The sequence below is a fragment of the Paenibacillus sp. FSL M7-1455 genome, assembly GCF_038004655.1.
GTDB classification, from domain to species: Bacteria; Bacillota; Bacilli; order Paenibacillales; family Paenibacillaceae; genus Paenibacillus_AQ; species Paenibacillus_AQ cookii.
Map to the genome: position 1 here is coordinate 4,894,861 of NZ_JBBORO010000001.1, position 115,343 is coordinate 5,010,203.

General features: G+C 50.2%; 87 protein-coding genes, 4 pseudogenes and 1 CRISPR repeat array (1 of these 92 running past the window's edge). Of the genes and pseudogenes, 19 read left to right on the top strand and 72 right to left on the bottom strand.

Translation table 11 applies throughout. The annotated features are described in order from the left end of the window. Positions 1–1,905 carry the 5' end (the start) of a phosphodiester glycosidase family protein gene (locus tag NYE48_RS22495; protein ID WP_341000011.1) on the bottom strand. Its footprint begins 4,212 nt before the window's first position, so the window shows 1,905 of its 6,117 coding nt (coding positions 1–1,905); its start codon is at positions 1,903–1,905; its stop codon lies off the left edge, out of view. Between the two features lie 493 nt (positions 1,906–2,398). Between NYE48_RS22495 and NYE48_RS22500 the strand changes: the two genes are divergently transcribed. Beyond that, positions 2,399–3,136, top strand: a complete 738-nt coding sequence (locus NYE48_RS22500) for a GTP pyrophosphokinase (protein ID WP_212950971.1) — start codon at positions 2,399–2,401, stop codon at positions 3,134–3,136. A 100-nt stretch (positions 3,137–3,236) separates the two neighbouring features. Here NYE48_RS22500 and NYE48_RS22505 read toward each other — a convergent pair whose 3' ends face one another. The 5 genes from NYE48_RS22505 to NYE48_RS22525 all read right to left on the bottom strand — a co-directional run bounded on the left by NYE48_RS22505 (position 3,237) and on the right by NYE48_RS22525 (position 7,093). Further along, the gene (locus NYE48_RS22505; RefSeq protein ID WP_341000012.1) at positions 3,237–3,743 is read right to left on the bottom strand and encodes a GNAT family N-acetyltransferase; all 507 of its coding nucleotides are present in this window, start codon (positions 3,741–3,743) and stop codon (positions 3,237–3,239) included. Positions 3,744–3,918: 175 nt separating this feature from the next. Continuing rightward, complete coding sequence (locus NYE48_RS22510) at positions 3,919–4,350, bottom strand: hypothetical protein (protein ID WP_341000013.1); 432 nt, start codon at positions 4,348–4,350, stop codon at positions 3,919–3,921. Positions 4,351–4,465: 115 nt separating this feature from the next. Beyond that, positions 4,466–5,110, bottom strand: coding sequence for a TetR/AcrR family transcriptional regulator (locus NYE48_RS22515; protein ID WP_341000014.1), 645 nt, complete (start codon positions 5,108–5,110; stop codon positions 4,466–4,468). Between the two features lie 57 nt (positions 5,111–5,167). Continuing rightward, positions 5,168–6,400 (bottom strand): FAD-dependent oxidoreductase, encoded by a 1,233-nt coding sequence (locus NYE48_RS22520; protein ID WP_341000016.1) that lies wholly within the window; start codon positions 6,398–6,400, stop codon positions 5,168–5,170. 228 nt (positions 6,401–6,628) lie between these two features. Continuing rightward, the gene (locus tag NYE48_RS22525; RefSeq protein ID WP_341000017.1) at positions 6,629–7,093 is read right to left on the bottom strand and encodes a VOC family protein; all 465 of its coding nucleotides are present in this window, start codon (positions 7,091–7,093) and stop codon (positions 6,629–6,631) included. A 222-nt stretch (positions 7,094–7,315) separates the two neighbouring features. On the opposite strand from NYE48_RS22525, the gene NYE48_RS22530 reads away from it, so the two are divergent. The 3 genes from NYE48_RS22530 to NYE48_RS22540 all read left to right on the top strand — a co-directional run bounded on the left by NYE48_RS22530 (position 7,316) and on the right by NYE48_RS22540 (position 10,095). Then, complete coding sequence (locus NYE48_RS22530) at positions 7,316–8,491, top strand: sensor histidine kinase (protein ID WP_341000018.1); 1,176 nt, start codon at positions 7,316–7,318, stop codon at positions 8,489–8,491. Continuing rightward, positions 8,478–9,122, top strand: a complete 645-nt coding sequence (locus NYE48_RS22535; RefSeq protein WP_212950963.1) for a response regulator transcription factor — start codon at positions 8,478–8,480, stop codon at positions 9,120–9,122. Before NYE48_RS22530 ends, NYE48_RS22535 begins: the two co-directional genes overlap by 14 nt. 82 nt (positions 9,123–9,204) lie before the next feature. Continuing rightward, positions 9,205–10,095, top strand: coding sequence for a CPBP family intramembrane glutamic endopeptidase (locus NYE48_RS22540; protein WP_341000019.1), 891 nt, complete (start codon positions 9,205–9,207; stop codon positions 10,093–10,095). 15 nt (positions 10,096–10,110) lie between these two features. On the opposite strand, the gene NYE48_RS22545 is transcribed toward NYE48_RS22540, so the two are convergent. The 10 genes from NYE48_RS22545 to NYE48_RS22590 form a co-directional block, all read right to left on the bottom strand. Beyond that, a complete protein-coding gene (locus NYE48_RS22545; RefSeq protein WP_341000020.1) occupies positions 10,111–10,962 on the bottom strand; it encodes an AraC family transcriptional regulator in 852 nt (283 codons plus the stop codon). Positions 10,963–11,104: 142 nt separating this feature from the next. Continuing rightward, complete coding sequence (locus tag NYE48_RS22550) at positions 11,105–11,422, bottom strand: cupin domain-containing protein (protein ID WP_212950960.1); 318 nt, start codon at positions 11,420–11,422, stop codon at positions 11,105–11,107. Positions 11,423–11,490: 68 nt separating this feature from the next. Continuing rightward, complete coding sequence (locus NYE48_RS22555; RefSeq protein ID WP_341000021.1) at positions 11,491–13,809, bottom strand: DUF4962 domain-containing protein; 2,319 nt, start codon at positions 13,807–13,809, stop codon at positions 11,491–11,493. A gap of 29 nt (positions 13,810–13,838) precedes the next feature. Continuing rightward, positions 13,839–14,603, bottom strand: coding sequence for an SDR family NAD(P)-dependent oxidoreductase (locus tag NYE48_RS22560; RefSeq protein WP_341000022.1), 765 nt, complete (start codon positions 14,601–14,603; stop codon positions 13,839–13,841). Continuing rightward, on the bottom strand, positions 14,600–16,447 hold the full coding sequence (locus NYE48_RS22565) for a cache domain-containing sensor histidine kinase (RefSeq protein WP_341000712.1): 1,848 nt from the start codon (positions 16,445–16,447) through the stop codon (positions 14,600–14,602). Before NYE48_RS22565 ends, NYE48_RS22560 begins: the two co-directional genes overlap by 4 nt. Continuing rightward, positions 16,447–17,490: a response regulator gene (locus NYE48_RS22570; protein WP_212950952.1), complete on the bottom strand. Its 1,044-nt coding sequence runs from the start codon at positions 17,488–17,490 to the stop codon at positions 16,447–16,449. Before NYE48_RS22570 ends, NYE48_RS22565 begins: the two co-directional genes overlap by 1 nt. 96 nt (positions 17,491–17,586) lie before the next feature. Beyond that, positions 17,587–19,164, bottom strand: a complete 1,578-nt coding sequence (locus NYE48_RS22575; protein WP_341000023.1) for an extracellular solute-binding protein — start codon at positions 19,162–19,164, stop codon at positions 17,587–17,589. A gap of 120 nt (positions 19,165–19,284) precedes the next feature. Then, entirely contained in the window at positions 19,285–20,166 is an 882-nt protein-coding gene (locus tag NYE48_RS22580) for a carbohydrate ABC transporter permease (RefSeq protein ID WP_341000024.1), read from the bottom strand. Positions 20,167–20,205: 39 nt separating this feature from the next. Beyond that, complete coding sequence (locus tag NYE48_RS22585; protein ID WP_341000713.1) at positions 20,206–21,132, bottom strand: ABC transporter permease; 927 nt, start codon at positions 21,130–21,132, stop codon at positions 20,206–20,208. Between the two features lie 345 nt (positions 21,133–21,477). Further along, complete coding sequence (locus NYE48_RS22590) at positions 21,478–23,226, bottom strand: protoglobin domain-containing protein (RefSeq protein WP_341000025.1); 1,749 nt, start codon at positions 23,224–23,226, stop codon at positions 21,478–21,480. Positions 23,227–24,018: 792 nt separating this feature from the next. Here NYE48_RS22590 and NYE48_RS22595 point away from each other — a divergent pair. Next, a complete protein-coding gene (locus tag NYE48_RS22595; RefSeq protein ID WP_341000026.1) occupies positions 24,019–24,633 on the top strand; it encodes a phosphotransferase family protein in 615 nt (204 codons plus the stop codon). Positions 24,634–24,784: 151 nt separating this feature from the next. Here NYE48_RS22595 and mazF read toward each other — a convergent pair whose 3' ends face one another. The 9 genes and pseudogenes from mazF to NYE48_RS22640 form a co-directional block, all read right to left on the bottom strand. Beyond that, positions 24,785–25,126 (bottom strand): endoribonuclease MazF, encoded by a 342-nt coding sequence (mazF, locus tag NYE48_RS22600; RefSeq protein WP_341000027.1) that lies wholly within the window; start codon positions 25,124–25,126, stop codon positions 24,785–24,787. After that, on the bottom strand, positions 25,120–25,350 hold the full coding sequence (locus NYE48_RS22605) for an AbrB/MazE/SpoVT family DNA-binding domain-containing protein (protein ID WP_341000028.1): 231 nt from the start codon (positions 25,348–25,350) through the stop codon (positions 25,120–25,122). The genes mazF and NYE48_RS22605 overlap by 7 nt, the downstream gene beginning before the upstream one ends. Positions 25,351–25,432: 82 nt before the next feature. Then, positions 25,433–28,678, bottom strand: coding sequence for a chromosome segregation protein SMC (locus NYE48_RS22610; protein ID WP_341000029.1), 3,246 nt, complete (start codon positions 28,676–28,678; stop codon positions 25,433–25,435). A 1-nt stretch (position 28,679) separates the two neighbouring features. Then, a complete protein-coding gene (locus tag NYE48_RS22615; RefSeq protein WP_341000714.1) occupies positions 28,680–29,396 on the bottom strand; it encodes a hypothetical protein in 717 nt (238 codons plus the stop codon). Then, positions 29,386–30,807: a hypothetical protein gene (locus NYE48_RS22620; RefSeq protein ID WP_445324043.1), complete on the bottom strand. Its 1,422-nt coding sequence runs from the start codon at positions 30,805–30,807 to the stop codon at positions 29,386–29,388. The genes NYE48_RS22615 and NYE48_RS22620 overlap by 11 nt, the downstream gene beginning before the upstream one ends. After that, the gene (locus NYE48_RS22625) at positions 30,783–32,153 is read right to left on the bottom strand and encodes a DUF2399 domain-containing protein (protein ID WP_212950940.1); all 1,371 of its coding nucleotides are present in this window, start codon (positions 32,151–32,153) and stop codon (positions 30,783–30,785) included. Before NYE48_RS22625 ends, NYE48_RS22620 begins: the two co-directional genes overlap by 25 nt. Before the next feature lie 252 nt (positions 32,154–32,405). After that, a pseudogene (locus NYE48_RS22630) lies at positions 32,406–32,798 on the bottom strand (class I SAM-dependent methyltransferase); the annotation flags it as partial. Between the two features lie 92 nt (positions 32,799–32,890). Further along, positions 32,891–33,181 carry an NUDIX domain-containing protein gene (locus NYE48_RS22635; protein ID WP_212950936.1) on the bottom strand — a complete coding sequence of 97 codons (291 nt, stop codon included), beginning with the start codon at positions 33,179–33,181 and terminating at the stop codon, positions 32,891–32,893. Between the two features lie 337 nt (positions 33,182–33,518). Then, a complete protein-coding gene (locus tag NYE48_RS22640) occupies positions 33,519–34,628 on the bottom strand; it encodes an amidase domain-containing protein (RefSeq protein WP_341000030.1) in 1,110 nt (369 codons plus the stop codon). 223 nt (positions 34,629–34,851) lie between these two features. Between NYE48_RS22640 and NYE48_RS22645 the strand changes: the two genes are divergently transcribed. Next, positions 34,852–36,357, top strand: a complete 1,506-nt coding sequence (locus tag NYE48_RS22645) for an oligosaccharide flippase family protein (RefSeq protein WP_341000031.1) — start codon at positions 34,852–34,854, stop codon at positions 36,355–36,357. 104 nt (positions 36,358–36,461) lie between these two features. Here the strand turns inward: NYE48_RS22645 and NYE48_RS22650 are convergent, their stop codons facing one another. Further along, on the bottom strand, positions 36,462–37,073 hold the full coding sequence (locus NYE48_RS22650; protein ID WP_341000032.1) for a TetR/AcrR family transcriptional regulator: 612 nt from the start codon (positions 37,071–37,073) through the stop codon (positions 36,462–36,464). A gap of 378 nt (positions 37,074–37,451) precedes the next feature. Here NYE48_RS22650 and NYE48_RS22655 point away from each other — a divergent pair, with 378 nt between their 5' ends. Continuing rightward, entirely contained in the window at positions 37,452–37,817 is a 366-nt protein-coding gene (locus NYE48_RS22655; RefSeq protein ID WP_212950931.1) for a DoxX family protein, read from the top strand. A gap of 154 nt (positions 37,818–37,971) precedes the next feature. On the opposite strand, the gene NYE48_RS22660 is transcribed toward NYE48_RS22655, so the two are convergent. From NYE48_RS22660 to NYE48_RS22680, 5 genes are all read right to left on the bottom strand, one after another. Then, positions 37,972–38,304: a YxeA family protein gene (locus tag NYE48_RS22660; protein ID WP_341000033.1), complete on the bottom strand. Its 333-nt coding sequence runs from the start codon at positions 38,302–38,304 to the stop codon at positions 37,972–37,974. A gap of 56 nt (positions 38,305–38,360) precedes the next feature. Continuing rightward, complete coding sequence (locus NYE48_RS22665; RefSeq protein ID WP_341000034.1) at positions 38,361–40,289, bottom strand: ABC transporter permease; 1,929 nt, start codon at positions 40,287–40,289, stop codon at positions 38,361–38,363. Beyond that, positions 40,276–41,061 (bottom strand): ABC transporter ATP-binding protein, encoded by a 786-nt coding sequence (locus NYE48_RS22670; RefSeq protein ID WP_341000035.1) that lies wholly within the window; start codon positions 41,059–41,061, stop codon positions 40,276–40,278. Before NYE48_RS22670 ends, NYE48_RS22665 begins: the two co-directional genes overlap by 14 nt. A gap of 231 nt (positions 41,062–41,292) precedes the next feature. Continuing rightward, complete coding sequence (locus NYE48_RS22675) at positions 41,293–42,327, bottom strand: sensor histidine kinase (protein WP_212950926.1); 1,035 nt, start codon at positions 42,325–42,327, stop codon at positions 41,293–41,295. Between the two features lie 18 nt (positions 42,328–42,345). Next, positions 42,346–43,029, bottom strand: coding sequence for a response regulator transcription factor (locus NYE48_RS22680; protein ID WP_036711444.1), 684 nt, complete (start codon positions 43,027–43,029; stop codon positions 42,346–42,348). Between the two features lie 190 nt (positions 43,030–43,219). Here NYE48_RS22680 and NYE48_RS22685 point away from each other — a divergent pair, with 190 nt between their 5' ends. The 3 genes and pseudogenes from NYE48_RS22685 (at position 43,220) to NYE48_RS22695 (ending at position 46,737) form a co-directional block, all read left to right on the top strand. Beyond that, a complete protein-coding gene (locus NYE48_RS22685; RefSeq protein WP_220687457.1) occupies positions 43,220–43,303 on the top strand; it encodes a putative holin-like toxin in 84 nt (27 codons plus the stop codon). 385 nt (positions 43,304–43,688) lie between these two features. Next, positions 43,689–44,986: a CRISPR direct-repeat array (repeat unit 32 nt; unit sequence ATTTCAATCCACGCATCCACACGGGATGCGAC). 366 nt (positions 44,987–45,352) lie between these two features. Continuing rightward, entirely contained in the window at positions 45,353–45,949 is a 597-nt protein-coding gene (locus tag NYE48_RS22690) for a LysE family translocator (protein WP_341000036.1), read from the top strand. A 1-nt stretch (position 45,950) separates the two neighbouring features. Then, positions 45,951–46,737: pseudogene (locus NYE48_RS22695) on the top strand (AraC family ligand binding domain-containing protein). Between the two features lie 66 nt (positions 46,738–46,803). On the opposite strand, the gene NYE48_RS22700 reads toward NYE48_RS22695, so the two are convergent. Both NYE48_RS22700 and NYE48_RS22705 read right to left on the bottom strand, forming a co-directional pair. Then, entirely contained in the window at positions 46,804–47,568 is a 765-nt protein-coding gene (locus NYE48_RS22700) for a hypothetical protein (RefSeq protein ID WP_341000037.1), read from the bottom strand. A 103-nt stretch (positions 47,569–47,671) separates the two neighbouring features. Beyond that, complete coding sequence (locus tag NYE48_RS22705; RefSeq protein ID WP_341000038.1) at positions 47,672–48,547, bottom strand: ADP-ribosylglycohydrolase family protein; 876 nt, start codon at positions 48,545–48,547, stop codon at positions 47,672–47,674. Between the two features lie 210 nt (positions 48,548–48,757). Here NYE48_RS22705 and NYE48_RS22710 point away from each other — a divergent pair, with 210 nt between their 5' ends. Then, positions 48,758–49,234, top strand: coding sequence for a hypothetical protein (locus NYE48_RS22710; protein WP_341000039.1), 477 nt, complete (start codon positions 48,758–48,760; stop codon positions 49,232–49,234). A gap of 112 nt (positions 49,235–49,346) precedes the next feature. Here the strand turns inward: NYE48_RS22710 and uvrA are convergent, their stop codons facing one another. From uvrA to NYE48_RS22735, 5 genes are all read right to left on the bottom strand, one after another. Further along, positions 49,347–51,893 carry an excinuclease ABC subunit UvrA gene (uvrA, locus tag NYE48_RS22715; protein WP_341000040.1) on the bottom strand — a complete coding sequence of 849 codons (2,547 nt, stop codon included), beginning with the start codon at positions 51,891–51,893 and terminating at the stop codon, positions 49,347–49,349. 151 nt (positions 51,894–52,044) lie between these two features. Further along, the gene (locus tag NYE48_RS22720) at positions 52,045–52,587 is read right to left on the bottom strand and encodes an NADPH-dependent FMN reductase (protein ID WP_341000041.1); all 543 of its coding nucleotides are present in this window, start codon (positions 52,585–52,587) and stop codon (positions 52,045–52,047) included. A gap of 68 nt (positions 52,588–52,655) precedes the next feature. Next, the gene (locus tag NYE48_RS22725; RefSeq protein ID WP_341000042.1) at positions 52,656–53,375 is read right to left on the bottom strand and encodes an NADP-dependent oxidoreductase; all 720 of its coding nucleotides are present in this window, start codon (positions 53,373–53,375) and stop codon (positions 52,656–52,658) included. 42 nt (positions 53,376–53,417) lie between these two features. Then, positions 53,418–53,588 carry a hypothetical protein gene (locus NYE48_RS22730; RefSeq protein ID WP_341000043.1) on the bottom strand — a complete coding sequence of 57 codons (171 nt, stop codon included), beginning with the start codon at positions 53,586–53,588 and terminating at the stop codon, positions 53,418–53,420. Positions 53,589–53,626: 38 nt separating this feature from the next. Beyond that, complete coding sequence (locus NYE48_RS22735) at positions 53,627–55,036, bottom strand: MFS transporter (RefSeq protein WP_341000044.1); 1,410 nt, start codon at positions 55,034–55,036, stop codon at positions 53,627–53,629. 171 nt (positions 55,037–55,207) lie between these two features. Here NYE48_RS22735 and NYE48_RS22740 point away from each other — a divergent pair, with 171 nt between their 5' ends. Further along, positions 55,208–56,095: a LysR family transcriptional regulator gene (locus tag NYE48_RS22740; protein ID WP_341000045.1), complete on the top strand. Its 888-nt coding sequence runs from the start codon at positions 55,208–55,210 to the stop codon at positions 56,093–56,095. A 76-nt stretch (positions 56,096–56,171) separates the two neighbouring features. After that, positions 56,172–57,398, top strand: a complete 1,227-nt coding sequence (locus NYE48_RS22745) for a chromate transporter (protein WP_036711416.1) — start codon at positions 56,172–56,174, stop codon at positions 57,396–57,398. 123 nt (positions 57,399–57,521) lie between these two features. Here the strand turns inward: NYE48_RS22745 and NYE48_RS22750 are convergent, their stop codons facing one another. From NYE48_RS22750 to NYE48_RS22775, 6 genes are all read right to left on the bottom strand, one after another. Next, positions 57,522–58,916, bottom strand: coding sequence for an MATE family efflux transporter (locus NYE48_RS22750; RefSeq protein WP_341000046.1), 1,395 nt, complete (start codon positions 58,914–58,916; stop codon positions 57,522–57,524). Between the two features lie 122 nt (positions 58,917–59,038). Then, positions 59,039–59,947, bottom strand: a complete 909-nt coding sequence (locus NYE48_RS22755; protein WP_341000047.1) for an HD domain-containing protein — start codon at positions 59,945–59,947, stop codon at positions 59,039–59,041. A 262-nt stretch (positions 59,948–60,209) separates the two neighbouring features. Then, positions 60,210–60,629 (bottom strand): VOC family protein, encoded by a 420-nt coding sequence (locus tag NYE48_RS22760; protein WP_341000048.1) that lies wholly within the window; start codon positions 60,627–60,629, stop codon positions 60,210–60,212. A 96-nt stretch (positions 60,630–60,725) separates the two neighbouring features. Then, a complete protein-coding gene (spoVB, locus tag NYE48_RS22765; RefSeq protein WP_341000049.1) occupies positions 60,726–62,282 on the bottom strand; it encodes a stage V sporulation protein B in 1,557 nt (518 codons plus the stop codon). Between the two features lie 224 nt (positions 62,283–62,506). Next, positions 62,507–63,466: a hypothetical protein gene (locus tag NYE48_RS22770; RefSeq protein WP_341000050.1), complete on the bottom strand. Its 960-nt coding sequence runs from the start codon at positions 63,464–63,466 to the stop codon at positions 62,507–62,509. Positions 63,467–63,923: 457 nt separating this feature from the next. Next, a complete protein-coding gene (locus NYE48_RS22775) occupies positions 63,924–64,082 on the bottom strand; it encodes a hypothetical protein (protein WP_212950897.1) in 159 nt (52 codons plus the stop codon). Positions 64,083–65,198: 1,116 nt separating this feature from the next. Here NYE48_RS22775 and NYE48_RS22780 point away from each other — a divergent pair. Continuing rightward, positions 65,199–69,650, top strand: a complete 4,452-nt coding sequence (locus tag NYE48_RS22780; protein ID WP_341000051.1) for a glycosyl hydrolase — start codon at positions 65,199–65,201, stop codon at positions 69,648–69,650. 210 nt (positions 69,651–69,860) lie between these two features. Here NYE48_RS22780 and NYE48_RS22785 read toward each other — a convergent pair whose 3' ends face one another. From NYE48_RS22785 to NYE48_RS22805, 5 genes are all read right to left on the bottom strand, one after another. After that, on the bottom strand, positions 69,861–70,232 hold the full coding sequence (locus tag NYE48_RS22785; RefSeq protein ID WP_212950894.1) for a hypothetical protein: 372 nt from the start codon (positions 70,230–70,232) through the stop codon (positions 69,861–69,863). Between the two features lie 182 nt (positions 70,233–70,414). Next, positions 70,415–71,248 carry a carbohydrate ABC transporter permease gene (locus tag NYE48_RS22790; protein ID WP_341000052.1) on the bottom strand — a complete coding sequence of 278 codons (834 nt, stop codon included), beginning with the start codon at positions 71,246–71,248 and terminating at the stop codon, positions 70,415–70,417. Positions 71,249–71,251: 3 nt separating this feature from the next. Beyond that, entirely contained in the window at positions 71,252–72,205 is a 954-nt protein-coding gene (locus NYE48_RS22795) for a carbohydrate ABC transporter permease (RefSeq protein ID WP_341000053.1), read from the bottom strand. 73 nt (positions 72,206–72,278) lie between these two features. Beyond that, a complete protein-coding gene (locus NYE48_RS22800; RefSeq protein ID WP_341000054.1) occupies positions 72,279–73,589 on the bottom strand; it encodes an ABC transporter substrate-binding protein in 1,311 nt (436 codons plus the stop codon). Between the two features lie 134 nt (positions 73,590–73,723). After that, positions 73,724–74,650 (bottom strand): helix-turn-helix transcriptional regulator, encoded by a 927-nt coding sequence (locus tag NYE48_RS22805; protein ID WP_341000055.1) that lies wholly within the window; start codon positions 74,648–74,650, stop codon positions 73,724–73,726. Positions 74,651–74,814: 164 nt separating this feature from the next. On the opposite strand from NYE48_RS22805, the gene NYE48_RS22810 reads away from it, so the two are divergent. After that, positions 74,815–76,011, top strand: a complete 1,197-nt coding sequence (locus tag NYE48_RS22810; RefSeq protein WP_341000056.1) for an acyltransferase family protein — start codon at positions 74,815–74,817, stop codon at positions 76,009–76,011. Between the two features lie 137 nt (positions 76,012–76,148). Here NYE48_RS22810 and NYE48_RS22815 read toward each other — a convergent pair whose 3' ends face one another. The 11 genes from NYE48_RS22815 to NYE48_RS22865 form a co-directional block, all read right to left on the bottom strand. Further along, on the bottom strand, positions 76,149–76,994 hold the full coding sequence (locus tag NYE48_RS22815) for a hypothetical protein (protein ID WP_341000057.1): 846 nt from the start codon (positions 76,992–76,994) through the stop codon (positions 76,149–76,151). Beyond that, the gene (locus tag NYE48_RS22820; RefSeq protein ID WP_036711473.1) at positions 76,991–78,070 is read right to left on the bottom strand and encodes a Gfo/Idh/MocA family protein; all 1,080 of its coding nucleotides are present in this window, start codon (positions 78,068–78,070) and stop codon (positions 76,991–76,993) included. Before NYE48_RS22820 ends, NYE48_RS22815 begins: the two co-directional genes overlap by 4 nt. Before the next feature lie 816 nt (positions 78,071–78,886). Next, a protein-coding gene (locus NYE48_RS22825; RefSeq protein ID WP_156124786.1) for an IS3 family transposase occupies positions 78,887–80,007 on the bottom strand; the annotation gives its coding sequence in 2 pieces (ribosomal slippage) (positions 78,887–79,758 and positions 79,758–80,007; 1,122 coding nt in all). 380 nt (positions 80,008–80,387) lie between these two features. Further along, complete coding sequence (locus NYE48_RS22830; RefSeq protein ID WP_445324079.1) at positions 80,388–81,581, bottom strand: transposase; 1,194 nt, start codon at positions 81,579–81,581, stop codon at positions 80,388–80,390. A 132-nt stretch (positions 81,582–81,713) separates the two neighbouring features. Beyond that, positions 81,714–83,015: an IS1380 family transposase gene (locus NYE48_RS22835; protein WP_120463466.1), complete on the bottom strand. Its 1,302-nt coding sequence runs from the start codon at positions 83,013–83,015 to the stop codon at positions 81,714–81,716. A 554-nt stretch (positions 83,016–83,569) separates the two neighbouring features. Then, a complete protein-coding gene (locus tag NYE48_RS22840; protein WP_341000059.1) occupies positions 83,570–86,557 on the bottom strand; it encodes a type I restriction endonuclease subunit R in 2,988 nt (995 codons plus the stop codon). 13 nt (positions 86,558–86,570) lie between these two features. Beyond that, on the bottom strand, positions 86,571–87,899 hold the full coding sequence (locus tag NYE48_RS22845) for a restriction endonuclease subunit S (protein ID WP_341000060.1): 1,329 nt from the start codon (positions 87,897–87,899) through the stop codon (positions 86,571–86,573). Next, complete coding sequence (locus NYE48_RS22850) at positions 87,896–89,905, bottom strand: type I restriction-modification system subunit M (protein WP_341000716.1); 2,010 nt, start codon at positions 89,903–89,905, stop codon at positions 87,896–87,898. The genes NYE48_RS22845 and NYE48_RS22850 overlap by 4 nt, the downstream gene beginning before the upstream one ends. 271 nt (positions 89,906–90,176) lie before the next feature. Further along, on the bottom strand, positions 90,177–91,478 hold the full coding sequence (locus tag NYE48_RS22855) for an IS1380 family transposase (RefSeq protein WP_120463466.1): 1,302 nt from the start codon (positions 91,476–91,478) through the stop codon (positions 90,177–90,179). 134 nt (positions 91,479–91,612) lie between these two features. After that, positions 91,613–94,363, bottom strand: coding sequence for a DEAD/DEAH box helicase (locus tag NYE48_RS22860; RefSeq protein WP_341000061.1), 2,751 nt, complete (start codon positions 94,361–94,363; stop codon positions 91,613–91,615). Positions 94,364–94,371: 8 nt separating this feature from the next. Continuing rightward, complete coding sequence (locus NYE48_RS22865; RefSeq protein WP_341000062.1) at positions 94,372–95,415, bottom strand: hypothetical protein; 1,044 nt, start codon at positions 95,413–95,415, stop codon at positions 94,372–94,374. 81 nt (positions 95,416–95,496) lie between these two features. Between NYE48_RS22865 and NYE48_RS22870 the strand changes: the two genes are divergently transcribed. Beyond that, positions 95,497–96,647 (top strand): IS3 family transposase gene (locus NYE48_RS22870; RefSeq protein WP_197070104.1). Its coding sequence is split into 2 segments (ribosomal slippage): positions 95,497–95,752 and positions 95,752–96,647, totalling 1,152 coding nucleotides; the frame shifts between segments, so codons are not numbered across the junction. Between the two features lie 241 nt (positions 96,648–96,888). Here the strand turns inward: NYE48_RS22870 and NYE48_RS22875 are convergent. From NYE48_RS22875 to NYE48_RS22890, 4 genes are all read right to left on the bottom strand, one after another. After that, entirely contained in the window at positions 96,889–97,665 is a 777-nt protein-coding gene (locus NYE48_RS22875; protein ID WP_341000063.1) for an OmpA family protein, read from the bottom strand. Positions 97,666–97,683: 18 nt separating this feature from the next. Continuing rightward, the gene (locus tag NYE48_RS22880; protein WP_341000064.1) at positions 97,684–99,528 is read right to left on the bottom strand and encodes a hypothetical protein; all 1,845 of its coding nucleotides are present in this window, start codon (positions 99,526–99,528) and stop codon (positions 97,684–97,686) included. Positions 99,529–99,669: 141 nt separating this feature from the next. Then, positions 99,670–99,930, bottom strand: coding sequence for a hypothetical protein (locus tag NYE48_RS22885; protein ID WP_341000065.1), 261 nt, complete (start codon positions 99,928–99,930; stop codon positions 99,670–99,672). 52 nt (positions 99,931–99,982) lie between these two features. Continuing rightward, positions 99,983–101,986, bottom strand: a complete 2,004-nt coding sequence (locus NYE48_RS22890; protein WP_341000066.1) for a DUF4145 domain-containing protein — start codon at positions 101,984–101,986, stop codon at positions 99,983–99,985. 279 nt (positions 101,987–102,265) lie between these two features. Between NYE48_RS22890 and NYE48_RS22895 the strand changes: the two genes are divergently transcribed. Then, positions 102,266–102,928, top strand: a complete 663-nt coding sequence (locus tag NYE48_RS22895; RefSeq protein WP_341000067.1) for a 3'-5' exonuclease — start codon at positions 102,266–102,268, stop codon at positions 102,926–102,928. 9 nt (positions 102,929–102,937) lie between these two features. Here the strand turns inward: NYE48_RS22895 and NYE48_RS22900 are convergent, their stop codons facing one another. The 4 genes from NYE48_RS22900 to NYE48_RS22915 all read right to left on the bottom strand — a co-directional run bounded on the left by NYE48_RS22900 (position 102,938) and on the right by NYE48_RS22915 (position 110,716). Then, entirely contained in the window at positions 102,938–103,894 is a 957-nt protein-coding gene (locus NYE48_RS22900; RefSeq protein ID WP_341000068.1) for a helix-turn-helix transcriptional regulator, read from the bottom strand. A gap of 189 nt (positions 103,895–104,083) precedes the next feature. Continuing rightward, positions 104,084–107,383, bottom strand: coding sequence for a UvrD-helicase domain-containing protein (locus tag NYE48_RS22905; protein ID WP_341000069.1), 3,300 nt, complete (start codon positions 107,381–107,383; stop codon positions 104,084–104,086). Further along, positions 107,376–110,264: a PD-(D/E)XK nuclease family protein gene (locus NYE48_RS22910; protein WP_341000070.1), complete on the bottom strand. Its 2,889-nt coding sequence runs from the start codon at positions 110,262–110,264 to the stop codon at positions 107,376–107,378. Before NYE48_RS22910 ends, NYE48_RS22905 begins: the two co-directional genes overlap by 8 nt. Positions 110,265–110,365: 101 nt before the next feature. After that, positions 110,366–110,716 (bottom strand): HIRAN domain-containing protein, encoded by a 351-nt coding sequence (locus tag NYE48_RS22915; protein WP_341000071.1) that lies wholly within the window; start codon positions 110,714–110,716, stop codon positions 110,366–110,368. Positions 110,717–110,985: 269 nt separating this feature from the next. On the opposite strand from NYE48_RS22915, the gene NYE48_RS22920 reads away from it, so the two are divergent. Further along, on the top strand, positions 110,986–111,213 hold the full coding sequence (locus tag NYE48_RS22920; RefSeq protein ID WP_341000072.1) for an HTH-like domain-containing protein: 228 nt from the start codon (positions 110,986–110,988) through the stop codon (positions 111,211–111,213). A gap of 703 nt (positions 111,214–111,916) precedes the next feature. On the opposite strand, the pseudogene NYE48_RS28265 reads toward NYE48_RS22920, so the two are convergent. The 4 genes and pseudogenes from NYE48_RS28265 to NYE48_RS22935 all read right to left on the bottom strand — a co-directional run. After that, a pseudogene (locus NYE48_RS28265) lies at positions 111,917–112,306 on the bottom strand (uracil-DNA glycosylase family protein); the annotation flags it as partial. A 55-nt stretch (positions 112,307–112,361) separates the two neighbouring features. Further along, positions 112,362–113,512 (bottom strand): IS3 family transposase gene (locus NYE48_RS22925; RefSeq protein ID WP_197070104.1). Its coding sequence is split into 2 segments (ribosomal slippage): positions 112,362–113,257 and positions 113,257–113,512, totalling 1,152 coding nucleotides; the frame shifts between segments, so codons are not numbered across the junction. Positions 113,513–113,574: 62 nt separating this feature from the next. Then, on the bottom strand, positions 113,575–113,925 hold the full coding sequence (locus NYE48_RS22930; RefSeq protein WP_341000073.1) for a hypothetical protein: 351 nt from the start codon (positions 113,923–113,925) through the stop codon (positions 113,575–113,577). A 472-nt stretch (positions 113,926–114,397) separates the two neighbouring features. Next, positions 114,398–114,638, bottom strand: a pseudogene (locus NYE48_RS22935) (DUF4317 family protein); the annotation flags it as partial. Positions 114,639–114,827: 189 nt separating this feature from the next. Between NYE48_RS22935 and NYE48_RS22940 the strand changes: the two are divergent. Then, on the top strand, positions 114,828–115,274 hold the full coding sequence (locus NYE48_RS22940) for a copper amine oxidase N-terminal domain-containing protein (RefSeq protein ID WP_341000074.1): 447 nt from the start codon (positions 114,828–114,830) through the stop codon (positions 115,272–115,274). The last annotated feature ends 69 nt before the right edge of the window (positions 115,275–115,343 follow it).

A 115,343-nucleotide genomic window follows, 5' to 3' on the forward strand; every position in this document is an offset into this window, starting at 1 on the left:
TTTCGTTTGCAGGTAAGCGCCCGACGTGCCCGGCATGCCGGTAAAATCATATTCCAGCTTCAGCGAACCCGTGCCGAACCGCACCAGGTCCTCATTCGTTTCAATGCTGACCTTGGACGTTTTGAACTGGGCCCCGGCCGATGGCTGGTAATCATCCAATCCGTTTTCGAAATCCTCCAATATGACCGGCGGCAATCCGATGTTTACGTCCACCGATGCCTCAACCCCTTTATAGCCGACAATAATTTTGCCGCTTTGTTCCGTTTGGTCCGTCGCCGTAAAGACCCCGTTGGAGTCGATCGATCCGATCGGCCCTTCCACGCGCCAATTCAGCTGGCCGTTATCGGCCTGAATGACCTGGCCGTTGCGCAGCGCGGTCACCTTGAGCTTTTCCGACTTGCCCGGCGCGAAGCTTTTGACCGCATCCCCGAAAGAAAGCTCGGTCAGCGTATCCACGACCTCCACTTTCGCTTCTCCGCGCAGCGCGCCCGAGGTCACGGCAATATCCGCCATGCCGGCTCCCGGTCCGGCCGTAAACGCGCCTTGGTCGTCGATCTTGCCGATCTGCGGGTTTACGCTCCATTGCAGGGAACCGCTAAAGGCCGCCGGATGCAGGTTCGCATCCACCGCCGCCGCTTTGAAGGAAGCCGACGACCCTGCGAGCACGCGCTGCAGCTGCGGCTGAACGACAAGCTTGTCCGCCGCTTCTTCCGGCGCTTTGTTTACGAGCAATATTCCGTTTGCCGTCTTGCGCTCCCCGCCGTCCGAAGGGGAATTCAGCAGCTTCCGCTGGGTTTCGCCCGGCATCCGCGCAATGAAGGTGGAAGACCCTCCGCCATCGAGATTCAGCGCGTTGACGACGCCCATGTCCTTCAGGATCTGCGCAAGTTCGGCCAGCGTCACGCCTTCGCTGAACCCCGGCTGGCGCCCGTCGATTTCGAGCAGCACGACCGAGCCGTCCGCTTTCGTCCCGACCGCCGTGCGGGGATGGGCCGCCGGATCGGAATTCGGCTGGACCTGCCCGTCTTTGACAAGCAGCGCCGAACCGCCGATCGCCATCGTAACGTCGCTCCATTCGCCGCTCAGCTGCAGGCTGACGCTGACCTCGTCCCCGACTTGAAGCCCGGCGAGGCGATCCCGCTGCGTGCCCGAAGCGGACAAGACGACTTTGCCGTCCGCGATCGGCGTATTCCCTTTGTTGCCGTGGATGCTCTCCACTTTCAGCTGCAGCGTCTGCCCGCTTTTGACTTCGCCCTTCAGCACGCCAAGAACGACCTCATCCCCCAAATCGTTGGTCATCGTGGACGCGTGGAAATCCGGGGTATACAGCACCAGATCGTTGTTGCCGCGGATCCGGTTGATCGCGCTCAGTTCCGCCGTTTTGCCGCCGATCGTCAACGTTTTGGCCAGGCTGGGGCTTGGGCCGTACAACGTCGTGCCGTCCGCCTTTAATCCGAAAGCATACCAGTCCTTCGGCGGGCTGACCAGCATCTTGCCGCCGCCCATAAACATCCCCAGCGGAACGCCGCTGGACATATCGTAAAAATCGCCGTTAATCCCCGCGATGACCCGGTTTCCCGGCTTGTCCGCGTCGCCGGCCATTTTGCTGACGCCCTGCATGCCGTAGACCTTGCCGTCCGTCAGGCCCGGCTCAAGCGTTAACGCCGCATTCTTCGGATCAAACTCGACCATATGGAGCTTTTCCAGCCCGCGGTCCAGCTTCATATCCCTCCACGTATAGGTCGCGCCCGGCCCGATCTCGGCCTGCCTTTCGTCGATGACGGTCCCGAACGCCGCCGCCCCCGCAACCTCCGCCCGCGCCTGCTGCCCCGGAAGCAGCATCGACAGCATCAACGTGCCGCTTAGCAGCGAGGACCAAATCTTTTTCGTCCTTTTCCTCATCATTCTATCTTTCCTCCCATTCTTCCGCCAGCATTTCGAGCCTTGCGTAGAACCATTTCAGAAAAGTATAGCGGCCCCTTGTTAAGCCTCCTCCCGTCCTTTCGTAAACGCATTGTAAAATATTATTTTGAAATTAATCTAAATCTAGCTGCCTTTACTATAAAATTTAATTTCATAGAATTTAAGGAACTTTTTTCCTAGGGACAAGGGGCTATGCTATTTGCGGCTTGGCGTCACCCTTTTCCGAAATTCAACATTTCCGGTCATCGATTGCCCGATTTCGCTGAACGCCGGATCTTGCCCTTATTTAGGGACGGGGTTGGGTCAGGGGACAATTTCAGGTGAGGGACATCGGATCGGTGTGCACAGTAGGCTATTTTAAGGAGGAATAGAAGTGGCTGATGCGGTCCTACACTTGCCATCCATCATTTGACAGACTTCTCCAAAAGGCTTCATACTATGAATATGTGAAACTATGTACAGAAGGAGTCATTCCATGTCAGACAATCCGATCGAACAAATGAGAGTCATCCAAAAAGAGCTGAAACGTTTTATGATGACATATAAGTTTGCCTTGCAGGAAGTCGAAACGAAAATCAAAATTTTGCAGGAAGAATTCCAAATGCTCCACGATTACAATCCGATCGAACATACCAAATCCCGCTTGAAGTCGCCGGAAAGCATTTTGAAAAAGCTGATGCGCAAAGGCGGGGCAAGCTCCCTCGAGGAAATTAAGAAAACGATCCGGGACATCGCAGGCATTCGGATTACCTGTTCTTTCATTTCGGACATTTACCGAATCAGCGACATGCTGCAGAGCCAAAACGATCTGAAGACCCTTTCCGTCAAGGACTATATCAAAAACCCGAAACCAAACGGCTACAAAAGCCTTCATATGATCGTCGAAGTCCCGGTGTTCATGTCCGATCACGAGGAATCCGTCTGCGTGGAGATCCAAATCCGCACCATCGCCATGGACTTCTGGGCAAGCCTGGAACATAAAATTTTCTACAAATACTACGAATCCGTGCCGCAGCGATTAGTCGACGATCTGAAAAAAGCCGCGGACACCGCCTATGCGCTGGACACGACGATGGAGCAGCTTCACCACGAGATGGAGGATATCAAACGGTCCAACCAAGCGGACGGCAAAGGGGAGTTTCAGCTGTTGATCGATAACGAGCAGTTTAAAATCCCTGAAAAATTGTTGAGCATCATTTCGCCCCCATCTTGAACATTTGAAAATAGAGGCATGTCGCCGAAAAAGCAAAAAAACCGGTACCTGAATGGGTCCGGTTTTTCTTGTTTTATTTTGTACTGCTGTGTTGCGCCCTTTAGTTGCTCCCGCGGTACGTCCAGTAGAGAAACTCGTCGTCCTCGCGGTCGATGCCGAATCCCAATTTTTCGAGCACCTTGCGGGACGCGCCGTTCCCCGGCTCGCATCTGGCGGTCACTTTTTTGACCCCGTCCCGGCTTGTCGCCCATGCCAGCAAACCCGATGCGGCTTCGAAGCAGTAGCCCTTCCGCTGCTGGCTTTCGTTCGTCGCAAAACCGATCTCGATCATGCCGTTTTCATCCGGTTCGCCCAAAAAGCCGATCCCGCCCACGATTTCCCGCTCCGCCTTCGTTGCGATGATCCACGAATCGAATCCGCGAGTGCCGTTATTTTTGACCAGCAGCTCCCGAAAAAACGGCAGCGCTTCGTAGAAGTCTTGTCCGGGCCATTCGCCGTTGGTTTTGTACCCTAACGCTTCAATGGCCCGCGCATCGCGCCCGGCTGCCGCATCAATGAGATCCAGATCGAGCGTCTGCAGGATTAACCTTTCGGTTTCCAGTTTCATAAAGTCGTACCATGCCTCCTACACCAAAGTCCCACGGCATGAAACGTTCATGCCTGGCACCGTACTATTTCGATATCGGCAGGCCAACATCCTGTCCGGGACCGGCTTATCAGGGCCATGGCCCCCTCCTTCCGGCGTATGTTGTTCCGTGGCCGCTCTACCGCTTTCATCTTATTCAGCTATCCGCGTTTGATGTTTTTGAAATGTCTACGATATAAGAGGTGATTTCCTTGATTTTTGTTTTGTTTAAACTGCTATTGAAACGATAAACATGACAGAAGGCGTAGCTGGTATGGTCCCCGAGCTTCAGGATGCCGTTTAAGGAACCGGAATATCCGTGCGTTATTATATTGCTGATCACTAACTCCGTGGGCTTTTTGCTGATCAGTTTTTCAAGCATGCGGAGGACTTCATCTTTACCTTGCAATACGTTGTTGCCGATAAAATTCCATTGGATATCGTCAATGATCTTCTCCATGATAAAGCCGCTATCGTTGGAAACGAAGGCAACATTAAACGCTCTAAGAAATTCCTTTTTGGGTGCGTTCCCGCAATCTTCGGCACAAATAATTTTCACCTGTTCGTTTCGGCTGTTGTCCCCTGGCATACTCCCGATCCCCCTCATTCAAAGTATCTTTGACCATCATATTATACAAGCCATAGAACGAATGCAAACATTAAACAGCGACCATGGCTTTATGAAAAATCGTTTCGGTGTTTCGTCAAGCCGGCTTAACCCTCTGCTCTATTCCATCCAGCAATAAAGCAATTCCGGAATGAAACAGTTCATCGGAACCCAGCAATTCAAACCGGCCTTCTTCATGCATCCGTTGAAGTACTTTAAATTGCGATAGATCCACATGGGGATTCCCGTTAGGATCCTCCTGCAGCGATATCTGCAGCATACGTTGTTCGTATTCCTCAACGGCAAAATGGATGACGTAGTTAAAGAAATGGGTCGTATATGAAAATTTCTGCGTATCCGTCAATGAAGTAGGTTCGATCATCTGCAACAGACATTCGAACAGTTCCATAAAGTCCGCCTCCGGCCTTGACTTCATCAGAAGCTGGCCGGAACAAGGGAATTGCCGAAGCTTGCTCCGAATCACCGTAGCGCTAATGCGGAGCCGTTCCCGCCAGTCTCCTTGCTTGGGTAGATCGCTGATGATTTCTCTTGAAACCAGGTTGGCCAACGTTTGATAAAGCACTTGCTTACTCTCGAAATACCAGTAGATCGTGGGGGCTTGAACGTTCAATTCCTTGGAGAGGTTTCTCATCGTAAAATGTTCGATGCCCTGGTCGGAGAGAAGCTTCCAGGAGGCTGCAATGATTTTCTCTTCGCTGATATGTGGCCTGCGTTTAGGCATAAAAGACAATCCAACTCCATTCCAAAAATTCTGATATGCCTATTATACTCTATACCGTTATTCCTCCAACTCTGCATCTTCAGCAGGCAAGGGCTTCTGGTTGAACATACTTTCCCCTGCTTTCGAGGAAAGCCGGACATCCCTCATCCCACGTTCAATGGCACTCACCTCATAATCGCGCAAAGCGGCCAAAAGTTCCTTTTCCCCGTTTTTCACGCGGATGAGTTCCTTCGAGAGCTGATAGGCATCAAAAAGTGCCGCGTTTCCCCCGATCCCTGCCGGTGTCATGGGATGCAGCGCGTCTCCCAGCAAAACCAGAGGGGTTGTTTCTTTCCAAGGCTTATACGGCAAAACATTGCGGAGGTGATAAACCGCCGTTTTCTCCGGAGCCGCGAGTTCCAACATCCGCTTTACTTGTGGATGCCAGTGTTTGGTTTTCGCTTGGGCCACAGACAACAATTCAAAACCGTTCAAGCGGAAGAGCTGCTCGTCAGGCATACCGAACCACCCGGGCGAGCACGCAAATACAGCGTACAGGTAATCCTGTTGAGGGGAAATCTTCACATGAAGGGACATGGATTCCGGCAGCCGTTCCATATTAGGCTTGAATGCCATGTCTTCAAGAAGAAGGGACACCGGAGCATCTCCTTCCGGATTTGTAAGGCATCTCATGCTGCGGTCTCCAATGAGCATATGCAGTTCCTTTCTCCGCTCATCATCCAGAAATACCTTGGTATAAAGGGCCCTGCCCCCCGTATCGAAAATTTTCACCCCAGGTTTGTATTGTTGCCGGACTTTGGAGCCTCCCCCGTCAGCCCCAACCAGGACATCCGCATCCATATGCTCCCCGTTGTCGAACCACGCTCTTAAGCGTCCGTTTTCCAACCTTTCATAATGGGTGAACCGGTAGCCGAAGCTGATCCTGTCACCCAGTTCGCCAAGCAGCACTTCACGAAAGGTAAACCGGTTCACGGATGGCGTGGCTTCCGCTTGATTGTACATGGGATGCTGTTCTTCCTCGGGCTCCAAAGAAACCGGATCTAAGAAAACGGGGTGTGCCGGCCCTAAAACGGATGTTTCAAGATAGAGATCGTACAGCTTTTCCGGAAGACAAAACCGCAGTGCCGTTGATCCATTCCCATTGATTTTGATTCGATAGCCTGTTTGGACAAAATGGTCTGCACGCTCACGTTCGCACACATGGAAATCAATATGATGTTTTTTCAAGCTTTGTGCCAATGCAAGTCCGCCGAGACCGCCGCCGATAATGACTACAGATAATGATGTCATGTCGTTTGATCATCCTTTAACTAAGTTAGATTTATTTTACAACGTTATATTAAGGGGGTCCTTCTTTGTTTGTCAATGATTTTTGAGGACACAACCGAAACTTACTTATCAGTTAGCGGAAGCCGAGGTCTCTGGAATAACCAAATTGTTGCCAAACTGCTTGCCGAAAGCCTCCATCTGCGCACAAAAAAATGGCCTTCTGCTGCAAGACCATTTTTCAAAAATAAGTTACTGTTTGTTGGCTATGACCTGATCAAGAAACTGATCTGCGTCGCTGTTAAATTTCCAGTGAACTCCAAATTGATCGACCAGCATTCCAAAGCACGAAGACCAAGGCGTATTGGATAACGGCATGATGACATAACCACCTTCAGATAAACTAGAGAAGTATTGTTGCAGTTTTTGCTTGTCATCGAAGACTAGACTAATCAGAATATGATTCCCTTTTACCAGCTCTCCGGTTACCGCCTTCATGGAAGGCAAAATGTCGGACATCATGATTTTCCCGCCTGCGAATTCGATCGAAGATTCCATGATCATATTTAACTCGTTTTCCGGCAGTGGATGGTTTGGATCTTGCGGGATATCCCCAAATTTCGCTTTTTTGACTTCCGTAGCGTTTAAAGCCTCCGCATAAAAATCAATCGCTTGTTCTGCAACCCCGTCAAAGTTTAAATAGGCAATAGCGGACATAAAGCAATACCTCCTTCTTGTGATACCTTGAAGTATAAGGCCTAAAATGTGACAGCAGTCTGTCAGTGTTCTTCTGCCGTCTCTGCTTCTCCGCCAAAAAAATCACGGTTCGTCTTCCTTCCAATTCCGATGCCGGAGATCACCTCAGCCAAATCTCATGAACTTAACGGAACCTGCTGTTTTTTCTCACCCAAGTTTTTCAATTTCCTGTATGATGATGCTATGAAAAAAATATTATCCTTCATGGATTGGGGCATATTCGCTCTTCGTTTATACCATTACATGTTGCTGTTGTCCCGGGTTCTGGCAGCAAGCGAGTTTTCAGGCCGGACATTACTTAACGCAACCTGGTTGAGCATAGCCCTTGTCGTTCCTCTGCTGTTCTGGTTTCCCGGGCGCCGGATGAACAAAGCCTGGTTTTGCGTTCTGGAGCTGTTGCTTGGCGGTTCTTATTATGTGAATTCCGTCATCCATCCGGATCTGACCTCCAAAGCGGACTATTTGCTGCCGAGTCTTGCAATGGGGTACTTATTAACGAAGCAAACCTTCTGGATCATCCCCTTGCTTGCTGTCGTTCCTTTTGCCTTCCAGTCTTACTTAGGATTGTCTTGGGAGCACACCCTGGGCATCGGCACGGACAACCTGCTGTTCTGCTTCATCGGGATGTGGGCAAGCCTGGTCGCCAATGCGTATGATCAGAAAAATAAACTGGCAGCCGAAGTGGAGCAGCAAAATAAGCTGTTAACGCACTACACGGCCGAGATCGAGAAAATGACTTTGCTTGAAGAGCGCAACCGCATGTCCAAGGAGCTTCATGATACGCTGGGGCATTCCTTTATCTCGCTCATTCTGAGCCTGGATGCTTCTATCGCCCTTATGGATAACAAGCCTGCCGAGGCCAAAGAACGGTTAATCCGCTTAAGGGCATTGGCTGAGCAAAATCTGGACGATATGAGAAACATCGTACACGAGATGGGGGAAGAAGAGGAAACCAGCCTGGTCCGGCAGGTCGAAGCCCTTGCGGCCCGTTTCCGGGAGCACACGGGTGTGGCCCTGACTTTGAGTCTGCCGGGGACAGAGCGGTCCATACGTTTTGAAGTACGGCAAACGATCCTTCGGGTCATCCAGGAATCCTGTACGAATGCGCTCAAACACGGAAAAGCATCTCAACTGCATCTGGAGCTCGGTTTTTCCGAGAACCATCTGCAATTGTCCGTTCGCAATAACGGCAAGCCGATCGGCAAACTCAATGACGGCTTCGGCCTGACCGCGATGAAACATCGGGTTGAGCGGTTGGGAGGCAGCCTGCGCCTGTCATCCGGGGAGGGAACTCCAGCGATCACCGAAGTCAGATGCGAAATTCCGCTGAAAGGAGCGATGCCGCATGGCGAAAATTAAAGTGCTGCTTGCCGACGATCAAGAGTTGATTCTTGAGAGCTTACATATCGTGCTGTCCATGGAAGAGGATTTGGAAATCGTCGGTTTAGCCAGAAATGGGGAAGAAGCCGTAAAGGGCTGCGAGCAGTTTATGCCGGATATGGTGTTGATGGATGTCAACATGCCGGTCATGGACGGCGTTGCCGCAACGGCCCTGATTAAAGAGCGAATGCCCGCAACCAAAATCATCATGCTGACCTCCTATAAAGAGGTGGAATATGTATTAGCGGCTTTGAGCCACGGAGCGGAAGGGTATCTGCTCAAAGCCATTCATCCCAAAGACCTGGCTGCAGGGATACGGGTGGTTCAGGCAGGAGGGACTTTAATTTCGCAGGAAATGGCGGGTAAACTGATCAAGAACATGAACAACCCCTCCCTTGCGAAAAATAATGAGTTCGGGCTCACCGCCCGTGAAATCGAAGTGCTGCAAAAGCTGGCCGCAGGCCTGCGCAACCAGGAAATCGCCGAGATGTTGTATCTGAGCGAAGGGACGGTTAAAAATTACATCTCATCGATTTATTCGAAGCTGCATGTAAAAAGCAGGCGTGAGGCCGCCCGTAAAGCCCGGGATTCGGGAATCATGGATCATTAATTATGACTAAAGCGCACTGCCTCTTTATGACTTTTTCAGCCTATACTCATAACATCAAACCACAAAAGAGGCGATATAAGTCATGAAGAAAAAAGTGTACGGGAAAGAGCTGCGGCAGCGTGGCCGGAAGTTAAGTGCTTGGAGCTCATTTTGGCGTTTTCCCATCGTCTGGATGATTGCGGGAGCCGTCGGCATCATTCTCATCGATACGGTATTCAGGCAGCTGACAGCCCAAGCGGAGGGGGCCGTTTCCCTTATTTTTACACTGGTGATGGGCTTTCTGGCCATCCTGGTCTATAAGCTCACGCTGACGTTCCTGGCCCGGCGGTCCACTCCGGAGATATCCGGACAGCGCGCAGGGACGGAAGCTATTCTGGGCGTATTGACCGGGACGATTTTTATCACAGGGTCCGTTCTTATCATTGCGGCTCTGGGAGGATACTCCTTCCAGTGGGCAAGTTCCGCGGATCCGAGTACTGTTCTAATATCCTCCGTGAAACCAGCTTTAGAAGGGGCCGTGATCGAGGAGCTTATTTTTCGCGGACTGATGTTTCAAGCCATGGATACATGGGGAGGAAAACCGCTCGCGCTTGCCGTGACCTCCCTATTCTTCGGCGCCTCCCATCTTGGAAATACAGGGGCGACGGTATGGAGCGCGTTCGCCATCGTCCTGGAGGCAGGCGTTCTGCTCGGAGCCGCTTTCTTGTGGCGGCGGAACTTGTGGTTTACGATGGGGCTGCATTTGGCTTGGAATACCATGGAAGGCTTGCTTGGAATTCCGGTTTCCGGGCACGCCGCGGCCGGTCTATTTACCGTCAAGATGAACGGGGACGCACTTCTCACAGGGGGCGATTTTGGACTTGAGGGCTCTATTGTTCCGGTTGCAATCAGTCTTCTGTTCTCCGTTCCTATGCTTATTGCGGGTGCAAGGAAGCGGAGGGTCGACGCCGGCAAGCCTTCCGCGTTAAAGTAAACGGGACCGTAAACCCTACTTCCGCTGCCCGGATTGATTCTTTAGATGAAGAAAGTTCCGCATAAGGAGCGGCAAAGATACCAGAATCGGGGGATCGTCTTGCCGGGCGGGATGAAGCATGACTTCCTGGTAACGGACAGGCGTGTAAGGTTGAACGGTAATCGGCGCGTGCGCTCTGGTACGCAAGGTCGCATGCGGCAGCAGGAAATCCTTCGTCTGCATCTCCCAAGAGACGGACGTTGCCATCAAATAATAAGTGCCGGGCCTGACATCCGTAAAACGAAAGCGTCCCAAGGAAGGAAGCAGCGTCCCGTATAACGGGAATCCTTCGGGAATGGGCTTGGCAAACAAGCCAATCAGGATGAAGCCGTCGAACGGAACGGCCGAACAGATCTCGCCTTCGATCGTGGAGTTGCCGGAGAGCAGAACAGAAGACATCGTTCCCCAGTCGCTCAGATTCCGCAACGACTTGAAGTGCGCTTCCGCTTCTTGCGCCGACCGGCGAAATTCGGACGGCGTCACGCCTACCCGCTCGGTAAACCGGGTCGTGAACGTGCCCAGGCTCTGCTGCCCGATCTCGAGTCCGATATCGCGAATGGTCAGGTTCGTCTGCAGCAGCAGGTCTTTGGCTTTCTGCAAGCGGAGAGCCGAGACATAATACATGGGCGAAAGCCCGATCTTCTCTTTGAAGATGCGCGTAAAATGAAACGGGCTGTATAGCGCAATGTCGGCCAGGCGCGAAAGCTGAAGCGGTTCGTCGATATGCTTGTGAATATAGGCAATGACTTCGTCGATTCCTGAATAGTCGTCTGTTACCTCTTTCGCCACGCCATCACCCCGTTTTGAATATTTATCATGATTTTCCATATTTTAAACCAGATCCGGCTTCCTCGACAATGACCGTCCCTAAAGCGATGATTCAGACGCGGCGGTTTAAGCCCAAAAATCCCCGCGGCCTGTTCGCCGGCGGGGATTTGTTTCGCGATCCGGTGCAGCTTCTGCGGATTTCCTAGGATTTGATCAAATCCTCCCGCAGCGGGGTGAAGCAATCGAGCAGCGCGCTTGGCTCCAGCGCTTTGGCGCCGTGCCTTGCGCCGCCGGGAATGACGATCGTTTCGCCGGCGGAAATGATGCGTTTTTCCCCGTCGATCGTAAATTCGACCCGTCCTTTCAGGCAGTAGGACAGCTGTTCATGCGGGTGGGCATGCTCGTAGCCTTCGGCCCCTTCCTCAAAATGAACCTCCATCATCATCAGCGAAGCGCCGGGCGGCATGATTTTGCGTCTAACGCCAGGCTCCGCGTCTTCCCATACGCCGATATTGCTCATAAAGAATACCTCCTCCTTCAAGTTTGCTCGCGGCAAATCGGACGCGGCCGTCCCTTCGCGGGAGCCGTCTAAAACGCCTTCGGGATTTCGATTTTTTGCGTTTTGCCCTGATCGGTCAAATACAGGTTATAGCTGAACCCTTGGTCGTCCATAAAATATGAAACGTATTTGCCGCGCTCATCGAGACGTTTCGGCAATAAAAGCGTGGCGATCCGGTGCGACGACGCTTCCTTCGTTTCGGCCGTCAGATGCCAGTGCTTGCCGAGCCCTTCGATTTCCGCCGGATCGACGCCGGCAAATTCATTCGTTTGGCTGAGCGCCAGCTCGCCCGACGAGCTGAAGATAAACCGCCCCTCCATCAGCGCCCGTTTGCCGTTGACGTGAAACGACTGCCCGCGCAAATCCATCTCGTATAACGTGTGGAACAGCCACTGCACCCGGCCCGGCCGCTCCAGATCGACGGCGTCGACGACGACGAAATACGCATTTTGCACGAAATAAATTTCCCGTTTGTATTGCTTCAAATAAGGGACATGCTCCTGGTACGCCTGCGCCGGGTTCATGCGGACGTACGCGTAATCCTTGCCCCGGTGCGCGTCTTCGACTTCGCCTTTGGCCGCGATGTTCAGCGCCTTGTTCATGTCGGCGAACTGCCCTTGGCCGTCGATCAAAATCGCGTTTTTCGATCTCGTCTGCCTGCGCCAATTTAAATGCATGGAGCTGTTGAACGCGACGTAATAGCCGCTTTCCACCGCCAGCGGTTCGCCGTAAGCATGCAGCATGAACGCACCCTGGTCCCCGTGGCTGTGGCTGACCGAGCCGTAACGGCTGCTTTTGGCCACCAACGAAATCTGCTCCTGCGGGTCGTGCATCCGGTGATGCATCGCTACCCAGCCGACGTCCCGAAACCATTTGACCGGCTCGATGTCGGACGGCTCTACGGCTTGAACCCGGGGATAATTGCGGTAATAAAGCAAATCGTCGAAATGAAAATCCCACCAGCCGTAATTGTAGAACATCCGGTCCGCTTCCGGATTCCGGTCCTTCAGCTGCTCGTAATACCACTGGTACCAGCCGTTCCCCGTAATCCCGGCGTATTGGCGCATGTTGTAGCCGACCTTTTTGATGATGTCGTCCCCGAGCGTCGAGTTGTCGCCGAACGAGGTGCGGGTCGATGTCGTCGGGCTGTAGCAGTAGAGCGGAAAATCGCCGGTATGCCGGAAAAAAGGACGCTCGAACATGTTGATTCCGGCGAAATTTTTCAGCAGGTCCAGCGCTTCGGTCAAATAAGCCATGCCCGTCGTCCAGTAATGCGGGCCCTCTGCCCAGCCGCCGTCGGCGCCGCCCCAGGGGGAAAACAGCGTGTAATAATATTCGACCGTATAATCCAGCCACGCCCTCGCTTGCGGCTCGTCGTCGAACAACGCGATGCAGCAGGGGACAAGCACCGAAGACAAGGAACGGACCGCATGGCTGTCGTACGGGATATGATGGATTTTGGAGCGTTTGATCACATGGTCGGCCACCTGCTCCGTTCGGCGCAGCAGCCGCCCGCGTACCGTCTCCCGTTCGCTTTCGGTCAGCTGATCGTGCAGCCAGTCATATCCCCAGGCAAGCGCCCCCGCGATCCGAAACGCGGCTTCATCGTTATAATCCCGGCTTGTCGGCCCTTCCGGGTCCCAGGAGGCGGCGTGCAGCAGCCACGCTTTCGCTTTGGCAAGCACATCGGCATCCTGCAGCACGACGCCCGCGATGCTCAGATGCCGGATGGCGTACAGCACTTCCTGGCAAGCCAGGTAGCTTTCCCGCCATAACGCGGCCGTGCGGCGATGGCCCGGATAGGGCTGCGGTTCCGCGATCAGCTCGCGCGTCAGCCATGGCTTGACGGAATGCTCGTAAAACGCGCGCCACCCGGTGCCTTCCGCATCCTCCGCGATGCTGCCGCGGTACGCGCCGATCTCGCCCGGCTGCAGCCACAGCCTCGGGTGGCCGCCCTGCACCCGGCGGTAACGGTCCGCCGCCGGTGCCAGCGGCGTCTCGGGCAGTCCCGCCGGTACATGGAAGGCGCGCACGACGCTCCATTCGAATTGCCCTCCCGCCGCGTCTCCTTCCGATTCAAGCAGCGCGTACCGCCAATAATAATCGCCCGGCTCCAAGGCCTCGTCCGGCGTGAAAAAGTTGTACCCTATAGGCTCGTATCTTCTCGTCGTTTCCTGCCGGAAGTCCGTGGAAGACGAAACCTCCAGGACGTACCGGTCCTCCTCCAGCTTGGCCGGAATCCATGTGAAACGCGGCGGATTCTCGTACAGCACGGTGTCTTCCCGCGGCGCATACTGAACGGTCAGTTCCCCGCTTACGGGCTGAAACAACGCATTTACTGCATTCATGCTTTTCCCCTCCATGTGCCATGTCGTCGTTAACGCATAAACAATCCGCCGTTCACTTCGATCGTCTCCCCGGTCAGGTAACCCGATAACGGCGACGCCAGGAACAACACCGCGTTTGCCACGTCCTGCGGCGTGCCTTCCCGCCCCAGCGGGATTTTGGCGACGGTCGCGGCCCGGCCTTCATCGGAAGTGAAGGTCGCATGAAAAGCCGTCTGCCCGATAAACCCCGGCGATACGCAGTTGACGTTGATGCGGTGTCCGGCCAGTTCTTTAGCCAACCCTTTCGAATAGGATATGACCGCCGCCTTGCTCGCCGCATAAATCGATGCGCCCGGGCCGCCGCCGTCATGCGCCGCGACGGACGTCACGTTGACGATTTTCCCGCCCCGGCGGATCATGCCGGGAATGACCAGCTTGCTCAAGAACACGCAGGACTTGAAGTTCACGTCCATGACCCGGTCGTAATGCTCCTCCGTCATGTCGACGTTCGGCACGCGTTTCACCAAGTGGCCCGCGTTGTTCACCAAAATATCGACCGGGCCGCCAAACTCCGCCTGAACGGCCTCAACCATGGCCTCCAGCTGCCTTGTATCGGTCACGTCCGCACCGAACCCGGCCGCTTGGCCGCCGGCTTCCGCGATTTCCGCGACCAATGTTTCCGCCTGCTCCCGGCCGCTGCGGTAATGTACTCCTACCGCGGCGCCGCTTGCTGCCAGCGTCTTCGCGATCTCCCGCCCGATTCCCGAGCTGGCCCCTGTCACAAGCGCGATTTTGCCGTGCAAATCCACTGTCATCCCACCCTCTCTTCGTATATGCATGCCATGTTGCCGTCCAGCGGCAGCGACATCGTAATGACCGTCCCTTGGGCCGGGACGCTGTCGATCGCAAGCCCGTAAGCTTCGCCGTACACCATTTGAATGCGGCGGTGCACGTTCATTAGTCCAAGTCCGCCTTTATGATAGAGCGAACCCGTATCGGATTCGGCCAGCCGGTTCAGCCGCAGCTTCTCCCGCACGGAACGCAGCCGTTCCGCCGTCATGCCGGCCCCGTTGTCTTCCACGACGACGTGGAAACGTTCCTCCTCTATGAACGCGCCGATGCGAATCCGGTGGTGATCCTGCACGCCGTCGGGGAACGCATGCTGGAACATGTTCTCGATGAGCGGCTGCAAGGTCAGGCGCACCATTTTGTGCAGCAGCAGCTCCGGCGGGATCGCCACGTCCAGCTCGAATTCGCGCTGCGTCCGGTATTTCAGGATCGTCATATAGCTGAGCACATGCTTCAATTCGTTGACGACCGTAATTTCCGCCAAATTCGTCTGGAGCGCATACCGCAGCATGTGGGCCATCGCTTCGACGATCTCCATGATTTCTTCCGAGTCCTGGACGACGGCGTAACATTTGATCGTCTCCAGCGTGTTGTACAGGAAATGCGGGTTCATCTGCAGCTGCAAAGCTTGGAACTCCGCTTTGTGCTGCTCCAGCGCGATCCGCTGCAAATTCAGCTCCGTTTTGTTGGAACGGATTTCGGCTTCGTACACCCGCTCGATCATCTCGGATAACCGCGTCAGCATCATGTTGTAGCTGCGGATCAAAAAGCCGAATTCGTCCTGGCGCCCGTCATCGTCGATCGTTTTCCATTCGCCTTTATCCATCATGCGCATGTTCCGCACCAGCTTCTTCAGCGGCTGCACGAGCGAATTGCCGAACCGGCCGGCGAACCACAACGCGATCATGAGCGTAAACGCGCCGGCGATCACCGTCGTGTACCGGATGCTCATGATCGGCTCGCGCAGCTCGGACACCGGCACCGAGATGACCATCCGCCAATCGGCCGCATGCAGCCGCTGCGACACGTACATCCGCCGCTCGCCGTTCACCTTCGCCGTAAACGTGTCCCGGTCTCCCGCCAGCAGCTGCCGCTTGATCTCTTCATTCATATATTCATCCGCGGCAACCTGATCCGGCTGATCCACGAATTGGCCCTGTCCGTCCACGATGAAGGAATATCCCTTTTTCCCGAGATCCATCCGGCCCCACAGCTTCGAGATTTCCTTCGTGTTCAGCTTCATCCCGAGAATGCCCCGGGGCTGGTGGGAGACGATCCCGCGCACGCGGCGGATGAACGTAATGTACTGGGCGTCTCCCGGGGCCACCGAAGCCGAGTTGATCAGCGCCCCGAGCCCGTCCTTCGGGATTTGCCCTTCGATCAATTCATAATACGCTTTGTAATCCTTCACTTCGTCCTGAATGATGTCTTTGGTCGTGATCGCTTTGCCGTCCTGATTGATGACATAAATCAAATCGATCTGCGGGTAGATGATAAACGCCTGATCGAACTTTTTTTGAATCCGCTCGGACAATTCGTAATACTGGAAGCTGTTGCCCGGGTCCATCTCCATGAACTGGAGCACGTCGCGGTCGGACAAAATCGTTTTGCTCGCATTGTCAAAGGTCTGCAAATACAAGTCCGTATGGTACGCGGCATGCGCGATCATTTGCGACAAATACCGTTCCAGCTGGCGATCCAGCAGCTTCGAGGATTGGACGTACGTGATGGCGCCGACCACCGACAACGAAATGACGATAAGCACCGTAAAATAAAAGAAGATGCGGTGCGATATGCTTTTGCCGAACATCAAGAGGAGATCCCCAGCTTCTGCCGGTATTCGGAGGGCGAGATGCCCTCGTATTTTTTGAAGGTTTTCGTGAAGTTGGAGTGGTCGGCGTATCCAACCGCGTAAGAAATGTCCGTGATCCGGTGCCGCTCTTCGCCGAGCATCCGTTTGGCGTATTCCATGCGCCGTTTCGTGCGGTATTGGACGAACGTTTCGCCGGTCGTCTGCTTGAACATGACGCTGAAATAATTCGGATGCAGCCCGAGCAGTTCGGCCACCTCCTCCAGCGAAACCTCGCTGGCGAGGTTGCGTTCGATATACGCCTTGGCCTCTTCGATCGGGTCCTTCAGCTTGCCTTTTCTGCGCCGGTGCAGGTTTTCCAGCGTCTGCCCGACGCTGTCCTCGAACCGCTTCCAGGCATCCGCAAACGACAGCCCCCGCTCCAGATTCAGGCATTCCACAAGCGGAATGTGGACATCCTTTGCCTTCAGCTTTTTCATCAGCAGCGCATAAAACTCTTCCAGCACTTCGGTCTTTTGCAGATCAGACAGCCCGTAAGCCGCCATCTCTTCTCCCCATGTACGAAGCAGCTCCTGCGCCTGCGCCCGGTCCACGTAATAAATCGCCTGCTCGAAGCGTTCCAGCCATTCGTCGATTTTGGCCACGGACAGATAGGCGGAGCGTCCGAGTTTGGACGCGCGCTGCACGAGCCGACCCAGCGTATCATGCAGCTGCCTTTTGCCGATCGGCTTCAGCAGGTACTCCCTCACCCCGTAGCTCATGCAGGTCTGGGCATACGTAAAGTCGTCGTACCCCGAAATGACGACCGTCTGCACGGGAGCGTCCATTTCGGCTAGTTTTTCGCATAACGCCAGACCGTCCATGACGGGCATGCGGATATCCGTGAACACGAAATCGGGGAGCTCTTCCCGGACGGCCTCCAGCGCTTCCGCTCCGTTGGCGGCCTCGCGGATGGATGAAACCGGAACCCCGGATTGCCGAATGAATACGGTCAGGCCTTTCAAAATCATGGGTTCGTCATCAACAATGAGAATGCGATACATCCGATGGAACAGCTCCTTTCGATTTCGTTCATCCGGTAGACGCCGGGGTTTAGCTAAGACACCTGCTTCGTCCAAAGGCTGCCGGCTGAAGCCGGTTTATTTGCGCGGCAGGAACACGCCTTCTTTTTTCTGGAACCGCTCGTTTGCTTCGGCCAGCACGTCCTTGCCGCCTTTCGATTTCCACTCCTCGATCACCTTCGGCCAATTTTCGATCGGCTCCTGTCCGTACACCATTTTCACCATATGCGTGATGAGGACCGGCGGCGGCGTATCCGACAGCGGCGTAATGTCCGGGTTCTTTTTAAGCGCTTCCAATCTGGGCTCGAATTCCATGCCGTCGCGGCCTTCATTCGCAAGAATGTTATCGAACACGCTCATCAGGTTGCGGCCTTCTTCCGTCAGGCTGAGCGAACCTTTGTTATAGGTCGTATCCTGCACGAGCCACAAAAACGACTGGCGGTAACGCTCCTCGTCGACGCCCTGGGAATCGGTCGGCTGCTTGTAGTCGATTTTGTCGCCGTTCATCGTGTAGTTCTCGCCCTCCACCCCGAACGTGAAGAACTTCTCCGCTTCGTCGGACACCATCCAGTCAAGGAATTGAATGACCTTCTCCGGATGTTTGTATTTGGCGTTGATGAAGTAGGAGCGGTTGACGTCGCCGTACAAGTAATATCCGCCTTTGCCGTCGGGTCCGACCGGGGACGGAATGATTTCCAGCTTCGCGTTCGGCACCGACTCCTTCAGCTGGGTTTCCCATTGGATCAGCTCGTTGGCGTTCATCGACCACATGCCGGCTTTGCCCGCCAGGATCGTGTTTTTGAACGTCGTCGGATTGATCGTCGCGAACTCTTTATTGATCAGCCCTTCATCGTACATCGTTTTATACGTGGAGAGCGCTTTCATCATGTTTTCCGAATCAAAAAACTTCGGCTGCACTTCACCGTTCACTTCTTCAAACTGGCTTAAGTACGGGAATACGTCATACGCGCCGAAAAACGTATCCGCATATTTGAAATCCTGCCTTCCCATGTACGGGTTCTCCACGCCGAGCTTTTTGAAGGCGCGCAGCACGCTCAAATACTCGTCGACCGTCTTCGGCACGGGCAGCCCCGTCTGATCCAGCAAATCCTTGCGAATCCACGTCGCCCGGCGGGAAGGATTGGACAGCCATTCCGGGATACCATAAATTTTACCTTGATAGGTCATGCGATTCCAAGCTTCCTTTGGAATTTTCTTCAAAAGGTTCTGCCCGTGCTCCTTCAGCAAATCGTCGAGCGGCATGAACACGCCGGCCTCCACGGAACCCGCCATTTCTTTTCCCGTCACGCCGCCCTGGCCCTGCACCACGTCCGGAATGTCGTTCGTCGCGAACATTTGCGCCATTTTCTGCTCGTATTCCTTGTGAGGCACGAGACGGATATCCAAATCCGTTTTGGTCAGCTCTTCGAGCCGTTTCACCCATTTGTCCTGGTTGATATCGGGCGATTTCTCGACATGTCCGAAGTTGAGCGTCCGCAAGGAAATCGAAAACTTCGTGACCTCATCCGCTGCCGCCTGCTTCGTTTCTTCCTTGCTTTCCCCCTGCCCGCCGGACGTCTCCTGTTTACCCGAGCATCCTGCCAGCAGCCCTGCAGCCATAACGCCCGCCAGCAGCAAGCTTGCCCATTTTTTCATGTTATCCCCTCTTCTCAAAAAAATGATGTTTGCAGGTCATGGATGATTTTCGCTAGCCAGATTGTATCGTTAAAGCCCCAGCAACCGTGAGGGAGCAACTTCATGTGCGCTGGGCATTTTTTAAGATTTGACCGCTCCGAGCGTAAGCCCTTTCACGAAATGCCTTTGCAAAAACGGGTAAATTAAAATGATCGGCAGCGTCGCGATGATGATCGTCGCCATTTTGATGCCTTCCGGGGACGTAAACGCCAAATCGCTGAACTGCGAGGCGCCGGGGTCAATACTGATATCGTCCGTTTCGAACATTTTTTTCAGCTTCACCTGCAGCGGCCACCATTTCGGCTGATCGATGTAATACAGCGCGCTCATGTAGGCGTTCCAATGCCCTACCGCGTAAAAAATGCCGAGCGACGCCATCACCGGCTTGGACAACGGCACGACCATGCTCGTCATGATTCTCAATTCGCCGCATCCGTCGATGCGCGCGGAATCGATCACCTCGGCCGGAAGCTGCTTGAAAAACGAATGCATCACGAAAAAGTTGAACGCACTGATCGCTCCCGGCAGAATCAGCGCCCATGGCGTGTTCATCAGGTGCAGGTTTTTGATCAAAATGAAGTTCGGAATGAGCGGCGCGCTGAAAATCATCGTCACCAGCACCAGCAGCACGACGATCCGCCTGCCCACGTATTCCTGCCGCGATACCGGATAAGCGAGCGTTGCCGTGGCGACCAGATTGACCAGCGTCCCGGCCGCCGTGATGAACACCGAGACGGCAAAGGAACGCCAAATGGACGCGTCGCTGAACACGTACTCGTAGTTGATCAGCGTGAATTCGATCGGCCAAAAGGTCACTTTTCCCGACGTAATCGCCGCCGAGGAGCTGAAGGACTGCGCGATCACGTTCAGGAACGGCAGGAACATGACCAGCCCGAGTATCGACAAAAACAAAATATTAAACGCGTTAAACGTTTTGTAGCCGCCGGACATTTTCCGGTTCATGGGTCCTCCTCCTCTTCATCGGATGTTGTGTAAAATCCTCTAATACAGGCTTTCGCCCGTCGTCTTTTTGCTGAAGAAGTTCCCTGCCATCACGAGCACCAGGCCGACCACGGACTTGAACAGCCCGACCGCCGTCGTGTAGCTGTACTGCTGGGACAACAGGCCTGCCCGGTAAATGTACGTATCCAAAATTTCGCCGTTTTCCGTGTTCAGCGCGTTGAGGAACACCCATACCCGTTCAAACCCGAAATCCAGGAACTTGCCGATATGCAGCAGGAACAAAATCATGATGGTCGGGAGCAGCGCCGGGAGCGTGATTTTCAGCGTCTGCTTCCAGCGGTTCGCCCCGTCGATTTCCGCCGCCTCGTACAGCTCCGGGTTGATCCCCGCCAATGCCGCCAGATACAAAATCGTGCCGTACCCCGTATCGCGCCAAATGCCCGAGCCGACCAGCACGCTGCGGATGTAATGGTTATCGCCTAAAAAATACAGCGGATCGATGCCGAACAGCCCGAGCAGTTGGTTGAGAATGCCCGTAGTCGGAGACAAAATGGCGACGGACATGCCGGCGATGACGACCCAGGACAGGAAGTGGGGCATGTACACGACGGTTTGGACCACTCTTTTGAAAATGACAAGCCGCAGTTCATTGAGCAAAATGGCCAAAATGATCGGCGCCGGAAACGCGATGACGAGGTCGTACAGCCCGATCAGCACCGTGTTTTTCAAAATCCGCAAAAAGTCGTAATGTTCGAACATCGTCTTGAAATGCGCAAAGCCTACCCACTCGCTGCCGGTAAACCCTTTAAAAATGTTGTAGTCCTGAAACGCGATGATCGAGCCGCCAAGCGGGATGTACTTGAAAATGAGAAAATACAAAATGCCGGGAAGCGAAATGATGTACAGCGCCTTATACTTCCACATCAGCTGGGCGATGCCGCCGCTCTTGGCGCGTCTACGCCCCATGCCCGGGGGCAGCGCCTCGGCCGCTTCGGGTTTCATTGACATATCGATCCTCCTTCTGCCGTATGGGAATAGGTTAGAAACTCAAAAGTTTTCGGATTTTGCCAAATCCTCTACTTTCATACTAACGGCGGAAGGCGGGATGCTCCATGGCTGGATTCTTTGTGGGCTGGTGATTTTTTAAGGTGGAAAAAAGGGATGGATCGGAAGGAGGCGTTGCTTGGAGAATGAAACGGCCGGGTGCCGCTCGCGGGCATAAAAAAGCCTCATCTCCTGGGGTGGAGAAGAGGCGGTTGCATGTTCCTTATAGGGATTCGTTCAAAGCGCGAACTGCCTTGGAGAAAAATCTCAGGCTTGCTTGCGTTTGCGGCCAAACAGCTCCTGGCGGAGTTCGTCCAAATGCCCCAGCACCTCGCGCGATGCTTCTTCAATCGGTTTCAGCACGTTGTAGGACTCGGAGGCCGCGGTCTTGCCGTCCATCAACCGGGCGGCCTCCTTCGCCAGCCGGTGGATTCGCGCATGCGGTTCATCGAGCGCCTGAAAGGACGGCAGCTTGGCGAGGGCCTCGCTTGTTCGGCGTTCATCGTACCACTTGCCCAACCGGCATGCGTGATGGTCCCCCGCGGCTTCGAGGTCGAGCCGATGAAAACCGAGCAGGCTGTTGTATACCCACCAGCGCCACAGCAGATGGTCGGTTTTCACGGTGCGAAGGGTCTGCTCTTCGCTCAGGCGCGGAAACAGCCCGAGAGTTTGCAGCCGCAGCCCGTTTACTTTTTTGCTCGCTTCGTAAATGTCTTTGCCGGTCGCCAGCGCATGCTGCTGAATCCGTTCCTGATGCTCCAGCATGACCGCCGTGCGCGCCGATATGTCCTTCGTTGCCGCGGCTTGCTCCTGTACGACCGCCGCGATGCCGGAGGTGGACTCGCCGATCCCTTTGATCAGCTGCATCATGTGGCCCAGACTGCCGATCGCTTCCTGGGCGCGGTTTATGTGCCCGAAGATGTCCTGCTCCATCTCTTCGGTTTGGCGCCGGACGTCGAACGTCGTCTGATCCATCCGGGCGATGCTGCTTGTCACCTGCTCCACCGAGCCCTTCGTCTGTTCGGCCAGCTTCCGCACCTCGCTTGCGACGACGGCGAAACCTTTGCCGTCCTCCCCGGCTCTCGCCGCTTCAATGGATGCATTCAAGGCCAGCAGATTCGTTTGCTCCGCCACCTCGCGGATGAGACCGACGACCTGAGTCACGTTTTGCACCGTCTCATGCAGTTCTTCGAAACAACTGCGGGTGTCGGCAAAGCGTTCGGTGATCGCCAGAAATCCGTTCAGCGCCGAGGCGATCACCTCCTGTCCCTGCTGTGCCTGCTCCAGCATCCCGTTGCTGCTCGCCGCCATGCGCGCCGCGTGTTCGGCCACTTCCTGAACCGACGCGGACAGCTGCTGCGCCCCCGTACTAACGTTGTTCGTCTCCTCCAACGATTGCGCGACCGAATCGAGGAGCGGTTTGATTTTGTCCATTTCGATCAACGTTTCGACGATTTGGCTGTTCGTTTCGATCACCTGGTAATGATGTGCTTCATCGTACGCTTCCAGCACCAGCTGCGTGTCCAGCGTGATGATTCGGTTCAGCGACGTGATGATCGCCGCCGCTTTGTGCCGATTCGGGAATTCCTCTAAAATGAGCGGAACAAGCTCCTCATAAATCCGGGTGAACGCCCCGATGAACCACTCCGGCGCAAGCTTGATACGGCTGTGGATATGCCCGATCCGCATCCGCGACTCAAAATAGGACTCGTCCAGCTCCACGCGCGGAATGGATTTCAGATAAGCGATAAACGTGCCGGTCAGGCGCTCCCGGGTACTGTGTTCTTCGATGATATCCCGCATCTCCCGAACCTGCGCCAAAATCTCGTAATGCCGATGGGTAATCCGCTCCGCGTGCGCATCGATCAGCGCCGTTAACCGGCGCACGTTCTCCAAGTCAGCCTGATGAATTTGCAAAAATTCCAGCTTATGCTTCAAATGGCCCGCCGCCGCAACGTCCGTCGAAGCCTGCAAGGGTCCGTCATCATCGCTCCGACTCTTCTTTTGAAAAAACATCTGATCCCCTCCTGATGTGTTTGGTTCTTGTTGATCATGCCAGCGCTGCAGCCTATTAACCTCTCTCGATTTATCCCTGACGCCGCTTTCCGGCATTGTAGAAGGCTGCCGCCGGCTTGCGTAGGAACTGGTTGCCGAGACAATGCGCCCATCTCGAAACCGTTTACGATTCCTGCTTTCTTATTTATCGGCAAATCTGGTTAAGAACTGGATATGAACAGAAGCGTAAATTTCATGAACACAAAAAATGCACCCCTTAAGAAGCGTGCCGGATGAACTGATGCTTGGGTTCCTGCTTCGCCTTTAAAAGGTGCTTTCGAAAAATATTAAAAAGCGGATGTGAACGCTTGACTTGCCGCCATATCCCCTTTGCGGATGATTGCATGAAAAATGGGCTGTTCATGGGAAGAGTTACGGGCGTGCATCCATACACTCCCTGTTGGGACGAATAGGATAGGATCGAACGTCCATCGTCGCTCCTCGGGGCAGCATGGCCGTGATCGCTGAAGGGAGTGCTTTCCATGCCCGCTCCATATCCACGCTCGCAAATTCGCGGCATCGCCCGCCAATTCGGATTGAACATGATTTCCTCGGCGCCGATGCCGCGAATTCAGGCAAGCTGTGGATTCTGGATCGGGGAAGGCCTTTCTACGTCACGGCATGGATCGAAGGGCATCCCATGCAAACGGCGCAGGACTTTGAGCAGCTCGGGCAGGCTTTAGCCGCGCTTCATGCCATCCCCCCGGGAAAGGCCGGTCTCAAACGGGCTCCCGCCCTTGAACAAATTCGGTTATGGAAACAAAGGATTCCTTTTTCCGCAAAACGACGGCGCGTTTGCATCAAAAAGGGAGATACCGAAGATGGATCGAAACGTACGGCAAAGCCTGCACATCGCTTTCGGAACGGGCATGGAGCGAGCTCGCCACCCCGGGGACGCTCCGGCTCATCAAGAACGAAGCCGCTCGTCCCTCATTCGTTCACAACGACGTCACGATGCCGAATGTCATCCTTTCCGGCGACGGGCGTCTCTTTCTCATCGACTGGGACCGGATTCGGCTGGGCTCGGCCTTTATCGATACGGCCAAGGCGATCCAAAACACGACCCAGTTCAATCCCGAGTTCATCCAATCGTTTCTGACAGGGTACGAACAACACCGGCCATTAGGCAAGGCTGCACGAAAAACCATCGCCGCCCTTTATGCGCTCCCGCTCGAAGTTTGGTCCGCTTTCCGTTTCCCTTCCCGCGCCGGCAGCCGGCAAATGCTGCGTACAATAGACCGGACGTGGCAGGAGCGGGTAAAGGCGGTGGAGTTTATGGATGCGTGGGCGGGGTTAGCTTCCGGTATTCCTTGTCCGTCAAATATTCACAGAAAAATGGGGCGGCTTCCTCGGGGAGAATCGGCTTGAACCACTCGTCCAGTCCCCGGTCCAGCATGACGAGCAGCACGATCATAAACAAGCTGACGCCGGTAGAATACCGAAGCCAGCTTGTATCCTGGAGTTTTTTTCGTTGTCCACTAAATGGGGTCTTGCCCAAGGTCTCGGAAGCATTATTTTGTCAGAGGATTAGCAAGCTCAGCTTTGAAATAACTTCGGAGAGGATTTTGGGCGGAACTTTGCAGATGAACATCGCTTGACGGGACTGCCAGTCAAGGCTCCTAACCTGATCGGCAAGGATTACTCCATCAATCGGCAAATCTTGCGGAATAATAACTTCAAAGGGGTAGCTTTTTCTCCTTGAGGTTATCGGACATAACAAGGAAAGTCCAACCTTTCCATTATAAGCTGCAGGAGAAACCACTAGTGCCGGACGCCTGCCTGCCTGTTCATGCCCCGCCTGCGGGTTGAACTGCAACCAAACCAAGTCGCCGCGATCCGGTATATATTCGGTTTTTACCATGCTTCCCGACCTTCCGGCTCGCCTGTTGACACCTCTTCATGAAGGTTCTCAGGTGTAACTTGAGTAAGAAGCTCCTCCAGTGTAGTGGACTTCGGCTTGATAACCAAGTGGCCGTTTTCCACATCAAGATCGATCTCCGACCCTTCCTCCAGCCCAACCTTCAAAGCAAGGGATTTCGGGATGCGAATGCCTAGACTATTGCCCCACTTTTGCACATGAAACATGGAACCGCCCCCTGAAAATGTATATACAAAGTATATACCCAATATGGCTAAAAGTCAAATTTTGGTCCCTTGCCTTTATGAGTTATGCGTTTCCCACTTGAAGGTTCGTTTGCTCCTTCTTTTTCAATCCAATGACCTGACTCTGTGGAATTAGCGGATTATGATACACGACATAAGCCTTGTTAAATCGCTCGAAATAGCTTGGCTCATGCGATTTAGGAGTTAGGATGATCATTTTTCGTTTAAGTTCGCGAACATAAAGGTCAAAGACCATATTTTTGCGCTGCTCATCCAGTGCGCTGTCAAATTCGTCAAGCACGATAAATCCGGGACTCGACTGTAAATTCTGCAAAAGGGAGAGCGCAAACAGCAAGGAACTCAGCGATTCCTCTCCTCCGGATACACCTTTACCTACCCTTCCGCCGCGCGCTTTGATGCTCACATCCTCCAGCTTGCCCCGGTGTCCTTCTTTTCGAGCTCTAATATACAAATGGAAGTGAGTTCTTCCCTGCTTGTCCTCATGAGAATCCCAGTCTACCTGGCCCTCAAATTGAAACAAAGACATATAGGACCTGAATTTTTGCTGAATTTCGCTTACGCGCATGCTAATCGTTGTTTCCAAAAGATCCTGCAATTCGACCGTCCGCTGCTCATCCGCCTCCAGCAGAATTTTGGTCCGCTTATATTCATCCTCCAGTTGCTCATAGTTTTCCTTGGCAATTCGGTAATTTTCAGGAGCCGCAGGATCTACTTCTTCTTTTCTTGCTTCTTCAAAGGTAACTTCCCCTTTTTCCGCATCTGTCCGAAGCGCCCTAATTGCCGGTTTCTCTTCCTTGGCATATTTCTCCGCATAAATTTGTTTAGCCTCGTTAAAGATTTCAGGCACTATTCCCTTCATGTCTTCAATCTTCCTAGCGAGTACCGTCATTTCTGATTCCGCGTTCTGCTTTCCTTCTTCCGCTTTGTGGTGTTGATTGTGAAGTTGATTCACCAGCTGCTTCGTAAGCTGCAGTCGATGCCCTACATCGCCAATCTCCCGGTCCAGCTTTCTTCCTTTCTTCTCCAGTTGCTCCAAACGGTCTTCTAATGTCTGTAATTCATCTTCTTTCTCCTGCGTTTCACTTTCCAATGACTGAAGCTGGGCTTCTTTGTCATGCAGCTGCTCAAATTGTTCCCTCTGCGCACCTAGCTTCTCATAAAATGCCGCTTCTCGTTCTAAACTTTCCTGCTCATTTTCAAGCTTGGCCCGGACTCGCACCAATTTCCGAAACAGTTGCGATAAATGATTCTGCTCTTCTTCCAACTTGGACAACTTTAGAGTCATCAGCTTTAACTGTTCCTGACGCTGCATTCGCTCGTGTTGTCTCGTCATAAAAGCTTCAGCCATACGAACCTGCTGAATGATCCCCCCCAGAATCTGACTTTTCTGTGTATCTTCCTCGACCAACTGATAGATCTGTTCCAGTTCTGTGGAAAGTTTGGTTATATTGGACTCGACTTGTTTTTTACGAACCTCAAGTGCTCGTGCACTTAGAATATACCGCGGCTGCTCCTGGTTCCCCCGAAGTCCGGCGGCATCCCGAAGCACTTCCTCCTCGATTCGGACCGAATTCTGCAGAAAGAACTGTTCTACCCACCAGAGCGCCTTGCTGGCGTCATTCGTCATCTCCTCAGACAAATCACGTTTTACCTTGAGATGAAGCGCCGGCAAAACAGTAACCGAGCGATCTGGAACAACCGAATGCAAAGAGACATGATACAAGTCGTTCGGAGGTTTGATCCCGTCAACGCTTCCGCCGAAAAAAATCGTATATTTGATCGTATTAAATGAATCCTCATACTTTGGATGTGCCGCCTCATCCAGTTCAATCAAGTCACTCAGCGTATACGCCTTTCTGCCCAGCCTCTGAAAATATTGAAGCGATGCTTGCTGCCTGACCGAGATATTCCGATCCATCCGCAAGTTTTCTAATTCCCTCTCCAGCACTTTCAATTCCCGATCAAGGTCATAACCGTGGTTTCTGCCTGTCCTGATCTTCTCCTCGAGTCGATTCATTTCAAGCTGTACCTCATGACTGGAAGAATGCTGACTTAAAATATCACGGTGCAAGGATTCTTCCTTCTCATCCTGTTCAAGAGCCGCCTTAAGCTCGCTTGATCTGTTCCGAAGGTCGGTAAGGCTTAGCCCGACTTGTGAAACTAGTTCCGTGTTGCTTTGTTCCTGCTCTGTCAGTTCAGCCAATCTTCTATAAACGTCCTCCAGCCCTTTACTCACCTGAGCTTCTGTTCGCTGAATATACTTTCTTTCTTCCTCGAGCATGGCAAGCTCCTGCTTCAGTCCAGCAATCTCTGTCTTAAGCACATCCTTGTCCTCTTGCAAGTTCTGAAGCTTCTGTTCGAGATCAGAGATCTCTCCGGCAACACGCTCCTTATCTTCATCACATCGGATCCGCTGAGCATCAAGATTCTGTTTTTCTTCGATCAATACATTCTCTTTTTCCAGTTGTTCCTCTTGGTCTATTAACAGCTGCTCTGCCTGTCCGAGATACATAGCCCTTTCCTGCTTGAAATATTTCTCAAGACGAAGCAGCGATACGGAGCGCAGTATTCCGCCATCTCGAAGCCTTTTGCGGTTTAGCTCATATCGATCCAGTTCAGACTTCATAATCTTTAAATTTTGCTTCGTACCGGCCAGTCTCGTCTGTGCCATAGACAATGATTCCCGTGTTTCCTTCAACTTGACCATGCTTTCTTCCCAATTTCTCTGCGCATCCGTAATGCCATGCATTTCGCTAAAAATACGGAATCGTTCTTCCGGCGACATCGTCGCAAATTGGTTTACTTCCTGCTGGTACCAGATTAAATAAAACAGGTCAGGGTCAATTCTATAGACATATTGCAAGTCTCTTTTATACTTGGTAAAGCTGTTTTCCCGATCTCCTGAAGTATAATGCTTTCTATCTGTATAATGATCTTGTTCATCACCTGCTTCGATAATAAATTCCTTCTTGATCGGCTCACCGGGCTCCTGTTTGATCAGCAGCGTAAATTCGATATAGCGCGGAGCGTCGATTTTCATCGATCCTTCATTCAAAAACAGCAGCGCAATACGTGCTCTCCAAGTTTCATCGGGAGGTAAATTTCGTGATTTCAGCCCTTCAACTTCTACTTTAGAGGAGTAGAGGACAGCACCCATACAGTACGTAATCGTCGATTTTCCTGCTCCATTGGGACCGGTGACCATAATATGATCCGTATGACCGGACAAATCCAGATAAGCAGGATCATAATCTCGAATGCCTGAAAAGGTTAGCTTCCATGGAATCATCTTATTCCCCTCCGGTGTGTAAATTGTAACGTCTGAAGAACTTGAGCACTTCCTCTTTGCTCAGCTGATTGGACTGACTAAATTCAGCTGTTCGCCGTAGGAATGAATCCGAGAAAAGATTTGCTCCGATAGCCGTCAACTGATATGCTCGTTCATTCGAAAATTCATTGTCGCTATATTCCTCAATGGCTCCGATTTTTTTTAGTGCATCCAGATTATTCAGCAGCTTCTGATTGGCTTTCGTCGTTTCATGTCCAAGTGCATGCAGCAGCTGATCAAACAGGGTGTACTCATGCTGCAGCACCTCTTGCTGATAAAAGATATATAGCAGCAGCGCCAGACTTTCTTCAGACAAAGTGGTTCTTGCAGTTCTAGCAGGAACCCTCATCATAACAATCAGTTGATCCCGTCGGTCGTCATAAATCAATTTGAAATATCTCCCTACTGCCTGGTTAACCCTAATAATGTAAGAATCAAGAGCATCATTATCACTTGCAGTGCCCAATTGTTTCTCGGCTTCCTTTCTGGACAAACCAAAGTTGCCCCCTCGTAAAGTTGCAGATGAGGAGAACAAAATATTCATAAATACCAGCTCTTCCTGCGGTGTCAGAACTCCCTTTAATCCCTGTAAAGCCTGCAATGTTTGACTCTCTGCCGCCTGATTCTCCGCAGGCTCTACCCGATCTTCCTTCTGTTTCCTCATTTCCTCATGATTCATCATGCAAATCTCCCGGCTTTCTTTTTTTAATCGTCCATTCCCGATCCTTCGGATTGATCCAATTCCAGACCTTGTCGGGCCACTGCTGAAGTTCTGATCCAGCTCTATTCATCCAAACCTTGTCGTTGCCAATAAGAGCTGAAACAGCCGCCAAGGAATTGATGGCGTCTGACCAGCGCGGGCCCGCGGCTTCGATCATGATTTGCTCCATCCCCGCCTCATCATATTGATCGAGATATTGTTCGACCTCTTCGGTGCGGATCATGGATTTCGTCATCAGCCAGGTGGTGTCTCCTATATACTGCTGCAGCTCATCTGCAGAAATTTGCTCAAGTTTGTATTCGATCATTTCTCCCTCTTCTTCCAGAGGTTTCACCTTGGGCTCATAGTTCTCCAAGTAATGAACCGAATCCGAAATATCAGCCGCAGAAATAGGAGCTGCAAACTTGATTGGAATCCATAGCCCATCCAATGCCTCGCCCTCGTACTGATCCTGTTCCATGAAGCTTAGCATTTGGTAAGGATTTGGAATGTCAGAATCAACAGGCGGATTATACATTTTGATAATGAATTCACGTACCTTCTCAGGCTGAATATAAGATGAAAGCACTGTTTCCCGCATCGTGGCAAATTTTAAATATTTATTCGTCATCCCAAGACTAAGACTTGTGCCTTCCGCTAATACAGAGGTTCCCTTTTGCATCAAAGTAGTCAACACCAGACTATCTTCCAACGTCTGAAATTGCCGGTAACGCTCCTCCAGCTTGCCCTGCAGCTCCTTCATCAACTCGTGAATCAGCTCTAACTGTGGCAATGCATTACGATCGGCCAGCATTTCAAGCTCTCGTTCTTTGAGCAACTGGATGGCATTCTCGACATTACGAATCATGCTGGCAATCTTGTTCCCGCCGGAAATGCCATGATCATCGTAGGCTTCGCTGATTTCTGCGTCTCGCCTTGCTTGAAACAAAGAACGTCCAATCTCGTCGTGCATATAATAGGCCAATGAGTCATTGGCAAGCCGCACCAAAGCATCCATCATCCGTTTCCCTGCATCGCGCAGCTTGATCTGCCTAGACTGTTTGGATAACCAGTTGTATTTCACCAAAATATTGATGATTTGCTCCATCTGCTTTTGGGTTGGAGGATTTGGATCTGTGTATTTATTTCTGTAACGATAGAATAATGTATCTGTATTTTCAATTGGCTCAGCCAGGCCCAAAGCTTCCTCATTTAGAAGCTGTATGATGCGCAGAAATCGGAATATCCCTCCCGGCGTCAACCATTGATGCGTACCGAGATCGTTGAATACACCTGCAAGATAACTGATATCCCGCATCGATTGATATAGCTCGGGAACCGTTTCGTCTTTGTCGAATACCGAGATCAGCATTCGATCCATTTCTTCCAATCCGTCTCACTCCCCAAAATCAGCTCTTGTTCTGTACGCTCACCATTCATCAGCAGTTCGTTCATATAATTCTCGTATTCTTCAAACCGGGTCAGGATCGAGTGATCATGGCATATCCATTTCATTGTGATTCGTTCTTTACTCGCCCCTTTTACAACCGATGTCAGATGACTGGCAATGACAAGACCGGATTCATCATAATCAGTCCATATGATCACTTGCTGGATGGAATCTCCTTGAAGCAACTGCCGAATCAGACGGGCATGCGCGCTTCTGAGTTGACCGTCTACTCCGATAACCAATAAGCCGCTGTCTTGGACAAATTCCTCTGCAGCTGCAAATCTGGTCAGAATTGCTCTGTTCTCCGCAAGCCAGAGTGTACCGGCTGAGGTCGAATAGTCATCTTTATATACAGCCAGGTCTGTTAAAGCGTAGACGGGCCCAGCCAAATAATTCGAGTACCTGCCCGATATCGGACCTGTAAAATAAATAGGCGTGATCTGTCCAAGACTATTCAACCCTAGCAAAGGTAACGGACAGGATGCCCAGGTTTCGACCAGACCTAGAAAATCCTGCTTGTGGGAATCAAAGGTTTTAGACCCCCCGATGCCCCGCTCATAGGAAGCTCCGATCTCTTTCCAGTCAAAAAATTGCTTACGAACAGACAAGTGGATAAAAGCCTGTAAGAAATGCATGAACACGAAGCGTTTTTTTCTTGTCCAACTCGCCGGAAATTCAGGAGAAGAACTGAAGTCATCCAAGAGATGATGTTGAAATAGCGCATCCAACACTGAAATTAAAGACGTTATATTTTCCTTTCGCTCCGGAAGCCAAGAAGAAGTATCTGAATGAGCAGGTTCAAGAGTTTTAAGGATATCAAGTTCGTTCCTAAGCGCTTGCCGCAATTCAGACCACTGCCGGTCTTCAGCCTCTCTTTTATTGTCAATAACCCCCTGCTTATATTGAAACAAACGAAGCCCCATACGGTAACTGATTCTTTCCGCAGTTCTGCCGTCTTGTTTGAAACGATACTCTTTCATAATCCAACCCTGCTCTAACCAAGTGAAGGTATTCGAATCTTCCTTAAGATCAGCTTTCCTTCCGACGCTCCATTCAAGCAATTTCTCTGAGGGTAACTGTGACTCATCCTCATAACTAACAGCAACAATCAACATCCCCGTCTTTCGATAGGTTTTAACGGTTCTTTTTACGATAGTTAATTCATGAAGATTACCTTCTGTAATACTTTCAGCCGTATCCAGGCCAACGGGTTCGATCTGCTCGCCTTTCTTTAAGATGTATTTTTCAATGAATTTTTTAATTTCTTCAAATTGATTTATGATCATAAACAACGAACCTTTATAAATGTAATTTATTTTAATTGTAGCATAGTGAAGGAAATGAGGCGGGAGGATATCTGGAAAATAAGAACCCCGCCCTTTCAGGCGGGAAATATCGGGTAGCTACTAATTAACGACAGTGATACCAATGAATTTTTCATTCATGGCCAAATTCCATTCGAAGCCCATTTTGAAGGACGAAAGCGATATGTTGGACCAGCCGACGATAAACAAGCCTTCGTCATGATCATAGTCGAGTCATCCCTTGAAAATGAGGGCTTCCTTCGCCGCTATCACGGGTATGGAAGTTTTCCATTTGAAAATAGATTTGGATGATCCGCTGATGTCCTCATCCGGGTACATGGCAAAATATCGCTTCGGCTCAAACGTATCTTGCTCCCAAATGCCGTCCGTGGACATCCCTCCATAAAGCCCTAAATAAAACAATCCGCCGGGCTTCAAAACGCGTTTGATTTCCGCGAGCACGCCGGGCAGCTGCGCTTTCGGCACATGCAGCAAGCAATTCATGGCGTACACCGCATCAAAGGAGCGATCCGTAAAATCCAGATGATAAAAGTCCATCACCCTTGCTCTCAGCCCTTTTTGCTTGCATAAACGGACCATTTCTTCGGATAAGTCTACGGCTATGACATCAAACCCATGCTTTTAAAAAAACAAGCTGTCCCGCCCCGGACCCGCGCCGATTTCTAGAACGCTGTGCACATCATTCGACTGGAACGCATTCAGCACATTGTCCCGCTCCTCGGCCTTCCACCCTCCAGCTCCGCAGCGTTTCTGAGGTCAGCATGATTGTCATATGCTTGTTTCAGCGTTGATTTGATGGATGAAGGCTCGATTGTGATTTGCATTTCCTCTCGGAGCTCGCGTTTCAGACAGTCGATTGGCGATTCTCCGGACTCCAGCTTGCCTCCCGGGAACTCCCACAGGCCTGCCTGCGGTTTGCCGGGCTTTTTTCTGGCGATAAGGACTTGTCCTTGCTCGTTTTCGATGATGGCTGCGGCGACTTGGATCAAAGGGGGGACCTCCTTGGTTAATAGCTCAATTCATCTTTCTCCTAACAACTATTATATTATTATCCCATATTGTCAAAGCGTCTATTTCAGAGCTTACAATTTTATATTTTACCTGACGGGTCACCAAGAGGAATAAGAATAGGATAAAAACGGGAAAACGCTGGATGAAATCAAAAGAAGCCGTTAAAGTCCTTTAAAGACCCTCACGGGGAATGATGTTAAAAAAGGCTCTGGACGAAGTGATTAATTATCGGTTCCTGAGCCTGTTTTTGTATCTCGTAAAAAACTAAATGCAGTTCCACTCAAGCCACCGCCATCCCTAACCCCAGCAATCCCCCTAATCCCTAACATGAATCAAAATATACTTCGTCGTTTGATCCCATCCCAAATCGAATGGTACGCGATAACGGTCGGCGGTATGGGAGTTCACGAGGGGATAGCCGTTCGCGTCCTTCCCGACGACGACCGAAAAGTGGTCCGTGTCCCCTTTCAGCTCGTAGCCGATCAGATCGCCCGGCTGCAGCTTGGCAATCGCGCCATGGGGATGCTTGTCGCCGGATCGCGTAATTTCTTCAAATGTCCCTTTGGCAATCTGGCGGCCGTATCCGGAGTAAAACAAGAAGCGCTGGAAGGCATCCGTCTGCACCCAGGCCTGGCTTCCGCCTCCCCGATATCCCCAAATGCCGGACATCGGCAATCCGCCGCCTTCCTTTTTATCGCCAAGCACCTGGGATGCGAAGTTCGTGCAGTCTCCTCCCAGAGACGTATAATCCCTATAATTCCGGTTGTACCGATTGTTATTGCCGGCTCCCCAAGCCAGTCCCGCATATTTGTTGGCGTAAGCGACGGCGCGTTCCCGCTTGTATCTGCCTTCTTTTTTGGCCGCCTCGGGTTCGGGCGACAGATGCGGAAAGCCGGGAGGGGAATCCGGGATCAAATCCGGATTTTCTTCAAGCGGATCGAGGTACCACTCCTTTTTAACGATCCATCCGTCGCTCGTTTTTTTCAGGATAAGGGCATGCCGGGTACCGATTCCAAAGGATTGCGGGGGAACGGACGACGTCTTGTAGCCGTAAGAAATTTTGGTGGATTGGACCAAAGAAAGCACGGCTTGATCCCCGACTTCCTTCAAACGGGCGATTCGGATGCGGGGGTCTGCGGCGATCAGCCGAAGTCCGCGTTTTTCAATCCATGCGTGAACGTATTTTGCGCGTTTTAATTCCATTTGGTAAGCGTAGCGGCCCCCGGACTCGGACAGGTCGTAATATTTCTCGATCGTCGTCGGCTGCTGATCAATGAGCAAGCGGTTGCGGTCTTGGTACAATTGCTCCAAAAACGGCATCATCTTTTCTTTATCATCGTCCTGCTCGGGGGAAAGGGCATAAGCATCCGATGGCGATAAACAAAGGATCAAAGACATGCCAATCAGCAAAAACAGTCGTAACACAGCGGAAATCTCCCTTATCAAGGTTATTTAAGCGTCAGGGCTTTATTAAAAATCCTTGAATGTCCTTTTGAGAATCAACCTTTATGCTTCCCATGAAGAATGGAAATATCCTTTGAGGTTCGAATTCCATATCCTGGTTTCAGACAAGTTTCGGCCACCCATGGGGACTACCTTCGCCGTTTCGCTCATATAATTTTGGGACAACGTTTTTTGGGGTGAAAAGATGCCGCTTCCTTCCGTCCTTAAACAAACCGTGATGCGCACAAGCATCATTTTTCTGGTGAAAGCCATCGGGCTTGCGGCCCGCATCCCGTTGTTTCGGCTGCTCGGCTCGGAAGGAACAGGGATTTATCAGATCGTGTACTCCATCTTCGGATTCGCGCTTACGCTCACCGTGGGCGGCTTCCCTACATCGCTGGCGCTCATGACGGCGAAAAACGCGGCGCGCGGCCTGCAACTTTTCAACCGGCTGGTTGTCCCGTTTTTGATCCTGGGTGTATGTTCCGGTTCCCTGCACTACGCCATAGCCCCATATGTTGCTTATTATCTCGGGGACAGCCGTCTGGCGTTTCCCATCCGCTGCATTGCGCCGGCGCTCGCGGTGATTCCGTTACTGCAGCTGTACCGCGGTTATTTGCAAGGGATCGAGTCTTACCTGCAAGCGTCCGTTTCCGAACTCGTCGAACAAGCGGTGCGCGCCGGTACGATGTTATTATTGGCGGTTTTATGGCTGAAATACGGCATTCATGCAGCGGCCGGCGGAGCGGCGTTCGGAGCCTTTACAGGCGGCGTGGCCGCAGTATGTTTTCTTTGGGTTTTGCGATACAAAAATCAAGAGGGGGCGCCGATCAATGCGGGGAAAACGTCCACGTTACGCTGGTTCGTCCTTGGGCCGGAAGCCTTTCTTTTCGTGAAGTCATCCCTTGCCATTATGTTCACCCGTTTAATTTCCCCGGCAGCCGATCTTCTGGATGCGCTGATTATCCCTCGGCGACTGCAGATCGCGGGACTTACCCACTCGGGTGCACTCGCCGTTTACGGGGAAATATTCGGCATGGCATCGATCATCGTGTACCTGCCTACCATTGTGACCGCTGCTTTATCCTATACAGTTGCCTCGAAGCTGTCAGCCGGTTGGCAAAGCAACAACAGGAAAGATTTTATAGAACGCTCGAACATATGCCTGGAAATCGGGTGGTTATGGGGGATCAGCTCTGCCATCATCCTTTTCTTTCATGCGGACGAGCTCTCCAGGCTCATTTTTGGGAACGAAGTTGCGGCCGCGGCCATTCGTTGGATGTCCTTTGCCCCGATCATTGCGGGGATGAGGGAGCTGACGACGACGATTTTATGGACGACCGACCAAAAGAAAGGGCCCTTTATCGGCTCTCTTTTCGGCCTTGCCTGTTCCGTGATTGCCGCATACTTCTTAACGGCCATTCCCGGGTTCGGTTACGCCGGCGCGGCCATCGGCATCTTCCTATTCGAACTTGTTCCATTGTTTTGGAATGCCATCGTTTTACGTAAACAGTGCAAAGGTGCATTTTCCATCGGGCACTTGTTTAAAGTCTCGCTGTTTCTGGTGCTGATTCCCTTTCTCCATGCTCCATTGGATGCCTTTCTGGCGCACATCGGCCTGGCGTCGTCGGCTCTCCGATCGGCCGTAAGCCTGTTGTTTTTTACCGTCAATATGGTTTTTTACATCCTGTACCGATTCCGGAAAAAATAATCCATGAAGGGGGAGGGCCGATGAGGGCTCTACGCATGGAAACAAGCAAAAATAAAGCCTTATCTATCGCGAAGAATAGATAAAGCTTTGACGATTCAGCACGTTTACGCTTCCGTCTGCTCAGACGACTCCAACAAACGCCCGCTTACCTTGGTAAGAAACGCCGACCATCTCTCTTGAAATTCGGGGTCGCTCGACTCCAGGCCGGTCATGATCTGCGTGATGCTGCTGAAAATGATCGGATACGTCGTTAATGCGGTCAGCGCCAACGCCACAAATTCAGGGTCGAGATCCGGCGGCACCATCCCCTTTTCTTGTTGGGCCTTCCAGTACGACGCATAGGATTGCAGGGCGATTTCCCCGCCCTTATTCCATGAGGTCTGCTCGGCTCGCGCCTCAAGCGCTTCCCAAGCGCTGAACTTAATGAAGTCCGCCCTCGCCTGGCTGTTGACTCTGAAACGGTGCTCCGCAATATGGAGCGGATCGTCTGGAACCTGGGCTACCCACTCCGGTTCGCTCGTCGCCGAATACGCCAAAACGGCTTCCAACAGTTCCGCTTTCCCTTTGAAGTAATGATAGATCAGCTGCTTCTTCACCCCGGCGTTTTCCGCGATCGCCTCGATCCGCGCCCCCTTGAAGCCCTTGTCGAAAAACTCGCGTTTTGCGGCTTCAAGAATGTTCTTTTGCGTACGTTCCGCGTTGCGTATTTCTCCCACTCGGCTGTACCTCCATCCCAAGTCTGTTAATATCATCCTACCCTCTTACTGAACTGCTGTCAAATTTAATTTGACAAATATAAAATTATAATTGACGAGAGTAAAATTATAACTTACCATGTAGTCAGTAACCAATATTTGCTACAAGGTGGCGATGGGAACAAACGCGTAGCTTCGCTAAAGGCAGGGAAAATCCGAATGGTCTTGAAAGGGGCTGTGATGCGCTAGAGCGTTGCAAACTCCGCGGTCAACGCGAACATCAATGCGAAATAGAAGGAACCGATTTTTAATCGGTTCATCCCGAATTTGCATGGTGCAAGGGAGCGATATTCGGGTGGCCAAAATGGATTTAAAAAAACAAACAATGGAGGAATTCCCATGACCGTCTTATCGATTGTTCTTCAAAGCTTGCTGATCGCCTATTATGTCTTTTCGGGATCCGCGAAGATCGCGGGGGCCAAATACTGGGTGGATGTGTTCAACGGTTTGAAGCTGCCTCAATGGTTCCGCGTCATCACGGGCCTGGTTCAGTTGGCCGGAGCGGCCGTGCTTATCATCGGCTATTGGTATGCAGAGGCCGTTGCATGGGGCGGCATTTGGCTTGGTATTACGATGCTGGTCGCGTTTTTTGCGCATATCAGGGTTAAAGATTCGTTCGGCAAAACGGTGCAGCCCGTCGTGTTCCTTGCGCTTATCGTCGTTGTAACCCTTATGAATGCGGACGGCATCATGAACCTTTTATGATCACGATCGATACGCCGGGACCTGCGGCTGCGGCTCCCGGTTATTCCGCTCCAACGCAAAAAACACCCGGCAACCCGCCGAGTGCTTTCCACGCTATTTCTGCTGTTCTAACCTTTTTTTATCTAATCTTGTTTGGATCTAATCTTCATTTACCTTACAACCCGATGCCCTTCGGCAAATCCTCCTTCTTCACCTGCTCCCATTCCTGCACGTACGCTCCTTTCGCCATCACCTTCAAATAGACCCCCTGCTTTAAATCGACGCTGGACGTAAACGTCACGTCTTTCTTTTTGCCCTCGGCATTGTACCCGGTCAGGTTGTACTTGAATCGGCCGTCGTCCGGTTCCGAAGGTTTGTTGACCTGGACGTAGACATATTCTTTGGTGATGAACGGGTTGAAGCGATCGACGACGTCTTTGTACGAAAAAACGAAAAATGCTGCGAAAATGACGATGATAAAAGCGGCAACTGCGCCGAATTTTTTCATGATGGTTCCTCCTCTTTTCCCATGGTTGAATCATGGATCTGCTTGATTTCAGTCTGTCAGGACATGGCGTTTTTGACGATTTTCCTATAATAGCCGATGGTCAGGACCGCAAACACAAAATAGATCAAGGCGTACATGGCCATCGCAATCACCGAAGGTACGGTGATGTCGGACAGCACCAGGATGGACGCCGCTTTGACGGCAAAGATCGAATGCAGGATGCCGATCAGGAGCGGTATCGCGAACACGAACAGCTGCTTGCGTACGATGCCCCTCATGATGTCCTTCACGTCAAAGCCGAGCTGCCGCAAGGTCTTGAAGCTTCTTTTCTCCTGCTCCGCTTCGGTCATTTGCTTGAAGTACAGGATGCTGCCCGTCGAAATGAGGAACACAAGGCCGAGGAAGGCCGAGATGAACATCAACAACCCGAGCGAATGAAGCGCCCCCTCGTATTGCGTATGAAAATCGGGTTCGAAATCGTCCTTCGACACGTATTTGGCGTAAAGGGCCGATGCCTTGGCACGCTCCGCTTTGCCCGGGACCTGGTACGTATCCAAGCGGACTTTTTCGTATCCGGGAGATCCCGGCATGTTGTTCGCCAGCTCCTGCACGGTGTTTTCTGAGGTCACGAGCTGGGCGCCGTAAACGTTGAAGTTCATGACGTATTGCACGACGAGGTTCGTCAGCCGCATTTTCGTTTCCCCGCGTTTGCCCAGCACGATTTCCTTCGGGAACCCCATGCCTTCCTTATCGGTTCTTCCTTCGAGGTTCACCCGGGCATCATACAGCACGGCCTCGCCTTTCGGCGGCACTTTCACCTTCATGCCTGCTTTTTGCAGCTGCTCCGCCGGCAGGAACAACATGCCTTGCGTCGATTCTTCCGGCTTGCCTTGCAAATCACGGATCGTTCCCTTCAGCCGCACCGCGTCAACCGGTTGATGATCGAACCGGATGCCCGCCTTCTCCAGCTCCGCGCCGAACGACTTGGCGTCTTTTTCTTTGTTTTCGAACACAAAATCGTACGGCAGCGAGATGCGCGTATCGCTTTCCGCCGAAAAATAAAGCGAGTAGGCCAGCGCCACCATCGTAAGCGTCATCGCCGACAACACCGTGATCAACGTGAGCGAGTTGGCGTTGGCTTTCATCCGGTGCATGAGCGGTGCAAGGGACAAGCTGTTCAGCAGCCCGAGATGCCCGTTTTTTCTTTTCCGAAACTGGTAAAACAGCCACCCGATCGTCACCCGGAACAGCAGATACGTGCCCAGGATCGTCGAAAGAAGCACCAACAGCATGTTAAAAAACAGCATGTCGTTCACCATATGCCCCGACAGGTCATAGCCGTAAATGATCAGCGCGATGCCAAGCAGGGCAAGAAACGCGGCGACGACGGTTTTCGGCTTTTTGGGATGGTCGCCTTGGCGTTCCGCGTTAAACAATTCAAGCAGCGTGTTGCGGTAAACCGTAAGCGTCATCTGGATGGAAGTGAAAATGATCAAGGCGGCAAAAACGATCACCGTCTGCACCGCCGCCGCGGCCGAAAAGGCGATCCCGACGATGACGTCGAAGCCGAGCAGCTTCATCAGAATCAGCAGAAACAGCCGCGATACGAGCGCGCCGCACCCGATACCGAGCAGAAGGGCGCCCAGGCCGAGCAGCATGTTTTCGATGATCAAAAACCGGGCCACGCCCAGCTTCGACAGGCCGATCAATTGGTATAAACCGATCTCCTTGCTGCGCCGCTTCAGAAAAATGCTATTGGCGTATATGGTAAAGATGGCGACGATGACGAGCAGCAAAATTCCCGCCACCCGGAACGACGTTGCAAAATTCACGTCCGCGCCCATCCGCTCCACGATCGACGAATCATGCTGCAGCGTCGCAAAGACGAAATACAGGCTCATGCTGAAAATGAGCGCAAAAAAGTACAGGTAATAATGTTTGATGTTTTTCCGAATGCTGCGGATGACCAGTTCAAATAACGTCAACGTTGTCCCCCCCAAGCACGGCCTGCACGTCCATGATTTCCTTGAAAAACGACGGCCTCGTTTTGTCCCCGCGGTACAGCTCGGAGTAAATTTGTCCGTCTTTCAGGAACACGACCCGGCTGCAGTAGCTGGAAGCGACAGGATCATGCGTGACCATGACGATGGTGACGTCCCGTTTCCGGTTCAGGTCTTCCATCGTTCCCAAAAGGGAGGAAGCCGATTTGGAATCCAGCGCCCCCGTCGGCTCGTCCGCAAACACCATCGAGGGCCGGTGGATCAGGGCGCGGCCGGCGGACGTGCGCTGTTTTTGCCCGCCCGATAATTCATGCGGATATTTATGCGCCAGCTCCTTGATGCCCAAAATGTCGGCGATGATGTTGAACTCCTCTTCCGCCATTCGTTTGTCCATTTTGCTGAGGGAAATGGGAAGCAGAATGTTTTCCTTCACGGTGAGCGTGTCGAGCAGGTTGTAATCCTGAAAAATGAATCCGAGTTTTTGGCGGCGAAAAGCCGAAAGCTCGGCATCCTTCATTTTCGAAACGTCGGCGTCGTCGATCCGAATGGTCCCCTCCGTCGCGCGGTCGATGGTCGCCAGCACGTTCAGCAGGGTGGTTTTCCCCGACCCGGAAGGACCCATGATGCCCACGAATTCCCCTTCCAGGACGCGAAGATCGATGCCTTTTAACACTTGTTGGGCGCTGCCTTTGGAACCGTAGGTTTTGCGGACGTTCTGCGCGTGCAGCACCGTTTTTTGCGAATTTATGTCATTCATAGCGAACCTCCATGTTTGGCTGTATCCTCATTGTACTTTCGACCGCCGGGTCTTGTCGCACGTTTTGGATGACAGGCCGGCAGGGCAAGGTGACAATATCGTCATGTTGCGCTGCGGCACAATCAAAAAAAGCAGTCAGGACGTACCCGGCTGCTTGTCTTGTCTCGTATAGATTCCATTATGGGGAACATCGGAAGGGGATATTCCCTTCGAAAGAAACACGGATTGGGGCTATGTCAGCATCCCTCTCCGGATCGCCTCAAACTCGTTTTTAGCCGCAAAAATCATGCGCATGTTCGTCCCGTTTGGCGGCTCCGACTGCGCCTGAAGCGTAATTCCGATTTTGGACGCGACGGTTTGCGCGAGATACAGCCCGAGGCCCGTCGCCGCGTTTTGGATTCGGCCGTTCCCGCCCGTGAAGCCTTTATCGAAAATGCGCGGCAGGTCGTGCGATGCAATGCCCGGCCCTTCGTCCTTCATGTTCAGGACGGCGTTCCCGTTCTCCGTGACGCTTGTCCCGATGACGATGATCCCGCCCTCCGGGCTGTATTTGACGGCGTTCGTCAGCAGCTGGCGGAGGATGAACCGGCACCATTTCCGGTCGGTCACGACCTCGGCGTCTTCGCCTTCGAATTCGACCGCGATGTTTTTCTCCATGCACCAGGAAGCCAGGTCGCGCACCTCCTCCGCGGCAAGCCGCCGCACGGACGCCGGCTCCAGCACGTAATCCGACTCAAGGGACGGAAGGCGCGCCATATGGAGCTGCCGGTCGATCAGCAAATGGATCCGCAGCCACTCCGCTTCGATTTTCCGGATCGCCGGATCGCTGCGGTTGGCGTCGATCGTAAGTTTCATCGCGGTCAGCGGCGCTTTCACTTCGTGAATCCAGGAGGAGGTAAAATCATTTTCGATCAGCTGCGCCTGCTTCACGTCGGATAGCTTTCTCCTGTAAAAAAGATCCGCCGCACGCAAAATGTCGTTCGTTACCTCATCCGGATAAAAGGCTGGTTTCGGCAACGTTTCCAGCCAATCCTCGTGCATCTCTTGGCTTCGTGCCGCCAGCGCCGCCGCATACTTCGTTTCCGTTTTGTAACGCCAAATCAAAAACACGGCAAAGACGAGCAGGAACAACACGTTCAAATAGATCACGGAGCTGGCATGGACCGCGATGCCATGGTCGAGCAGAATCAGCACATCGGTAAACACGAGCAGCGCCAAAAACAGAAAAATCCAGCTTTTCTTATAAGCCACGTAACGTAAAAACACCCCTCCGACGCGCCTCCTTTATAACGTGATGGCCATGTAGCCAAGCCCTTTTTTCGTGACGATCGCTTCTTCCAGCCCGAGTACCGCCAGCTTTTGGCGCAATCGCGTCATGTTGGCCGTGAGGGTGTTGTCATTCACGAAATGCTCGTCCTCCCACAGCTTCCGGATCAGATCGTGGCGGGACACGATTTCATTTTTCGCTTGGACGAGAACGGCAAGAATAAAAAATTCGTTTTTCGTCAGATCAGCCTCCTGGCCGTCCTTGCGGATGACGCCGCGTTTCATGTCGATGACCGCGCCGTTCCACTCGATAATATCCGACGCCTCTTCCCCGTATGCGTACGTCCGGCGGAGGATCGCCTGGATTTTGGCCAGCAGCACGTCCATATGGAACGGCTTCTGGACGTAGTCGTCCGCACCCATGTTCATCGCCATCACCATATCCATCGGATGGTCCCGCGAGGACAGGAACAGGATGGGCACCTTCGATACCGCTCGAATTTCCCGGCACCAGTGAAAACCGTCGTATTTCGGAAGCTGAATATCCAAGACGACCAGATGGGGCTGCGCATCGGCAAAAGAACCCATCACATCGTCAAACGATTCCGGTCCCGTCACGCGCAAAGACCATTTTTCCAGCCTGTCCTTCAGGGCTTCAAAGATGTGAGCGTCGTCTTCGACGATAAAAATGTTCATATCCATCGGTGTACCGTCCCCTTTCATACCATGTATTGTAAATCATAGCGGGCGTGATTTGAAATACGAGACAAAATAAGGACCCTACCTTAATAGAAAAAGACCCTCCGAAGAGAGTCCTATGGTATAATATGGATTGTGCAACATTTCGGCTTTAAGGGCGGTCGGCTAATCTCCCGGAAGGGAGGTGATGCCCATGGAGGTAAAAGATGCACTCTCCTTAATGTTCATGTTTGGCATGTTCATTTTGGCGCTGCTCACCTACATGAAAAAGAAATAGACCGCCCTTGGTGAGGACAACGGTCTATTTCACGACTTAACTCCGAAGCCGACCGCTCTTTTAGCGGCTGTTGTACCAAGGGATCGTGTTCCAGCACGGTCCCTTCTTTATTGTTATCTTAGCATATGGAGAAATATACCTCAAGGTACGTGGCCGTTGGGGCTTCCGTAAATTTCTTAGCGTACCCGTTTCGCGTGATCTTCCCGTGTATAAAATGCGGCCGGACGGGAGGTAATAGCTACGACGGCTTATTTTTTTGAACCACGCGTCCGGATGGGATGCGACGCCATTCGGGTCGGTAGGAAGGCGTTTTGCCATGTTTCAATCCACCGTATCCACACAGGACGCAACTTCTGATCCGGGCTTGTCCGGCTCATTTCGGCCAATTTCAATCCACGCATCCACACAGGATGCGACTTTATTCCGGCGGTCGCGGCGGAGTTGGATCGACTATTTCAATCCACGCATCCACACGGGATGCGACTCAATCACGCGGTCGGTGTGGCGACGCAGCTTTCATTTCAATCCACGCATCCACACGGGATGCGACCAAGACCCGCGGACACCCTCGTCGTCCGCTCTACATTTCAATCCACGCATCCACACGGGATGCGACGATGACAAGGCCTTAAAACAATACAAGCAGATGGAATTTCAATCCACGCATCCACACGGGATGCGACGTGGAATTTTTCCAAAGTCAACTCGGAGAAATCAAGATTTCAATCCACGCATCCACACGGGATGCGACTAGACATGTATGCTTCTTCGATTTGGTCCCATGTATTTCAATCCACGCATCCACACGGGATGCGACTATTCGATACTGTTGGAGGGTTAGAAGTTATTAATTTCAATCCACGCATCCACACGGGATGCGACCTGTGTTTGGCAGGGACTTGAGAATTGATCTGAATATTTCAATCCACGCATCCACACGGGATGCGACCAAGTTCTTTGCTTGTCTCGGTAAATAGTTTAGGTTATTTCAATCCACGCATCCACACGGGATGCGACTCCGATCGTAGAGCTCTCCCTTCGGATCGGTTAATTTCAATCCACGCATCCACACGGGATGCGACGCATGGAGGGGTACGGATGGTATTGGGTCATCATTATTTCAATCCACGCATCCACACGGGATGCGACGACGATTGCCTTTGCGGATCCGGGCGGCCCACTTATTTCAATCCACGCATCCACACGGGATGCGACAAGTCTTGAAATTTACATATCTCGGTAGTACCATAATTTCAATCCACGCATCCACACGGGATGCGACGTAACTAAACCCTAACTTGGTAAGATACTCTACCATTTCAATCCACGCATCCACACGGGATGCGACTCTAAGAGCAGGAGTAAATGTTGCAGGACTGGTCGATTTCAATCCACGCATCCACACAGGATGCGACGGATTACGCCTGGAACATAACCAATGCACGTCAGCAATTTCAATCCACGCATCCACACAGGATGCGACTATTAGCCGGGATATCCGTTATCGCGGTTGCAAAATTTCAATCCACGCATCCACACAGGATGCGACTCGTTTCGAATGTAAAATAAACGCATTCTCCAAATCATTTCAATCCACGCATCCACACAGGATGCGACGTCTAAAAACTGGTCAAAGGACGTAAATAGTTTCATTTCAATCCACGCATCCACACAGGATGCGACTCCGATTTTCAGGCGAACTTCCCTCAAAATAGGCTCTTTATTTCATTAAACAACATTTCCCGCCCCATAGAATAAACATTTATTTACAGAAAAGGGGTAGTATCAAGATATTTTAGGTGCGAACCCCCCAGGGAATTCATGTTCACTTCACATTCGCACCAAAGACCTTCCCAAACCGCTCTGTAAAAAGGTACCACTTCCTTCTTTATCTTAGCATAACCCGTACGGGACAGCTATTGTGCCTTCTCCAAACCATGCTGATCCCCGAAAAATCTATCTCCTGAGCTCCTTGCAATAATGTACTATTCCCCATCGGCTTTTCGGCTCTATAATGCAAGAAACTTATTCTTGAAGGAGCCTTGGAGCATGAACATCATGTCGTTTCTCTTATACTGCGTCGTCGTCACCTTCACGCCGGGACCCTCGAATATCGTTATTTTGGCCACGGTGAATCAAAACGGTTTCAAACACGCCTTAAAGTTCATTTCCGGATCTTCTTTGGCTTTTGTGCTGCTGATCGCAGCCTCGGTAACGGTAAACCGGGAATTGCTGACCCGCATGCCGGTGCTGCTCGCCGGACTTCGAATCGCCGGGAGCCTGTTCATCCTTTACCTGGCTTATAAAATCCTTCGGATGGATGTGTCCCGTTCGGCTGCCAAACAGGCAACGTCGTTCATGTCCGGATTTTGCATGCAGTTTCTCAATCCCAAGGTGGTCTTGTTTACCGTTACGGTGATCCCGATCTACGTCATGCCTTACTATACATCGGGCTTCGTCCTTTCGGCCTTTGTGGCGCTGGTTTCGCTCATCGGGATTTTGGCCTACCTAACCTGGGCGGTTTTTGGTAAGCTGTTAAAAACACTGCTCCAAAAATACCAAAAAGCGACCAATATCATCCTCGCATCGTCTCTGGTCTATTCTGCGGTCATGGTGTCCGGGATCGTGGAGCTTGCAAAGGGGTGACATGACATTGGAAGATCGGTTTACCTACAGACAGTCCGCAGGCATGACGGCTCTGTCCGCCAGCTTGTCGGATTTTACCTATAAAAAACACTGCCACGAGGAATACGCCATGGGGGTTACCCTGCGCGGGGTCCAACAATACCATCTGGAAGGCAGCATGCAGTCGTCCGTCCGGGGCGGCGTGATGTTGTTTCATCCGGAGCAGACCCATGACGGAAAAGCCCACGACCGGACGGGCATCGACTACGTCATGGTCTACGTTCATCCGGATCTCAGGCGCTCGGAAAAAAGGACGTGCTGCGCTTCAAAGAACCGATCGTGTATCATGCCGGGTTAAGGCAAAGCTTGCTGGAATTATCGCAGGCTATTTCCGAAGGTCGGGACGAAGCGTTATGCAGCGATCTGCTTTTTAAAGTCGCGGGGCATGTATCCCAGGATATTTTGGAGCCGATGAACATCAAGGACCGGGCTTTTACGGAAAAAGCCAAGGAAATGATGCGCAGCGACCTGCAGCATGTGCTTCGCCTGGATGAAATCAGCCTTGCCTTCGGGATGTCCAAATACCAATTCATCCGCGCTTTTAAAGCCAACACCGGCATCTCGCCTTACCAGTATTTCGTGAACTGCCGGGTGGAGCAGGCAAAACAGGTGATCGAGCAGCATAAGGACATTTATCTGGCGTCAGCAGCTGCGGTTTTGTGGATCTGGCCCATCTGAACCGGCATTTTAAACAGGTATACGGCACGACGGCTTTCGAATATTTGTCCTATGTGGAAGGTAACATGTGACCTATTATTCCGCCCGGCTCTTCGGCCTGTATCCGAAAAGGATGGCAGGCTGGAGAGCCTCTTCATTCATTCGGATACCAACCGCTTCTTGTCCAAATCCAGCCGGTATTGTATTTTCCCGATGGGGTCGCCGCCAGCTCCAACAGGCGGATGCACGATCAATTTGTCGTTTTCAACATAAGGAAACGGATTGATTTCGGAATAAACCAGCGTATGGAACACATGCCCGTTGCTAACGATTTGCAAAGGAAATGCTTCGCCGCTGCGTTGATCGACCGCAAACAAATAGCCTTCCACCCCATGACCCGTTTTGTACTGCGGGGTAAGCACGTAAACGTCCGCATCTTTGAAACGGACCCTCTCGAAAGACAGCTTTTCGTCATCGGGCCGGGCAAACATCAACGCGGGCAGCTCCAGCAATACCCGGTTTTCTTCTCCCTGCCGGTATATAACGGAATAGTCGCTTTGGAACGTTTTGTCGCCTTCCCGTCCGTAATTGCTCGACACGGCCAAATGCCCCAGCTCCTCCCAACCGTTCGACATCATCACTAACGTTCCTTGCTCCGTGACCGTCTCGGCACGAATGGATGGAGTATCTTTCACCGAGTCGAGTTCGGTGGAAGCCGAAAGAATCGATTTTGGAAACCGGCTGGTGAGCTTGCTTGGGGTTTCCCCCCTCGGTGAAACTTCGGTTTTTTCAACGGCTGGATCGGCGGGATTCGACGCGGAAAGATCCGTGGAGCGATCAAGCTCTACCGCCGCCTGAGGCGTGCAGCCTATTAGCAGTCCAAACCATAAAAGGGACGCAGAAAATAAAACCTTCGTGTTCATATGAATTCTCCCGTTTTCGCTTACCATGCGTTTCCTTCATTGTACACGCCGAATCCATCCAAAAAGTTTATAAAATGTATTTCATTGTTTAAATTTCCGTCATTTAAGTTCTAAGTGCATACAACCCCGAAATGACCCGGTCAAGCCTCTCTTTAACTAGAATTGCCTCCGCATATCGGGCGGGAATGCCTTCATAACCGTAGTGGATACCGGCCAAACCGCCGGCGATGGCGCCGATCGTGTCGGAGTCTCCTCCCAGATTTGCCGCCTGCTGCACGACGCCCGCAAAATCCGGCGCATGGAGCAAAATATGCAGTACCCACCGGAAGGTATGTACGACAAAACCGCTCGGCGGGCAATCCGGCTCCGCTTCGATGAGGCCTTCGTATTCGCTACCTGTCACCTCGGCCAAAATCGCTGCTCTTAAGTTTTCGCCCTGCAAAAGACGCTCGGCAATCCGGTTGTACAGGATACAGGCTTCCGCGCACCTTGGATCGTAATGCGTCATCCGCGACTGCATGGTTGTCACCCGCTCCATGTCCGCCGGGTCGCTGTAGGCCAGCGCCGCCGGCAGGCACCGCATCAGGGATCCGTTTCCGCCGCTTTGCCCCATATCCATATGCGCAACAAAGGCTGCTTCGAACCAGTCCCCCTCGTATTTTTCAAACACGTGACGGATGATGTTCCCGATATCTTTGGGCCGCGATTCATACCAGGCCATAAAACGGCACCCGATCGCCTCCATCGGCTCCTTCGGATGTTCGAGAATCCCTTCCGCCACGCAAAGCGTCATCATCGTATCGTCGGTCACTTCCCCCGGTTCCAGGCTCCACACGCCCCCACCGACGATCTCCGTCAAATAGCCGTGTTTCGCCTCGACCTCTTTTGCGCTCATAAACTCCGTCGTTCCGCCCAGCGCGTCGCCCACGGCCACGCCATACAGCCCGCCCTTCATGCGGTCGAATAATTGATTTTCCATAAGGCACCTCGTTTCCTGATTTGGAGATAGAAATCCCGGCAATGCTTATTTGGCTATGATTATACTACAATAGGCCGCTTATGTCGGGGCGTGCCGTTAAGCAGTCCGGTGCAGACCCGAATTCACAGACCACCCTTTTAGAAAAATAATATAGATAAAGCAGCAACAGTTGGTATTTTTCCATCGTCTTTTAAATGGAGGTGTTTATCCATGAAGATCATTATTGTCGTTATCATTCTTTTGAGCTTGTTCGTCGCTCCGTCCTTTAATCCCGGGCAACTTCCGTCGACAAACACAGGGATGGAATCCAAGAAAACGGATATGAAGGATTTTACGGCCCGCGTCACCGTCCCCAAAAAACTGAAAACGGGCAAGGCCTTTGCGGTAAAAGCCGAGCTTCTAGTAAACACGGAACAAAAAATGACGATGATGAGCAGGGAGAACGTGTTCGTATTTTTGATTAAAGATAGAAACGGGAAGCAAATCAACTCTTTTGGGGTTCATGATGCAGGAAAGGTCCGGACGCTTTCCGGCAAAGAGACAATTTCAGAGGTATATCACTATAAGATAAAGGAACCGGGCGTCTATATGATTTCAGCAGTCGCGGAATTTAAAATAAATAAAGATGGAAGCATCAAGGACTATAAAATGGAAGCCGATCCCCAAACGGTTGAGGTAACGGAATGACTTTATAATAAAAATCTTAGATAAAACGCTAAAGGCAGCCCCAAGATTTCTTTGGAGCTGCCTTATCATTTTCCGGTGAACGGTATGGCGTAAAGGCTCCTCCCGGCTTTGATCATTTCCGAGCGCGCGAGAGATGGGCCGCCAAGTAGGTTCCGGTGTGGGAGCCTTTGATGGCGGCGACTTCTTCCGGCGTGCCCTGAGCGATCAAGCGTCCTCCCTCTTCGCCGCCCTCCGGCCCGTAATCGGCCACCCAGTCCGATTCCGCAATAAGGTCGAGATTATGCTCGATCACGATCACCGTATTGCCGGCGTCTACCAGACGGTTCAACAGGGAGCAAAGCTGGCGTACGTCCCAGGGATGGAGCCCCGTCGTCGGCTCATCCAACAAATAGAGGGTATGTCCCCGGTTTTTTTTGCCCAGTTCCTTCGCCAGTTTGATGCGCTGGGCTTCTCCGCCCGACAAGGTGGATGTCGGTTGTCCCAGCTGCAAGTAGTCTAGGCCGACCTCGCACAGCAGCTCCAGCTTCCCGGCAATTTCCGGCTCCACGAAAACCGAAGCGTTCTCCCGGACCGTCCCGTCCAGAACGTCCGATATGCTGTAACCGTTGTACTTCACTTCGAGCACTTCATCCGTGAACCGTTTCCCCCGGCAGGCCGGGCACCTTACTTCCACGTCAGGCAAAAAATGCATTTCCAGCTGCAGGGTGCCCATGCCCTGGCATTTCTCGCATCTGCCGCCCGGGGTATTGAAGGAAAAATGCTTGGACGACAATTTTCTCTTCCTCGCCTCCGGAAGGCTGGCGAACAAGCTGCGGATCGGTGTAAAAAGATCGGTGTATGTCGCAATGTTGGAACGCGATATTCGTCCGATGGGGGACTGGTCAACGGCTATGATTTTGTCGATATGCTCCAATCCGTCAATGCGCTCATGTTTGCCCGGCATTTCGTTCGTTCCGTGAAGATGCGCCCTGGCCGCAGGCTCCAATATATCGAAGAGAAGGGTGGACTTGCCGGATCCGGACACCCCCGTGACGGTGATCAGACAGCCCAGAGGAAATGAGACGGTCATATTTTTCAAATTATGGGCGGATGCATTTCGTATCGTGATGCGTTTTTGATTTCCGGTGCGTCGTTGCCGTTCGGGGCGCCCCTGTTCCTCTTCGCGCAAAAATCGGCCGGTTACGGACTCGGGACTGGCTTTCAGCTGATCCAAGGTTCCGGAGCCGACAACGGCGCCCCCGCGTTTGCCGGAGCCCGGCCCGATGTCGATGATGTGGTCCGCCGCTCTCATCACCTCCGTATCATGCTCGATGACGAGCACGGTGTTCCCCAAATCGCGCAGCTGCTTCAATACGCTGACCAATTTGCCCGTATCCCGCGGGTGAAGCCCGGTGGTGGGTTCGTCGAGCACATACAGGACACCGGTCAGGCCGGAACCGAGAAGCGACGCAAGCCGGAGACGCTGGGCTTCGCCGCCGGAAAGCGAATTGGCCTGGCGGTCCAGCGTCAAATAATCCAGACCGACATGGATCTGGCGGCGGATCCGTTCTGTCAGATCGTTCAAGACGGGCTCCAGGATCACTCGGCCCGCTTCTGTAAGCTGCTCCTCCATCTTCTCAAGCCAGGCAAGAAGTCTGCGCAGAGAATAAGAGGCAACTTCGACGATGGACACGCCATGGATGGTCACTTGCCGGCTTTCCTGCCGAAGCCGCGTTCCCTTGCAATGGGTGCAGGTTTGTTGAACGAAATAACGGTCCATTTTGCCGGAAGAATGGAGTTCGCCGTCTTTCTCGCGATGTCTCCTTAACAGCTGGGTTACGATGCCTTCAAAATTGCCTTTGCCGACGGATTTCGGGGGCCGTATATCCGGAAAATGCGCCTTAAACTCCTCGCTGGCGGCTCCGTACAACAGAAAATCCCGCGTGTTCGCGTCAAACCGCCGAATAGGCATGTTCGGCTCGAATGCAAAGCCGTAATGCTTGGCGGCGGCGGACAAAACATCCGAATAATAGTCGCGGACCCAATTTTCCCACATCAGGACGCCGCCTTCGGGAATGCTCTTGTCTTCATCGAGCAGTTGTCCGATATCGACGGTGGTTATCACCCCAAGTCCGGTGCATGCCTCGCATGCTCCTTCGGGTTTGTTGAAGGAGAAATGGGCCATTTTTAATTTCGGCATTTGCGTTTTGCAGTGGGGGCATTTCACGCCGGGCGTTTTTGAATTCTGCTCTTCGAGGTCTTCCTGATCCATATCCATGATGGCCGGATCGCTTTCAAAATCGGGGGGAACCGTCTTGCCGCATGTCGGACAAACGCGAACGCCAAGCTTGGCATAGAGAACGCGCAAGTAGGTGTATACCTCGGTAACCGTGCCGACCGTCGACCGGGGATTCCGGTTTGAACGGTGCTGGCTGACGCTGATGGACGGGGACAGGCCGCGAATGGAATCCACCCGCGGTTTGCTGATGAAGTCCGTGACCATCCCCATGGACTCCATATATTGTCTTTGGCATTCCTTTTGCAGCGTATCCATCGCAAGGGATGATTTTCCCGAACCCGAAAGTCCGGTTAACACGATCAGCTTGCGTTTGGGAATCCGCAGGGAGATGTTTTTTAAATTATGCTCCCTCGCGCCTCGGATTTCGATATATTCGTTCATGGCTGTTTCCCTCATTTCACCTAACTTTACCATCAGTATAAGCCCCAATTATGACATGAATTGACGTAAATGAGAGATGAGGGATACAAAAAGAGCCTTTGCCGCGAACGGCAAAGGCTCTCAACACGCTTTTGCAAAACATCAGCCGTGCTCACCGCAACGTTTTTAAAGCACCGCTCCAGGCGATCGTTTGATCCAGCATCGCGTTTACATTTTGAAGATGCAATTCGGCCGGTTTGAATGTTCTGAAGTTTTCAAAATCCGTATACAGCGATAAGGTCGGATGCACGCGAACGTCCGCAACCAGCAATTCGCCCAGGATTCCCCGCAAATGCTCGGCCGCGCGGGCTCCGCCCGTCGAACCGTAGCTGACGATTCCCGCCGCCTTATTGTTCCATTCGTCGCGTGCGGAATCCAGCGCATTTTTTAAGGCTCCCGTAATGCTGTGATTGTACTCTTGAACAATAAATACAAAACCGTCCAAGCGGGAAAGCTTTTCCGACCACGCCGCCAATCCGGACTCGTCGCCGGAACCCTCTCCATAAAACGGCAATTTATAGTCTGCGATGTCTACGATTTCATAATTGGCGTCTCCCCGTTGATCCCCGATTTCTTTCACCCAATTTCCGACTTGCGGGCTTAAACGTCCTTGGCGCGTGCTTCCCAAAATGATGCCGATGTTCAACTTTTCCATGTTATATCCTCCTCTATTTTACGATCGCCAACTTTAATAGCTGGCATTTTTCAGGTGAACTAGCGAAGTTACTCCGCAATTCGGACGATGATCCGCCCTCTCCCGTGCCCGGTTTGGCAAAGCTCGTGGGCCTGCCGAAGGTCTTGAAGCGGAAATTCCTTCCCAATCGTCGCTTTCGCTTTTCCTTCCGCCATCAACTGGGCAATCGCTTGAAATACCTCATTGGGCGCAAGTTCATTGCTGAATCGCGCATGAATGCCCAGTTCTTCGGCTTTCTTTTCGGAAGGGACGTCGACAAGCGAGAGCAGCGTTCCTCCGCGTTTTAAAACGGACCATGAACGTTCAAGCGTTTCTCCCCCGACAGCGTCAAGCACCAAATCGACGTCTTGAACGACCTCTTCGAACGACGTCGTTTTGTAATCGATCACGGTATCCGCGCCAAGCGACTTCACATAGTCTACATTGGCCGTCGAACACGTTCCGATCACCTCGGCGCCTTTCCATTTGGCAAATTGAACCGCAAACGAGCCGACGCCTCCTGCGGCGGCATGAACCAACACGCGTTGTCCCGGTTCCAGGCCGCCATGGGCAAAAAGCGCCATCCAGGCCGTCGTGGCCCCGCCCGATATCGCCGCTGCTTCGGCAAAAGAAAGCTGCTCTGGTTTATGGGCGATCGTTTTCACGGTCGTTGTCACATATTCCGCGCAGGCTCCGTGACTGGCCCGGCCGAAAACGGCCTGCCCTTTTTCGAATCCTTTTACGTTCGACTCTTCGACGACTCCGGCCACAGCCGATCCGGGAATAAAGGGAAACTGCAGCGGGACGTGTTTTTACATCAACCCTTGGCGGTAAGCCCAATCGACGGGCAATACGCCCACGGCGTGCACGCGAATCAATATCTCGTCGGACGCCGGCGTCGGTACCGGGATCCTCTCAAGCGTTAAAACCTCCGGCCCTCCATATCGATGAACACGGACGGCTTGCATCATGGGTCTGGTCATCCTGATTCTCCTTTACATGTATCGTCATATTTCAAAACTTAGCCTGCCTTGGCGCGTTTTTTCGGGTCTGGACGAAAGGAAGAAGCTTGGACGCTTTTGGTGCCGAACAGGACGAAATATAACGCAATCGCCAAAAGAGAAACGCAGGCAAGCATAAAAAAGGCATTGCTATACGCGGCGGCCTGCTCATAGATTTGCCAAGGATTCAACCGAACGGTCGCCAAAGCATCGAGTACCTTGCCGATCATAGCAGTGGAAGCCGCTCCCGCCATAAACGTCATCATCGTATAAAAACCCATCCCGATTCCTGCCTGTTCCTTCGACAAGGTGCGGGATACGTTATTGGACATCGCCACCTGAATGAAGGTCTGCCCTATGTTCGCCAAGGCCAAAACGATCCACAGCCACGCCGGGGACATCCCCGACAACGTCGATAAAACGCAAAAGCTCATGAACAAAGGAATGGCCGCCGCATAAAAAAGAAACGAATTCCCCTTCCGGTCAGCCAGTTTGCCGGCCGCCCTCCCTAACAGCGCGGCAGCAACCGCCCCCGGGAACAGAACAAAGCCAATATACGCGGAAGAGACATGGTTCACGTTGGAAAGCAGCTGCGGCGCGATAAACGGCACTCCCGCACCCAAACCGGCGGCCAGCAAGGCAACGAGAACGGCTAGCGAATAATTTTTACTTCGAAACAACGAGGGCTCGATAAAGGGTTCGGCAGCAAACCGGATGCGAAGGAGCAATAAAACGAATGAAAGCAAGCCGACCGGCAGGAAAATGAGCGAACGGGTAAGCGACAAAAGCACGCAAGCGACCGTACCCGCAAGGAGAACGCCGCCGATCACATCGAGCTTGCTTGCCGTTTTGATCGGTTGATCGTCCAAATGTTTTCGGAAAAAAGGCAGCGTCAGCCAGATCAGGAACGAAAAACAGAACAGCAAACGCCAATGCAGCATGCCTGCCACCAAACCGGCCGCAATGGGGCTCAACGCATTCCCGAGCGCTAACCCGCTGACCAACGTGCCTATTGCGCGGCCGCGCTTTTCGGAAGTAAAATACTTTACCGGGATCAGCATCGAGATGGAGGGAATCACGGCGGCTCCTGCCGCCTGCAGCATTCGCCCGGCAACCAGCATCCCATATTGCGTCGCTGCGAGCCCTGCAAGCGAACCTAGAGACATCAGAATCAATCCGAATGTCAGCACATTTTTCAATCGATATCGATCCGCCAATTTGCCATACGTGACCGTTCCGATCGCATACACGATGCCGTATCCGGTCGTCATCCAGCTGACGTTCGAGGCGGAGAGGGAAAATTCTTCGCTAATCGAAGGAAGGGCCACATTAAAGATCGTTGCATTCATCACGGATATGATCAGCGTAAAAAACATGATTCGAAGCAGTTTTTCCGCCGTTTTTTCCGTTTTCTTCAAAGAGGCATCCACTTGTACCACCCCCTCCCTCATGGACATGTCAAACATTTAAACCTGGATCGATCTATCAAATTTGACCCGCGTCTGCCTTTGTTTCCCATTGTATGATTGCGATAAAATAAATGAAAATATATATTTATTTATGTAATGATATACTCGAGTATATGGATAGGAGGGATACACGTGGAATTGCTGCAGCTGAAATATTTTCAAACGGTCGCCCGGCTGCAACATATGACCAAAGCTGCCGAAGAGCTTCATATTGCTCAGCCGGCCCTCAGCAAAACGATCTCTCGTTTGGAACAGGACGTAGGCGTCCCTCTTTTCGACCGCCAGAACCGGCAAATTCGGCTGAACCAATTCGGCAAAATCTTTTTGGAGCATGTAGAGTCGGCCCTCTTATCGTTGGAAGAAGGGAAACGCCAAGTGTTGGAGCAAGCCGGGCTGGAACGCGGGCGCCTGTTTTTGGCGACAACCAATCACAAATGCGACGCCGAAGTGATCGGTTCGTTTTTATCGATGTACCCCAACATTAACCTTCGCCTGACGCAAATTCCGACGGAAGAAGAGAAATTGGATCTCCTTCTTAACGGGGAAGCGGATTTTTGCATTACCTCTTTGCCCGTGGAACATGAGGAAGTCGACAGCATGCCGTTTCTGACGGAGGAAATCTTTTTGGCCGTACCTCCCGGCCATCGCTTCGCCGGTCGGCAGAGCATTGACTTGATCGAAGCGGCGGCGGAGCCTTTCATCAGTTTGAAGGAAGGAAACAGCTTCCGGGAATTAACGAACGGCTTTTGCAGGGAAGCGGGGTTTGAACCGGCGACGATATGCGCCGTGGATGAATTCGCGGTGATTAGCAACTTTGTGCAAAACGGGATGGGCGTTGGTTTTTTGACGGAAACCGCCAAAGAGAAAGACCCTTCTTTAACGCTAGTTCCGATCCGTCAACCCTATTGCCGGCGTTCTTTCCGGCTAATTTGGCTGAAAAAGCGCTATTTGTCGCAAGCGGCGCAAACTTTCCGCGATTTTCTTCTCCAGTATTACAGAGACTTTAACAAACCTCAGTGACGCGTTACAGACGAGGCGCTATCGATGTGGAACGTGCAAATTCCAAAAAAACACGAGGGCGAGGTCGAAAGTAAAAATGACGAAACAGACGGATGCAGCACCGCATGCCGAAACGGAAGCCGCGAAACGTCCCAAAGGTACGATCCTCGAAATCCTGGGAGCATCGGCGAAACTCGGATTGACGTCGTTTGGCGGGCCGATCGCCCATTTGGGCTATTTTCGCAATGAATACGTCAAGCGCCGGAAATGGCTGGACGAAAAAAGTTATGCCGACCTGGTCGCCTTATGCCAGTTCCTGCCGGGACCGGCCAGCAGCCAAGTCGGGATCGCCATCGGCATGATGCGCGGCGGACTGCCGGGCGGGATCGCGTCCTGGATCGGTTTTACGCTGCCCTCCGCTCTCGCTTTAATGCTCTTCGCTTATCTGCTTGACCATGCCGACGTCAGCGGCGCCGGTTGGCTGCACGGGCTGATGATCGCCGCCGTCGCCGTCGTCGCCCAAGCCGTCTGGGGCATGGCCCGGAGCCTGGCACCCGACCGGAACCGGGGCACCATCGCCATGTTGACCGCGGTCATCGTCTTGGTATGGCCTTCTGCTTACACGCAGTTGATCCTTATTGCTGCCGCGGGGCTCGTCGGCCGATGGTTTTTGACCGCATCCAACGTTCCGGAAACGCCTCGTCTGGGCATAGCGATCCGCCGCCGTACGGCGGTTGCCGCCTGGGCCGTGTTTGTCGGCCTGCTGCTGGGATTGCCGCTGCTGCGGTCCGTCTCCCCTTCCCAAGGCTTGGCGCTGTTCGACTCCTTTTTCCGCGTCGGTTCGCTTGTTTTCGGCGGCGGCCACGTCGTGCTTCCGATGCTCCAAGCCGAAGTGGTTCCCGCTGGCTGGGTCACGAAAGCCCAGTTTCTTGCCGGATACGGGGCGGCTCAAGCGATCCCGGGACCCTTGTTCACCTTCTCCGCATATTTGGGCACCGTCATGAACGGCTGGGCCGGAGCGGGCATCGCCTTAATCGCGATGTTCCTTCCTTCTTTTCTGCTGGTTACCGGTGCGCTGCCGTTCTGGGATACGATTCGCAACCGTCCTCATTTCCAGTCGGTGTTCCAAGGGATCAACGCCGCCGTGGTCGGCATTTTGCTTGCCGCGCTGTACGATCCGGTGTGGACGAAAGCGATCCATACGCCTTACGACTTTGGCCTGGCCCTCGCCGCATTCGGCTTGCTCATGTTATGGAAGCTCCCTCCGTGGGCCGTCGTTTTGTTTTCCGCAGCCGGCGGGGCGGTGATCTCTTCGTTTGCGTAAGTCACGATCAAGATACCTACATAACAAAACACCCCCTGGAATCCATCGGATCGACTTAAACGTTCCAATGTTTATTCCAGGGGGTCTCTCTATTGCTGCCCGCTTGTTCGTTGCGATTCGATATCAGATCAACTTCCGCCGGTACCACTTCTCGCCCCTGAAGCGCCACCAGAAAATCGCGCCGCGCACGCCCCATTCGGTGACCATCGCCACCCAGACGCCCATGATGCCGAATTTCAGCGGGATGGCAAGCACATAACCCAAAATGACGCGCAGCACCCACATCGACAGCAGCGACGTGATCGAGGTAAAGTTCGAATCCCCGGCCGCGCGCAGCGCCGACGGCATGATGAAGCTGGCGGACCAGAAAATCGGCTGCGTGATGGCGATGAGAAGCGTGAGGTTAAAAATGTCCGGAACGATTTCGGCCGGCGGCGAAAACAGATTGACGATCCACGGGAACAGCGGCAAAATGATGGCCGCGATCACGATAAAAAACACCGTCGACAGCCCGATAAAGGACTTGATGAATTTCCGGGCGTCGGGAATGTTTCCGTTCCCGATGCACTGGCCGACCACCGTGACGACGGCGATGCTGAGCGCACTGCCCCCGATCTGGAACAGGAGCGAAATCGAACCGCCGATCGCGTTCACCGTAATCGCCAGCGTGCCGAGCTGCACGATAAACGTCTGCGTCAGCAGTTTGCCGCCGTTAAAAAACATCTGCTCCGCGGCAAACGGAATGCCGATGATCATGATCTTTTTCAGCAGGGAAAAATCGATCTTCAGCGCGTCCTTGAGGCGGTAGCGAAGCGTATGGTTCATGCGGATCAAATAAAACAGCGCAATGCCCATGCCAAGCACCCTGGCAATGATCAGCGAAATAATAAGTCCCATGATGCCCATATCGAGCACGGTAATGAATAAAATGTTCAGCAATAAATAGGACAGGTTCAAAATCAGGGACAACCCGAGGCACGCTTTCGTCTCCGCCACGCCTCGGAGCGCTCCGGTCACGGCTTGGAACACCGCGATAAACGGGTATGAAAGGCAGCTGCCGATCAGATACAGCCTTGCATTTTGGAAGACGTCGGCTTCCGCCTGCCCGAACAGCAAATTTAGCAAAGGGGTGTGAAAAGCGATCACGAGCACGCACAGCAGGACCGAAATGAACGCCACCGCCGTAATGGCCTGCGCGGCCGTTTTCGATACCATGCTGTCGTTCCCGCTGCCCTTGTACTGCGCCACGATGACGGTCCCGCCCGTCGCGACGGCAATAAAGACGTTCACGAGGAAAATGTTCAGCGAATCCACCATGCTGACCGCGCTGACGGCCGCCACCCCGGAGGAGGCAATCATTGCCGTGTTCAACAGGCTCATTAAAATAATAAAAGCTTGATCCACAAATATCGGGATGATGATCGCGATAATTTGCCTGTAATCAAGCTTGCTTCCGGTAAAATACTTATTCAGGAATACATTCGTTTTCTGTTTGTAATATGGAGCTGGCGTACCCAAAATGTCATCTCTTCTTCCGTGTGGTTTAAAGCGTTCACCGTATTATAGCACGGTTTGGGCGGAATGGATGGGATGGATTCGTTTTTTTCGAAAAAATGCTCCATAGCAACCCTCGCGGCGGTCTATAAAAGGCCCTTCTTCAAACTGCGGAGAAGATGATGGTACACTTCATGCGGGTACAGCCGGAACGCCTCCTGCATGGCCGCGCAGGCCGAAATGATGATATCCGTGCCCTCCGAATCGGGTTCGAAGTCGAAGCCGCGCGAAGTCAAATAGCGAAACATCTCAACTTTTTTCTCCGCGCATTCCCCATCCCCTTGCCTGCAGCGCCCGATCCGCTCGAAGACGGACCGCTTGCAGGCGAGCAGCCCCTTTTTCTCCAACTCGCCTTCGATTTGGGCCACCCGCTCGGGGGAGGCGAATAAACACGCAAACATCGCATCGAAAAACTTGGGGTTTCTGCGGCAGCTTTTCTCCTCTTCGGAAAACTCCAGCCCCATGAAAAAGGACTCGACCTCGTCCTGGAACGTACCCAGCAGCGGAAAACGCGAGGCGTACCCGAGGCTTTCCACCAGGTTCACGTAATACCATTTCTGCTTGTCGTAACCCCGTTTGAATTTATTCCATACCTCGTCGCCAAGGTCAGCAAAATCCCTGCGGACGGAGCGCAAATTATGAAGTTTGTCCGCGCAGGACAGCTGCCTGGTGGACAGGTCGGCGCTTTTCAAAAATTCCAGCGTATGTTCCTTGCGCGCTTCCCATGACAGGCTTTTGTCCGGTTCGGACGCGCCCTGCACCAGGCGCAGCACCTCCTCGCCGAATCGGCTGCGGATGTCTTCGTCCGTGGTGTCGGTATCCTCGAGCGTGTCGTGAAGCAGGCCGGCCATGACGACCTCCTCCTTGCATTGGGCTTCAAGCAGAATCATCGCCACGCCGAAAGGATGGCTGATATAAGGGATTTCGCTTCCTTTTCTGAACTGGTTCCGATGGGCGTAGGCCGCAAATTCGATGGCAGCGTCGATTCGATTCATGGATTTTCACATCCTTTGCGAGTATTTTAACCATAGACCAAAGGTATGGCCGGCATTCGATGTATACTCCGATCGATTACCGTTATTATGAACGAACCGTTTCGGGAAGTCGATCCCTATTTTGGACATCAGCTCGCTCATTGCTTTTTTGCCCTTTGCCGGGAAGTTTTAATACTATATTTCGCGTTGCGCGGCATGGTTCTTTTCTGAAAAGAAAAAAGCCGCCGATTAGGCGACTTGCTAAGGAGTACGTGCGTCAAATTCAGGGATTCAGCATATCCAAATAATGCGGATTGTACATGATCCCCAGGACGTTGCCGAACGGATCCGTCACCGAAGCCGTAACAAACCCTTGCCCACGATGCGTGACCGGTTCGTATTCTTCAGCGCCCATGCTCTTTAATTGCTCCTGTGCCGCTTCGATATCGTCAACATGCCAGTACATGATGGCGCCCCCGGGAGCTGCCGTGGAACGCGCGGGAGCAAAACGCCGGTCGATCAGGCCCAATTCATGCTGATAGTCCCCGACGCGGAATTCGGCGTAGACGAGCCGCCCGTCCGGTCCTTGCCGTTCAAAATAAGGCTGCATGCCAAGCAGCTCCGCATACCACTTTTTTGCCGCCTCCACGTCATCCGCCCAGTAACTGATCGTCGCAAATCCGCGCAAAGTTTGTTTTTTCATTTTTCGTTCCTCCCAAAATTCATTGGATATCCTTCTCGATGGGTAGGATAACGAAACATGGCTGATGCCTGTATGTCAGCGTTTATGTTGGCCCTCTTAAGAAACCGGCGTGATCGTCGGCGTCTTCGGTCCGCTTCGCAAAGCGCGGGTAAGCTGCAATGTTCCGAGATAGGCGAGGATCGAAACGAGCAGCGCCCCGATCAACGCGATCGTCTGCCCCAGCTCCATGCGTTCGAGAAAACGGTGGGCCGCCAGGCTGGTTACCGTCATGACGATTCCGCCCGCTCCCGCTTTCAGCAACACGCGAAAATCGAAATAAAATCCGATCGTTTGGGCCACGGCAAAAAAATTCAGCACGGTCAGCAGCAGCGTGCCCAGCCCGAAGGCCACCGCCACCCCTTTGATTCCGATGTTGGAGCCCAGCACGAAAATGAGGCTCATTTCGAAAATGTTCGTCATCACGTGGTTCCACATGACCGTGGACGCTTTGCCCAACCCGAGCAAAATGGCCTGCAGCGGCTTTTCGAAATAATGGAGAAAAAACAGCGGGGCCAACAGCTGCAGCAAAACGCCTGCTTCGGGGGCGTGATAGATCACGGTCGTTAACGGTTCGGCCCATAAGTACAGGATCAGGGTGCAAGGCACGCCGACGAGAAGCGCGGTGCGCATGGCCATGTCCATTCTGCTGTGCACGAGCTGGCTGTTGTTGTCGACGCTCGCTTCGCTGATGGCCGGGATCAACGCGGTCGAAAGCGATTGGGTAAAAAAGCCGGGGAGAAACAGCAGCGGAATGGCGTACCCGGCCAGCAGGCCGAACTGCTTGGTTGCCATCTCGACGCCGACCCCGAACAGCACCAGGCTTTTCGTAATGACCAGCGGCAGAAACGCGTGGTACAAGGAATGGATGAAGCCGCTGCCCGTCATCGGCAGGCCGATGCGCAGCAGGTCTCTCAGCGTGCGGTCCCCTTTAGGCGCTTTTGCCGGAATAAGCACAGGTTTTTCTTTGGCTTTTCCCCTGTGCGCCCATTTGAACACTGAAAACAGATAAAGCAGCCCGACGCCTTCGCCAACGACGGAAGCGGCCATCGCCCCCGCGGCGGCGTATGCGATCCCGTAAGGAATCAGGATGTTCACGACGCCGATAATGACGACGATCTGCGCCAGGTTTTCGATGATGTCGGATAGGGCGAGCGGGTTCATGTTTTGCCTGCCGCGAAAATACCCCTTCAACACGGCGGACATGGCGATGATCGGAATGATCGGCGTAATCGCAACCATCGCGTAATACGCCCGCTGATCGGCCAAAACGATCGAAGCGATCCATTTGGAGCCGAAAAGGGCCGCCAAGGTCAATACGACGCTCAGCGTGCCCGTGACCGATAAAGATACGGCCAAAATCCGTTTGATCCGCGCTTCATCCCCCTTGGCCTCCGCCTCCGACACGAGCTTCGAAATGGCGACCGGAAGCCCGAGCTCCGTCATCGTAATAAACAACGGCAGCAGCGGATGGGCGATCATGAGCAGCCCGACCCCTTCCGCCCCCAAAAAACGCGCCAGCAAAATGCCGTTCACAAAACCGAGCCCTTTGGTAAAAAACGACGATACGGTCAACACAAACGTTCCGCGAATAAAACTTTGCTTTTTTAGTCCCATTGGTCGCATCCCCACCTACTGTTTGTCCTGTTCTATTTTTTAAGCTTATTCGGACAAGGGGCAATACATGCAGACAAGGTTGCGAAAACGGCCCAGTCCTCCATAAAATTCCTAAAACGCATATCGCGCAGCGATCGAGGAAACTCGCCCATTTCAATGGATCGGTAAAATACTTTTGCCAATGGGGGCGCTGCATTCAAACATATATTGTTCTATCGGTGCTGCTAATTCGCTCCGATCTGCTCCGGTTCCCCCCGGGTGAACACTTTAACGCTGACAACCGGCTTCGGATCTCCCTTGAATTTGCAACTGAACGACAATGTCTGCCCGCCTGCGGCTACAGTCGGCGCCTCGGCGGATGTCTTGACGGTTCTCAGGAGATTCCAGTTCCGATCATAGACTTTGCCTTCGGAGGCGCCCTCGCAGACCAGATACTCATTGACGGCAACTTCAGTTTCAAAAGTCATATACGTGCCGTTCGTATAAATCGTCGGACGCTCCACTGTTGCATCTTCATTGCCGTAAGAAGGCATCACGCGCAGGCAGAAACGGAGCGGCTGAGCCGCATACTTGTTGTAAAAGGCCCAGTCAGCACCGCCCGGCTGGCCGGGCTGCAGCTCTTCCGTACTGCAAACGAACGGTTTGGAAATAGCAATCGGATACAGCTTCCATCTCCCCCTTCCCGCTTCCTCCAGATGCCAGTCGCTTTTCGCATCGCAAAGCCGTTGACGCTGCTCCGCGGTAAAAACCTGCGCATGCCGGGCTTCCTCCCAGACACGCACGCTATCGAGCAATATATTGATATTGCCGTTACGCTCAAGTACAGCCATGTCGGCCACCAGTGAGAAGCCGGCGTTAAATCCTGCCGCTTTCGACAGCACCCATTCAATTTCATCCAGAGCAGTCGCTTCGAAGCGCTCCGAAGCAGAACGGATCAGGAACCAGCCAAGCATGGGCGGTATGAAATTTCGTTTGAAATAGCGCTGGTTGCTGAGCCGAAGTTCAAGCTGGCCTTCGCGGGTACGAGCACCCCACGGTTCACCCCAATTGAAGCGGGTAAATATATGCCATAAATAATTCGGCACAACAATACTCGCATCATTGATGACTTCGCTGCCCCAGCGCTCGTAGCACATATTCACGAACCGGTTGACGCCGTAACCGTCCTGTCCTGTCGCATACAAGCCTTCCAAACCGTCAAACGAGATTTGCTTTAGTCCAGCCTCAGCCAAGTCTGGCTGGTTACGTAATAAGTCCGATACTCCTTGTTATTCGTACCTGGTGCCGGGCAGTTGAGGGGAAATCGAGGTGTTCTGGTTGGGCAAGTTAGAGCAGAGTTTTGAAGCGGGCTTTAGAGAATGCAAAGCTAAAACTCCAAGTAACAGTTTGTTACCTGGAGTTTTGTCCATTACTTGGTATCTCGATGAATTATCGCATAGATTAATAAGGATAAAAAAAGTAACGTTATATAGGTGATTATATACTTTGTAAGTGGCGATTGAGGATTTGATGTGAACGTTGCAAAAGTAATAATGAACGGTAAGGCGACAAAATCCAAGAGATATCTTTTTCGAACCTTGTACATTTTGAATAATTCCTTTAGTCGAAGGTTCAATAGATACCATCTCCTATCGATTGTATTTATGGACGTTCAAACCAAAACTCACCCAACCAATTTTGTTTGAATAATACTCCAGTATCTTTAAAATTTCTATAAAAAGTAGTGATGCCATAGCTTGTAACTGCACCTACAAAAGTAGTAATTGATGTTTCAACTCTTGCTGGGACTTTAATCCCCATTCTTTTACTTATTAACTCCAATACTGTAATTGTACCGAGGGTAACCCCTCCAGTTATTGCACCGTGTTATTATAGGATATATAAGATTATTTGTAAATATATGTATATATAATTTATCTAAAATGGCTCCTCATACTTATGCAAACTCACTGCTGATTACCGAGCATTTACTAGTCAGGATGTATTTTCTCTTATTCGTATAAGCAAATAAAATAGAAAAGGACAAACAGAGGGGGATTTATCAACGGGAATGTTTATTACGGTAGACCATGAAAAATACGGTTTGAACAATGATTACGCCATGCGGCCGATGTTATACGCAAGTGTTCGACAAATGCTGTGATTGGGGAGGTAACCCTACTTTGTTCTGGAACACGTTTTGCATTTTGACGTCAGAGCTGGATCGTGCCGTTGATTATTAAAAAAGGCCATTGACAAAGGCTGCTGCATTGCGCCAAATCCAATACACCCGGGTATGCGTACCGGAAGAAGAAGTGGGAAAATCGAGAGGGTTCTAGCTGGGCCCGCGAGCACCGAATTTTAAAGCGATCTCTAGCAAATGCACATCTAAAACTCCAAGTAACGGAGCGTTACTTGGAGTTTTAGTCACTATATTCATCAATCGAAATACTAAGGGTGTTGTCTTCGGCAACTGCCTTCGCCAAACCTGATTCATATGAATACTGGTAAGGATATGATTCTTCCAATAGATGAAGGGGGCCCGTTTGGGGTGCCCTGATTTGATTTGACGGAATCTGCTATACTGCAGTCTTTGTAGGCTTGGACAAATATCAGGAAGAGAACCTCAAAACGCTGATTCTCGCTCCCTCCCCTCCATTGAAAAGCGCATACCCCCTCGGCCTCCTCATTCTTTTCGAATGCGGGGGCTTTTTCCTTTGAACGATGATCCAGGCAAAAAATAACATTTTTATATTTGTTATTATTTAATTAGCAAAATAATATAACTTGATTATTGCCATCCACACCCCGTTATGATAGTATATTGACTCGAAAAGGGATAAATAAAGCGGTTACATACTTTTCAAATATGATACTCTGTTAGCTTAACAACCGCTTTGTTAGCCCTTTATCTTCTATCAATCAAGGGGAGTTTTCATGAAAAAGTCATCCAAATGGCTGGGCACTACCCTATCGGCGGTATTGATCGCTTCACTGCTGTCTCCCGCCTACGGATCGGCAGCTGCCCAAACGGACCTCAGCGGAATAATCGCCAAGGACCTTACGGGGCACTGGGCACAGGCCAGCGTGCAAAAATGGCTGAGCAGCGGGCTGATTCAGGGCTATCCGGATCACACCTTCCGCCCTAATGCAGAAATCACGCGTGCAGAGTTCGTCTCGCTCATAAATCATTTGTTCGGCTTTACGGCCCAGTCGAAGGAAGCTTATACGGATGTCCCCGCCGACTCCTGGTTTGCAAACGCTTTCTCCATAGCCAGGGAAGCCGGCTACTATACCGGATATCCCGGCAACGCGGCCAAGCCAGGTGAACCGCTAACCCGTCAGGACGCTGCGGTGCTGCTGGCACGGGCGTTTGAATTCAGCGGAAACGAAGCAGCCTCTACCCTTAACTATCCAGACCAAGAGCACATCGGAGTGTACGCCCGCGAAGCGGTCCGGGTGCTCTCCGTTTACTTCCAAGGCTACCCGAACGGGACCCTCCGTCCCGAGGAACCTATTACCCGCGCAGAAATAGTTACCCTGATCGATAAGCTGGTCAGCGCATACTATCCTGCTGCGGGTACTTATACCGCCGGGAAGATTCAAGGCAGTGCCGTGGTGAACCACGGGGGTGTCGTCCTGAAGGACGCTGTCATCCAGGGCAATTTATATCTGGCGCCAGGAATTGGCGACGGCGAGGTCACCCTGGATCATGTCACGGTTCAGGGCACCACTTTCATCGAAGGCGGCGGCGCCCACACGGTCATCGTGAAGGACTCCGACCTCGGCAGCGTTCTCGTCAACCGCCGCGACGGCCAGGTGCATGTGCAGCTGGCCGCAAACAGCCCGTCCAAGCTGGACGCAGGTGACAGCTCGAGCATCGACAGTGCCGAGTTCAACCAGCCGGTGCAGCTGAGCCTCGGCGCTGGCGCCTCCATCGCTTCCCTGACCGTGGACCCGTCGGCCGCAGGCACCGCAATCACAGGCACGGGCAGCATCAAGCAGGCGGTGATCCAGGGCATCGGCGTCACGCTGAACGGCAAGGCGCTTCCGCCTGGAACGACCAGCATCTCAGGTGGAGCCGTCAATGCAAGCCCTGCGCCTTCCGGAAGCACAGGCACCACAGGCGCAGGCGGCAGCTCCTCGGGCAGCACAGGCGGCAGTTCCAGTTCCGGCGGAAGCGGAAGCGGCGGGGACAACGGAGGCAGCCCGGCGGAGAACGTCCCGACCGTCAATCTGGTGGACGTCGCCGCGACCGACCGCACCAAATCGCTGTTCGTCTATTTGAACGGGCTCCGCGGGAAAAACATTCTGTTCGGCCAGCAGCACGCTACGACGGAAGGCCTGTCCATTACGGCGAAGGACGGGACGCAGTCGGATACCTTCAACAGCGTGGGCGCCTACCCGGGGCTTTTCGGTTGGGATACGCTGAGCCTGGAAGGCAAGGAAAAACCGGGCGTAGCCGGCAACGCCGAGCAAAGCCGGGACAATCTTGTCGCGGTGATGAAAAAAGCCTATGCCGACGGCGGCGTGCTGACGCTCAGCTCGCATATGCCGAACTTCGTCACGGGCGGGGATTTTTACGATACCAAAGGCAACGTCGTGTCCCACATCCTGCCGGGCGGCGACAAACACGCGGCGTATAACGCTTTTCTGGACCAAATCGCCGACTTCGCCCTTCACCTCAAAACCGATGACGGAAGGCCGATTCCAGTCATCTTCCGGCCGTTCCATGAGCAGAGCGGAAGCTGGTTCTGGTGGGGGGCTGCTTTTACAACGACCGACGAGTATAAGGAAATCTACCGCTACACGGTCGAGTATCTCCGCGACAAGAAAGGTGTCCACAACTTCCTCTACGCCTACTCGCCGGGCGGCGGTTTTGGCGACTCCGTGGATACCTACTTAAAAACCTACCCGGGCGACGACTACGTCGACATCCTCGGCTTCGACAGCTATTACAACGGCGAAGGCGACTCCTGGTTCAACGGCGTGAAGACGGAGGCCAAAACGGTGTCCCGAATCGCCGACAGCCGCGGCAAGGTCGCTGCCTTCACCGAGTTCGGCTATCAGAAAATGAAGGTCTCCGGCAATACGACGCCCGACTTCTACACGAAGCTGGCAAACACGCTCAAATCCGATCCGGACGCGAAAAAGATGGCGTACATGCAAACCTGGGCCAACTTCGGGCCGGATTCGGTTTACGTCCCATATCCGACCGGCGATCCGAACCAGGAGCATGAAATGCTGCCGGACTTCCGGAAATTTTACCAGGATGCGTATACGCTGTTCAGCGACGGCGTGACCGGAGCTTACGATAAAAAGGTCAACACTGCGTCCGAGCGGGGTTTCATGCACATCGCCTCCCCAACCAACCAAAGCACGATCAAAGACGCCTCGACATTGCTTCGCGCCCGCGTCCTGAATGAAACGCCGGAACGCGTCGCGTACAACATCCAGGGCTCTGACGCCGAATACCCGATGGCGCTGAACCCGGACAGCGGCTACTACGAAGCGGAGTGGACGCCGGCGGCTGGCCTGAACGGCAAAACCGCGGACATTACCGTCAAAGTCTACGGCCAAAACGGCGCCGTCCTGCATCAGCAAACGAACACCGTGTTCGTAAAAATCGGCGAGGTGCTCGCCGGAGCCTACACCTTCGATGCGGCCGCCGACGTCGAAGGCGTTCAATACAACGGCGAATATACCGATTCGCTTACGGAAACGCATGACGGAAGCGTGGGGCACAGCGATTTTAACGGGGGCTCCCTGGTGATCCGGGCCCCGCATTTGAACGGAACCGATTCGTGGCAGGAGCTGAAGCTGGAGCTGAAAAATGCCAAGGCCAGAGCGGGGGCAAGCTCGCTCGCGGATATCAAACGGGTCAAAATGGACGTGTGGGTGCCGGCGTCCGCCGGGGAGACCAGCGTAAACGCCAGCCTGCGCGCGGTCGGACAACTGCCGCCGGATTGGAGCAATAAATACGGCATGGATACGACGTATGTCCCGCTCGCTTCCCTGCCAAAGGAGACGATCGACGGCGTGGAATACGTCAAATTCAGCCCGACGATCGATTTTACGAATGCGGACGCCTTGGCGGCAGCCGACGACATCGCCTTGTCCATCGTGGGCAGCGGGCTGGATGCGGGCGGCGAAGCGCTGCCGGTCTATGTCGATAACATCCGCCTTTACAACGCTTATCACGAGACATCGGGAGACCCGGCAATGGTCGACGACTTCGAGGGATATCTGGGAAGCAGCGACGCCCTGGCCGGCAAGTTCGTGCATGCCGGCGGCGACCCGGCGAGCGCTGCACTGGACGGCACGCATAAGCATGGCGGCAGCTACGGGCTGAAATACACGTACACTTTGGCGGGCAGCGGTTACGCCGGCATCACGAAAGCGATGAACGGCGCCGATTGGTCCGGCTTCAACGCCCTGCAGTTCTGGTACCAGCCGGACGGCCAAGGACAGAAGCTGGTGATGCAAATCAACGTGGGCGGCAAAACGTACGAATATTACCCGGACACGAAAACGACCGAACCCGCACTGATCACCGCGCCGTTCAATGAATTCAAGCCCGCCAACGGCGCAACCGGCACGCTGACGAAAACGAACCTGAAGAACGTCCAGGCCTTTTCGATTTACACCAACGCCGTGCCGGACGGCCATCGGCTGACGTCGTCCATGTATTTTGACGACATCCATGCGCTGCTAGATCCGAACGCCGGCACCGTGCCCAGCGGCAGCGAAAGCGGCGGCATCGCGCCGGGCGTGCTGTTCGATTTTAACGACAACATTGCGGGCTGGACGTTGAACGACAACACGCTGGGCGCGGACAACCTCGCGAACCCCGAGGACGGCGGCAGCAAGGTGCTCAGCGCAGATTTCCCGGCCACGGCTGCCGGCGGCCAGCATTTCGAGCTTGCCTACATGAGCGACCAAGACCTCAGCCAAGGCAACACGTTAAAGGTTCGCGCCCGGGTCGCCGGCGGCACCGCCAAAGCCAAGCTGTTCATCAAAGCGGGAGCGAACTGGGCCTGGGCTTCAACCGATGAAGTGGAGCTGACCGGCGAATACCAGTGGATCACGCTCAGCCTGAACGGCAAGGATTTCAATGGCGAAGCCATCGACAAGACGCTGATCAAAGCGGTCGGCCTGCAAATCTCCTCGCCGAACGGGCAAGGCAAAATGACGGTGTACGTGGATGACGTGACCCTGGACGAAAAGGAGCCGGCTGCCGGAACGGACGAAACAAGCCTTCCTGAAGAGAGAGCAGCCGGGGAGGAACCAACCGGCCACACGGAACCACCCGTTCAGGAAAAGCCAGCAGGAGAAGAAAGCGGCACGAGCCAAGAAAATGTTCCTCCCGGTGAAGACGAGGGGCTATGATAAACCAAATGGATTAAAAACGGACGTTTGCCTGAAGCACGCACCCGCAGGCTGTCGAGAAGGTTCTCGGCAGCCTTTTTTATGCACGATATATTGACTTTTTTGCTCTGGCGGAGAAGCCTGATTTATGCATACTTAGGCCAGCTCCTTTTATCCGGGATTATGCCTCATATTATAGTGGTCCGATGTGCAAATATAGATACGGTTTCCCTACCGAAACTGCGGCTTCAGCATTTCATCAAAGTAGGTGCGGCGGGCTTCTTCGCTGTCAAACTGTAGCATAACTTCAGCCGCATCGCTATATGCCCGACAACGTTTCGAACTCCGGCCGGTATAATACATCAGGCCAATATAAACGATGATGACATACAAGCTCCATGACCTAAAAGAAAGCTGATGAACAAGCGCCAATCTTGATGTCCAAAATATAGCCCACAGAAAGACGATGAACCCTACTTTGACGATCGTTTCATTAAAAAGCAGCCTGTTCTCGCTTCGGAGCTGCCTGGTGATAATTTCATCCTTGGTCATGTACAAGTAGCTTTCACATGCTTTGAGGTAATGTTTGTTATAAACTTTCATTGCTCTCCCCCACCGGTCCCCTTACTCGATCGATATGCTAAAAAGATTACTAAGGAATCAATTCTCTATTTTCAAATAAATCCCTTCTATAGCAAAAGAAGCCGACTTCCCGAGGGGGAAGAAGGCTTCGTCATTTTTCGCCTTTCTAACCGCATTGCATGTAAATCACAAATTCCCGCCTTTCACTTAAACCCCGTAAAAGCCGATCCCGACTGCATATAATACTTCTGCCCGAAAAAATAAAGCAAAATCATCGGTATCGCCATAATCGTCGACGCGGCCATCAGCTTTTCCCACTGGGCCCCGTGATCCTGCTGGAAGCCCTGCAGGCCGAGCGTCAGCGTCCATTTGGCGGCGTCGTTCAAATAAATGAGCGGCCCCATAAAATCCGTGTAGGCACCCACGAAGGTAAACAACGCCACCGTCGCTAACGCCGGCTTCAACGTCGGCAAAATGATTTGCGCGTAAATCCGGAATTCCGACGCCCCGTCCATTTTCGCCGCCTCGGACAGCTCTTTGGGGACGCCCAGGAGAAACTGCCTCAACAAGAAAATATAAAACGGCGCCCCGAAAAACGCCCCGATCGTCAGCGGCAGAATCGTGTTGATCCACCCGAGCTTCGCAAAAATGATGTATTGCGGGATCAGCTGCACCTGCGACGGCAAAATCATCGTGGCGAGGACGATCGCAAAAATGATTTTGCTTCCCGCCCATGGAATCCGGGAAATGGAATACGCGACAAGCGGCGCGGCAAACAACTGCCCGATGATACATACCACGCAGATCACCAGCGTATTCAGCATGTACCGGCCAAACGGCACGGTTTCGAACGCGGCCTTATAATTTCCCCATTGAAAGGATTCCGGGATGATCCGCGGCGGCAGCTCGAAAATTTCATTGGACGACTTCAGCGAGGTGAACACGAGCCACACGAAAGGAAACAGAAAAAATATCGCGAACAGGATCAGCATTGCATGCGGAAAAATCTTCGTACGAAAAAGCTTGGCAGCGCCCATCCGTCATTCACCTCCATAATAAACCCAGCGTTTTGAGGTTTTCAGCACCAGCAGCGTAATCAGCATGACGATGATGAACAAAATCCAGGCCAGCGCCGAAGCATAACCCATTTTCAAATGGATGAACGCTTCCTGGTACAAATTGACGGCGTAAAACAGCAGCGACTGCCCGGGCCCGCCGAGCGAGCTGCCGCTGCCCGCTTTTCCGCCCGCCAGAATATAGGATTCCGTAAAAATTTGGAACGCGCCGATCAGGCCCATAATGAGCTGGAACAGAATAATCGGCGACAGCGCCGGTACCGTAATTTTCCAAAACCGATGCCACCAGTTGGCGCCGTCGACTTGGGCCGCTTCGTAATAGGTTTGCGGAACGCCTTGCAGCGCGGCCAGAAAAATGAGCGCGCCTGCTCCCGAACCCCAAAGCCCCATCAGAACGAGGGAAGGCTTCGTGAACCGGGGGTCCAGCAGCCAAGCGGGATCGGGAAGGCCGACCCAACGGAGGAAAATGTTGGCCAGGCCGAAATCCGGGTTCAGCATCCAGGTCCAGAGCAAGGCGCTGGCCACGCCGGGAATGACCGCCGGAAGATAAAACATCGTGCGGTAATAGTTGATTCCTCTAACCTTGAAATTCAGCAGCATGGCGATGAGCAAAGAGCTGAACAGCGTGATCGGCACGGATATAAACGCCATGAACAGCGTATTCGTGATGGATTTATAGAAATTCCGATCCTCCATGATCGCTTTGTAATTGTCGATGCCCACCCATCTCGGGGGGTTAAACAGGTCATATTCCGTCAAACTGAAGTACAGGGAAGTGAAGAAAGGATATACGGTAAAAACCAGGAAACCGATGATCCATGGGGAAGCGAAGACGAGCCCGAGCCAAAAGTAACGCCACTCCCTTCTCGTCCATCCCTTTTTCCTTGAAGGCGTTTTGCCGGAGATGGAGTCTATCATCTACCCGTCCTCCTCGTGATTCGAATGGGATCTAACCCGGCCATGCAGGGCTGAGTTAGATCCTGATTCCGGATTATTTGACTAGCGGCTGAATTTTGTCCTTCACCCTTTTTAACCCTTCGTCCACGCCAACTTCTCCGCGCAGAATCGCATTGTATTGCGTCGTGAACTCCGTCATGTACTCCGCCGAAAACGACGTCGCCGGGAAGGAGTGCAGGTTCGGGCTCGACGAATATTGCAAAAATTCCTGGAAACCCGGCACATCCTTATAGATTTCATGCTGCTGCAGCGAGGTTCGGGTCGGGAGGTTGCCGATGGCCGCGGTAAACTCCGCCATTTGCTCCGGCTCCGTGAGCCATTTCAGGAACTTCCAGGATTCGTCCGGATGTTTGATGCCTTTTGGAATATAAAACACGCTGGTGGTCACGTTGCCCGGATGTTTAAGGCTCGGGTTGTTTTCGTCGTAAGGAATCGGCGCGATGCCGTACTGCAAGTTCGGGGCGTATTGTTTGATGAACGTCGGCAGCCATTCGCCGTCGATCGTCATCGCGTATTTGCCGGTGAAAAACGGATTTTGCGGCGACATGTATTGCCCCAGTCCGGACGCAAACCGGTCCAGCTCCTTCGATCCGAATTGATCCCAAATCCCTTTGCCGAACTCGACGGCCGCTTTGACGCCCGCGTTGTCCGGCGTGACCTGCTTGTTCTCGGCATCGTAATAAGAACCGCCATAAGCGTAGCTGAACGTGAAGGCGTCCACCCCCGGCCACAGGCCGAGCCGCTGAAGTTTGCCTCCATTCTCCTTGACGCTCAGCTTCGCGATGTATTCTTTAAGCTGGCCCATCGTTTCCGGCGGACCGTTCAGGCCTGCTTTTTCCAGCAGCTCCTTGTTGTAAAACAGCATCGAGACGTGCATCGCAATCGGAAGCGCGTACGTTTTTCCGTTGGACTGGGAAGAGCTGAGGGCAGCGGGCACAAAATCGCCCAAATCGACGTTGTCCTTCTTGATGTAATCGTCCAGCGGCATCATGGCGCCCCGCTCGCCCCACGGCACGACATCCTGGCCGAAGTTGGACGCGATATCGGGCGGATTGCCGCCCGTGATGGCCGTCAGCTGCTTTTGGTAATCGCTTTGCGACAGCCCCTTGACCCGGATATCGGGACGGATGTCATTCCATTTTTGGATCAACTTTTCAAGCGCTGCGGCTTCCGTTCCGGTCCATCCGTACCAAAAGCTAAGCTCCACCGGTTCTTTTTTGGCATCCCCGCCCGCCGGCTCGCCGCTTTCGCTGCCGGAGCCCGCAGGTTTTTTGCTGCCGCAGCCGGATAAAATCGCAAGCAACAAAACGAACACAAGCCCCCATATACTCCCTTTTCGCTTCATGTCTCTTCCCTCCTTGAGTCTTATGACAGCAACACCAGCGAATAACGCCTGCTGCGATCAGTTACCCTAATGGTAGCATGTAAGCGCTTTAGTTAATTTCACTATTGTATCGATAAGTTGGATTATCGTTAAAATCAAACCGGCTTGTTCGTCGCCTGTTTTCGGTACTGGTTCGGCGATATGCCCGTGTATTTTTTGAAAATCCTGCAAAAATAAGCGAGCTCGTTGAACCCCGTGGCATAACAGACATCCGTGACCGACATCGACGGACGCTGCAGCAGGACAAGCGCGTTGGAAATGCGCAAATCGACGAGATAGCGGTTAAACGTCTTGCCCGTCCACTCTTTGAACAGCCTGCAGAACGTCGGCTTCGACAAATTGGATACGGCGCACACATGCTCCAGCTTGATGTCCTCATGCGCGTTTCGTTCGATGTATTCGACGACTTGATTCATCGTGTCCCGGTACCTTTCGATCTTTTGGAATCCGGCCCGGACCATCTCCCCGTTCACCTGGCGAATGATCATCGACAACAGCTGCAGCAGATTCGCTTTCAGCACGATTTGAAAAAACGGCGCGCGTTCCTCGTATTCGTGGAGCATGTCCTGAAGCAACGCGCGGATTTTCCCGTCCGTCACGCCGTCGAACGCGATCTGCGAATGGGCGGAGGAATCCGAATGCAGGAAATGCTTCAGGTAGTTCGCGTCAAAAAACGCCCGATCCGCGGACGGATCGTCGAAACGCTCGTTGATGAACGCCGGCATGAATTCGCAGCCGAAAATTTCGGCCTCTTCCTCGAAAGCCTGGATGCGGTGCAGCTTAAAAGGAGGCACGAGAAACAGGTCCCCTTTTTTGATCCGGTACTGCCGGGAGCCGAACGTGTGCAGAAATTCGCCTTTGGATACGTACCAGATTTGAAAATAATCGTGAAAATGGGTGGACAAGCTGACGAGGGAATCCATCCGATACAGCTTGCAATGCAAATCTTCCAGCATCTCCAGCTTGGAGTTGAAATAAATGACCCCTGCGCGGGTCAATTGGTCGATATCGGACTTGTTCATCCGGTCATCACTCCTCTCCGCATAGATCCTTCCCGGTAACGGCAGCCTCATGGTTTTCAATCGGTTTTCCCGTTTTGCAACCCGATACGTTAGTACAATCATTCCTCTCGAAAATCGAATACAATGGAGCCCTGAAAATGAACAATCGGGGGAGTTGAATCGGTATGACGTCAAAAATCGCTTATTTGGATGGGGTTAGAGGTTTGGCGGCTTGCGTGGTCGTCGTTTCTCATTTTTTCCAGGTGTTTGCGCCGTCGGTGTTTGAAGGAAAACCGGAAATCGCCCACTTTGCTTTCGAAGGGTTTGCCGCGCGGACGCCGCTCAACCTGCTGTTCAACGGCAACTTTTCCGTCTGCGTCTTTTTCGTCTTGAGCGGTTTTGTGCTCAGCTGGCGGTTTTTTCACACGAAAGACCGGATACATATTTACTCCTCCGCGCTGCGCAGATATTTTCGCCTGGCCGTTCCGGCGGCCTTGTCCGTTTTCCTCGCCTACGTTGTCATGGTGCTGGGCTTAGCCTATTTCGACGATATTCGCCAAACGACGTCGTCTTCGATGCCCGATCCGTTTGCGGCCAGCCCGGACGTCCTCGTCATGGTTCAAGAGGCCTTGTTCCATACGTTTTTTAGTTACGGGTCCGCTTACAATCCCGTATTGTGGACCATGACCTATGAGCTGCTCGGTTCCTTCCTCATCTTCGGATTTCTCCTGGCCGTCGGCCGGTTCAGACTTCGGGTCGCCGCCTATGCGGTCCTGGCCGTGATTTTTATCGACTCGTATTACCTGGGTTTCGTTTTCGGCATGGCGCTTAGCGACCTGAAGTATAGCGGCCGGGATCGGCTGGCCTTCCTCCGGCGGCCTTGGACCACCCCCTTTCTGCTGTGCGCCGGCTTATATCTCGGTTCCTACCCCTACGTTGGCGTCGAGGGCACCATCTATTCGATCCTCACCTGGCCGAACTCGTCCAACTTTTCGTTTTGTGTGTTTTACCACACGCTAGGCGCCTGTTTAACCCTGACGGCCCTGCTGATCTCGCCGCGCCTGCAATCGTTTTTTAGCCGAAAACCGTTCTCCTACCTCGGCGACCTTTCCTTCTCCTTGTATCTGCTCCACTTTACGATCCTCTGCTCCTTGGGAGCTTTTATCTTCGATCGGCTTCACCCCCGTTTTCCTTACGGCTTTAGCGTGGCGCTCACCGTTCTGCTAACCACCCCGATCATGTTTGCTTTTGCCCATTGGTTTTATCGATTCGTCGATGCCGTTACCCTTTCCGTGCTCGGCCGGTGGAGCAAGCGTATCTTCGAGCCGATGGTTCGGAAAAAGGCGCGTGCTGTGAAGGCGGAAAAAACCGAAAGCATGTAGAAAAAAAGCGGCGCTTTCCGGCGCACTTTCCCATGCCAAGGCTTACATCGGAACGATCCAAAAGAAGACGCGTCCCAAGCAAAATAAGCAGCCATCCCCGGGTCTTCCCGGAAATGGCTGCTTTCTATGATTCGCGCTTATCCGCTTTCCGGCAGCTCGATCCATTGATATGGCTGCTTTGCGGCGATAAGCCCGTTTTCGATGATACTGATGACCGCAATCGTCTCGGCGGGCGGCACGGCCGCTTCCCCGGTCTCGAAAAACCTGGCCAAGTCCCGTATAAAGCTCTGGAAAAAATCCGATGCCGGCTGCACGACGCGGCAGGCTCCCGAGGCGTAGTTGACGGCCATCGTAAACGGACAGCCCGGTCCCGGCTGCTGGATCGTCGCCTGCCGGCCGCCCGAGAACTCGATCAGCAGGGCCGGCGCGGCCGCCGTGCCGGTGTACATGACGCGTTTGGCTTCCGTTCCCATCAAGGCCACGATCGGCTCGATCTGGTGAATCGAGTAGTTTTCCAGCAAACCCGGGCCCCAGCTGGAGATCACCTGGATGCCTTCCCTTTCGACCTCCGCGTATTCGGCGGCATACCGCAGCGCGGATGAAGAATACAGCGGCGTCCGGTGCCGCGCGGCCCGCTCGAACAAACGCAAGGCCGCCGCCCGGTCCGGGGCGAACGTTTTGTCGATGTAGGTCGGCTTCCCCGAAGCGAGCGGCAGCTCGGCAAGGGCCTCATGCTGCTCCGGGTTGTCGGGCGACAGCACGATCAGATAGTCGCTTCGGGCAACCACCTCTTCGATCGTTCCGCATGGCGTCACGCCGTTTTTGGCGCACCACTCCTTGTTGCTCAACCCATGCCCGGCGTCCTTCATGCCGTATGCGAAGGCGACCTCCATCGCGCCTCCGGTGGCATCCCGAATCCATGCGGGATATTGATTGGCATGCCATTCGTCCAGGTAATAATCGATAAAGCCGACTTTCTTCATGCCAGCGCTCCCGCTTCCAGCAGGGAAATCTCGCGGCCTTCTTCCGAGGAACGGTAAATGGCCTCGATCATTTGGGCGGTCACGATCACCGTGTCAATATGCGACGGCAGCTTTTCCCCGGAATGGATCGCGGCGATAAAGGCGTCGATCTCCTCCTGGAAGGCATCGCTTTTCGGATAGTTCGGCGTGCTTTCGAGCAAAGCGCCATGCTTTGCCGAATAAAGCGTGAACTCCTTGCCGTACTTCAGGCGGATGCCTGCCTTGTCCCCGAGAAAATCGATGTACATTTCTTCTACGCCGATATTTTGCGCCCATGCGCCGTTGACCGTGATCGACGGTCCTTCCGTGCGGATCATGGCCGTCACGAAATCATCCACGTCATAGCTGCCTTCGTAATTCGGAGGGCCGGCCCACATGTTCAGGTAAGCGTAATTCTGCATGTCCGTGCCCAGCTTGGAGTACGCCTGTCCCGTCACCGTTTTCGGCCGCGGATCGCCCGCGCAATACATGACGATATCCAGGAAATGAACGCCCCAGTCGATCAGCGCCCCGCCCCCGGCAACCGCCTTGGTCGTAAAATCGCCCCCAAGCCCGGGAATCGAGCGATGCGCGCGGAAGCTGACGACGACGTGGTACAGCTCGCCAAGCTCGCCGCTTTCGATCATCTGCTTGATAATGTTGACGCCTTTGTTGAAGCGGTTCACGACGCCGATGTTCAGCGTTTTGCCGGTTTCGTGCTGCACCTTCTGCATCTCCAGCGCTTCCTTGTACGTTCTGGCCGCCGGCTTTTCGCACAGGACGTGTTTGCCCGCGCGCATGCAGTCGATCGCGATCGGGGCATGGACATTGTTCGGCGTGCAAATCGATACCGCCACCACGTCCGGATCCTCCAAAATGACGCGGTAATCCTCCACCGCCGTGCCGCAGCCGTACTTCTCGACCGCCTGTTCGGCCCGTTCCTTGCGAATGTCGCAGAAATACTTGATCTCGGCGTCCTTATTGGCCATATAAGCCGGAATGTGCGCGCCGTTGGCGATCGTTCCGCAGCCGATCACGGCCACCATCGTTTTTGTCATCGCTTTTTTCCCCTCCGATTTTTGAACCCGGCAAAGGCAGCTCCGGATTGCGTATAGTATTGACCGGCAACGTGATCCGAAAATAGCCCCATCCTCCGCTGAAGCCGGCAGCTTTTTCATTCGTGACCCGTTACGGCCAATTACTGACATGTTAACATGAAAGCGGTTTATTTGACTTCAAAATCGTATATGAAAATAGGATTATCGTATCCGTTTCGCCCGCGGCCGAGCTCGCCCGGGAACGGAAGCGGATCAGGCATATGCGCCGTCATTTTAAAAAAATTATGCACCAACGGATGGGCTTATTCCCTCGCAGTTTATGGCCCGCGCCTTCCACTTCCGGGCCTTGTTATCCGCAATAGAAAAAGCGGCAGCGATGTTCTGTAGCTTCATCGTTCAGCCGCTCTCCCGTTATATTTGTGTGCGCCTTGTCCCTCTCAGGACCTCCTTCTCGCCATGCTACACCATCACCATCAGCACCTCCAAATAATGCAGTCTTTTTGCCGATAAAGTAATAAAGAATCAAAAAACAAGAAAGAGGTCGATTCGTATCGTTCCATTTGAGGTCATTATTATCATCATTGCCGCTGCCGTATTAATGATTGGTTCTGAATGGTTCAATTATTCAAAATTTAAAAAGGCCTTGATTATGCCTCTACCCGGGCTTGTAGTTAGCAAGAAATGGTCTTTTCTTAATGAGTGGGCATTGACAGATAGGCTTTATCAGTCCTATAAAAAACTGCCTTCTGGTAAATTTAAATTAGTGAAAATGCGTGTTATGTCACATGATGTTAAAAATGGATTGTCAACAGTAAATCAGACAGCATTTTTAAGGGCTGCATGGCGATACTGAACCGGTGTCATGTATCCTAGTGTTCCATGAATCCGATGCTTGTTAAACCAGTTAACATAATCGTATAATTCCAGTTCCAGATGACGAAGACTCTGGAAGTTCATCTGGTTCACGAACTCTGTTTTCATAATCTTGTAGGTCGCTTCCGCCACAGCGTTGTCGTAGGGGCAGCCTTTCATGCTCAGGGATCGGCCAATTTCAAATGTCTCCAAAAGTGCATCCATCTTTTGATTTTTAAACTCACTGCCACGGTCGGTATGGAACCATTGAATCTGAGATAAATCACCCTGAACCGTTGCAAAGGCACGAGAAACCAACACGGCATCCTTATGAGGGCCTACACTATGGCCGATGATCTCTCGATTGAACAGGTCGATAAGTACACAAATGTAATGCCACCGGTTCTGAACTTTCACATACGTCAGATCGCTGACAACGACTCGTTTAGCCTCCGTTTGATCGAATTCGCGATTCAGCGTATTGGCTGTAGACGCTTCATTACACGCGGACTTAAGGGGTTTATATTGCGACACGGTGTACGTAGAAACAAGTCCCTGCTCTTTCATGATCCGGCCAATTCGACGTCTGGAGACGACGAAACCACGTTCCTGGAGCTTGACTTTAATCTTGCGTGTACCGTAAGCTTTTCGATTCTTATGGAAAATGTCCGCAATCGCTTCGGCGACATCGTCTTCGCTCGTTTGTTCTTTCGCTTCATAGTAAAACGTACTTCTTGCGATTTGCAGGACGTCGCACATTGCTGATACCGAGTATTTATCACGGTTGTTCTGGATGATAGCTACTTTCGTCCCATGATCAGCGCGGCTTGCTTTAAAATATCCACCTCCATTTTCAGACGCTGGTTCTCCTTTCGCAAGGCAATCAGCTCATTGTCTTCGGAGGAGCGATTGTCCTTCTCCTTGAAGGAACCCGTTGTTTGGGCTTGTTTGATCCAGCGGTCTAAAGCGGAGGCTGTGAGGTCATATTCCTCCACGATCGCTGCTCTGGATTTTCCGTTTTCATAGAGTTCTACCATTTGTTTTTTGAATTCTGCTGTAAAGGTACGTCGTTGTTGTTTTGGCATTGTAGAGATCCGCTCCTTAGGATGATAGGTTTATTCTACAAGCCCTCATTTTTATTGTCCAACTAAGTGTAGACGATCCAAAATAGCCCCTTTCAACAAACAGTCGATGCTTTTATAAAATTAGTGTTAACTATTGGATTAGCAGTATTAGGCGTATTGGTTACACTTTCAATCGCCACTTTAAATTTCATAAATGGTAATAGTGAAATGAAAAAAGACTATAACTTAAGGGTTCAAAATGTTAATTGAGTGTTTTGCATAATTCCGTTTCAGAGAAGAAGCGATAGCATATTCACTGTCGTTAAGGGGTAATTTTCGAAAATGGTATTATATGGATGAAGAAAAGGGCAGACTTGCAGAATTTTAGAACAGCTCGTTTTTTAAGCGGCAGCCCGTTTTGAATGATGAGAAACGGCGAGCGCAGATGCAAGCAGAACAATGGCATTCAAATACTGGTGAGTTGTGACTTTCTGAATGCCCCGGACATGTGCGGCGTCTGCCGTCAAATAGGTTTTCAATCGGGAGTTGCAGCGTTCTACGCTGGTTCGTTCATTGTAAAGTTCCTTCCAACGCTTTGTATCCCGATGAGGGATGCTGTATCGCCGGAGATCATCCTTCGCATTTACTTTGACGACCATTCCATAGTTTGAAGACGAGCAGGCAGCCATGCCAAGCGGACAGTCGACTTTACCCGTGGCATGCGGGCAGCGAAATTTATGCATATCGCCGTCAACTCCCCAGTATGTCATCGCATAACCCATGGAACAGCACGGTGTTCCGTTCGAGGTCATGCCAGCAGGCGGTTCCTTCTCCCCCCGAAGATTAAGGGGAATGATGGCTTGTGCCTTGACGTTGCGGGCGGCCTCATAAACTTTCATTTGGTCGTAGCCCGCATCGAGTATGAAAAATCGTGTGCTCGTCCTGGACGCTGTTTTCTCGATCAGGCCCGGCGCCATTTCTCCATCATTGACATGCGCCGGCGTTACTTCCAAGGCGATCGGCAATTCACTTTTCGTATCGACCGCCAGATGAATTTTGTAACCAAACCATGTGATTTTATTGCCGAAGGAATCAATTTTTGCGCCCCAGTTCGCATTACCCGTTTGCTCGCTTTTGCGTTTGGGCTGCTTTTTCTCGTAAGCGCGGAGAGCGGTGCTGTCTATGGCGACGTTACTGCCTTCTATGATACCTTCCTGCTGACAGCGTGTGACCAAATCCTCAAAAAGCCGTTTTGCCAAGTCCTTTCTCGTCAGTTCTGAGAAAACTCGGCTTAATGTGGATATGGAAGGAGCTTCTCGATCCAGCGGAAGACCACACTGATAACGAAACCGGAGATCCGTATCCAAACGCTTATGCAACCCTGAAAAGGTACTTATTCCTTCAAGCGGCGCAGCCAAGAGTGCTCGTAGAATACCTTGTCTGCAGTATCCCTCAGCGCCTCGGGGTGAACGGCTTCTCAGTTCCTTGGCATACGGTCTCAGATCGAGAGAGCTGAAGAAGATCGGCAATCTCTCCTTGGGTTGAATTTTTAACCTGAATTTCGAAAGCCCATAATGGTGGCCAGTTTGTAGCAGGATTAGTAGGCAACAACTGTAATAAACAGGGAAATACCCAGTGGATTACGCGACGATTCTGAAAAGAGGGTAGTCTTTCCCCCTCCCCATAAGACAGGGCTAAACGGTTTCCATGTTAATTTGTGGTAAACGTCATTCTAAGGCAGCGACTTTGGCGGCGATACGTTGCCAGGCGCAGCGGTTCGCGAAATCTTTAGCCAGTTTCAGAACGACTTGTCGGCTATGCTGAATCATCGTAGCTGCACAGTGGAAAAACTCTAGACGGAACCGGGCAATCGTATACCCTTGATGGACCGGTTCGCAACAGTCTCGCTTGAATCTCTCGTAGAGATTGTAGGCGAGCAGCTTGATGAGCAGGTCGATTTCATTAGCGGTAAAGTCACCGGTAGCGATTCGATCGATGGAAAAGCCGCGTTTGGCTTCTTTGATATAGTTCTCCATGCAGCAACGCTGGTTGTAAAAGCGCCAAAGGTCGATCGGCTCCCACTCGAGATTGGTGACGATCGCTTCGTAATGCCAGTCCGTATCGAGGAGAAGCCGAGCTTGATCGCCGTCAAACACCTGCGCTTTACGAATCACCACAACGCGGCGCGGTTTCTTCCATGAGGTGGCTTGGTAGATCAGGGTGATCCCCTCGATGACCCAATCCTCATCGACAAACCGCTTCCAGTAGCGGCATCGCCCTACTTCGGCCTGAAGTCGCTGCGTCCATTTCAATTTCCCGACATACCCGATTCGCTTGGCTTCCCATAGGCTGTAGAAGTCTTCGCCGCCAAATCCCTTGTCAAACCGGGCGTACTTTACCGGACGGTCACCAAGCAACTCAAAGATCTGACGGAGGAAGGCGGCTGCATCGGTGGAAGCGTGCGTATTCCCAGCACGCAGTACTGCATTCAGGCACAGGCGCGACTGGCCCTCAAACGCCATCAGCGGATGGTAACTTTTACGTCCGGGTTTGTGGGGATTCGTGCCGACTGCCGCCCCCTCTTGGTGACCGTATACCGTTTCTACCGTGGAGTCTAGGTCCACGATGAGTTCAGAAGGCAGACAGGGTGCAATAATCTGCTGATTCAGCTTTCGCAAATCCAGCGTTAAGGTTGGGCGGGTCTTGCTGAGTCGATCCAGTTCCTTATACAGCAGGGTGTGATGCGGACAGCGCCCGCCGAGAAACCGCCGGATGAGCGCGTCATGTTGCAGCCTGCGGAAATGAAAGAGGCGTTCGCATCCGAGTATCCAGCCGACAATGAGATAGAGCAGGATGCGGAAAACAGGGAACAGGGAATTGCCTTGCTTGGTACAATTTAAATTCTGCAAAGCCTTACCGAGCTTGATTTTTTCGAGATATTCCAGAAAGATTTTGCTTCCTCCAACATTTGAGGCGTTTTGCAAGGTAAATTCGGTCTTGATTTTGCTGACGGGTGTGGTAGACTTCATCTAAAAGGTGCTCCTTTCTTTGTAGGTGATGTTCTGGACAAACACCATTCTACCAAAGAATTGGAGCCCTTTTCTTGTTTTTCAGACGATGTTACTTTCGAAATTCAGGTTTAAAAGTTCTTCGAAGGAAAACAGACATTCTTGGAGAATATACAAAGTGACTTCCTCCATCCTTGAGGTTTTTGGGTTTGGTCACTTGAAAACTTCTCCAAGTTGGGGTGAAGTCCCTTTTTTATGTCCGAAAATCCTTACGGCTCAAGGCCTCAGATTACTGCAAAACGCTCGTAATTAAGTGAAAGAGCATATCTAGTCTCTTGACCGTTTCCAATTGGGCCATATGATCACCATTCCTTATTACAGTAGATAAATATAGGATACACTATCGGGGTGTTCGGAGGTTGTCAGGGAATGTATGTTCTATTCGTAAAAAACATAAAAAGAGGCCAACAACAAATATAACGGCCAAGGTAATAAACCATGGCCGTTAAAAATGCAGAACCTCAATAATTATTTACTCATATGGAATGAGGTTGTCTCCTACCATACAACCACACCTATCGATTTACTTCGTCATAAACCTCATTCATCATATCATCCATAATGAAATTTCTAAAATCATCATTTTCCAGGATCTTCATAAAGAATTTTTCATTACTATTCATACGATCAATAACAAAGTTCATGAATGTTTTTTCAAATGCAAATTTAAAGTTATCTCTCGTATTATTTTTTGCTTTTTGTTGAATATCTTCGCTATTAAGCATGTCTTCTTTCACTTGTTCTCTCGAGAGAAAATCTGTTTCTGTAAAATCGGTACCAAATCGTTCATTTAATTTATCCAGAACGGACGATAAGCGCACCTTCTCATCCTCTGCAGCTCCACCAGTACCGTGGGAGGTCGGCTTTAAATCAACACCGCCTGTTATTTCTAGTTCGATGCCTCCCTCTGCTATCAATTGATTGCGGTAGTACTGAAGTGCCACGTCATCTGCCAAATACACATCCTTATCTGTATTGCTGCGAGGGAGCTTCCGCAGGAGATAACTCAGATAGATATATTGTTTATGCAGACCAACATCAATAAATGTGGCAATCTGTAATATAAATGAGTAAGTTCTTACATATTTGGTAGCCGCCGCTTTAAACGCTTCCTTCTCTTCCTTGGTTAATTGCTTAAAGCGCTCAACGCCTTTATCCACCCAAGCGTTCAACTGCATTTGAGCTTTGGTGGATTTCTTGAATCCCCCTTTAATCTCAAGTTCGTTAACCGCTTGTACTTCTTCTTCAGTAAAGATTTGATAGGGTTCAATTTCTGCCTGAAGATCATATAAGATATTGGGGTCCGTTACTTCTTCCAAGCCAGTGGTTTCGTAATACGGTTGGAAAGAAGCTTTAATCTCTTCATGGTTATTGACAAAATCAAGAACGAACGTATCGTCTTTCCCAGGGCAAGTACGATTTAAGCGTGATAGGGTTTGAACCGCTTTAATCCCACTCAACGGCTTGTCTACGTACATCGTATGCAGTAGTGGCTCATCAAAGCCCGTTTGATATTTCTCTGCAACCAATAACACCTTGTACTCATCCGAATTAAATTTATCAGGTAATTCCTTTTCACTAAATCCATTCATATCTGGCTCTGAGTATGGAATTTCGCCATCTTTAACTATACCGGAGAAGGCAACGACCGTTTTCAAGTCATCGTATCCCATTTTATTGATATATTGGTCAAAAGCTATTTTATAACGTACTGCATGCAATCGACTGGCTGTGACAACCATCGCTTTAGCTCGACCACCAATTTTTTTTCGAATAAAATTACGGTAATGCTCCACTATAATTTCTGTCTTCTGTGCAATATTATGAGGGTGCAGGGAGACGTATTGGGCTAACTTCTTCGTAGCTTGCTTCTTAGAAACCAACGGATCATCATCGACTTTTTTAGCTATTTGATAGAAGGTCTTATATGTAGTGTAATTGCTCAGCACGTCTAGAATAAATCCTTCCTCAATAGCTTGACGCATCGTATACTCATGAAAGGCATGCGGTTTACCATCCGTCCCCAACGTCCCGAACTTTTCGATTGTTTTAGGCTTGGGTGTTGCGGTAAATGCAAAGAAGGAAATATTATCTTGTTTCCCACTTTTCATGATCGTCTCTACGATTTGCTCATCCAAGTTGTCCATGTTTTCTTCCGCAATGCGATCTTCTTCATAAGCATCCTCTAAGGTTTTGTCGGACAAAATATTCGTTAAAGCGGTTGAGGTTTTACCACCTTGAGAAGAGTGAGCTTCATCGATAATGACTGCGTATTTTTTGCGATCAAGATCGGCTACTTTTTCCATAATAAACGGAAACTTCTGAAGGGTTGTAATTATAATACGTGTCTCACCATTAATAGCTTGGGCAAGTTGATTCGAATCTTTATTAATTCGTTCCACCATTCCAGCCTTATGCTCCAGTTGATAAACCGCATCCTGTAGCTGTTTATCTAGAACTCGACGGTCTGTAATGACGATTACACTGCTAAAGACAGCCTGATTATCTTCATCATGGAGTTTTGCAAGCCGGTGCGCCAACCAAGAAATTGAATTCGTCTTCCCACTGCCTGCACTATGCTGAATTAGATAGTTGTGGCCAACGGATTTCATACGCACGTCTTCCTCAAGTTTGCGAACGACATCCAGTTGATGAAACCGTGGGAAAATAAGCATCTTGCGTTCCCCAATAGTCTCGCCGTTGGAGTCTACAATTTCATCTTTCTTAACAAATACAAATCGGAACACAATATCGAGCAGACTGTCAGGCTGCAAAATCTCTTCCCATAAATAGTACGTTCGATAATTATTATAGACAACAGCGTTGCCTTTGCCTCCATTATTGCCTCGGTTAAACGGCAAAAACTTTGTTTTTTCCTTTTTCAGCTCGGTAGTCATATAAACTTCATCAGGATCTACCGCAAAATACACAACGACTCGTTCATTGAATTTAAACAACGTTTCGCGAGGATCCCGATCTTTACTTAACTGCTTCACCGCATGCTCTACAGTTTGGCCTGTAAACTGATTCTTAAGTTCCATAACAACGAGCGGTAAACCATTCACGAACAGTACCATATCCAGACTGTTATTATGTTTATCGCTGTAGTAAACCTGACGGCTCACAGCAAATCTATTTTTGCGATATAACTCATTCATAAGCTGGTTCATCGTAGTAAAAGGCTTATTGTAAATCAGCTTTAGTGTTACACCACGGTCTTTAACCCCGTGGCGTAAACAATGAATTAGCCCTTGGCTCTTCAACTGATCACAAATTCGGTTCAGTACTTTCTGTCTGTAATCTGCCCCATATGATTTTTCTAGAGCTTGAAGTGACTTACTCTGGGTGTCTTCCAAAAACATAAAGAGTTGTTCTACATCAATGGCATACTGCTTAAATAGACGGCTGGCTTCACCTTCTAATATGCGCTTCCGGTAGCCGCTCATTAAGAATGATTCCTCAATATTAGTCTCCAAACCTTTTTCAGTGGCATCGATAGCCATGTTGTCACCTCCATTATGAAACGACTTCAAAGTCACGCACATCGATCTTGCCTGTAACTGCTTCGTAGATGAGGGATTGGCGGTATTCTTTTAATTTTTGGATTTGTAAGTTTATTTTGTTCACAAGTGAAATTGTAGTTAGATTAACTTCATTTAAATACGCAATTATTTCATTTTGCTCATTTAAGGGGGGAAGAGGAACTAATCCATTTTTAATTGCTTCCTTAGGCAACCCAAATCTAGTAACACCATTAGCCCTTGAATAAAATTGTTCACGTATAGAATCACTTCTAAATGCATAATATAAGTATTTACCCTCTATTATCGTGGGATCAGGTCTTATTAAGGATAAATGATACCCACATACTACATTATTTAAATCCTCTGCAACCCATGTTGGAATCGCTATATCATTCGGAGCTTCAGAATCTTTGGTGATTAATACATCGTTTCGTTTCAAAGTAAATTTCTCAATTTGCTCTGGTTTTGCAGTAGCTTTCATAAATTCAATTCTTCCAGTAATTTCATCATTATAGTAAACATCAACATAATTACAAAGGAGTACATCAGATTCTCCTTCAATACTTTTTTTATCAACATTGCTAGACGTGATTTCTGCTACATGTTTTATTTTATGGATACCCCATTGCTCAGGTATATCACCAATCCATTCCACACCTGAATCTTTCATTTTTACATTTGGGTTTAATCCTTTTGTTACTGCTTCTGTGATTATGGATTGGCGTCTTTCTTCTAGTAGACCTATTAATTTTTCTTTTTGTTCAATCAGATTGTTTACTTGACCTGTTTTTTTATCTAAGTAATCACTTATTAGTGTTTGCAAGTATAAGGGAATATTAGGTAATTCGATAGAACCAACAGTATCAGTATTTAAATTTAACTGTGTCCCCATTTTCCCCAACCCTTTATAGGGCTCGCCTGAATCAAAAATATAATATAAATATCTTGTATCCCCTTTAAAATCTGGAAAATATACAAAACCATCATGGATACAGCATTTAATGTGAGTAATGCACGGTTTTCCTACTGTCCCAGCAATACTTAAAAATAAGTCACCTGGTTCTCTCTTAACACTCAATGAACTACCTAGTTTTGACATTCTCTGTTGTGTATTCTTCAAGTACATTTTGGCTTTCGTAACATCTGCAATACGTACCCATGCGTATTCTCCATTTTCATCAAAATATTTAGGATCGTCAATAGGTCTAGGAGATGCACCTCGCTTAACGCTAGTAAGCCATTTAATCTTAATAGTAGTCCATGAAGCCGGAATTTTATCTAACCACTTAACATTGGATTGTTTTAATACCTGATTATTCATCCGAACACCTTCTTTAACTGCTCAGCAATACCCACCTCAAGCTCTTTAATTTCAAACATAATTTCTTCTGAACTCCGTAGTGCTGTAAATTTATAAAATTGTTGTGTGAATGGAATCTCATACCCAACCTTTGTCTTCGATTCATCAATCCATGCATCAGGTACATGCGGAAGAACTTCTCTCTCGAAATACTTACTGATATCTTCTTTAAGCGGCACATTTTCAGTATCTCGTAAATCAACATCTGGTTCGGCTTCAGTTTTATTTTTCATACAAATATCCGCAGTTTCATCCTTCTCAGACAGAGCATTCAAAACAGCTTTTAATAGAGGTGCTGCTACAGTTAAATCAGCTTGTTTAACAGCCTCTTTCAGGATCTTGGTAAACTCATCCCGATTTTTATACACTTGTTCACTGGTCATACTACGTAATGTCTCTATTATTTTGTCTTGCTGCGACTTGCCCGCTTCGATCTCAGCTAATCCACTCTCTCCTTTTTTCTTGGATGTAGCAAGGTTCTGGAAGGCTTTTTCTTCTTGAATTCGCTGAATACGCTCTTCTGAAATTACGAAATTCAGACGAAGCGGGCGTTCTACTGTAATCTTGTGATAACCAAAGTCTTCATTATCGAAGATTTTGACATACTCACTTTCTTTAAAGTCACCATACATACGAACAATCTCATCAATTTGCTCTTGAGAAATCTCGTTCCGCTTACTCCCCAAGCTTTTTTTCATTTTCCTGGAGAAATCAACTGCGTTTACCAGTTGTACTTTTCCTTTACGATTAGCAGACTTATTGTTTGTCAAAATCCAAATATAAGTTGCAATACCGGTGTTGTAGAATAGGTCATTTGGCATTGCTACAATTCCTTCTACCAAGTCGTTCTCAAGCACATAACGGCGGATCTCACTTTCGCCTGAACCTGCATCCCCTGTAAATAAAGGAGAACCGTTCATGATAATGGCAAGCCGTGAACCCTGCGGATTTTCCGGTGTTACTGGTTTCATTTTCGAAATTAAGTGAAGCAAAAACAGGAGCTGCCCATCGCTTGTACGCGGAGTTCCAGGGCCGAATCGTCCGTTATAACCAAGCTCTTCATGCTCTGCTTTAATCGGTTTCTCGTACGATTTCCAGTCTACACCGTATGGAGGGTTCGTAATAAGATAGTCGAACTTCTCCCCCTTGAACTGATCGTTCGATAGGGTATTACCTAGGCGAATATTTTTCGCATCGGCGCCTTTAATCAGAATATCTGCTTTACAGATCGCGTAGGACTCACCATTAATTTCTTGGGCAAAAAATTCAAGATCAGCTGTAGGGTTTAGCTCATGTAAGTATTCTTGTGCAACAGACCCCATGCCGCCTGTACCCGCAGCACAGTCGTATAATGTCTGAGTTATTCCATGTTTGGTTAGAATGTCGTCATCATGAAGGAAAAGTAAGCTAACCATAAGCCGTACCACTTCACGAGGGGTGTAGTGATCCCCTGCTTCCGCATGCTCCGAGAAGCGGCGGATTAATTCCTCAAAAATGTACCCCATCTCAACGTTAGTAACCACTTCAGGATGCAAATCCAATTCGCTGAACCGTTTAATGGTTAGGTACAACAAGTCGTTCTGATCCATCTTGTCGATCTGACGGTCGAAATCAAAATGATCCATGATATCTCGGGCTGTTTTGGAAAAGCCATTAATATAATCACGCAAGTTATCTGCAATGTTATCCGCGTCAGTTAGCAAGTTGGCAAAGTTATATTTACTTGTATTATGGAAGTTCTGCTTGGCAATACGGTTCAAGATCGGTTCGCGCGCGTCTTCATTCATTGCTTTAAATTTTTCGAAATTCTCTAGTACTTCCTCTTTCGTGCTTTCCAGTACGCAATCAAACCGACGCAATACGGCTAAGGGTAAAATGACCTTTCCATAATCCTCAGGTTTGTATGGGCCACGTAAGACCTCAGCTATAGACCAAATAAAACTGACTTTATCCTGAAAGTTAATCATCATGCATCTCCTCTTATGGCAAAACAATGCTAGTATACCTTCTAAGTTTACCGGTATCTCTTCTTTTGTGGAAGTCTTCCCTTGTTGAAATATTTAACCTGAATTTCGAAAGCCCATAATGGTGGCCAGTTTGTAGCAGGATTAGTAGGCAACAACTGTAATAAACAGGGAAATACCCAGTGGATTACGCGACGATTCTGAAAAGAGGGTAGTCTTTCCCCCTCCCCATAAGACAGGGCTAAACGGTTTCCATGTTAATTTGTGGTAAACGTCATTCTAAGGCAGCGACTTTGGCGGCGATACGTTGCCAGGCGCAGCGGTTCGCGAAATCTTTAGCCAGTTTCAGAACGACTTGTCGGCTATGCTGAATCATCGTAGCTGCACAGTGGAAAAACTCTAGACGGAACCGGGCAATCGTATACCCTTGATGGACCGGTTCGCAACAGTCTCGCTTGAATCTCTCGTAGAGATTGTAGGCGAGCAGCTTGATGAGCAGGTCGATTTCATTAGCGGTAAAGTCACCGGTAGCGATTCGATCGATGGAAAAGCCGCGTTTGGCTTCTTTGATATAGTTCTCCATGCAGCAACGCTGGTTGTAAAAGCGCCAAAGGTCGATCGGCTCCCACTCGAGATTGGTGACGATCGCTTCGTAATGCCAGTCCGTATCGAGGAGAAGCCGAGCTTGATCGCCGTCAAACACCTGCGCTTTACGAATCACCACAACGCGGCGCGGTTTCTTCCATGAGGTGGCTTGGTAGATCAGGGTGATCCCCTCGATGACCCAATCCTCATCGACAAACCGCTTCCAGTAGCGGCATCGCCCTACTTCGGCCTGAAGTCGCTGCGTCCATTTCAATTTCCCGACATACCCGATTCGCTTGGCTTCCCATAGGCTGTAGAAGTCTTCGCCGCCAAATCCCTTGTCAAACCGGGCGTACTTTACCGGACGGTCACCAAGCAACTCAAAGATCTGACGGAGGAAGGCGGCTGCATCGGTGGAAGCGTGCGTATTCCCAGCACGCAGTACTGCATTCAGGCACAGGCGCGACTGGCCCTCAAACGCCATCAGCGGATGGTAACTTTTACGTCCGGGTTTGTGGGGATTCGTGCCGACTGCCGCCCCCTCTTGGTGACCGTATACCGTTTCTACCGTGGAGTCTAGGTCCACGATGAGTTCAGAAGGCAGACAGGGTGCAATAATCTGCTGATTCAGCTTTCGCAAATCCAGCGTTAAGGTTGGGCGGGTCTTGCTGAGTCGATCCAGTTCCTTATACAGCAGGGTGTGATGCGGACAGCGCCCGCCGAGAAACCGCCGGATGAGCGCGTCATGTTGCAGCCTGCGGAAATGAAAGAGGCGTTCGCATCCGAGTATCCAGCCGACAATGAGATAGAGCAGGATGCGGAAAACAGGGAACAGGGAATTGCCTTGCTTGGTACAATTTAAATTCTGCAAAGCCTTACCGAGCTTGATTTTTTCGAGATATTCCAGAAAGATTTTGCTTCCTCCAACATTTGAGGCGTTTTGCAAGGTAAATTCGGTCTTGATTTTGCTGACGGGTGTGGTAGACTTCATCTAAAAGGTGCTCCTTTCTTTGTAGGTGATGTTCTGGACAAACACCATTCTACCAAAGAATTGGAGCCCTTTTCTTGTTTTTCAGACGATGTTACTTTCGAAATTCAGGTTTAATTTAAATGATGTAAAAATCTCTATTTAAACACGCTCTCCAAAACCTCGTTCTCAATCTCCAGTTTCCGGCTAGACACAATAATGGACGAAGCAAGCTCCTGTTTCTCAGTTAATATGCGGTGGACAATTTCTTCAACTGTGCCAGAGGTCAGGAATGACTTTTCAGCTGTTACGATCGGATAATATACTTGAACAGGTTTGTTCTGTCCAATTCGATACACACGATCCGTTGCCTGATTCTCCACCGCTGGGTTCCACCATCGCGTGTAATGAATGACATGGTTAGCCGATGTTATCGTCAGTCCAGTACCGGCTGCCTTAGGAGAGAGAATCATCACATCAAACCCTGGACGATTGTTAAATTGATCGATGTAACTCTGTCTTCTTTCCGTCACGCCGTTAATAATCTGTGGATTAATATTGAATTGATCACGAATAGCATCCCGCAGAATCTCTTGCATATGTCTAAGCTCTGTAAATATTAGGACTTTCTCGCCTTTTGACTGAATTTCTCTAATTAGATCCAGTGTTTTGGCCAATTTTGGAACGGACTGGATAGGCAGGTTCCGATATGACTCATTCACCAAGGCTGGGTGAGAGCATAGCTCTCTAAGCTGCTGTATGGCTTGCAAACCAGACAATGTTTTCATTTTAACTTGTGAAATAACGGCAGCATATGCTTGCTGTTGTTCAGATCCTAAAGGAACAGGAATTTCTACAGATAGCTTGGCAGGCAATTGTCCCGCCAGCTCCTCGGACTTTGTTCTGCGTTTGTAAACCATTGATATTCGAGCCAGCAGTTTTTGCTCTGTTTCATGATCCCGTTCTTCAGCTTCGAGCTTATCCATAAATTCTCTTTTAAATTCATGCAAGCTCCCCAGCAAACCAGGTTGAACATAATCCATAATAGACCAGAGCTCGCTTAGCCCGTTCTCCACCGGAGTTCCAGTCATCGCAACTCTAAATTTTGCATTCATGGCCTTAATAACCTTGCTTGCAGCAGTAGTTGGGTTCTTAATCGCTTGAGCTTCATCGCAAATAATGGTCTGCCATTCGACTTGCCCAAATGCCAGTTGATCTCGCACCAATGTTTGATAAGTTGTAAGAGTTATGGCATATTTCTGAAGAATTTCTGGATCTTTAACACGATTCCCGCCACTATGGACATGAATCAGATGAGCAATCGGGGATGCAAATTTATGAATTTCAGCAACCCAGTTTTCGATCAGAGATTTCGGCACAACGATTAATGTTGGAGTTAACTTTCCTATTTCATGCAAGTATGTAAGAAAGGAGACAACCTGAATGGTTTTCCCCAATCCCATATCGTCTGCCAATAACCCACCCAGTTTACGATAATGAAGGGACTTCATCCATACGTAACCTTCCTCCTGAAAAGGCTTGAGGCTGGCGCCAAAACTTGCCGGTGGCTTGCGATCCAAAATACCGTTATCCAACATCTCCTGATGCACGGTTAGAATAGGCTGGTTATACTCCAGTTGGCTAATATTCTCGAATATTTCAAGTACATATGGAAGCTTGGTAACATCTACTCGCGCGTTATCCCCCCATATCTGTTCCATCTGAGTTACGGCTTCTTGGAAAGCGCTGATATCATGGGGGATTCTAATCCATTCCCCATTATGTTCGACATATTCTTCCCCGTTTGTAGTTGCCTCCCTGAATACTTCCTCTAGCCCACTTGCATCGAATGTCTGATTAACTTCGCCCTCAGAATCCATGATATGAACCCCTGCATGGAGCTCAAACCAACCACGTCCCCTATCATTCGCATGGACATAGGGCTGGGCTTTATATACTCGTATCCCTAATGATTTGACTCTTTCCCCGAACATAGATAAATCCAAACCCTCAATTTCGGGTAGAAAGGCTTCCGGATTCTCAGCGAAACGAGGAATGTCTTGGCCACGGATGGGATCCTGTTTTCGAATTTCATCAGACTTGGTCACGACATCAGTTGAAACAAAAATTTTACCATGTACAGGGTGGGAGTAATATCGGCTCCCAGCCCCCCCCATTTCATCAAGAATTTCTTGGGGAATAGGATCACTCGATCGATATTTAGGTATCAGTTCAATTTGGTCCGAATCATACTTCAGATCAATATCCACATCATTTGCGAACTTGAAATCTTGCTTCGAAAGATAATCATCCATGGGTATATTTAGTTTTCTAGCTTGAGAACGAATCTTGGCTACATACGCAAAAATCTGGTCCTTATCAAGGACGTTCGGCTGTTGGTTAACTAATTGTTCAAATTGATACTGCTCTGGTTCCATTAGGAGCCATGTACGATCAGGAAGTCGGATCCAAGGACCAATTTGTCTCGCTGTTCTCTCTATATGTTTCCGGTTACCCCAGTGCTTTTCGAGAAATAATTTGAAATTAGACCCACCAATGATCCCCACATGTCCGAGCTCCAACTCAAGACTCGTTGTCTCGGGTAGTTCAAATTGCTCTCGGACTTCCGGAGGAGCTTCAATAAGCAAGTCATAAGGAAGTAAATATCCGTCATCTGTCTCCTTCAGCAATTCTTCATACCACATCGACTCTAAGAGCTCTAATGTTTCTACATTGGGCTGATGCCGAATTTCTGCTACAGACATATTTAACGGGAGGCTGATAGGGATATTATCTTGGCCTTGAAATAGATGAACGAGTAATCCTCTTTGATCTTTTATAAACTCCCATTGTATAGGTTTATATTCAGGTTCTTTTGTTCGTTTAGATAATCTGTTCCACCAACTCATTCTATTTGTCACTCCGAGTAATCATAATGTCCATACATGAACTCGCTTATATGTTTTCTGAATTTTTCTGTCCAAGTCTCAAAGGCACCGTAATGTCCCAAAGAAGTTATATACAGAGGCTCTCCTCTTTTGATTTTCTCTGTATCTTTCAATGCCTTTTCTTTGGCTGCTTTTCCTTTTCTTCTAAACTCTGTTCCCGTAATTCGACTCAATATGAACTTATTAAACCCTTTTTTATGATAGAAATAAGCGGCTCCTATTTCTCCAAACTCCACGACCACAAATTCTTTGAAATAAATAAACAACACAGCAGGGTCGTTTTCCCCATCTAATTGACTGACGTCCTGAATGTCCAAGAGATACCTTTTCCAGAATTCAAATCTTCTATATTCATCATTAATCGTTTTCAGCCTAGCTACAATAAGCCAACGATTGACCTCCTCACGACCTTCCTCAGTTAAGAAAGCCCAGTCCTCATCACGTTCTCTAGGGTCATGAAGTCTCCTGATCGCTTGTTCCATAATCCGAGCGTGAAATTGTTCATGATTTCTGGCCTCCAGATAAATTTTCATAAGCTCTTGATAGGATTGCATCGGATATTTTTCAAGCATTCGAACAACGAAAGTTTCTCCATCTCGACTAATTATTTCATCTTGGTGTAGGCTTCGTTGCAATGTCTGGAACACAAGATAATCTTCAAGTTCAGATTCGGGCTTGATTTTCACCATTCTCATAAACTCGATGGATTTCATCTTTTCATTAGCCATGAGTTCGGCCAAGCCTTGTGCGATACCATTTTTGTTCATAAACACTGGCATTAGCTGTTTCGTAAGTTTTTCCTCTTCATACTCGGAATACAAGAAACTAGTTCCGTCTTTTGAATAAAATCGACGCAATAAATCCTGGATATATACGTTGTTATATTCCCCTTGAAATCCCCCCCATATCATGGAACCGATAGATGGAGAATAGTGATGATATAAAACTAAATTGATTTTCTTCTGAACGCTGTAGGATTCCTGATTGAATGGATACTCATAGACCAAAACCATTACATTGCTGCTAGACTAAAAAGTAGACATGGAGAACCGAGAATCGGGTAAAATGAATCTATCCAAATTCGAGGTGCTACCATGACGAAAAAATACGATAAAGAATTTAAACTGCAAACGATTCAGATGATCCAGGAAGAAGGAAAGGCGGTAGCGCAGGTCGCCCGCGAACTGGGGATCAGCGACAACACCCTGTATCGTTGGATGGCGGAATACAAGAAAGACGGCGCACAGGCCTTTCCAGGCAGTGGGCAACTGAAAGCCGACGATAAAGCAATGAGAGATCTTCAGAAACGCCTTCGTGATCTGGAAGAGGAGAACGACATCTTAAAAAAGGCGATGCACTACTTCGCCAAAGACCGGCGCTGATCTATGCCTTCATCCACGATCATCGCTTCAAGTGCCGCGTCTCGAAGATGTGCGAAGCCTTTGAAGTATCCCGAAGCGGCTATTACAAATGGACCCAGCGAAAAGCCAGCAAACGTGAAAAGCGACGTCGCAAGCTGGAGCGGCGGATCCGTCGTATCTTTCTGGAATCCCGTCGATTATATGGAAGCCCCAAAGTAGCAAAAGAACTGCACAAGCAGGGCCTACGAGTGTCCGAGAAAACAGTCGCTCGGATCATGAAGGAGCTAGGTTTACGTTCTCGCACGGTGAAGAAATACAAGGCCACAACCAACTCGAAGCACAACCTGCCTGTTCAAGACAACGTGTTGAACCGCGAGTTTAATCCATCCGCTCCGAACGAGGCCTGGGTGGCTGATATTACGTATATCCCGACCGATGAGGGGTGGCTATACCTGGCAAGCATCATGGACCTGTACAGTCGTAAAATCGTTGGATTTCACATGGATGAGCGAATGACGAAAGAACTCGTGTTAACGGCGCTGGACCGCGCCCACAGCCAGCAGCGACCGCGCGGAGAGGTTCTGCATCACTCGGATCGCGGCAGCCAGTACGCTTCCCATGACTACCAGGCGCGGCTGCGCACCTACAGGATGAAAGGCAGTATGAGCCGCAAAGGGAACTGCTACGATAATGCGTGTATCGAATCGTTTCACAGTGTGCTCAAGAAAGAACTTGTCTACTTGGAGAAGTTCAAAACACGCAAGCAAGCCAAGAAACGCATTTTTGAATATATTACCTGCTTCTACAATGGAAAACGAATCCATTCTGCGATTGGGTATTCTACGCCCAATGAGTACGAACGTATGTACCGATCTGCCGCATAATTTTCTCGATTCTTTGTGTCTACTCTATTGACAGAGGTACACATCTCTTTTCTTAAGAGTGTGTGCAAGTTGTTCTATTTCATCCTCGGGCGTTTGACGTATGAGTTCCAATAATTTGGGTAATCGTACCGCGCTCAATTGCGAGGCTGTAAGCTTATCTATATCCCCATACTTATTCTCTATATCCTGTCTGGCTTGGGATAACTTCTGTGGTCGAAACGAAAAAGTAAATATATATGTCTTATCGTCCATCATCCACCATCATTCCCTGAAGCTTCTCTAGTAACTGCTCGTCTTTCAATCGAAATTTAAATTCCACACGCCTTGATTTGTCCGGGTCCATCTCCCCATTTTTATCAAGGATCGGAACACTAAATGATCGACCGTTGGCTGTAATAACCGTCTTAAGCTCCTCCTGGTATTTAAACTTAGGGAAATTAGGTGCAAAGACTTGCTGAGCCACGGCTAGCGCACGATCCTGCGATAATTGAAGATTATATAGATATCCGCCATCACTATCCGTGTGACCTTCTACGATAATCTGAGCTATCTCATCTCGAAATTGATCTGACATTAAGATCTCGATATATTTCGGAATAAAATCCTCAAGATAATCAACGCCCTTTGCAGATACTGTACTACTATTTTTATCAAAGAACACGCCGCCCGAAAAACGGATCGCCCCTGTTTGCTTATCGATTTGGAGGTCCAGATTCGAATCTTTGAATGCAATCATGAGTTCCTCAATAATTTTAGATTTGACTCCAATAACATCCTCGATGAGCTTATTATTTTGGGCGATGGCCTCCTCTTTTTGCTTAATAGCCTCAGTAGCCTCATCCATTGCTTTCTTTTGCTGTTCATAAGCATTTTGTGTATCATACATGGTCACCATGATTACCAGAGCAAAAATAATCAACAAAGCAGACATTAGGTCTGTATAAGATATCCATGAACTTTCTTTTTCCTCACCTATTAGGCCCTTTGACCGTCCTAAATTACGACTTCCACGTGCCACATTTTAACCCTCCTTACCTTATGTATTTAATGTGGCACGCTTGGCCAGTCTATTGATTTCATTAACTGACTGTTTTAACTCTTGAATGACTTCCGGCATTTCTACGAGACCATCCCGCATGGAGTCAACGCCTCTGGTTAATAGGTTCACAGACTTTGTTAACTCCTCATCAAATTGTTCAAAGGTACGCATGATCCCACGATGCATATCATCTGCAAACTGATTGATGGAGGTACTCAATTGTCTGTTTAAGTCCTTCATTAACTGGCTGTTCTCTTCCCATACCGAGATCATCTTTTCCGTTCGTTCATCCATAGCTTCGACTTGATCCACCAACTCAAAGTTCACTTTCTCAATGAGCTTATCTAAGCGACTCTGCTCTTCCAATGACTGTTCTAGCATACCTCCCACTCGGCCTTGAAGTTCCGTAAAAAGAGTGGCGTTATTCTCAAATTGTTCTACTAAATGGCCAAGCTCTTCACTGGACTTTTTAGAGAGAACGGCCTGATCTGATAACGATGTGGCCAGAACTTGTTGACTATCAGCCATGTCCGTAATTCGTTCTAGATTCTGTTCCAGTAAGGTCTGCACTTTCACCTGATATTCGGTCTGTATGATGATGGATTCCACATTACTTTGTAATTTAGCAAGATGCTCGTCGAAATATTGATTAAAGACATTACGTTCCTCAACCATTCGGTCCAGTAGACCGCTCACGACAGACTGAAGCTCGCTGTTCTTAGATGTAGTATCATTTAACTGAGATACGGTACCTTCAAGAACCTTCTGATAATCCGTAATGTTGTCAGTATATTGATGAATTTCTTGTGTCAAAACTGTCGTTTTTTCAACCATTTCGGATTGATTCCGCGCAGATTGCTGCATAGATTCGACCAAGTTACTCATTTCTTCATGAACTCGCTCTTGCCATTCTACGGTTTTATTTATTGATTCGCTTAGATTCTTCATTTGCTCACCCGTGAGCTCATTCAAAGAATTCATAACCTCAGCGGTCAGTTGCTTCACTCCATCCATCTGGTTTACACTGGCACTTGTAATTAATTCATTCATCAACACTTGAGTCTGTTCCATTGGTGGTAATAATGACTGCTTTAAAGTATCGTTAAAGCCTGTTATCATCTGCGGAATTAATTGCTCAGACATAAAAATTTGAAAGTCGTTCATTTGACTTTTTTGATTTTCTAGCATTTGTTGAAGAAGGCTATTTTGGTCTTGAGTAGGAAATGCCTCGTCAAATGATTCACGGATATCGAGAAAAGCGGATTGCAATTTGGGTAGAACGATATTTTTATCAATGGCTTGCCATATTAAAGAAGCAAAAATACCAACCATTGAAGAAATAAATTTAGTCTGCATTCCATGAAGTAAAATGCCAATCCCTGACTTCATTGCCTCTGAATCGCCATTTGGATCAAGGCCCTGAACACCTGAAGCAATTCCCCAAAAGGTTCCAAGTATACCTATCGAAAGAAACATTCCCGGAACTAGTTCAACAAATCTCCTCTTACCGAAGTCGTTCACTAACTTTTCTTCTTGAATATAATCGTAAACATCAGGGATCCTCATTCCATTTTCCTGATGTATATATTTCCTATAAAAGGCATCCCATCCTGGTCGCACAAATTTCTTGAGATACTCGCCTTCTCGTTGAAGTATCCAATCATTCATTTTGTTAAAACGCTCAGGTATATCCATCTCATTCTGCAGCTCTTTCAGTATGTTCCTTATATTAGCAGCATCTCTATTTGATTCCCTAGTCTTTTGGATTTGGCGAAATAACAGCCCAATGAATAATAAAACAATAAGTGCAGCAAAAATAGGGCCTGTTAATGAGGCATTCATTCCTCTTCCTCCTCAGGTATACTTACTTGTTTATTCACAAATCACAAAGCGAGGATTCTCTTATAAAAAATGAACCCCAAGAAGGCTCAAAAATGTGTTGAGATTTACTTCGCTCCCTTATTATCCATATTTTGAGATTGATCACATGGTGTTTGCATCGATAGAATCTAATGTTGAAGAAATTTCATCGAGCTTATTATAAACATCGGACAGAGAGTTAAATAGCCCGTTCCCCACGATGTCCTCTGACATTGAATCCAACTTGTCACAAACATCAGTAATAGAATTATATAATCCATTTCCTTTAAGTTCTTCGACAGAGTTCTTTAGTTCTTCAATATTAGCGTTCATAGCATAGATTCCATTTCGGATCTCCAGTAATACCTCAATTAAACTTTCCAAAAAGATTCACCCATTTCATTTTTTCTATTGCAACATGATCTATCGAGAATTCTTATACTTTCCTTTCAAAATACTCCATCAACCGATACTCACAAATCTCTCGAGTCCATTCATATAACGTTAGATTGTCGGACTCCCTGATTTGAAATCCAATGCTAAAGCCCTCTTCTGTATATCTAACGAGTCTTTTAGCGCTTTTTGCAAGATGTGTCATAGGCATTCTTGCGATAAGCTGCGCGGTCCGTTCTAACGGAGCATCCCAGAGCTTTCGAGTTTCATTATCTGAGAAGTCAATCTCCTTTCTTTTAGGAATACTCATATAATATTCATAGAAAAATGGAGCTGCTTCTTCAGGAGTAATAGGACGCTTCCAATCATGAATACCCCGGTCAAGCATTGCAAGCAGCAGTACCATCTTATAGCTTTTACGGATAATTGTGTTTTCGATTTCAACTATCCAGCCAGAATAACGTTTGGCGACTGCCGATTCTGTTTTGTCCAGTTCTTTGGCTTCAAGTAAAAAATTATAATAAGAATCGAACAAGAGACGATACTCTTGACTATCTATCCCCCCCTGTTGATAAATCTCCAAATATGAAGGACGTCGACCAAGTCGTTTCTTAAGGCGTCGATAAGCCATCACAGCCTGCTCTTTACGTTTTCCTGAACCAATTAGTCTCTTTTCTGCAGTAATTGCTTCTTCTAGCTGTTTGACAAAGCGTTCAATGCCTTTAGGACCAACACCATTGATCTGGTTCGCTAAATTCGGTAAATCTTCAGGAATCTCTTGAATTGTAGTAGCCCTGCATTTTTCTTTAAGATACGCTAACAAAGCTCCACAGCCATTGATATTAATATCATCAAGTTTCATGTCAGCCATAGATTGCGGAAATACCAATTCCTTATTCAAAAACGACTTGCGTATTTCTGTTCCGAGTCTAGACTCTTCAGTGGTTACAATAGGCTCCACCGTAGGTTCTATAATTTGATCATCTGTTGATCCTAATAAATCCGACTTGCTCATCACTGTTTCTGAGTCCCCTAAATTTGTAAAAGCATTAACGGCCGTAGGAAGATTAGTCGGAACCATATGTTGAGCTGGTTCAATCAGAGGTAAGCTTTCATTCTCCAGTGTAATCCAACGTAACTCAGTGGGATCCTTGCCCATCATAAACCAGGCAGGTTTTCTTTTTGTGGATTGGCTTCCGTTCTTGGCAAACTTGAAATAGATTTTTTGTTCTTTAAGTGCTAACAACTCTTCTTTTAGTTCCCAACCGCCAACAATCCACATGGCCCCACCATGTTTTCGCTTGTCAACAATTGTCATTCCCTTCTCCTTCAGATACTCCCTCACTTCAATTGAACTGCGATCCGCACGGTAATCGGTTACTTTATTCGACCCTGATAAGGAGATGTCTATTTCGCTGTTGCCTTCCTTTGAACCCATGCTTGGATCATGAGTATTCCTCTGTGAATCAATTGCATTAGCGACAGTTACCTGGGTAATTGTATCCTGCAACTGTTTGAATTGCTCCGTTAAGGCGGGTAATATCTTGGCTTCCAATTGAGCGCTCAACAACTGCTCCAGTTGGTCACTTACACTGGGGTTCAGCTCACTGCCTTCTGACTCGCGTTCTGACGTTATCACTGGCATCGAGTAAACTGGCGTACTAATATCTAGTGGACCGTAAGATTCTACAAACCATTGAGCAAGCGTAAATAAATGACGATGTGCGGTTAGTGCCAGATCCCTGGGGATCGGTTTTACATCATGAGCCGCTATATTTCCATTTCGGCGAAGCCACTCAAAACTTTCTTTAATTTCTTCTGAAACAATACCTCTACGAACAAGTAGTTGCATTCGTTCATTTGGTTTTATTGCATAAACTGGTTCTACTTTCTCCATCTTTGAAACTGTAGCGGCTAGTTCTTCACTAAATAATCTGCCTTGAATGAGTGTTGCACGCGGGTTTGACCATATATCTGCTTCAGCTTGGATAACCAACGCTGCTAATGGTTCATTAACCTCACCTAAAAAGGTAAAAATTGATGACATTGATATTGCACTTCCTTTAATTCCCATCCTGAATAACAGATTGATTTTTACTTCCGTTATCCGCATTGTTTTTATTTTTCATCAGAAAAGTAACCACCGATTCGGTCCCTGCTAACTCCTAGATGATAACCCAATCTTCCGTACCCTTTCTGTCACAAAACATATGTTCCTATAAAATTTATTTTGCTTTTTCTCCATCCCCGAACACCCATTCCCTGACAACTCCAGCCACTCCTCCCTGCTAAACTAGTAACAACCAATGCAGAGAGGAGCATTCCAATGCCAACTTATATCATCTTCGATCTTGAATTCATGGTGGTTCGTAAATATCAACATCTTGCCGACATCATCGAAATCGGTGCGATTAAAATGACCGAGCAAGAAGGAACACTGGTCATGACCGATGTGTTTCATTCCTATGTAAAGCCTTCGAGACAGTACAAATTAACACCGGAAACGACGCCGTTTACGGGGATTACACAGGATCAAGTCGATCAAGCACCGTCTTTTCCCGAAGCGCTAAAGGCTTTTCAAGAGTGGATCGGCGAAGCGCCCTATTATTTATGCGCGTGGGGTATGGACGATAAATATCAGTTCATCCAGCATTGCCGGTATCATCAGATCTCCTTGGATTGGCTGCAAAATTATAACGATCTTCAGCTGGCGTTTACTCGACTTCACCAATCGGATCATCGACAGAGGATCGGATTGAAACGGGCGCTAGACCTGTTGCAGCTCCCATTCATCGGAGAGCCGCATCGAGCCACCGATGATGCCTATAACACCGCCAAAGTCTTTCTTTCGATCTTCCCTAACATCCAGTTGGTTACGAATAATGCCGCAGAAGATCAACTGTGCGTCTCGGAAATGGTATATTCCACAGGCTCGGAGGAGAACCGCCCATTCAGTAAACTGGCGGAAATGCTGGGAATGGCGCAATAGTGCCGTTCCTTATTCCCCCTCATACAGCTTGCGCCATCGTTCAAGCCGTTCCTTCATTCGTTCCCGGTAAGATAGCGGAGCCAGAATTTCAGCATCCGGCCCGTACTGACTTACCCAGTTTATAAACTCCCGGTCGTGATTCAAGGTAACCTCGAACAACAAACTGCCGTCCGGCAAGTCCTTCATTCTTGGTCTGACGAACATCTCCTCTTCCTTGATGTATCGTGCGACATCCGGCGAGAATTTCACTTTGAAATGGATTTGTTCCTCGCCGCGTTCAATCGACCAGGTGTTCTTCATATAATTCTTCAGGTTAAAGTCCCCGCGCTCGAAAGTGCGGCTGGTCATCTCCATAGAGCGGAAACGGCTCAGACGAAAGGTCCGAATATCCTTCGCCTGATGGCAATACCCAATCAGATAGAATCGTTGGTCCCTCGGGACGAGGTAGTACGGATCGATCTCCCGTTCCGTTTGTTGGTTCCGGCTCTGCGTATGATATACAACGGTGATCGTCTTTTCTTCCACAATGGCCTGAATGACTTGATATAGATAGTTGGGAGCATCCTCCCGATATGCGGGAGACCCCATCTGGATAATATCCGTGACATGTTTCAGAATTTCCCGATCCCGCTTCTTCTGCCGAAAATGAGCGGCCATAACCTTGTCATACGCCGTGTCGAATCCCGGCGGCATATTGCTCTGGTCGACAAAGGAAGGGAGCATGGAGAAGACCAACGCCTCCTGCTGCGTCCAATTGAATGGAAACATGGCAAAATCCCCGGCGAACGTGTAGCCTTTACCGTACCCTTCGTTGGTAATCGGCGCTACGAGGTCTAGTGAACGTAAATCCCGGTATATCGTTCTTTCCTCCGCTTCACATCGTTCCGCCAATTCCTTGGCGCTGATCCCCGGCCTTGCTTGGATGGCATAAATAATTTTGAACCATCTGAACAACTTATCGGACATAGTTCAATTCTCCTGTTATCTATTCATTTATGGTAAATACACACTTCGACAATATCCGCCCATATCCTTCCATAGAACTAAAAAAGCCTCCCCAAATCAAATAGCGAACTTAGAGTCCTACGCAACTCGCCCGCAGTATTATGTAAGACCGGGAAGAATTACGAAGTTGCTAGCACGATGGAGCTAGTGTCACAGCACTACATATCGCCCGATCCCTGCAAAATATAGCCCTGCTTCTTTCACTTTGAAGCCAAAGGTGCGTTCCCATTCCGAAGCGTAGACAAGGACCTGAGGACGATAAAAATTAACGAACGTCTCCAGAGCACCCTCCTCGACGTGATCGGTCTTGAAGTCAACTATGACCCAGCCGTCTTCTTCTTCGAACAGAAAATCGATGACGCCTCGCAAATAAGCATGCTTCACAGCATCATCCCCGATTGCCGAAGCCGGGGCCGCTTCGAGCTTTATGTCTTCCATTGCCATGTTGTTGAATGACTTAAGCTCCGCGGCGTTCTTCCTAAGTAACAGGGGCAGCTCGAATAACCGGCGGCGTGCACGCAAGCTTCGCTGCCACAGTTCGCTGACCAGGATGCTTTGCGCAACCCGTGCGGCTTCGGGGATGTACTCTGCTGCCAATCCTTCTTCGCTCGCAAGCCAATGTACGGCCTCATCCAGATCCGACTCCGCCAATCCCTTGCCGAGCATTTCCAGCGTGCGATGGACAACGCTGCCGAATGCCATCCCTTTCCCCTCCGAGGACCATTCCGGACGGTCATGGAGCGTCTTGGTCTGTTCCGTTACCGACAGCAGCGAATAGGTAGGGCGGCTTATATCATCCAATTGGCGCTGACGAGCAGCCCGAATGCCGAGGATATCCGGTCCTTCGGTTAACTCCGTTTTTGACAATTGTATGCGTTCAGGAACCTGAAGCTCCGGAAGCTCTGGCATTCCTTCAACGAGCGGGGTCCAAGGGCATTTGGCCGGCTGCTCGGGATATAAACTGATCACCAGCATTTGCTTGGGCCGCGTGGCTGCTACATACAGCAACCGATCTTTCTCTGCCTTTGCAAATGTCCGCTCCCGCTCACTCATTACGTCCCAACCGGGAGGCTGCGCAGCTATTTTCGGATGAAATCCCCCTGTTTTCTTATGGATCGTAAAATACCCGGCTGCCGGGTCAGAAGACCGATCGATATATTGCGCAGGCTCGTGTTCGGATTCTTCGCATGGACCCGCAAGAATGACGACAGCCGCCTCCAGCCCTTTGGCTTTATGCAGATTCATCACACGGACGGCTTGATCGCCTCCGACATACAGACTCGAGGTTTCCATCCCTTGGCATGCTCTTTCCATCAATCCGCATAGTTCACTCCAGCTTGAAGCAGCCCTCGCATCGCTGTGCACAAGCTGCATCAATCCGACCAAGGTTCCCGCGCGTACCGAACCAGCGGGCAATGCCGATACATACGGTATGATCCCTAAATCTTCGACGATAAGACTGAAGGCTGCCGCTGCATGTAATGTACGGACCCATTCCGAATACATGCGCAATCTGGCCAGCGCTGCGCCAACCGGCTGCGCATTTTCACTCAGTTCTGCCTGCGATATCGATTCGTGTATGGATATCCGGCTGCCCTCCTGCTTATAGACCCACAACTGCTGGTCGCTTAATCCAAATAACATGCCGCGCAGAACCGCGAGCAATGCAGGCTGATCGGAGGCGTCTTCAAGACAGCGGACCAGCTGCCATAGCATCAGCATTTCTTCATAAGCGGCCGTACTTCCGGAAGTATCGGCAGGAATACCGCTTAGGTCCAGCTGTTCCGCATAGACATGAATGAATGTTTTCGTCTTGGTGAGAATCAGGAAGTCCCCCGGAACTGCATTCCGGCTTGTGCCGTCCCTCTGGATGATCTGCAGGTTGCCGTCGGTGCAAGCCCATGAAATATAACTTGCGATACGCTTGGCATCTTCCAGGGCAGCCGCTGCTTTTCCCCCGATAATCTTGGGATAGTTCAACACGTATACACCTTGCCCTGCTGCTTGGGACGAGAGCTCCCAGTCCATCTCCATCTTCGCGAACGCTGCTTGATATTCCGTCTCAACAGAAGGAAATTTGTCTATAAACCGACTGTTGATATATTCGCCGATCGATGGAACGGAACGGAAATTAGACGTTAATTTAAGCACACCCCCGCACTCGCGGATTCGCGCTTTGACCTCGTTATAAATCGAGATATCTGCCCTGCGAAAACGATAGATTGACTGCTTCGGATCTCCCACCAGAAATAACGAGCCGGGACGCGGTTTCAGCCGCCTCCAGTGCAGATTCTCCATTCCCAACTCGGTAACGCCTGTGAGTAGGAAAATAAGCTCAGCTTGCACCGGATCTGTGTCCTGAAATTCATCAACGAGGATCCGTTGGTATTTTTGTGCAAAGTAATTCCGAACTTCAAGATGGTCGCGAAGCAGCCTGGCAGTTTCTACGAGCAGGTCCTGAAAATTCAACCGTCCTGCAGATAAGCGGCGTTCCTGGCAATAGAGAATAGCCGGGCGAACGAACGCAATCAGCTTCGGGTATAAATATTCTCGCCATTCCTTAAGAAAGGGAAATAACACGGTTTCCTGCCAATCGATAAATCTGGTCTTCAGCTGGGCTGCCTGCTCTTTGGATGTCCATCGCTTCTGCGTTACATGGATCTTGCTCTCGAACTGCTCTGCAATCTCAAGAATGCGCATATCATCCTTCACGTCGATCAGCCGCAGTTTTTGACAATTTGTACGTACAAGCGTTTGAAGCTTGTCCCATCCTTGGTCAGGCTCAGTCGATGGTATATACGGCGCTGCCGCCTCAAGCAGTGGAAAGAGCGTATCCCGAATGCGGTCGAAGTCTGGATACAGTCGTTCTTGACAAGGCAGCTCGACATCGGAGAATGTGGTTACCCGATCATAAACATCCCGCAGTGTATTCACATCAACGCCGAGCAACGATAGCTCGTCCAAGAGCCGCAGCTGCGCTTCATTCAATTCCGTAATATACTCATCCCAACAGGCATCCCGAAAGAGCTTGTCCTCTTCTTCGGCCATCTCCTCAAAATACGGATCCAGCCCTGCTTCAATTGGACGCTCCCGCAGCAGCAATGCGCAGAAGGAATGGATCGTTCCAATAAACATGAGGTCCAGCTTGCTTAGAGCATCCGAATATCGACGGCGGCTCGTTGAACCGAGTTCAGCTGTTCGATTAGCGTTTTCCAACGCGACCCGGAATCGTTCCTTGAGCTCCCCGGCAGCTTTATTCGTAAATGTGATCGCTGCGATTTGTTCTGCCTCCACACCATGATCAATTAAGGCAAGAAGCCTGCCTACCAAGCTGGTCGTTTTACCCGATCCGGCCCCTGCCTCCACAAGCAGCGTCGTATCTAAATCATGAAGGACTCGATGACGGTCTGCTTGATCCGCCGGCAAGTTTAATAAACTGGATTCAATCAATGCCTTCCACCTCCCGCAGTGAACCTAGTACAGCTGCATTGACAGCAGCATCCCGTTTATTCCCCATCCACTCGGCGTGCGAGCCGCACACGGATTGGTACTTGCACCACGTACATGTCTTAACATCTTTAGCTGGAATAAACAGACCTTGATTCATGGAATCCAGAAGTTTAGAGATGATGTCGCCTAATTCCTCCCTGCGGTCTTGCTTCCTCCTGATATACTCTCCTCTTCCCCGTACGGTTGGAAAAGCATATTCCGCTTCGGTTACCCTGGCCTCAATATCTTTGCCTGTTACGTGAAGCCACTGTTCAACCGCGATGGAGTACAGGGCATGCTGAAGCTGTGTTCCTCCGCTGAAATATTCGGCTGAGGCATATTTCTTCATATTGCCTGTTTTATAATCAATGATTCGATATTCATGAGGGCCGATGCGGTCCACCCGATCGACGAACCCTTTCAATTTCACTTGCATGCCGTCCGGCAATGTCAGCTCCATCGGCTCACCCTCAGCTGTACCTAGCTCCAATTCGAAATAGCAGGGCTGTTCGGTCTTCCCTTCTTCCTTCCTGTAAAAAACCTCTGCATCGCGCCGGATCTCATCGCATTCCTTCTTCTGTATATGCAGGCTGGGAGCCGGTATGGACTTCGCGGCATCATCAAGTGCTTGGTCTACAATCCTATGCAGCTTGCGTCTGTCATGCTGCGGCGGATTCGTACCGAACTCCGTAACCTCCTCTAAATACAGCCTGTAAATATGATGCAGGAGCGTTCCCCGTTCATCGGCCTGCAGCCAACGGGCACGGTCAAAGACAGGAATTTCTTTAGGACGCAGTCTTAACACGGAATAAAAGTAGTATTGCAGTCCGCATGCCGCATATTTCTCCAGTTGACTCACACTGATGGCTTGTTGCCCCAGTATGCCATCCGAACCCTCTTTGTTCGTGCTCAGCCACCCGTCATAAACCGACAGCCTTTCATCTTGGCGATTCACCTGTGCCAGATATCCCTGCGCCAAAGCCGGATAAGCATGTGATACGGCCTTCCATCCATCTCTTGTTCCGCTTGAATCCCGAAGATATTGCGCCCATACATCGATCTCATCATATGTACTTCTTCGTTCTTCCGGATGCAGCACATCCATTACGCTGTACGGCTGCCCTAATACCCTCTCTAAAGCGCTGAAATCCTGCGTGTCATCCCCAGATTGCAGCCTCATTATTTGCAGCATCTCGAATGCAGGACTTCGGCCTTCCCGCTCCCCCGGATCGTACGAAGTATAACTAAGCCACAATTCCCCGCGTATGAGTGATAACCGTGCATCACGAAGGTTTCTGATTTGTTTGGCTTGTTCACGGACCAGTTGTAAATGTGTAGATACCGCCGTCCGCTCTTCATCCAGCAACAGAGGATCCTGCATGATCGGCATGCTCCAGGCCCGCTCATCCATGCCGACGATCCATGTTCGGTATCTTCCGCTAAAGCCGCCGTTGTGGATGGAAGTAACATGAACTGCCCCAGGCTTCGGTGTTGCACCGACCCGGATCCGTATGCCGTTCAAGATTTCAGTTACATATCGTACCGCCCACTCGGGCGTCATGGACCCAACTCGGATTCCCGATAGACGTGTGCTCCAAGCTTGAATGGCGGTTTTTACGTTCTGGTCGTCGCTCGAATGAAGAGGTACATGCTTCTCAACAAAATCCCCCAACCATTCGAGCAACAGATTGGGCCTCCACTCGCTTCCTTCCGGAAGCTTGTCGAACCAGCCTTGAAGCACCTCATGCAGCTTCATTCCAAGCTCCTGCTGACCGTCCCCCATGCGTTGTCGGGAATCAAGTATTCCGGCATAGCGATGTCTGCCCCAGCCGATTCCGCTCTGCTCCAGCAGGCGAATCCAACCCCCGGCGGATGCTTGCTGGTCAGCGATTTGCAGGCATCCGCTGCGAAGCATCTCCGTAAGGCGAGCCACGGGGAACCCTTCCTTAATCCAAGCAAGAATGGCTAGAGCAGCCTTACCTGCCGTACAGTAGGAGATCGGAAGCCCATTGGAGAAGGTACACGGGACCCCCGATGCCTCGGCCTGCGAGTAAAGTACAGGCGCATATCGTTCGTAATCCGACAACATGATTTCCATCTGATCCAGCGGCTCGGGCTCTGCAATCATTCTGCGAAACCCTTCGCGAACTTCAGCTAAACTTCCAGCGGCGCGAAACATCATTAGTCGATTGTTAGAGAATCTTGCATGAGAATAAAAAGGCTCATCGAAATTGATAATGTCCAGCTGGCTCCCGGCTATTTTCTCGATTAGATCCCATTCCATTCTCGACCATCCGGCAGGCTGCAGAAGTAAAAATCTTGTGTTATCCGCAGTTGGACTACAATACTCGGCCAAACCCGCAAAGTCCGTCAGCGCCTGCTCCTTGAGGTAAGCCTCATAACGATCAAGCAATTGTTGGAGATACAAGCCCTTGCTCTCGTTCGAAAAGTCCTTCGGATGTATGTCTCCGGAACGAACCCCAGCCAACCGTAATTCAACGAGGGACTGATGAACTTTACGGACCACCCCGGGGTTTAGCATTGATTGGTGCGTAATATAACTATGCGGATCTGCTTCGGCCTGATGCAGCATTAGCTGTCGAATCACCCAGAACGCTTCCTCGTCCTCAAGAAAACGTATCTTTCGACGCGACAGCTCGAATGCCGTATTGGCATGCACCATGCCCTGAAGTGTCCCAACTTCCACATTAAAAACAGAACCGAAACGTTCGCAAATTCGCTCTAGCAATTGGTGGCCTTGCGAATAGGACGGGACAATCAGCATCTTAGGGGACAGCGGATCTTCTTTTATTTTCTGATACAATCGATCTATTAGGTCCATGCCAATCCTCCTCCCTTGTAATTCTATATACCTACATTCGCCAAATTTTCCATTGCCCCCTTCCTAAATCCGCAACAAAAAACAAAATACGCCAATTTTCCTCATTTCCAGGGAAAAGATTGATGTTCTGTTTGGAGAAATATATCGAGTGATGCTATTCCTTCCATAAGCTCAACAATAGCCAGATCCTTCACAACAAACCGGATCACGCCGTAAACTTGTTGTTCAAATGAATCATAGATCCGACCAGCGCTCCGACATCCTTTTGGTACCGTATGCGTGCTGTTCGCAACGTAACCGATCTTGCCAATCGGAGAAATAACCGCCTGGATCGCCTCCTCGTCATACGGATTGTCAGGATCTTTAACGAGCCGTACGACCATTCCTGGCTTCAAAAAACTTGAGCCGAAATAGTGTGAGGTACCGGTAATTGCAACAAAAATCTGTTCCATGCATCCCATCTCTCCACTTCTAACTGAAAATCATACTTTATGTATCGGGAAATATAACTTCGTATTATTCATAATATCATTGATGATCTTATTCTATATTTCGGAATGAACAGATGTTTGTCAGCGAATACATGTTCTAATGAAAAAATCTTCACACGCCAGTCGTGTGAAGATCTGGTCAGGATTTTGCTGTATAAGAGGATTCAATACTAGTGTTCTAGAATTATACATTATTCGACAATTCACTATTGCTGATAGGAGTGACTGAATTGGACGTACGAAAATTAGGAGAAATATTAAGCGATATGTATAATCGCGCCCCGCATGGAAGACAGGTGACCATGATTCATCTCTTTGGAATTAAATATGCGGATGTTATTCTTACTAACCATCTGAGTATTAAGGAGATTGTTGGCTTCTCCGGTATAAATCCTTCTTATGCTAAGGAAGTAAATAAAGGAATAAATTTATCGGAGTTTGTGATACCGAAAGAATAGAATTCTACAATTAAGACCCCATCATTCCTGATGGGGTCTTGGGGTCGACAAGATGTTACACCGTTATTCTATTTCTATAACATAGAATTTGCTTTGAGCATTTAAGTCATTCCATTCAACCTTATAGTTGCCCTCTAAAGTAATATATTCTTCATTTTTACCGGAGCCTGTCGGTTTGTATATATCTCCGTAAACCACATATTCTTCTCTGAAAATTTGTAGATGCCTTTATTATTTTTCCCATGGTAAAATGGTTTGTCAGATACAAGAACAACGCAAGCCGTTTTAGTGAACCTTACGCTCAAACTGAACTTTTTATTGGGGGAGACATTCTCTTAGAAAAATCCCCAACTCATGTTGCAGGCTGAACTCATTATAAATTTCAATATGGCTTTCTTGAACGTACTTAAAGAATTCTAATATGCTCTTTTTCAGTTCTAGCAAGTCACCTTATTCCGTAGAAATACCCCAAAACTAGCATCAATGACATGCTTCTAGCCCATATGAATTTGTAGTGCTCCCGGTCTGTTAATGTTCAATCTATACCAAAAGCCTCGATCATTTTGACTCGTTGGCTGAGACGACTGCTGCAATCCTTGAAGTAAATATCTGATCTTCTCTTCAGTTAGTAGCCGCTTTAATGATTGGACTGCTTCTCCCATAAGGGTTAATTTTCATTTCGCCCTTCCTCCTTACCATATGATTAATTTGTGACAGAGATTAAATTAGGCATACTTCCATCATCTGCCCGTTCCAAATATGCCTTGATTCGCAACCAGTCGGACTTTTGCTGTTCAAAAGGTCTGTTTCTCCGTCCTAAACTGCCGCAGTGGAAGACCGGAAATACTGCTGTATTCCTGCCAACGATAATCGGTGATTCCCTTTCAACCAATTTTTTGAAGTTTATACCTTTATAACCATACTCACGTAATAATGACTTGGTAGCCTTTTCTCCCAATGTGACAACAACTTTGGGTTGAACGATCTCCTCAATGAGAGGTTTAAGAAATGAGGACACGCAATTTCGAAGCCACGATCCTCTCACTTTACCTGCTAGTCCGCCTTCTGTTTTCATGCACAAGATAGCATTGGTGAAAAATAAATCAGTGTACCTCTGTCAATAGAGTAGACACAAAGAATCGAGAAAATTATGCGGCAGATCGGTACATACGTTCGTACTCATTGGGCGTAGAATACCCAATCGCAGAATGGATTCGTTTTCCATTGTAGAAGCAGGTAATATATTCAAAAATGCGTTTCTTGGCTTGCTTGCGTGTTTTGAACTTCTCCAAGTAGACAAGTTCTTTCTTGAGCACACTGTGAAACGATTCGATACACGCATTATCGTAGCAGTTCCCTTTGCGGCTCATACTGCCTTTCATCCTGTAGGTGCGCAGCCGCGCCTGGTAGTCATGGGAAGCGTACTGGCTGCCGCGATCCGAGTGATGCAGAACCTCTCCGCGCGGTCGCTGCTGGCTGTGGGCGCGGTCCAGCGCCGTTAACACGAGTTCTTTCGTCATTCGCTCATCCATGTGAAATCCAACGATTTTACGACTGTACAGGTCCATGATGCTTGCCAGGTATAGCCACCCCTCATCGGTCGGGATATACGTAATATCAGCCACCCAGGCCTCGTTCGGAGCGGATGGATTAAACTCGCGGTTCAACACGTTGTCTTGAACAGGCAGGTTGTGCTTCGAGTTGGTTGTGGCCTTGTATTTCTTCACCGTGCGAGAACGTAAACCTAGCTCCTTCATGATCCGAGCGACTGTTTTCTCGGACACTCGTAGGCCCTGCTTGTGCAGTTCTTTTGCTACTTTGGGGCTTCCATATAATCGACGGGATTCCAGAAAGATACGACGGATCCGCCGCTCCAGCTTGCGACGTCGCTTTTCACGTTTGCTGGCTTTTCGCTGGGTCCATTTGTAATAGCCGCTTCGGGATACTTCAAAGGCTTCGCACATCTTCGAGACGCGGCACTTGAAGCGATGATCGTGGATGAAGGCATAGATCAGCGCCGGTCTTTGGCGAAGTAGTGCATCGCCTTTTTTAAGATGTCGTTCTCCTCTTCCAGATCACGAAGGCGTTTCTGAAGATCTCTCATTGCTTTATCGTCGGCTTTCAGTTGCCCACTGCCTGGAAAGGCCTGTGCGCCGTCTTTCTTGTATTCCGCCATCCAACGATACAGGGTGTTGTCGCTGATCCCCAGTTCGCGGGCGACCTGCGCTACCGCCTTTCCTTCTTCCTGGATCATCTGAATCGTTTGCAGTTTAAATTCTTTATCGTATTTTTTCGTCATGGTAGCACCTCGAATTTGGATAGATTCATTTTACCCGATTCTCGGTTCTCCATGTCTACTTTTTAGTCTAGCAGCACAGCGTGTTTGTTTTTAGCGGTACTTTCGTCAATGTCCACGCCGGCAATATTTAATAATTGAATCAATGCGCGATTGGTTGAGCTATTGTCTACATTACATACCCCTTCTTGTTTCTCCAGCGTATTGAAATCCCCCCAATCCTGGCCGACAACCATCATTTTTGCATCCAAGCTGCCCTGCCACTCTGTCCAGTGCCCGATTTCATTCGTATCGAATCGCCCGTTCAGCGCTTGGCTCGGATTTATTAGTTCACACTGCGCAGGATCACACATCGTGCAATTCTTCCGTTGATTGACCAATGCTAGGTAAGCCATTTGTTTGTCGGTGATACTCATACGATCCCTCCTCACTTTTGATATATATTCCGTCAGTTGCCATACCCAATCCACCTAATCATACAGCGTCTTAAATCATCAGGATAGTATTCAAATTGTATGGTACAATCCAATTCTTCGATACTCGTAGAATTGGAGTCATTTTCGCCATCGGCAGCCTGGTGATCGTCCTCATTCACAAAAAAAAGAATTTTTTTGCGGCACTCCCCCTATAAACTCACGGTAAATGGCACTTCAGCTTTCAGGTGTTTCAGCAGCCTATCAGTTAGCGTCATGGAACTGCTCCTTCCGTCAGATCCGCCCAGCGCGTCGCTGATGGTCTACTTTCCGACCCAATAGCGCCCCCTTCGCCACCAACCGATTGCCACATTCATCCGAAATAAACCAAACATAAAAATACCCCCTCACGCTAGACAGGCAAAATCATAAAACCTGTCTCCGTAAGGGGAGCATCTCAAAATCTCTTACCGCTTCACTCCGCCTTCTCCAACAACGTTTCCGTAGTGAGCGTAAAGCCCTCAATAACTGCATCTTCGTCAACCTCAATCATAATGCAGCATTTGCCTTGAAAGCTCACCTGCTTAATATACCTTAAATCCTGTGGACTGATGGTAATTGTGGCTACCTTGGTATCGGATCTTGATCGATTTTGACGTGAATTTCGGGATCACGCTGTTTGCCTTCAGGTCATAGTTCTTATCGTCAACGATGGTAGTTAATGGTACTACTGTACCTAGTAGTTCATTTTCGAGTCCTCAATTAGATCATGCTTATGTTACTCGCGACAGTAATAACACTGTAACAATTATTGTAGATAGTTCGTTATATAAATAACGTATTTAATAGGCAATGGATACAATGATATCTATTGTCTATTAAACATCAAAGGAGGAATTTGCAAAATGAAAACTACGGTAAAATTATTAATTTCGACTATAGCGATTTCCATGATACTTGGGGTAAATGCGGCCCTTGCTTCCCGAGAAAAACCTTCAATCTTCGTAAATAATGAGAAAATGGATATTTACGCAAGCGTAACATATAGTGGAACCACCTTAGTCCCGATGAGGCCTATTTTTGAAAAATTCGGTATGACTGTAGTTTGGGATAATAAGACGAAGTCAGCTACCGCGACAAAAGGTGGAACATCAATCAAACTTATTCATAATTCCAATGAGGCTTACGTAAATGGAAAAGTTCAAGTTTTGAATCAGGTCCCTAGTTTTAATCCAGACAACAGTACTTTTTATGTAAACCTCAGATTTATCGCTGAGACATTAGGAGCAAATGTCGAATGGAAAAAAACAGCTAATGATTCATCAATATATATTAATTTTCCTCAAAATTAATATACTGCCAAGTAAACCGAGGCCCTTGCATTAGCTCCAGCGTCCGGGAATCAAGCAGAAACATAGCAT

Coding starts and splice junctions, on each gene's coding strand:
- NYE48_RS22705 (WP_341000038.1), bottom strand. CDS start 48,547: ATGGAAAATCAATTATTCGACCGCATGAAGGGCGGGCTGTATGGCGTG.
- NYE48_RS22780 (WP_341000051.1), top strand. CDS start 65,199: ATGAAAAAGTCATCCAAATGGCTGGGCACTACCCTATCGGCGGTATTG.
- NYE48_RS22690 (WP_341000036.1), top strand. CDS start 45,353: ATGAACATCATGTCGTTTCTCTTATACTGCGTCGTCGTCACCTTCACG.
- NYE48_RS22900 (WP_341000068.1), bottom strand. CDS start 103,894: ATGTCCGATAAGTTGTTCAGATGGTTCAAAATTATTTATGCCATCCAA.
- NYE48_RS22500 (WP_212950971.1), top strand. CDS start 2,399: ATGTCAGACAATCCGATCGAACAAATGAGAGTCATCCAAAAAGAGCTG.
- NYE48_RS22680 (WP_036711444.1), bottom strand. CDS start 43,029: ATGGATATGAACATTTTTATCGTCGAAGACGACGCTCACATCTTTGAA.
- NYE48_RS22915 (WP_341000071.1), bottom strand. CDS start 110,716: ATGGAACAGATTTTTGTTGCAATTACCGGTACCTCACACTATTTCGGC.
- NYE48_RS22850 (WP_341000716.1), bottom strand. CDS start 89,905: ATGATTAACTTTCAGGATAAAGTCAGTTTTATTTGGTCTATAGCTGAG.
- NYE48_RS22530 (WP_341000018.1), top strand. CDS start 7,316: ATGAAAAAAATATTATCCTTCATGGATTGGGGCATATTCGCTCTTCGT.
- NYE48_RS22655 (WP_212950931.1), top strand. CDS start 37,452: ATGACCGTCTTATCGATTGTTCTTCAAAGCTTGCTGATCGCCTATTAT.
- NYE48_RS22880 (WP_341000064.1), bottom strand. CDS start 99,528: ATGAATGCCTCATTAACAGGCCCTATTTTTGCTGCACTTATTGTTTTA.
- NYE48_RS22510 (WP_341000013.1), bottom strand. CDS start 4,350: ATGCCAGGGGACAACAGCCGAAACGAACAGGTGAAAATTATTTGTGCC.
- NYE48_RS22605 (WP_341000028.1), bottom strand. CDS start 25,350: ATGTTTCATGTGCAAAAGTGGGGCAATAGTCTAGGCATTCGCATCCCG.
- NYE48_RS22575 (WP_341000023.1), bottom strand. CDS start 19,164: ATGAAAAAATGGGCAAGCTTGCTGCTGGCGGGCGTTATGGCTGCAGGG.
- NYE48_RS22585 (WP_341000713.1), bottom strand. CDS start 21,132: ATGGGGCGTAGACGCGCCAAGAGCGGCGGCATCGCCCAGCTGATGTGG.
- NYE48_RS22775 (WP_212950897.1), bottom strand. CDS start 64,082: ATGGGGATTAAAGTCCCAGCAAGAGTTGAAACATCAATTACTACTTTT.
- NYE48_RS22610 (WP_341000029.1), bottom strand. CDS start 28,678: ATGATTCCATGGAAGCTAACCTTTTCAGGCATTCGAGATTATGATCCT.
- NYE48_RS22520 (WP_341000016.1), bottom strand. CDS start 6,400: ATGACATCATTATCTGTAGTCATTATCGGCGGCGGTCTCGGCGGACTT.
- spoVB (WP_341000049.1), bottom strand. CDS start 62,282: ATGGGACTAAAAAAGCAAAGTTTTATTCGCGGAACGTTTGTGTTGACC.
- NYE48_RS22545 (WP_341000020.1), bottom strand. CDS start 10,962: ATGGAAAATCATGATAAATATTCAAAACGGGGTGATGGCGTGGCGAAA.
- NYE48_RS22805 (WP_341000055.1), bottom strand. CDS start 74,650: ATGAACAAGTCCGATATCGACCAATTGACCCGCGCAGGGGTCATTTAT.
- NYE48_RS22810 (WP_341000056.1), top strand. CDS start 74,815: ATGACGTCAAAAATCGCTTATTTGGATGGGGTTAGAGGTTTGGCGGCT.
- NYE48_RS22615 (WP_341000714.1), bottom strand. CDS start 29,396: ATGAATCATGAGGAAATGAGGAAACAGAAGGAAGATCGGGTAGAGCCT.
- NYE48_RS22700 (WP_341000037.1), bottom strand. CDS start 47,568: ATGAACACGAAGGTTTTATTTTCTGCGTCCCTTTTATGGTTTGGACTG.
- uvrA (WP_341000040.1), bottom strand. CDS start 51,893: ATGAACGAATATATCGAAATCCGAGGCGCGAGGGAGCATAATTTAAAA.
- NYE48_RS22760 (WP_341000048.1), bottom strand. CDS start 60,629: ATGAAAAAACAAACTTTGCGCGGATTTGCGACGATCAGTTACTGGGCG.
- NYE48_RS22800 (WP_341000054.1), bottom strand. CDS start 73,589: ATGAAGCGAAAAGGGAGTATATGGGGGCTTGTGTTCGTTTTGTTGCTT.
- NYE48_RS22820 (WP_036711473.1), bottom strand. CDS start 78,070: ATGACAAAAACGATGGTGGCCGTGATCGGCTGCGGAACGATCGCCAAC.
- NYE48_RS22755 (WP_341000047.1), bottom strand. CDS start 59,947: ATGAATCGAATCGACGCTGCCATCGAATTTGCGGCCTACGCCCATCGG.
- NYE48_RS22745 (WP_036711416.1), top strand. CDS start 56,172: ATGACGAAACAGACGGATGCAGCACCGCATGCCGAAACGGAAGCCGCG.
- NYE48_RS22595 (WP_341000026.1), top strand. CDS start 24,019: ATGGAAACAAAGGATTCCTTTTTCCGCAAAACGACGGCGCGTTTGCAT.
- NYE48_RS22890 (WP_341000066.1), bottom strand. CDS start 101,986: ATGTCATCAATTTTTACCTTTTTAGGTGAGGTTAATGAACCATTAGCA.
- NYE48_RS22840 (WP_341000059.1), bottom strand. CDS start 86,557: ATGGCTATCGATGCCACTGAAAAAGGTTTGGAGACTAATATTGAGGAA.
- NYE48_RS22565 (WP_341000712.1), bottom strand. CDS start 16,447: ATGTTCGGCAAAAGCATATCGCACCGCATCTTCTTTTATTTTACGGTG.
- mazF (WP_341000027.1), bottom strand. CDS start 25,126: ATGGTAAAAACCGAATATATACCGGATCGCGGCGACTTGGTTTGGTTG.
- NYE48_RS22555 (WP_341000021.1), bottom strand. CDS start 13,809: ATGAATGCAGTAAATGCGTTGTTTCAGCCCGTAAGCGGGGAACTGACC.
- NYE48_RS22625 (WP_212950940.1), bottom strand. CDS start 32,153: ATGATCATAAATCAATTTGAAGAAATTAAAAAATTCATTGAAAAATAC.
- NYE48_RS22940 (WP_341000074.1), top strand. CDS start 114,828: ATGAAAACTACGGTAAAATTATTAATTTCGACTATAGCGATTTCCATG.
- NYE48_RS22730 (WP_341000043.1), bottom strand. CDS start 53,588: ATGACCAGACCCATGATGCAAGCCGTCCGTGTTCATCGATATGGAGGG.
- NYE48_RS22910 (WP_341000070.1), bottom strand. CDS start 110,264: ATGGACCTAATAGATCGATTGTATCAGAAAATAAAAGAAGATCCGCTG.
- NYE48_RS22860 (WP_341000061.1), bottom strand. CDS start 94,363: ATGAGTTGGTGGAACAGATTATCTAAACGAACAAAAGAACCTGAATAT.
- NYE48_RS22540 (WP_341000019.1), top strand. CDS start 9,205: ATGAAGAAAAAAGTGTACGGGAAAGAGCTGCGGCAGCGTGGCCGGAAG.
- NYE48_RS22895 (WP_341000067.1), top strand. CDS start 102,266: ATGCCAACTTATATCATCTTCGATCTTGAATTCATGGTGGTTCGTAAA.
- NYE48_RS22550 (WP_212950960.1), bottom strand. CDS start 11,422: ATGAGCAATATCGGCGTATGGGAAGACGCGGAGCCTGGCGTTAGACGC.
- NYE48_RS22930 (WP_341000073.1), bottom strand. CDS start 113,925: ATGAGTATCACCGACAAACAAATGGCTTACCTAGCATTGGTCAATCAA.
- NYE48_RS22855 (WP_120463466.1), bottom strand. CDS start 91,478: ATGAAGTCTACCACACCCGTCAGCAAAATCAAGACCGAATTTACCTTG.
- NYE48_RS22660 (WP_341000033.1), bottom strand. CDS start 38,304: ATGAAAAAATTCGGCGCAGTTGCCGCTTTTATCATCGTCATTTTCGCA.
- NYE48_RS22560 (WP_341000022.1), bottom strand. CDS start 14,603: ATGACAGTGGATTTGCACGGCAAAATCGCGCTTGTGACAGGGGCCAGC.
- NYE48_RS22570 (WP_212950952.1), bottom strand. CDS start 17,490: ATGTATCGCATTCTCATTGTTGATGACGAACCCATGATTTTGAAAGGC.
- NYE48_RS22590 (WP_341000025.1), bottom strand. CDS start 23,226: ATGTTTTTTCAAAAGAAGAGTCGGAGCGATGATGACGGACCCTTGCAG.
- NYE48_RS22710 (WP_341000039.1), top strand. CDS start 48,758: ATGAAGATCATTATTGTCGTTATCATTCTTTTGAGCTTGTTCGTCGCT.
- NYE48_RS22645 (WP_341000031.1), top strand. CDS start 34,852: ATGCCGCTTCCTTCCGTCCTTAAACAAACCGTGATGCGCACAAGCATC.
- NYE48_RS22790 (WP_341000052.1), bottom strand. CDS start 71,248: ATGGGCGCTGCCAAGCTTTTTCGTACGAAGATTTTTCCGCATGCAATG.
- NYE48_RS22670 (WP_341000035.1), bottom strand. CDS start 41,061: ATGAATGACATAAATTCGCAAAAAACGGTGCTGCACGCGCAGAACGTC.
- NYE48_RS22845 (WP_341000060.1), bottom strand. CDS start 87,899: ATGAATAATCAGGTATTAAAACAATCCAATGTTAAGTGGTTAGATAAA.
- NYE48_RS22835 (WP_120463466.1), bottom strand. CDS start 83,015: ATGAAGTCTACCACACCCGTCAGCAAAATCAAGACCGAATTTACCTTG.
- NYE48_RS22505 (WP_341000012.1), bottom strand. CDS start 3,743: ATGAAACTGGAAACCGAAAGGTTAATCCTGCAGACGCTCGATCTGGAT.
- NYE48_RS22720 (WP_341000041.1), bottom strand. CDS start 52,587: ATGGAAAAGTTGAACATCGGCATCATTTTGGGAAGCACGCGCCAAGGA.
- NYE48_RS22795 (WP_341000053.1), bottom strand. CDS start 72,205: ATGATAGACTCCATCTCCGGCAAAACGCCTTCAAGGAAAAAGGGATGG.
- NYE48_RS22785 (WP_212950894.1), bottom strand. CDS start 70,232: ATGAAAGTTTATAACAAACATTACCTCAAAGCATGTGAAAGCTACTTG.
- NYE48_RS22525 (WP_341000017.1), bottom strand. CDS start 7,093: ATGTCCGCTATTGCCTATTTAAACTTTGACGGGGTTGCAGAACAAGCG.
- NYE48_RS22685 (WP_220687457.1), top strand. CDS start 43,220: ATGGAGGTAAAAGATGCACTCTCCTTAATGTTCATGTTTGGCATGTTC.
- NYE48_RS22815 (WP_341000057.1), bottom strand. CDS start 76,994: ATGAAGAAAGTCGGCTTTATCGATTATTACCTGGACGAATGGCATGCC.
- NYE48_RS22515 (WP_341000014.1), bottom strand. CDS start 5,110: ATGCCTAAACGCAGGCCACATATCAGCGAAGAGAAAATCATTGCAGCC.
- NYE48_RS22580 (WP_341000024.1), bottom strand. CDS start 20,166: ATGAACCGGAAAATGTCCGGCGGCTACAAAACGTTTAACGCGTTTAAT.
- NYE48_RS22535 (WP_212950963.1), top strand. CDS start 8,478: ATGGCGAAAATTAAAGTGCTGCTTGCCGACGATCAAGAGTTGATTCTT.
- NYE48_RS22865 (WP_341000062.1), bottom strand. CDS start 95,415: ATGGTTTTGGTCTATGAGTATCCATTCAATCAGGAATCCTACAGCGTT.